At 49.0% G+C, this 113224-nt stretch carries 115 protein-coding genes, 4 tRNA genes and 1 pseudogene (1 of these 120 cut by a window edge); 72 read left to right on the forward strand and 48 right to left on the reverse strand.

Features of this window, described 5'->3' with window-relative positions; genetic code table 11:
* Positions 1 to 42 precede the first annotated feature (42 nt).
* The 10 genes from dnaA to BDT_RS00050 all read left to right on the forward strand — a co-directional run bounded on the left by dnaA (position 43) and on the right by BDT_RS00050 (position 11325).
* On the forward strand, positions 43 to 1416 hold the full coding sequence (dnaA, locus tag BDT_RS00005) for a chromosomal replication initiator protein DnaA (protein WP_235046202.1): 1374 nt from the start codon (positions 43 to 45) through the stop codon (positions 1414 to 1416).
* A gap of 232 nt (positions 1417 to 1648) precedes the next feature.
* Positions 1649 to 2755, forward strand: coding sequence for a DNA polymerase III subunit beta (gene dnaN, locus BDT_RS00010; RefSeq protein WP_011162627.1), 1107 nt, complete (start codon positions 1649 to 1651; stop codon positions 2753 to 2755).
* Positions 2755 to 3879, forward strand: a complete 1125-nt coding sequence (recF, locus tag BDT_RS00015; RefSeq protein ID WP_015089213.1) for a DNA replication/repair protein RecF — start codon at positions 2755 to 2757, stop codon at positions 3877 to 3879. The genes dnaN and recF overlap by 1 nt, the downstream gene beginning before the upstream one ends.
* A 77-nt stretch (positions 3880 to 3956) precedes the next feature.
* A complete protein-coding gene (gene gyrB / locus BDT_RS00020) occupies positions 3957 to 6401 on the forward strand; it encodes a DNA topoisomerase (ATP-hydrolyzing) subunit B (RefSeq protein WP_015089214.1) in 2445 nt (814 codons plus the stop codon).
* Between the two features lie 23 nt (positions 6402 to 6424).
* Complete coding sequence (gene gyrA, locus BDT_RS00025; RefSeq protein WP_051026247.1) at positions 6425 to 8908, forward strand: DNA gyrase subunit A; 2484 nt, start codon at positions 6425 to 6427, stop codon at positions 8906 to 8908.
* Between the two features lies 1 nt (position 8909).
* Positions 8910 to 9707 (forward strand): tetratricopeptide repeat protein, encoded by a 798-nt coding sequence (locus tag BDT_RS00030; protein WP_015089216.1) that lies wholly within the window; start codon positions 8910 to 8912, stop codon positions 9705 to 9707.
* Entirely contained in the window at positions 9707 to 9943 is a 237-nt protein-coding gene (locus BDT_RS00035; protein ID WP_015089217.1) for an AtpZ/AtpI family protein, read from the forward strand. Before BDT_RS00030 ends, BDT_RS00035 begins: the two co-directional genes overlap by 1 nt.
* Positions 9940 to 10296, forward strand: a complete 357-nt coding sequence (locus BDT_RS00040) for a hypothetical protein (RefSeq protein WP_041576707.1) — start codon at positions 9940 to 9942, stop codon at positions 10294 to 10296. The genes BDT_RS00035 and BDT_RS00040 overlap by 4 nt, the downstream gene beginning before the upstream one ends.
* Positions 10286 to 10975: a F0F1 ATP synthase subunit A gene (gene atpB, locus BDT_RS00045; RefSeq protein ID WP_015089219.1), complete on the forward strand. Its 690-nt coding sequence runs from the start codon at positions 10286 to 10288 to the stop codon at positions 10973 to 10975. Before BDT_RS00040 ends, atpB begins: the two co-directional genes overlap by 11 nt.
* Before the next feature lie 32 nt (positions 10976 to 11007).
* Positions 11008 to 11325, forward strand: coding sequence for an ATP synthase F0 subunit C (locus BDT_RS00050; RefSeq protein ID WP_011162635.1), 318 nt, complete (start codon positions 11008 to 11010; stop codon positions 11323 to 11325).
* A 98-nt stretch (positions 11326 to 11423) separates the two neighbouring features.
* Here the strand turns inward: BDT_RS00050 and BDT_RS00055 are convergent, their stop codons facing one another.
* Positions 11424 to 12344, reverse strand: a complete 921-nt coding sequence (locus tag BDT_RS00055) for a hypothetical protein (protein ID WP_015089220.1) — start codon at positions 12342 to 12344, stop codon at positions 11424 to 11426.
* A 145-nt stretch (positions 12345 to 12489) separates the two neighbouring features.
* Between BDT_RS00055 and BDT_RS00060 the strand changes: the two genes are divergently transcribed.
* Complete coding sequence (locus tag BDT_RS00060) at positions 12490 to 12966, forward strand: hypothetical protein (protein WP_015089221.1); 477 nt, start codon at positions 12490 to 12492, stop codon at positions 12964 to 12966.
* Positions 12967 to 13010: 44 nt separating this feature from the next.
* A complete protein-coding gene (locus tag BDT_RS00065; protein ID WP_015089222.1) occupies positions 13011 to 13988 on the forward strand; it encodes a MerR family transcriptional regulator in 978 nt (325 codons plus the stop codon).
* Positions 13989 to 14021: 33 nt separating this feature from the next.
* Here the strand turns inward: BDT_RS00065 and BDT_RS00070 are convergent, their stop codons facing one another.
* The 8 genes from BDT_RS00070 to BDT_RS00105 form a co-directional block, all read right to left on the reverse strand.
* Complete coding sequence (locus tag BDT_RS00070) at positions 14022 to 15389, reverse strand: phosphomannomutase/phosphoglucomutase (protein ID WP_015089223.1); 1368 nt, start codon at positions 15387 to 15389, stop codon at positions 14022 to 14024.
* A gap of 47 nt (positions 15390 to 15436) precedes the next feature.
* Positions 15437 to 16387 carry a 4-hydroxythreonine-4-phosphate dehydrogenase PdxA gene (locus tag BDT_RS00075; RefSeq protein ID WP_051026248.1) on the reverse strand — a complete coding sequence of 317 codons (951 nt, stop codon included), beginning with the start codon at positions 16385 to 16387 and terminating at the stop codon, positions 15437 to 15439.
* Positions 16380 to 17324 (reverse strand): peptidylprolyl isomerase, encoded by a 945-nt coding sequence (locus tag BDT_RS00080; protein WP_235046203.1) that lies wholly within the window; start codon positions 17322 to 17324, stop codon positions 16380 to 16382. The genes BDT_RS00075 and BDT_RS00080 overlap by 8 nt, the downstream gene beginning before the upstream one ends.
* The gene (locus BDT_RS00085; protein ID WP_015089226.1) at positions 17317 to 18285 is read right to left on the reverse strand and encodes a peptidylprolyl isomerase; all 969 of its coding nucleotides are present in this window, start codon (positions 18283 to 18285) and stop codon (positions 17317 to 17319) included. The genes BDT_RS00080 and BDT_RS00085 overlap by 8 nt, the downstream gene beginning before the upstream one ends.
* Before the next feature lie 12 nt (positions 18286 to 18297).
* Positions 18298 to 19107 carry a peptidylprolyl isomerase gene (locus BDT_RS00090; protein WP_015089227.1) on the reverse strand — a complete coding sequence of 270 codons (810 nt, stop codon included), beginning with the start codon at positions 19105 to 19107 and terminating at the stop codon, positions 18298 to 18300.
* A gap of 47 nt (positions 19108 to 19154) precedes the next feature.
* Positions 19155 to 19688, reverse strand: coding sequence for a lysophospholipid acyltransferase family protein (locus BDT_RS00095; RefSeq protein ID WP_235046204.1), 534 nt, complete (start codon positions 19686 to 19688; stop codon positions 19155 to 19157).
* Positions 19689 to 19822: 134 nt separating this feature from the next.
* Positions 19823 to 20791 (reverse strand): electron transfer flavoprotein subunit alpha/FixB family protein, encoded by a 969-nt coding sequence (locus BDT_RS00100; protein WP_015089229.1) that lies wholly within the window; start codon positions 20789 to 20791, stop codon positions 19823 to 19825.
* A gap of 10 nt (positions 20792 to 20801) precedes the next feature.
* Complete coding sequence (locus BDT_RS00105; RefSeq protein ID WP_015089230.1) at positions 20802 to 21575, reverse strand: electron transfer flavoprotein subunit beta/FixA family protein; 774 nt, start codon at positions 21573 to 21575, stop codon at positions 20802 to 20804.
* A 180-nt stretch (positions 21576 to 21755) separates the two neighbouring features.
* On the opposite strand from BDT_RS00105, the gene BDT_RS00110 reads away from it, so the two are divergent.
* The 5 genes from BDT_RS00110 to BDT_RS00130 all read left to right on the forward strand — a co-directional run bounded on the left by BDT_RS00110 (position 21756) and on the right by BDT_RS00130 (position 27527).
* The gene (locus BDT_RS00110) at positions 21756 to 22415 is read left to right on the forward strand and encodes a succinate dehydrogenase cytochrome b subunit (protein WP_041576713.1); all 660 of its coding nucleotides are present in this window, start codon (positions 21756 to 21758) and stop codon (positions 22413 to 22415) included.
* 11 nt (positions 22416 to 22426) lie between these two features.
* On the forward strand, positions 22427 to 24343 hold the full coding sequence (locus tag BDT_RS00115) for a fumarate reductase/succinate dehydrogenase flavoprotein subunit (protein ID WP_015089232.1): 1917 nt from the start codon (positions 22427 to 22429) through the stop codon (positions 24341 to 24343).
* Positions 24344 to 24353: 10 nt separating this feature from the next.
* Positions 24354 to 25142 carry a succinate dehydrogenase/fumarate reductase iron-sulfur subunit gene (locus BDT_RS00120; protein ID WP_015089233.1) on the forward strand — a complete coding sequence of 263 codons (789 nt, stop codon included), beginning with the start codon at positions 24354 to 24356 and terminating at the stop codon, positions 25140 to 25142.
* A gap of 282 nt (positions 25143 to 25424) precedes the next feature.
* Complete coding sequence (locus tag BDT_RS00125) at positions 25425 to 25673, forward strand: hypothetical protein (protein ID WP_015089234.1); 249 nt, start codon at positions 25425 to 25427, stop codon at positions 25671 to 25673.
* Positions 25674 to 25883: 210 nt separating this feature from the next.
* On the forward strand, positions 25884 to 27527 hold the full coding sequence (locus tag BDT_RS00130) for a S8 family serine peptidase (RefSeq protein WP_015089235.1): 1644 nt from the start codon (positions 25884 to 25886) through the stop codon (positions 27525 to 27527).
* 68 nt (positions 27528 to 27595) lie between these two features.
* Here the strand turns inward: BDT_RS00130 and BDT_RS00135 are convergent, their stop codons facing one another.
* Together BDT_RS00135 and BDT_RS00140 are read right to left on the reverse strand one after the other, a co-directional pair.
* Positions 27596 to 28480 (reverse strand): alpha/beta fold hydrolase, encoded by an 885-nt coding sequence (locus tag BDT_RS00135; RefSeq protein ID WP_015089236.1) that lies wholly within the window; start codon positions 28478 to 28480, stop codon positions 27596 to 27598.
* Between the two features lie 11 nt (positions 28481 to 28491).
* Entirely contained in the window at positions 28492 to 29181 is a 690-nt protein-coding gene (locus BDT_RS00140) for an FHA domain-containing protein (protein WP_041576715.1), read from the reverse strand.
* Between the two features lie 148 nt (positions 29182 to 29329).
* On the opposite strand from BDT_RS00140, the gene rpsF reads away from it, so the two are divergent.
* The 4 genes from rpsF to BDT_RS00160 all read left to right on the forward strand — a co-directional run bounded on the left by rpsF (position 29330) and on the right by BDT_RS00160 (position 32205).
* Positions 29330 to 29788: a 30S ribosomal protein S6 gene (gene rpsF, locus BDT_RS00145; RefSeq protein ID WP_015089238.1), complete on the forward strand. Its 459-nt coding sequence runs from the start codon at positions 29330 to 29332 to the stop codon at positions 29786 to 29788.
* Positions 29789 to 29807: 19 nt separating this feature from the next.
* Complete coding sequence (locus BDT_RS00150) at positions 29808 to 30698, forward strand: DUF2232 domain-containing protein (protein WP_015089239.1); 891 nt, start codon at positions 29808 to 29810, stop codon at positions 30696 to 30698.
* A gap of 16 nt (positions 30699 to 30714) precedes the next feature.
* Complete coding sequence (gene rplI / locus BDT_RS00155; protein ID WP_015089240.1) at positions 30715 to 31158, forward strand: 50S ribosomal protein L9; 444 nt, start codon at positions 30715 to 30717, stop codon at positions 31156 to 31158.
* A gap of 171 nt (positions 31159 to 31329) precedes the next feature.
* Entirely contained in the window at positions 31330 to 32205 is an 876-nt protein-coding gene (locus BDT_RS00160; protein WP_041576717.1) for a S1 family peptidase, read from the forward strand.
* A gap of 74 nt (positions 32206 to 32279) precedes the next feature.
* Here BDT_RS00160 and BDT_RS00165 read toward each other — a convergent pair whose 3' ends face one another.
* The 5 genes from BDT_RS00165 to BDT_RS00185 form a co-directional block, all read right to left on the reverse strand.
* The gene (locus BDT_RS00165) at positions 32280 to 32483 is read right to left on the reverse strand and encodes a hypothetical protein (protein ID WP_011162659.1); all 204 of its coding nucleotides are present in this window, start codon (positions 32481 to 32483) and stop codon (positions 32280 to 32282) included.
* A 115-nt stretch (positions 32484 to 32598) separates the two neighbouring features.
* Complete coding sequence (locus BDT_RS00170) at positions 32599 to 33525, reverse strand: SDR family oxidoreductase (RefSeq protein ID WP_015089243.1); 927 nt, start codon at positions 33523 to 33525, stop codon at positions 32599 to 32601.
* Between the two features lie 14 nt (positions 33526 to 33539).
* The gene (dnaB, locus tag BDT_RS00175) at positions 33540 to 34955 is read right to left on the reverse strand and encodes a replicative DNA helicase (RefSeq protein WP_015089244.1); all 1416 of its coding nucleotides are present in this window, start codon (positions 34953 to 34955) and stop codon (positions 33540 to 33542) included.
* Positions 34956 to 35057: 102 nt separating this feature from the next.
* Positions 35058 to 35297 (reverse strand): helix-turn-helix domain-containing protein, encoded by a 240-nt coding sequence (locus BDT_RS00180; RefSeq protein WP_015089245.1) that lies wholly within the window; start codon positions 35295 to 35297, stop codon positions 35058 to 35060.
* Positions 35298 to 35392: 95 nt separating this feature from the next.
* On the reverse strand, positions 35393 to 36031 hold the full coding sequence (locus BDT_RS00185) for a radical SAM protein (protein ID WP_015089246.1): 639 nt from the start codon (positions 36029 to 36031) through the stop codon (positions 35393 to 35395).
* Positions 36032 to 36123: 92 nt separating this feature from the next.
* Between BDT_RS00185 and BDT_RS00190 the strand changes: the two genes are divergently transcribed.
* From BDT_RS00190 to BDT_RS00240, 11 genes are all read left to right on the forward strand, one after another.
* Positions 36124 to 38517 (forward strand): DNA translocase FtsK, encoded by a 2394-nt coding sequence (locus BDT_RS00190; protein WP_041576720.1) that lies wholly within the window; start codon positions 36124 to 36126, stop codon positions 38515 to 38517.
* A 72-nt stretch (positions 38518 to 38589) separates the two neighbouring features.
* Entirely contained in the window at positions 38590 to 39162 is a 573-nt protein-coding gene (locus BDT_RS00195) for a hypothetical protein (protein WP_041576722.1), read from the forward strand.
* A 3-nt stretch (positions 39163 to 39165) separates the two neighbouring features.
* The gene (locus BDT_RS00200; protein WP_041576724.1) at positions 39166 to 40032 is read left to right on the forward strand and encodes a tetratricopeptide repeat protein; all 867 of its coding nucleotides are present in this window, start codon (positions 39166 to 39168) and stop codon (positions 40030 to 40032) included.
* The gene (locus BDT_RS00205; RefSeq protein WP_015089250.1) at positions 40016 to 40231 is read left to right on the forward strand and encodes a lipoprotein; all 216 of its coding nucleotides are present in this window, start codon (positions 40016 to 40018) and stop codon (positions 40229 to 40231) included. Before BDT_RS00200 ends, BDT_RS00205 begins: the two co-directional genes overlap by 17 nt.
* The gene (gene dapF, locus BDT_RS00210; RefSeq protein ID WP_015089251.1) at positions 40228 to 41085 is read left to right on the forward strand and encodes a diaminopimelate epimerase; all 858 of its coding nucleotides are present in this window, start codon (positions 40228 to 40230) and stop codon (positions 41083 to 41085) included. The genes BDT_RS00205 and dapF overlap by 4 nt, the downstream gene beginning before the upstream one ends.
* Positions 41082 to 41963: a 4-hydroxy-tetrahydrodipicolinate synthase gene (gene dapA, locus BDT_RS00215; RefSeq protein WP_015089252.1), complete on the forward strand. Its 882-nt coding sequence runs from the start codon at positions 41082 to 41084 to the stop codon at positions 41961 to 41963. The genes dapF and dapA overlap by 4 nt, the downstream gene beginning before the upstream one ends.
* Positions 41960 to 42646, forward strand: a complete 687-nt coding sequence (locus BDT_RS00220) for a 4-hydroxy-tetrahydrodipicolinate reductase (protein ID WP_015089253.1) — start codon at positions 41960 to 41962, stop codon at positions 42644 to 42646. Before dapA ends, BDT_RS00220 begins: the two co-directional genes overlap by 4 nt.
* Complete coding sequence (locus BDT_RS00225) at positions 42643 to 43152, forward strand: hypothetical protein (RefSeq protein WP_015089254.1); 510 nt, start codon at positions 42643 to 42645, stop codon at positions 43150 to 43152. Before BDT_RS00220 ends, BDT_RS00225 begins: the two co-directional genes overlap by 4 nt.
* Before the next feature lie 61 nt (positions 43153 to 43213).
* Positions 43214 to 43861: a fructose-6-phosphate aldolase gene (gene fsa, locus BDT_RS00230; RefSeq protein WP_011162672.1), complete on the forward strand. Its 648-nt coding sequence runs from the start codon at positions 43214 to 43216 to the stop codon at positions 43859 to 43861.
* Complete coding sequence (locus BDT_RS00235; RefSeq protein ID WP_015089255.1) at positions 43861 to 44304, forward strand: hypothetical protein; 444 nt, start codon at positions 43861 to 43863, stop codon at positions 44302 to 44304. The genes fsa and BDT_RS00235 overlap by 1 nt, the downstream gene beginning before the upstream one ends.
* A gap of 133 nt (positions 44305 to 44437) precedes the next feature.
* A complete protein-coding gene (locus tag BDT_RS00240) occupies positions 44438 to 46471 on the forward strand; it encodes a hypothetical protein (RefSeq protein ID WP_015089256.1) in 2034 nt (677 codons plus the stop codon).
* Here BDT_RS00240 and murD read toward each other — a convergent pair.
* Positions 46455 to 47807 carry a UDP-N-acetylmuramoyl-L-alanine--D-glutamate ligase gene (murD, locus tag BDT_RS00245; protein WP_235046205.1) on the reverse strand — a complete coding sequence of 451 codons (1353 nt, stop codon included), beginning with the start codon at positions 47805 to 47807 and terminating at the stop codon, positions 46455 to 46457. The genes BDT_RS00240 and murD overlap by 17 nt on opposite strands.
* A 20-nt stretch (positions 47808 to 47827) precedes the next feature.
* Between murD and BDT_RS00250 the strand changes: the two genes are divergently transcribed.
* The 3 genes from BDT_RS00250 (at position 47828) to BDT_RS00260 (ending at position 50564) form a co-directional block, all read left to right on the forward strand.
* The gene (locus BDT_RS00250; protein WP_015089258.1) at positions 47828 to 49249 is read left to right on the forward strand and encodes a metallophosphoesterase; all 1422 of its coding nucleotides are present in this window, start codon (positions 47828 to 47830) and stop codon (positions 49247 to 49249) included.
* 93 nt (positions 49250 to 49342) lie between these two features.
* The gene (locus BDT_RS00255; RefSeq protein WP_011162677.1) at positions 49343 to 49537 is read left to right on the forward strand and encodes a histone-like protein; all 195 of its coding nucleotides are present in this window, start codon (positions 49343 to 49345) and stop codon (positions 49535 to 49537) included.
* Between the two features lie 106 nt (positions 49538 to 49643).
* Complete coding sequence (locus BDT_RS00260; protein WP_015089259.1) at positions 49644 to 50564, forward strand: M12 family metallopeptidase; 921 nt, start codon at positions 49644 to 49646, stop codon at positions 50562 to 50564.
* Here the strand turns inward: BDT_RS00260 and ligA are convergent.
* Positions 50561 to 52561, reverse strand: coding sequence for an NAD-dependent DNA ligase LigA (gene ligA / locus BDT_RS00265; RefSeq protein ID WP_015089260.1), 2001 nt, complete (start codon positions 52559 to 52561; stop codon positions 50561 to 50563). The two genes, BDT_RS00260 and ligA, sit on opposite strands and share 4 nt — an antisense overlap.
* Before the next feature lie 115 nt (positions 52562 to 52676).
* Between ligA and gatC the strand changes: the two genes are divergently transcribed.
* The 6 genes from gatC (at position 52677) to BDT_RS00295 (ending at position 58690) form a co-directional block, all read left to right on the forward strand.
* Complete coding sequence (gene gatC / locus BDT_RS00270; protein WP_015089261.1) at positions 52677 to 52958, forward strand: Asp-tRNA(Asn)/Glu-tRNA(Gln) amidotransferase subunit GatC; 282 nt, start codon at positions 52677 to 52679, stop codon at positions 52956 to 52958.
* Between the two features lie 10 nt (positions 52959 to 52968).
* A complete protein-coding gene (gene gatA / locus BDT_RS00275; RefSeq protein WP_041576728.1) occupies positions 52969 to 54441 on the forward strand; it encodes an Asp-tRNA(Asn)/Glu-tRNA(Gln) amidotransferase subunit GatA in 1473 nt (490 codons plus the stop codon).
* On the forward strand, positions 54431 to 55864 hold the full coding sequence (gene gatB / locus BDT_RS00280) for an Asp-tRNA(Asn)/Glu-tRNA(Gln) amidotransferase subunit GatB (RefSeq protein ID WP_041576730.1): 1434 nt from the start codon (positions 54431 to 54433) through the stop codon (positions 55862 to 55864). Before gatA ends, gatB begins: the two co-directional genes overlap by 11 nt.
* Before the next feature lie 15 nt (positions 55865 to 55879).
* Positions 55880 to 56794, forward strand: coding sequence for a Ppx/GppA phosphatase family protein (locus BDT_RS00285; RefSeq protein ID WP_015089264.1), 915 nt, complete (start codon positions 55880 to 55882; stop codon positions 56792 to 56794).
* Between the two features lie 7 nt (positions 56795 to 56801).
* Positions 56802 to 57227, forward strand: a complete 426-nt coding sequence (locus tag BDT_RS00290; protein WP_015089265.1) for a DUF192 domain-containing protein — start codon at positions 56802 to 56804, stop codon at positions 57225 to 57227.
* 113 nt (positions 57228 to 57340) lie between these two features.
* Positions 57341 to 58690: an LPXTG cell wall anchor domain-containing protein gene (locus BDT_RS00295; protein ID WP_235046206.1), complete on the forward strand. Its 1350-nt coding sequence runs from the start codon at positions 57341 to 57343 to the stop codon at positions 58688 to 58690.
* Positions 58691 to 58758: 68 nt separating this feature from the next.
* Here BDT_RS00295 and BDT_RS00300 read toward each other — a convergent pair whose 3' ends face one another.
* Positions 58759 to 59127, reverse strand: coding sequence for a PilZ domain-containing protein (locus BDT_RS00300; RefSeq protein ID WP_011162686.1), 369 nt, complete (start codon positions 59125 to 59127; stop codon positions 58759 to 58761).
* Positions 59128 to 59517: 390 nt separating this feature from the next.
* Here BDT_RS00300 and rho point away from each other — a divergent pair, with 390 nt between their 5' ends.
* Positions 59518 to 61263 carry a transcription termination factor Rho gene (gene rho, locus BDT_RS00305; protein WP_015089268.1) on the forward strand — a complete coding sequence of 582 codons (1746 nt, stop codon included), beginning with the start codon at positions 59518 to 59520 and terminating at the stop codon, positions 61261 to 61263.
* Between the two features lie 80 nt (positions 61264 to 61343).
* On the opposite strand, the gene BDT_RS00310 is transcribed toward rho, so the two are convergent.
* Positions 61344 to 61787 carry a hypothetical protein gene (locus BDT_RS00310; protein WP_015089269.1) on the reverse strand — a complete coding sequence of 148 codons (444 nt, stop codon included), beginning with the start codon at positions 61785 to 61787 and terminating at the stop codon, positions 61344 to 61346.
* A gap of 334 nt (positions 61788 to 62121) precedes the next feature.
* On the opposite strand from BDT_RS00310, the gene BDT_RS00315 reads away from it, so the two are divergent.
* The 4 genes from BDT_RS00315 to murA all read left to right on the forward strand — a co-directional run bounded on the left by BDT_RS00315 (position 62122) and on the right by murA (position 65719).
* A complete protein-coding gene (locus tag BDT_RS00315; protein WP_011162689.1) occupies positions 62122 to 62367 on the forward strand; it encodes a type B 50S ribosomal protein L31 in 246 nt (81 codons plus the stop codon).
* A 147-nt stretch (positions 62368 to 62514) separates the two neighbouring features.
* On the forward strand, positions 62515 to 63588 hold the full coding sequence (prfA, locus tag BDT_RS00320; protein WP_015089271.1) for a peptide chain release factor 1: 1074 nt from the start codon (positions 62515 to 62517) through the stop codon (positions 63586 to 63588).
* Between the two features lie 3 nt (positions 63589 to 63591).
* Positions 63592 to 64473: a peptide chain release factor N(5)-glutamine methyltransferase gene (gene prmC / locus BDT_RS00325; protein WP_015089272.1), complete on the forward strand. Its 882-nt coding sequence runs from the start codon at positions 63592 to 63594 to the stop codon at positions 64471 to 64473.
* The gene (gene murA, locus BDT_RS00330) at positions 64466 to 65719 is read left to right on the forward strand and encodes a UDP-N-acetylglucosamine 1-carboxyvinyltransferase (RefSeq protein WP_041576733.1); all 1254 of its coding nucleotides are present in this window, start codon (positions 64466 to 64468) and stop codon (positions 65717 to 65719) included. Before prmC ends, murA begins: the two co-directional genes overlap by 8 nt.
* Positions 65720 to 65760: 41 nt before the next feature.
* On the opposite strand, the gene BDT_RS00335 is transcribed toward murA, so the two are convergent.
* From BDT_RS00335 to BDT_RS00345, 3 genes are all read right to left on the reverse strand, one after another.
* A complete protein-coding gene (locus BDT_RS00335) occupies positions 65761 to 66558 on the reverse strand; it encodes a trypsin-like serine peptidase (protein ID WP_015089274.1) in 798 nt (265 codons plus the stop codon).
* 131 nt (positions 66559 to 66689) lie between these two features.
* Complete coding sequence (locus BDT_RS00340) at positions 66690 to 67592, reverse strand: polysaccharide deacetylase family protein (RefSeq protein ID WP_015089275.1); 903 nt, start codon at positions 67590 to 67592, stop codon at positions 66690 to 66692.
* A 141-nt stretch (positions 67593 to 67733) separates the two neighbouring features.
* A complete protein-coding gene (locus tag BDT_RS00345) occupies positions 67734 to 68132 on the reverse strand; it encodes a hypothetical protein (RefSeq protein WP_011162695.1) in 399 nt (132 codons plus the stop codon).
* Positions 68133 to 68392: 260 nt separating this feature from the next.
* Here BDT_RS00345 and BDT_RS00350 point away from each other — a divergent pair, with 260 nt between their 5' ends.
* The 7 genes from BDT_RS00350 to BDT_RS00380 all read left to right on the forward strand — a co-directional run bounded on the left by BDT_RS00350 (position 68393) and on the right by BDT_RS00380 (position 75390).
* Positions 68393 to 71290, forward strand: coding sequence for a tetratricopeptide repeat protein (locus BDT_RS00350; RefSeq protein WP_015089277.1), 2898 nt, complete (start codon positions 68393 to 68395; stop codon positions 71288 to 71290).
* 27 nt (positions 71291 to 71317) lie between these two features.
* Positions 71318 to 71626 carry a hypothetical protein gene (locus BDT_RS00355; protein ID WP_015089278.1) on the forward strand — a complete coding sequence of 103 codons (309 nt, stop codon included), beginning with the start codon at positions 71318 to 71320 and terminating at the stop codon, positions 71624 to 71626.
* 32 nt (positions 71627 to 71658) lie between these two features.
* Positions 71659 to 72954, forward strand: coding sequence for a serine--tRNA ligase (serS, locus tag BDT_RS00360; RefSeq protein WP_011162698.1), 1296 nt, complete (start codon positions 71659 to 71661; stop codon positions 72952 to 72954).
* A gap of 96 nt (positions 72955 to 73050) precedes the next feature.
* Positions 73051 to 73140, forward strand: a tRNA-Ser gene (locus BDT_RS00365).
* Between the two features lie 194 nt (positions 73141 to 73334).
* Positions 73335 to 74150, forward strand: coding sequence for a DUF4476 domain-containing protein (locus tag BDT_RS00370; protein ID WP_015089279.1), 816 nt, complete (start codon positions 73335 to 73337; stop codon positions 74148 to 74150).
* Positions 74151 to 74195: 45 nt separating this feature from the next.
* Complete coding sequence (locus BDT_RS00375) at positions 74196 to 74825, forward strand: DedA family protein (RefSeq protein WP_041578188.1); 630 nt, start codon at positions 74196 to 74198, stop codon at positions 74823 to 74825.
* Positions 74826 to 75066: 241 nt separating this feature from the next.
* Positions 75067 to 75390 (forward strand): hypothetical protein, encoded by a 324-nt coding sequence (locus BDT_RS00380; protein ID WP_041576737.1) that lies wholly within the window; start codon positions 75067 to 75069, stop codon positions 75388 to 75390.
* Positions 75391 to 75455: 65 nt separating this feature from the next.
* Here BDT_RS00380 and BDT_RS00385 read toward each other — a convergent pair whose 3' ends face one another.
* Both BDT_RS00385 and BDT_RS00390 read right to left on the reverse strand, forming a co-directional pair.
* Positions 75456 to 77402: an adenylate cyclase gene (locus BDT_RS00385; RefSeq protein ID WP_148278643.1), complete on the reverse strand. Its 1947-nt coding sequence runs from the start codon at positions 77400 to 77402 to the stop codon at positions 75456 to 75458.
* On the reverse strand, positions 77386 to 79218 hold the full coding sequence (locus BDT_RS00390) for a hypothetical protein (protein ID WP_158320213.1): 1833 nt from the start codon (positions 79216 to 79218) through the stop codon (positions 77386 to 77388). Before BDT_RS00390 ends, BDT_RS00385 begins: the two co-directional genes overlap by 17 nt.
* A 337-nt stretch (positions 79219 to 79555) precedes the next feature.
* On the opposite strand from BDT_RS00390, the gene BDT_RS00395 reads away from it, so the two are divergent.
* Positions 79556 to 79963, forward strand: a complete 408-nt coding sequence (locus tag BDT_RS00395) for a DUF333 domain-containing protein (RefSeq protein WP_041576739.1) — start codon at positions 79556 to 79558, stop codon at positions 79961 to 79963.
* Positions 79964 to 79966: 3 nt separating this feature from the next.
* Positions 79967 to 81070, forward strand: a complete 1104-nt coding sequence (locus tag BDT_RS00400; protein WP_015089284.1) for a hypothetical protein — start codon at positions 79967 to 79969, stop codon at positions 81068 to 81070.
* 5 nt (positions 81071 to 81075) lie between these two features.
* On the opposite strand, the gene BDT_RS00405 is transcribed toward BDT_RS00400, so the two are convergent.
* Both BDT_RS00405 and BDT_RS00410 read right to left on the reverse strand, forming a co-directional pair.
* A complete protein-coding gene (locus BDT_RS00405; RefSeq protein WP_015089285.1) occupies positions 81076 to 82290 on the reverse strand; it encodes a hypothetical protein in 1215 nt (404 codons plus the stop codon).
* Positions 82287 to 83528 (reverse strand): hypothetical protein, encoded by a 1242-nt coding sequence (locus BDT_RS00410; RefSeq protein ID WP_015089286.1) that lies wholly within the window; start codon positions 83526 to 83528, stop codon positions 82287 to 82289. The genes BDT_RS00405 and BDT_RS00410 overlap by 4 nt, the downstream gene beginning before the upstream one ends.
* 246 nt (positions 83529 to 83774) lie before the next feature.
* On the opposite strand from BDT_RS00410, the gene BDT_RS00415 reads away from it, so the two are divergent.
* From BDT_RS00415 to BDT_RS00440, 6 genes are all read left to right on the forward strand, one after another.
* Entirely contained in the window at positions 83775 to 84005 is a 231-nt protein-coding gene (locus BDT_RS00415) for a helix-turn-helix domain-containing protein (protein WP_015089287.1), read from the forward strand.
* Entirely contained in the window at positions 84002 to 85315 is a 1314-nt protein-coding gene (locus BDT_RS00420; protein WP_015089288.1) for a type II toxin-antitoxin system HipA family toxin, read from the forward strand. Before BDT_RS00415 ends, BDT_RS00420 begins: the two co-directional genes overlap by 4 nt.
* A gap of 70 nt (positions 85316 to 85385) precedes the next feature.
* Positions 85386 to 85853, forward strand: a complete 468-nt coding sequence (locus tag BDT_RS00425) for a nucleoside deaminase (RefSeq protein WP_011162705.1) — start codon at positions 85386 to 85388, stop codon at positions 85851 to 85853.
* A gap of 58 nt (positions 85854 to 85911) precedes the next feature.
* Entirely contained in the window at positions 85912 to 87948 is a 2037-nt protein-coding gene (locus BDT_RS00430; protein ID WP_015089289.1) for a hypothetical protein, read from the forward strand.
* A gap of 55 nt (positions 87949 to 88003) precedes the next feature.
* Positions 88004 to 88516: a preQ(1) synthase gene (gene queF, locus BDT_RS00435; RefSeq protein WP_041576741.1), complete on the forward strand. Its 513-nt coding sequence runs from the start codon at positions 88004 to 88006 to the stop codon at positions 88514 to 88516.
* Positions 88517 to 88661: 145 nt separating this feature from the next.
* The gene (locus BDT_RS00440; RefSeq protein WP_041576743.1) at positions 88662 to 89081 is read left to right on the forward strand and encodes a hypothetical protein; all 420 of its coding nucleotides are present in this window, start codon (positions 88662 to 88664) and stop codon (positions 89079 to 89081) included.
* A 48-nt stretch (positions 89082 to 89129) separates the two neighbouring features.
* On the opposite strand, the gene BDT_RS00445 is transcribed toward BDT_RS00440, so the two are convergent.
* Positions 89130 to 89220, reverse strand: a tRNA-Ser gene (locus BDT_RS00445).
* Positions 89221 to 89362: 142 nt separating this feature from the next.
* On the opposite strand from BDT_RS00445, the gene BDT_RS00450 reads away from it, so the two are divergent.
* The 7 genes from BDT_RS00450 (at position 89363) to groL (ending at position 94173) form a co-directional block, all read left to right on the forward strand.
* Positions 89363 to 89439 (forward strand) — tRNA-Arg (locus BDT_RS00450).
* Between the two features lie 68 nt (positions 89440 to 89507).
* On the forward strand, positions 89508 to 89963 hold the full coding sequence (locus tag BDT_RS00455; RefSeq protein ID WP_015089292.1) for a hypothetical protein: 456 nt from the start codon (positions 89508 to 89510) through the stop codon (positions 89961 to 89963).
* A 57-nt stretch (positions 89964 to 90020) separates the two neighbouring features.
* Positions 90021 to 90096: transfer RNA gene (locus tag BDT_RS00460), tRNA-Asn, on the forward strand.
* A gap of 106 nt (positions 90097 to 90202) precedes the next feature.
* Positions 90203 to 91312 (forward strand): hypothetical protein, encoded by a 1110-nt coding sequence (locus BDT_RS00465; RefSeq protein ID WP_015089293.1) that lies wholly within the window; start codon positions 90203 to 90205, stop codon positions 91310 to 91312.
* Between the two features lie 188 nt (positions 91313 to 91500).
* Positions 91501 to 92007, forward strand: a complete 507-nt coding sequence (locus BDT_RS00470; protein WP_041576745.1) for a hypothetical protein — start codon at positions 91501 to 91503, stop codon at positions 92005 to 92007.
* Between the two features lie 176 nt (positions 92008 to 92183).
* A complete protein-coding gene (groES, locus tag BDT_RS00475; RefSeq protein ID WP_038452046.1) occupies positions 92184 to 92471 on the forward strand; it encodes a co-chaperone GroES in 288 nt (95 codons plus the stop codon).
* A 61-nt stretch (positions 92472 to 92532) separates the two neighbouring features.
* A complete protein-coding gene (groL, locus tag BDT_RS00480) occupies positions 92533 to 94173 on the forward strand; it encodes a chaperonin GroEL (protein ID WP_041576747.1) in 1641 nt (546 codons plus the stop codon).
* Positions 94174 to 94297: 124 nt separating this feature from the next.
* Here the strand turns inward: groL and BDT_RS00485 are convergent, their stop codons facing one another.
* A complete protein-coding gene (locus tag BDT_RS00485; protein WP_015089297.1) occupies positions 94298 to 95884 on the reverse strand; it encodes an outer membrane beta-barrel protein in 1587 nt (528 codons plus the stop codon).
* A 77-nt stretch (positions 95885 to 95961) separates the two neighbouring features.
* Between BDT_RS00485 and BDT_RS00490 the strand changes: the two genes are divergently transcribed.
* From BDT_RS00490 to BDT_RS00500, 3 genes are read left to right on the forward strand one after another with little or no spacing between them, the layout of a single operon-like run.
* Positions 95962 to 97152, forward strand: coding sequence for a hypothetical protein (locus BDT_RS00490; protein ID WP_015089298.1), 1191 nt, complete (start codon positions 95962 to 95964; stop codon positions 97150 to 97152).
* Positions 97153 to 97194: 42 nt separating this feature from the next.
* Positions 97195 to 97587 carry a response regulator gene (locus BDT_RS00495; RefSeq protein ID WP_015089299.1) on the forward strand — a complete coding sequence of 131 codons (393 nt, stop codon included), beginning with the start codon at positions 97195 to 97197 and terminating at the stop codon, positions 97585 to 97587.
* Positions 97574 to 97834, forward strand: coding sequence for a hypothetical protein (locus tag BDT_RS00500; RefSeq protein ID WP_015089300.1), 261 nt, complete (start codon positions 97574 to 97576; stop codon positions 97832 to 97834). Before BDT_RS00495 ends, BDT_RS00500 begins: the two co-directional genes overlap by 14 nt.
* A gap of 99 nt (positions 97835 to 97933) precedes the next feature.
* On the opposite strand, the gene BDT_RS00505 is transcribed toward BDT_RS00500, so the two are convergent.
* The 19 genes and pseudogenes from BDT_RS00505 to BDT_RS00590 form a co-directional block, all read right to left on the reverse strand.
* Positions 97934 to 98134 carry a hypothetical protein gene (locus tag BDT_RS00505; RefSeq protein WP_015089301.1) on the reverse strand — a complete coding sequence of 67 codons (201 nt, stop codon included), beginning with the start codon at positions 98132 to 98134 and terminating at the stop codon, positions 97934 to 97936.
* Between the two features lie 188 nt (positions 98135 to 98322).
* Positions 98323 to 98628 (reverse strand): hypothetical protein, encoded by a 306-nt coding sequence (locus tag BDT_RS00510; RefSeq protein ID WP_015089302.1) that lies wholly within the window; start codon positions 98626 to 98628, stop codon positions 98323 to 98325.
* Positions 98629 to 98643: 15 nt separating this feature from the next.
* Positions 98644 to 100296 (reverse strand): DUF6531 domain-containing protein, encoded by a 1653-nt coding sequence (locus tag BDT_RS00515; RefSeq protein WP_015089303.1) that lies wholly within the window; start codon positions 100294 to 100296, stop codon positions 98644 to 98646.
* Between the two features lie 30 nt (positions 100297 to 100326).
* Positions 100327 to 101202, reverse strand: a complete 876-nt coding sequence (locus tag BDT_RS00520) for a type II secretion system F family protein (protein ID WP_041576751.1) — start codon at positions 101200 to 101202, stop codon at positions 100327 to 100329.
* Between the two features lie 3 nt (positions 101203 to 101205).
* The gene (locus tag BDT_RS00525) at positions 101206 to 103425 is read right to left on the reverse strand and encodes an ATPase, T2SS/T4P/T4SS family (protein ID WP_041576752.1); all 2220 of its coding nucleotides are present in this window, start codon (positions 103423 to 103425) and stop codon (positions 101206 to 101208) included.
* A gap of 52 nt (positions 103426 to 103477) precedes the next feature.
* On the reverse strand, positions 103478 to 105007 hold the full coding sequence (locus BDT_RS00530) for a BON domain-containing protein (protein WP_015089306.1): 1530 nt from the start codon (positions 105005 to 105007) through the stop codon (positions 103478 to 103480).
* Between the two features lie 34 nt (positions 105008 to 105041).
* Positions 105042 to 105953 (reverse strand): Flp pilus assembly protein CpaB, encoded by a 912-nt coding sequence (gene cpaB, locus BDT_RS00535; RefSeq protein WP_015089307.1) that lies wholly within the window; start codon positions 105951 to 105953, stop codon positions 105042 to 105044.
* 14 nt (positions 105954 to 105967) lie between these two features.
* A complete protein-coding gene (locus BDT_RS00540; protein WP_235046208.1) occupies positions 105968 to 106426 on the reverse strand; it encodes a hypothetical protein in 459 nt (152 codons plus the stop codon).
* Positions 106427 to 106467: 41 nt separating this feature from the next.
* A complete protein-coding gene (locus BDT_RS00545; RefSeq protein WP_041576753.1) occupies positions 106468 to 107109 on the reverse strand; it encodes a hypothetical protein in 642 nt (213 codons plus the stop codon).
* Positions 107110 to 107118: 9 nt separating this feature from the next.
* A complete protein-coding gene (locus BDT_RS00550) occupies positions 107119 to 107367 on the reverse strand; it encodes a hypothetical protein (RefSeq protein ID WP_015089310.1) in 249 nt (82 codons plus the stop codon).
* The gene (locus BDT_RS00555) at positions 107364 to 107558 is read right to left on the reverse strand and encodes a hypothetical protein (RefSeq protein WP_011162732.1); all 195 of its coding nucleotides are present in this window, start codon (positions 107556 to 107558) and stop codon (positions 107364 to 107366) included. Before BDT_RS00555 ends, BDT_RS00550 begins: the two co-directional genes overlap by 4 nt.
* Positions 107559 to 107608: 50 nt before the next feature.
* Positions 107609 to 107797: a Flp1 family type IVb pilin gene (locus tag BDT_RS00560; RefSeq protein ID WP_015089311.1), complete on the reverse strand. Its 189-nt coding sequence runs from the start codon at positions 107795 to 107797 to the stop codon at positions 107609 to 107611.
* Positions 107798 to 107950: 153 nt separating this feature from the next.
* The gene (locus tag BDT_RS00565; RefSeq protein ID WP_015089312.1) at positions 107951 to 108259 is read right to left on the reverse strand and encodes a hypothetical protein; all 309 of its coding nucleotides are present in this window, start codon (positions 108257 to 108259) and stop codon (positions 107951 to 107953) included.
* Between the two features lie 10 nt (positions 108260 to 108269).
* Positions 108270 to 109250 (reverse strand): methyl-accepting chemotaxis protein, encoded by a 981-nt coding sequence (locus tag BDT_RS00570; RefSeq protein ID WP_442852728.1) that lies wholly within the window; start codon positions 109248 to 109250, stop codon positions 108270 to 108272.
* A gap of 21 nt (positions 109251 to 109271) precedes the next feature.
* A pseudogene (locus tag BDT_RS19580) lies at positions 109272 to 109757 on the reverse strand (MCP four helix bundle domain-containing protein); the annotation flags it as partial.
* 297 nt (positions 109758 to 110054) lie between these two features.
* On the reverse strand, positions 110055 to 110573 hold the full coding sequence (gene hpt, locus BDT_RS00575; protein WP_015089314.1) for a hypoxanthine phosphoribosyltransferase: 519 nt from the start codon (positions 110571 to 110573) through the stop codon (positions 110055 to 110057).
* Between the two features lie 12 nt (positions 110574 to 110585).
* Positions 110586 to 111308: a tetratricopeptide repeat protein gene (locus BDT_RS00580; protein ID WP_011162737.1), complete on the reverse strand. Its 723-nt coding sequence runs from the start codon at positions 111306 to 111308 to the stop codon at positions 110586 to 110588.
* A complete protein-coding gene (locus tag BDT_RS00585; protein WP_041576754.1) occupies positions 111308 to 112045 on the reverse strand; it encodes an outer membrane protein assembly factor BamD in 738 nt (245 codons plus the stop codon). The genes BDT_RS00580 and BDT_RS00585 overlap by 1 nt, the downstream gene beginning before the upstream one ends.
* A gap of 34 nt (positions 112046 to 112079) precedes the next feature.
* Positions 112080 to 112841, reverse strand: a complete 762-nt coding sequence (locus BDT_RS00590; protein WP_015089316.1) for a tetratricopeptide repeat protein — start codon at positions 112839 to 112841, stop codon at positions 112080 to 112082.
* 159 nt (positions 112842 to 113000) lie between these two features.
* Between BDT_RS00590 and BDT_RS00595 the strand changes: the two genes are divergently transcribed.
* On the forward strand, positions 113001 to 113224 hold the 5' end (the start) of the coding sequence (locus BDT_RS00595; protein WP_015089317.1) for an aminotransferase class III-fold pyridoxal phosphate-dependent enzyme. The gene runs 1153 nt beyond the window's last position; only the first 224 of its 1377 coding nucleotides appear in the window; the start codon lies at positions 113001 to 113003; its stop codon lies beyond the right edge, outside the window.

A 113224-nucleotide genomic window follows, 5' to 3' on the forward strand; every position in this document is an offset into this window, starting at 1 on the left:
GTGGAATTAAACTCGTCTTTTTGGACACTTATCAAAACAAAGATGAAAAGCCGGAACGACAACAATAAGTTGTTGGATACTTGGCTTGATCCTATTGAGTACGTGAGCACCACGGGCTCGGCGGATCGTCCGCGCCTGGTCCTTGGAGTACCCAACGCCCTTCACCAGTACTTCGTTATCGAGAACCTGCAGGATAAGATTTATACTGAGATTTCAGATACTTATGGTAAGCCTTTCGAGGTTGAGTTCAGTATTACGGGGAACAAAATAAATTCTCATATTGAGACATCCACAACCCCGGACGAGGTTTTAAGCGGTTCTGAGATCCTCCAGGCTCAATTGGCACGTGCTCAGAATATCCAGCCTACTCAACCAAGGTCCAGTTCGGATACTTTGAACTCTGAACTTACTTTTTCGACCTTTGTCGTGGGGAAAAACTCAGAGTTTGCCCATGCAGCCTGTTTTAACGTCGCCCGAAACCCAGGGGCCGATGATTACAACCCTCTCTATATATATGGACCGGTCGGAATGGGTAAAACCCATCTTTTGCATGCGGCTGGGAATTATATTCGCGAACAATATCAGCAACTTAGAATTACCTACATCTCGGCAGAACGCTTTATGAATGAATGTATTTCTGCCATCCGTCGCCATGAAATGGATAAGTTCCGCCAGAAGTACCGTGAAAACTCGGACATCCTTTTGGTGGACGACGTTCAGTTCATCGCCCGGGGTGAGGCCGTTCAGGAAGAATTCTTCCACACCGTGAACAGCTTCATCGACAGCCGCAAACAGGTCATCTTGGCCAGCGATCGTATGCCCAAGGATATCCATGGCCTTGAAGACCGCAGCCGCACCCGTCTGGAGCGTGGCTTAATTGCAGACATCACCATGCCGGATCTGGAGACCCGTATTGCGATCCTTCGCTACAAAGCTGAAAAATTCAACGTGCGCCTGCCTGAAGACGTCGTGAACTACATAGCCAGAATATCCAAACGTTCCATCAGAGAGCTTGAAGGCAATCTGAAGAAGGTGAAGATGTTCTCCGAACTTCAGGGTCTGCCGATTGATCATGAACTGGTGAAGCGTATTTTGGCCCACCACGAAACTCAAAGCACGATTTCTGTGGAAGAGATTATGAAGCTTGTGGCAGATCATTTTAAAGTGCGTGTTTTGGACCTTAAATCTTCAACCAGAGCCAAGCCGATTGTCGTTCCACGTCAAATCGCGATGTATCTGATTAAGAAGTTCCTGGATAAATCTTTGGTGGATATCGGCAAGTCTTTCGGAGGCAAAGATCACACAACTGTGATGAATGCTCTGGAACGGGTTAAGAATCTACAGGCGGCGGACCAGGATATCGCCAAAGATATCGAAGACTTGGAACAAAGAATCCACAATATCACAGGGGTGTGAATGTGGACTGTGGAAAGAGTTGTGGAAGAGTTTGGGGCTTAAAATGTGGATCTGAGTTACCCCCAAAAAAGGCTCAAAAACTGCAAAGTTGTACAGAGTCTTTATCCACAAATGTTTTTTAGTGTTTACATGGACTTAGGGGATTTGTTAGGTTTTCCACGCCCCTACTACTACTACTAGATATTTATATATATAGAATTAGATAATAAGAGCGTTCAAAAGAGGGTCTTTCATGAAATTAGAGATTGATAAGCGAGATCTGTTAAGTCTTATCGGAAAAACACAGAACATTGTTGAGAAGCGCAACACCATGCCCATCCTCATCAACGTTTTGCTGGAAGCTGATCAGAACACTTTGAAAGTTTTTGCAACCGATCTGGAAGTAAGCCTTACCGATCAGATCAAAGTTCAAGTTCACCAGGCTGGTAAAGTGGCCGTCAGTGCAAAAAGTCTTTTCGACATTGCCAAGGAACTTTCTGAAGGTCCGATCACTTTGATCAAAAAAGAAAACAACTGGCTTGAAATCAAACAAGGCAAGTACACTTCCAAAATCGTTGGTATCTCTGCTGAAGAATATCCGATCTTCCCTACTTACAATTCTCAAGCCTTCATCAAAATTCACGCTCAGGTGCTGAAAGAGATGATTGATAAAACGATTTACTCTGTTTCCACAGACGAGACTCGTTACCACCTGAACGGTGTGTTTTTTGAATTGAATCCGCAGACAGGTTTCAAAATGGTTGCGACCGATGGTCACCGTATGAGCCTGGTAAACAAACCTTCCGAGGACATCAAGGTTAACGCCACTCAAGGTGTGATCATTCCGCGCAAAGGTTTGCACGAAATCAAAAAAATTCTTGAAAGCATCGACGGCACCGTGGAAATAGCTGTGGAAGGCTCCCAATTCGTATTGAAACATTCATCAACAATTCTGATGATTCGTTTGATCGAAGGAAAGTACCCGAATTATCAACAGTTTATTCCACAGAAGCTTCCGCAAAAAGTGATGATCAGCCGAGATGCATTCCTGACTTCACTAAAGCGTGTGTCTTTGTTGGCGAATCAGAAATCCAAGGCGGTGTTGTTGAATCTTTCCAACGGCCGTATGGAGATTTCCTCGAACAATCCGGAACTGGGTGATGCGAAGGAAGAGATCGAAGTGGATTACATGGGCGGCGAAATCAAAATCGGTTTCAATGCAAAGTACATCACCGACATTCTGACCAGTATGAACCAGGACAAAATTGATTTCGAACTGAATGATCATCTTTCACCAGGATTGATGAGACCTCACAACGACCAGACTTACACCTGCGTTGTGATGCCAATGAGAATCTAATGATTTTCGAAAAACTGCGTCTGGTTAATTTCCGAAATTATCGGGACGTGGTTTTGTCCTTCTCTCCGCGAGTGAATGTTTTCCTCGGAGAGAACGGACAGGGTAAAACTAATCTCCTTGAGGCGATGTACATGATCTCTCAAGGGGACTCCTTCCGCTACTCTGACAACTCCACCCTGATCAACTCGAACACATCTGAGTCGGTTATCCAGGCGCTGATTACTCAGAACGATCTTCATTACAAACTGAAGTTAGGTCTTTCAAAAAGCCGCAAGGTTTTAACTTTGAACGACAAGCGTGTGAATTCGGCCGACATCCGAAAAATTTTTGCCAGTGTTGTGTTCAGTCCAGAAAGTCTTTCTTCGATCAAAGAAGGGGCTGACCACCGCCGTGAACTGGTGGATGAGCTGCTGGTGACTTTTGACCGGAAAAACGCCCATTTGATTGCCGATTACCGAAAAGCGCTTAAAACGCGCAACAAGATCCTGAAGAACTTTTTGGAGGGTTTGCAGGACAAAGTGGTCACCGAGAACCTTTTGGAGTCTCTAAACCCCCAATTTGTGCGTTTAGCGACCGATTTGACCCATGCCCGCATCACGGCATTGCAGGGACTTTCCAAAGACTTCAATAATGCCATGCAGTATATTTCTGGCAATTCCACTGTGGATATCTCGGTGGAATACCTTGTTTCTGATCAAAACGCGGTGAGTTTCACACGTGAAGAAGTCGAAAATGCAATCACAAAACGACTTCGTGAACTGCATGATGCGGAGCTCTCAAGCGGGACAAGTTTGGTGGGTCCTCATAAGCACGATATTGTGTTCCTATATGGGCAAAAAGACTCACGATTTTTCTGTAGCCAGGGGCAGCAGAGAGCGATCATTCTTTCTTTCAAAATGGCCCAAATTGTGTATCATAGGAAGGCTCACGGGACCTATCCTGTGCTGATGTTGGACGACGTACTTTCCGAGCTTGATAAAGCCAAAAGAGATGCACTGATTACGTTCTTACACGAGATCAATACGCAGATTTTTGTGACAACCACGGATTTCACATTGCCCGATTCTTTCAGCCTCGATCAGCTTTCCGTTGTGCGCATCAAGGATGGCCAAATTCTTGAGTAGCACTTTTCAGTTTTCAAACTGGAAGTGAATGATGAACGCGACGCCTTCGAGAGTGAATTTTCACGGTACCGAGGGGTATGCAAAGCAATGAGGGGTTCCCAGTGTCAGCAGAAGAACAAAAATCCTATTCGGCCGATTCAATTCAGGTTCTAGAAGGTCTTGAGGCAGTTCGTAAGCGTCCCGGTATGTATATCGGTGATACCGCTTTCAAAGGCTACCATCACCTTGTGTATGAAATTGTGGATAACTCGGTAGACGAACACTTGGCTGGCTACTGCAAAAAAATCAGTGTCTCCATCAACGCCGATGAATCCATCACTGTCGAAGATGACGGTCGTGGTATTCCGGTTGCTACTCAGAAACAAACCGGCAAATCTGCGCTTGAGCTGGTTATGACCGTTCTGCACGCCGGTGGTAAATTCGACGGCGGCGGTTATAAAGTATCCGGTGGTTTGCATGGCGTGGGTGCTTCTGTTGTGAATGCACTTTCTGACCGTGTGTCTGTTGAAGTTCAACGTGATGGTCACTTCTGGAGACAAAACTACGAGCGCGGGAAAATCCTGGCGCCGGTGGCTCAGGGTGAAACCACCACAAAAACCGGAACGAAGGTGACTTTCAAACCGGATCGCACAATCTTCAAAGATGAAACTTTGAGCTACGACTTCACCACTTTGGCGAATCGTTTCCGTGAATTGGCGTTCCTGAATGCGGGCCTGCATATTTCTTTGACCGATGAACGTAACGGCAAAAAGCAGGACTTCCAGTATTCAGAAGGTGTGGCTGAATTCGTGAAGTACATGAATCAGTCCAAAAAATCCCTGCACAATGAAGTGGTTTACTTCAAAGGCGAAAAAGACAACGTCGAAGTTGAAATCGCGATGCAGTGGAATGATTCCTATTCTGAATCTGTTTTCACATATTGCAACAACATCAACACACATGAAGGTGGTACTCACCTTGTTGGTTTCCGTGCCGCTTTGACCCGTACGACGAATGCGTATGCGACGGAAAAGAATCTTCTGAAAGATCTGAAAGCCAACCTTGAGGGTGAAGACATCCGTGAAGGTCTGGCAGCAGTTATCTCTGTAAAGGTTCGTGAACCACAGTTTGAAGGTCAGACAAAAACAAAACTGGGTAATGCCGAAGTAAAAGGTATTGTTGAAACCCTGGTAAATGAAAAACTGGCTGACTGGATGGACCGCAATCCATCAGTTGCAAAAAACATCATCATGAAATGCGTGGAATCCGCGCGTGCCCGTGAAGCTGCCAGAAAAGCCCGTGATCTGACTCGTCGTAAGACGGTTTTGGATGGCGGTTCCCTGCCAGGCAAAATGGCGGACTGTCAGGAACGTGACCCGGCTCTTTGTGAACTGTACCTGGTGGAGGGTGACTCCGCAGGTGGTTCCGCGAAGCAGGGACGCGATCGTCGTACCCAGGCGATTTTGCCGTTGAAAGGTAAAATCCTGAACGTCGAAAAAGCGCGTTTTGACAAAATCATTTCCTCTGAAGAGATCAAAGTCATCATCTCTGCATTGGGTACCGGTATCGGTAAAGACAACGTGAACGTGGATAAAATCCGCTATCACAAAATCATCATCATGACCGATGCCGACGTCGATGGATCCCACATCATGACTTTGCTTTTGACGTTCTTCTATCGTCAGATGCCTTTGGTGCTTGAGCGTGGTTATGTGTATATCGCGCAACCACCGTTGTACCGTGCGAAAAAAGGCAAAGAGGAAACTTACCTGAAAAATGAAGCGGCTTTGACTGAGTATCTTCTGAGCTCGGGCCTTGGTAATTTCAAAATCAAAGGCAAGGAATCCCTGCCGGAAAAAGATCTGCGTCAGTTGATCCTGAACATCCAGCGCTTCAATGACCTTCTGCGTGTTTCTTCCAAGAAATACGACAAAGATGTGCTGTACTTCCTGCTAAGCAAAGTGACTGATTTTGAGAAGACCTTCACGGATGCGAAAAAAATCGAACAGGTTCTTACCGACCTGGGTGCGTGGGTTAACTCTGATCAGACTTTGGGTATCACCGAATACAAAGGCGAAGTTAAGACCGAAGCTGAAACCGGAAAAATGTATGCTGACATCTACACTGTTCGTTACGCAGACCGCATGACAACAAAATTCAGCACAGACAATCTGCGTTCTTCCGAGATCATCGAGCTTAGAAAAATCTGGGCCGATATTCAGGCGATCAGCACTTTGCCTTTGACGATTCTTGAAGGTGAAAACGAAGTTCAGTTTGAAAACTACAACGACTTCTACACTCACGTTATGGAATCCACGAAAAAAGGAATCTACATCCAGCGCTATAAAGGATTGGGAGAGATGAATCCGGAGCAGTTGTGGGAAACCACTCTGAACAAGGAAAACAGAACTCTTCTGAAAGTGACTATCGACGATGCTGTTGCCGCCGACGAAACCTTCTCTATCCTGATGGGTGAGATGGTTGAACCTCGTCGTCAGTTTATCCACGACAATGCATTGCTTGCACGCAGCCTGGACGTTTAATTTTTTAAGGGATTTGAAAGTTTATGGAAAATAATCAAGAAGAAAAAGGCGTCACGTTAGTTGATATCAGCAAGGAGATGCGCGGAGCTTATCTGCAGTACTCCATGTCCGTGATCGTGGGCCGTGCCCTGCCGGATGTTCGTGACGGTTTGAAACCGGTTCACCGCCGTGTCTTGTTTGCACAAAGTGAAATGAACAACCGCCACAACAGACCGTACCTGAAGTCTGCCCGTGTGGTCGGCGACGTGATCGGTAAATATCACCCGCACGGTGATGCTTCCGTTTACGATACCATGGTTCGTATGGCCCAGGATTTCTCCCTGCGCTACCCGCTTGAAGATGGTCAGGGGAACTTTGGTTCCATCGACGGTGACTCTCCGGCAGCCATGCGTTACACCGAGATCCGTTTGACCGCTTTGGCAGAAGAGCTGCTGAACGATCTGGAAAAAGAAACTGTTTCTTTCGGTCCGAACTACGATGACTCTTTGTTGATCCCGACGGTTCTTCCATCCAAGTTCCCGAACTTGCTGGTGAACGGTTCTGCGGGTATCGCGGTTGGTATGGCGACGAACATTCCTCCGCACAATCTGGGCGAGGTTATCGACGGATGTATCCATCTTATCGGAAATCCTGACTGTCAGATTGAAGACCTCATGCAACACATCAAGGGTCCGGATTTCCCGACTTGCGGTGTGATCGCCGGCCGTGAAGGCATCTTGCAGGCTTATAAAAAAGGCCGTGGCATCGTCACTATCAAGGCGGTTGCAGAAATCGTTCAGGTCAAAGACCGTGAAGAGATCATCATCACCGAGATCCCGTACCAGGTGAATAAAGCCAAGCTGATTGAAAGCATGGCGGACCTTGTTCGTGACAAACAAATCGAAGGTATCTCTGATATCCGTGATGAATCTTCCCGTGAAGGTATGCGTATCGTTGTTGTTCTGAAACGTGGTGAAAACGCCAGCGTGATCCTGAACAGACTTTACAAGTACACCCAGATGCAGACGAGCTTCGGTATCATCATGCTAGCGTTGGATGCGAAAAACCAACCGGTGACTTTCGATCTGAAAGGCATGCTGGAAGCGTTCGTTGATCACCGTCGTGACGTTGTCACGAAACGTTGTATCTTCGAATTGAAAAAAGCCCAGGAGCGCGCGCACATCCTGGAAGGTCTGAAAAAAGCCCTGGATCACATTGAAGAGGTGATTAAAACCATCCGTGCTTCCAAAGAGGCTAACGCCGCTCGTGAAGCGTTGATGTCGAAATTTGAATTCTCTGAAAGACAGGCTATTGCGATCCTGGAAATGCGTTTGCAACGCCTGACGGGCCTGGAGCGTGACAAGATTGTTGCGGAACTGGCTGAGTTGATGAAACAAATCGACTGGCTGAAATTCGTTCTTTCTGATGTTCGCGAAATCTACAAAATCATCGTGAGCGAACTGGAAGAAGTGAAAAAACGTTACGCCGATCCAAGACGCACTCAGATCACTGGTGACTTAAGCGATCTGGAAGACGAAGACCTGATTGCCGATGAACCGATGGTCGTGACTGTGACCAACACGGGCCTGATCAAACGTATCCCGGTTGAAGAATACCGCGTGCAAAAACGCGGTGGTAAAGGTCTGAAAGGCATGGAGACCAAGGACGAAGACTACGTAACGGACATCTTCTCTGCGAGCACTAAAACCATGCTGTTGGTCTTCACTGACAAGGGTAAAGTTTACTGGTGCAAGGTTCACCGTCTGCCGTTGGGCTCCAGAACTTCCAAAGGGAAGTCTTTGGCGAACGTGGTTCAGCTTTCAAATGGTGAAAGTGTTCGTGCGATTCTGCCGGTGAATGAATTCAGCGAAAACAAATACGCTGTGATGCTGACTGAAAAAGGTGTGATCAAGAAAACATCCCTGGATGCTTTCGCAAACCCAAGAACTGCAGGTATCATCGCACTGACCACTGATCTTGAAGACGGTGTTATCGATGTGAAGATCTCTGATGGTCAGTCAGACATCTTCATCGCGACCAAAGAAGGCATGTCCATCCGCTTCAACGAAGCTGATGTGCGCGAGATGGGCCGTACCGCCCGCGGCGTGAAAGCAATCACTTTGGCAAAAGACGATGTCGTGGTGGCAATGGAAGTTCTGGAGAAGAACACCAAAGACACCATTTTGATGGTGACCTCCAAAGGTTACGGTAAACGCTCAGAAACGGGCGAATACCGCATCCAGTCCCGTGGTGGTGTGGGTATCATCACTCAGAAAACGACAGACAAGGTCGGTCTGGTCATCGGCACCAAAAAAGTCGCAGACAACATGGAACTTATTCTTTCCACCGATAAAGGACAGGTTATCCGCATGAAAGTGACGGACATCTCTGTTCTGGGCCGTAACACTCAAGGTGTTCGCCTGATCAATATCGATGAAAAAGACGAAACCGTGACTGGTGTTGCGGTTGTGGCGGAAGACGATACGGCGGCGGAGGAAACTCCGGCACCGGAAGGCGCACCACACTAACATGATCAGAGCCTTGCTGGTCGTTCTAGTTTTGGCTCTGTCCGCCTGCTCTTCACAGGAAGAGGCGGATTTTAAACAAGCTCAAAAATCCATATCCCAGGGTCATCATCGGATCGCCCTGGGGTACCTGGATCGGGTTATTAAAAGAAACAGCGACAGCAAATTCCCGCTGGAAGCTGCCCGTGAAGCCGCAAGAATCTCGTTCTTTGAGATCAAAGACTTCAATAAAGCCATCAACTATCATCATTACATTGTTCTGCATTCAACCGACGAGGCGGAACGCCTTGAATCCCAGAAACAGATTGCTTCGATTTATTTCAACAATCTGCAGAACTATCAAATGTCGATCATTGAATACAGCAAGCTGCAACAGATGCCTCACACGGATCTGGAGGCGGCCCAGTACAAGATGAACGTGGCGCGAGCGCAGTACTATCAGAACAATTTCTTCCAGGCTGAATCTGAGATTGATTCTTTGCTGAAACTAAAAAGCGATGACAACATCCGTTTCAGTGGTTTGATGCTTAAGGGTAATATCCTGGTTGCGAAGAAGGACTTCAAGAATGCCGCCGCGATCTTTAAGGAACTGATTGATAAGTATCCGGACAAAGCGGTTCAGGAAAATGTCGCCCTGACCCTGGCGGTTTGTTACGAAGAAAATTTGGACTTCAAAAACGCCATTGCCGTGCTTGAAGAGCACCGGGGCAAGTACAACCCTCCTGAGTATATCGAACTGCGAATCAAGCGCCTGCAGGAGCGTATGAAGAACGCTCCGGGAGCGAAAGGGTTCAGGAAGTAATGAAAAAGTATATAATCTTTGCATCCATCGGCTTTGAACTTGTCGGTTTGATCCTGGGATGTTTTTACCTTGGCCAATATCTTGATCAAAAGTATCAAACCAAGGGTCTTATCTTTGCCGGATTAAGTCTTGCGTGTTTGGTGGGCTGGCTGATCAGGGTTGTCTGGTTGCTGAATCGAATTCAGAAACAAGATGAGAAAGAATCAGAATCCAAGAAACCACCCGGGACGCCATGAAATATGTACTCGCCATTCAAGCCCTAACCACCCTTCTTGGGGGCGTCCTTCTGTGGCTTTTTGCCGCACCACAACAGAGCTATTCCTTCATTTCAGGCGCTTTGGTCATTTTGGTGAGCTTTTTCCTGATGGGATGGGCCTGGGGATTGATCTTCAGTAAGAAATTGGTTGCCCTAGCTATCGGGATCATTGTATTTAAGTACGCGATTTTAGGGATTATTATCTTTAAGCTTGTAGATCAAACTTGGTTCGACACTTTGTGGTTCGCACTGGGAGTCGCAAGTTTTATTCTTTCAGCGCTTGGATATGCGGTGAAAGAAGCCTTAAGAGAAGGAAAAGAAGATGTCATTTAACTGGACACAATTGGTTCCGGGTGTTGGTCACGAGTACGCACACGTTGCGACTCTGGGTATTGCCACTGTAGCAGCAGTAGGTATCGGTGCAGCTGCACGTGCTTCCCTTGGTAAAGGTGAAACCGCTGTATTGCCAGCAAGCAAGTTCTCTTTGCGCGGTATCTTCGAGCTTCTGACTGAGATGACTTCTGGTCTGGCTGACATGGTTATCGGCGAGCACGGTAAACACTACATCCCGTTTTTTGCTTCCGTGTTCTTCTTCATCCTGTTCAACAACTTGTTGGGCATGATCCCGGGTATGACTCCGGCGACTGAAAACATGAACACCACATTCGGTTTCGGTGTGTTGATGTTCTTGTTCTATAACTTCCAGGGTGTAAAAGAAAACGGACCTGTTGCTTACCTTAAGCACTTCATGGGCCCGGTTATCTTCCTGGCTCCGTTGATGTTTGTGATCGAGATCGTTTCCCACATCGTTCGCCCATTCTCTTTGGGTCTTCGTCTTGCGAACGTAATGATGGGTGACCACACGGTTCTTTCCGTGTTCCTTGATCTGGTTCCAATCGGTGTACCAATTCCATTCTATGTAATGGGATTGTTCGTATGCTTTGTTCAGGCTTTTGTATTTACTTTGCTTTCAATGGTCTACGTGGCATTCGCGATTGCACACGATCACTAAAAGGCAAATTTTTAAACCATAAGGAGTTCCACATGAAAAAAATGATCATCGCAGCTATCGCTATGTTCGCATCTTCTTCCGCTTTCGCTCAAGAAGCAGCTGTTGCAGTTACTGAAACTGTAGTTGCTAACTCTGACCGCGGTCTTGTTGCTATCGCAGCAGCTCTTGCAATCTCTATCTCTGTATTCGCAGGTGCAATGGCCCAAGGTAAAACTGCTTCCACAGCTTTGGAAGGTATCGCTCGTAACCCAGCGGCTTCTGGTAAGCTTTTGATCCCAATGATCTTGGGTCTAGCTCTTATCGAATCCCTAGTTATCTACGCTTTGATCATCGCTTTGGGCTTGAAATAATTCAGGCTTGATCTTTTGATCAAGAAGGCCGGTTCAATGGTCTTTAGAAACCCACAACTTTCATCGGTTGTGGGTTTTTTATTTTATGCTGATGAATTCTAGTACGCCGGCGTAAGCGACTTCTTCAGCCCGGTGCTTTCATACACTTTCACACCGTCCTTCTTTAACTCTTTCGCCTGATGGCAGACCGCCTTAAGCTCTGTTAGCAGTGCCTGATCCTGCGCCGTAAGAGTCTTTGCCAGATCCACGCAGTCTTCCAGAATCAAACGCAAAGCCTCCTGGGCCTTGAAGGACGTATTATAAACGTAGCGGTCACTTCGTTCGATGTCTTTGTGAGTAAAACCGTGAGGCTTGTGAGTCACATGGTAATTGCGCAGAAGTTTCTCGATGGTGGTTTCTTCAAGGCTAGCGGAGCGCTCAAAGAAAATCTGCATTTTCGCGTAAAGAACAAAGCTCTGGATCGTGCGTTTCTTGTGCTCCTCATCCCGATATCCTCCCAAGTTGCGAAAGGACTCTTTGGCGTCAAAGAAGTCCTCTTGCGCGTCTTCAGAATGCATCAGGTGCATGGATTCCCGGGTGTCATCTTCCATCAAACGAGCGCGATCAAACAGGTAGTGCGCAAACTCGTGAATCACCGTCCAGTCATCGACACTTTCAATGAGTAAAATCGTCGGCTTTTTCACCATGTAGGCATAGTTGGTTTCGGTCATGTACTGCCCGATTGCGCCTTCCGAAAACAGCTTGATAAACTTGGCAGGAATAAGGTCTTCAGTGGCGTAGGGAAGATACGGCACAGTGATGGGCAGATTTTCCGGATCCTTCACGGCATAGACATCAATACCGAAAGACTGCACGTAGGTGATCTTTTCCTTCAGCGACATATGCAGCATCGGGGTCAGCAGATTCAGCTGGATGTTCTTTTCAAAGTCCACGGTCGTACAGTCCCGGCAGTCCGCCATAGAAACGGAAGCACTAAAAGCCACAGAAAGAATCACAGCTGCCAGTCGAATCAGAGTCATCACTTCACCTCGTGGGGTCTTAAATGCAAATGATATGACAGCTTAAAAGCCCCAGATTTCAGGATAGAAATTATAAGTGTCGAATACTTAGACAGGGGCCTTTTTCCGTCTTGAGAGGCCGTTAAGGCCTTGGTATTTATGGAGTATGAAGCAATTTGAAAACCGCTGGATCTTTGAGTTCTTTGAAGAAAAGTCCGACGCCATTATCAAGTCGATGTTCGGTGGCCTGGCGCTTTATTACCAGGGCCAGTTGAAGATGTTGTTGTCTGAAAATGCCGGCGATTATTCCTATCGCGGCAAAGAATACGACTTTGAAGTGTGGAATGGTGTTTTGATTGCGACGGACCGAATTCATCACGAATCCCTGTTAAAGCAATTTCCTTTTCTGGTAAATCATCCGGTGCTGCCGAAGTGGTTGTATCTGCCTTTCACCTTTGAAGGATGGGAAGAACGCATTGAAATGATCACCCGTCTGGTGCGAAGTGCTGATCCGCGTGTGGGTGTGTGGCCCCAGGAAAAATCGCGCAAGAAAACGAAAAAGAAATCCGTCAAAAAACTGGTTAAAAAGAAAGTGGCCAAGAAATCCGTCTCTAAATCAAAAAAACCTGCGAAACGCCATTGACCTTAACCCAGCGTCAACGTTGAGAGTTGTCTTTAGAGGTAAGAATGAAAAACTGGCTGACGATCGGACAATTTGCCAAAGCTTCGGGCCTTTCCCCCAGAGCCCTGCGCATTTATGAAGACATGAATCTGCTGGTGCCACCCTATCGTGGGGACAACGGCTATCGCTATTATCAGGAAAGCCAGCTTTCCGAAGCCGCTCGGCTGAAAGAGTTTAAAGACCTGGGATTTCAGCTGGAAGAAGTGAAAGCTCTTCTTCAGGCTGACCGCGAATTGGATAAATCACGTCTGGTCAGGTCACTCAGTCACCGTCTGGATCTGGTGCGTGAGCAGTCCGATCAGTTGCAGGATCAGCGCCGGCAGATAGAACAACTTCTTTCCTCTTTGAAGAACAACACAAAGCCCATCTCGGCTGATGAGAGGAGAGCAATCATGAGTTATCAGGGTAATCCGGCCATTGTGGTCACAGGAATCCAGGGCCTTCAGAAAACGGCTGAATATATTCAAAAGCACCTTCAGGACCGCCACATTCCCCTGCTGTTCTGGAGTGAAAATCTGGAACTTCCAGAGTCCTATATTCTTGTTCTTCCTGAAGACAACCTCGGGGATAAAGGTGTGGAAAACCTTGCGCCCAATGTGATTGTCCTGAATTCCGTCAGTGGTTCGGACAGTGCGATTCGGAAAAATTATCTGCGTCTTTATAACTTTGTTGGCTCTCATGTGACGACGGTGATTCATGCGGAAGATCAGGCGCTGCTTGAGATTGTTTCCAACGAAAGAATCAGAGGCACCTACTACCAGTATTATTCAAAAAACCGCGCTTTGGAAAAGCAGATCAAAAAAATCGGCGGACTGGTTTGTTCCGGCAGTGAACTTTCGATGTACGGATATAATCTGCAGAAAGAGGCTGTGCATCTGAAGTTGGAGAGCCCTTTGGGATTTACTGACGAGCTGGCACTTTTAAGTTCACTCGCAGCCGTGATGAAACTGGGACTGCCGACAGAAAGTCTTTGTCTGAAATAAAAAAAGCCGGGTTCATCACCCGGCTTTTCATTTTTAAAGATACTTGTTTACGATGGCTTCAACGCGGTTGCGGATCGCATCCAGCCCCGCCTGGGACGAGGATTCGTAACGAACCACCACCACTGGCTGTGTGTTGGAAGAGCGGCACAGTGCCCAGCCGTCAGCAAAGCTCAGGCGGATACCATCCGTAAAGTCCACTTTATAATCAGCACCCTCTTTAGCCGGGAAAGCTTCAATCATTTTTTCAACGATCAGAACCTTCTTTTCTTCAGTGGTGTCGATGCGGATTTCTGGAGTGTTGAAAGACGGAGGCAAACCTTCCAGCAACTGTGGAATTGTTTTGCCGGTTTTTGCCAGGATTTCCACCAAACGCAAAGCTGCGTAAGGAGCATCATCGTAACCGTGATTGCGGTCGGCAAAGAACACGTGACCGGACATCTCGCCACCGAATGGCGCTTTTTCAACTTTGATTTTTTCTTTCACCAAAGAGTGTCCGGTTTTCCACATGATTGGCTGACCACCGTGTTTGGCAACATCGTGGTACAGACGATCAGAGCACTTCACATCGCCAATGATCTTAGCCCCTTTTTGTTCAGCCAAAATCGCGCGGGAAATGATCACCATCAATTCATCACCGTAAACCATGCGGCCCGTGTGATCGACAACACCGATACGGTCGGCATCGCCGTCAAAGCCGATGCCCGCCACGGCGCCCTCTTTAAGAACCTGGGCCTTAAGGTCCACCAGGTTTTCTTCAACCGTTGGATCCGGGTGGTGATTCGGGAATGTGCCATCTGGCTGTTCAAACAAAATGGTGGGTTTCAAACCGCAGGCTTCAAACAAGCCGCGCACCACAGATCCGCCAGCACCGTTACCGCAGTCCAAAACAACTTTGGTGTCTTTGATGTGGCCGAATTCTTTAGCGTAACGTGCGTAGTACATTGGCTTGATGTCGAAAGATTCTTCTGAACCCTGACCGTCAATGAATTCGCCTTTTTGAATGATGTGCAAAAGTTTCTGGATTTCGACGCCAAAGATGGTGCCTTTACCCACAGAAATTTTAAAGCCGTTGTATTCTGGAGGATTGTGCGAACCAGTTACCTGAACCGCGCCATCGACTTTCAATTCAAACGTGGCGAAGTAACAAACCGGCGTGGTTACCAGACCCAGGTGAATAACGTTCGCGCCTGAATCCATCAGACCTTTTGCAAGATTCTTGATGATGGCCGGAGAGCTTTCACGCGCATCACAGCCCAACGCCACGGTTGGATTAGTGATGTTCTTGTTTTGTTTCATGTAAACGACGTAAGCGCGACCCAGCAGGTAAGCAAAGTTGTCGTCGAACTGTCCGTTATAGACGCCGCGAATGTCGTATTCTCTAAAAATGACGGGTTGAAACATATATCACCTCAATTATTTCAAGGGCTTAGGATTATAATTTCTGCGCTCTAGAGTCGAGCTAATTTTACCGCCCAGCGAACGGCATCAATCATCGAATGGGGGTTGGCTTTGTTTTTACCAAAGATATCCTTGGCAGTGCCATGATCCACACTGGTGCGAATAAACGGGATCCCCAGGGTCATATGCACGCCACTGTCCTGCCCGTGAATCATTTTAAACGGAATCAGGCCCTGATCGTGATACAGGCTCAAATATACGGAATATTTCTTCCAGTTTTGCGGGAAGAAAGCCGCATCCGGAACCAAGGGTCCTTCAAACGGAATCTTCTTTTCTTTGGCAAAACTTACAAGCTCGGGGAAGAACAAAAGCTCTTCCTGCCCGATCAGGCCCGCCTCGCCGGCATGGGGGTTGAGCCCCAAAACGCCGATGGGTTTTTTAGCCTGGGCTGCGGGAAGCTTCTTTCTTAGTTCATTGGCGTTAAGAAGTGCTTCCGCCAGCACGCTGAAACTTAAGTGCTTGGTGATTTCTTTCACCGGTAGATGTGCCGTTGCCAGAACCACGTTGAACTTTTCACCGACAAAACCCATGTGCACATGTTTGGCGCCGGAAAGTCTTTTTAAAATATCCGTGTGTCCCAGGTCTTTAAAGCCCGCCGCTTTGATCGAGGTCTTCGACAGGGGCGCAGTGGCCAGCGCGTGAATATCTTTCTTCAGGCAGGCTTTGGCGCTTGATTCCACCCATTCTGCAGGTGCGAGGTCCGAGGCAATATCAATCAGGTAGGGACCTTCGATTTCCAGAGCCTGGGAAAGGTCATCCACGGTGATACGCTCAAATTTTTGATCAATCAGTTTCAGATACTTTTGTGAAGCACCGTCTTGGCGCCACAACAGAAACTGCACGCCTTTTTGTGGACCCAGGTGATGCAGAGCCTTGGCCGTGACTTCAAAGCCAATGCCATCCACATCCCCGGTCGTAAGTGCGATTCGAAGTTTACTCATTGATACGGATGAAGGATTCATCGCGTTTGGATTGCAGCCAGTTTTTCAACTGACGTTTGAAGCTGTTTTCCAGAAGCTGCGCCTTGATCTTGTCTTTGGCGCGTTCAAACTTCGGATCGGTGGTCAGTTTTTTACCGGTCAGTTTCACGATGTGGAAGCCCATGCGGGATTTCACAATCGGAGTGGTCTCGTTCACTTTCAGGCTGGAAATAGCCTCTTCAATTTCCGGAAGGAAGTCGCCGGATTTGAAAGTTCCCAAGGCGCCACCGGTGGAGAAATTGGGATCTTCACTGAACTGCTGCGCCAGGTTTTCAAAGTTTTCACCGCTGCGAAGTTTACCCAGCACGGTTTCAGCACGTTTGATGGACGCTTCCGCGCCGCCTTTTTTCGGGTTGAAGAAGATGTGGGAAACCGAGAACTCGTCAATGGAAGGACGGTTGTTCGGATTCGTTTTCAGGTATTCATTCAAAGCGTCTTCATCAGAGATGCGCAGTTTGGAAATGATCTCGGCATCCATCAAAGAGCGTTTTTCAATGCTGTCTTTCAGGAAGCGGCGATAGTCATCCATGGAAACGCCCTGTTGCTGAATCACTTTTGCCAGTTCTGTTTCGCTGACCTGGTTTTTGCGGGCCATTTCTTTCAGTTCGGATTCCACGCGATCGTTGGTGACGGCCAGATTCAGACGTTTGATCTCTGACTGCAGGATCTTTTCGTTGATCAGGTAATCCAGTTGCGCTTTGCGGTTGCCGACAAGGCTGGTGGCTGGTTTATCAAACAACAAAGACTCATCAACCATGCCCTGTTTTGGAATGCGTTTTACAAGATCTTTGAAGTCAGATTCCAAAACCAGTTCGCTATTTACGATAGCCACAGTTTTTTCCACAATCTCGGCATGACTTGGTGTAGCCACTAGCAAAGCAAAAAGAAGATTAATCATTGGTTCCTCGTGTATCCACCTTGATGGAATTCATCAGTTCATAGTCCTTTAAGACTTTACTACTTCTGAGCTGGGCATCAAGCCACGCCACGTATTCCGCCTGCTCGCGTTGTGCGCGAAGCGCCCGGATAATCTGTGGTTTGACCTCTTCCAGCGACAAAGTGGAGGCCGGAGCCTTCTTTTCCACACGAATCAGATGGATTCCGAAGGGACTTTTGATTGTTTGCACGCCGGAACCGACGTTAAACAGGGGATCAAAGTAATCCACCGAGCCTTTTTCAATCCAGCCTACAACCCCACCCTGCTTGGCTTCAGGAGTGATGGAATACTTTCTTGCAAGTTCCGCAAAATCGCCGGTTTTCAGGTCGACTTTGATGGCGTCAGCCTTGGCGTCCTCGTCCACCACGATCTGGCGCAGGTACACGCGCTCTTTGCGCTTGTAACGGTCCTTGTTGTCTTCGTAGTAGCGTTTGATCTCTTCTTCAGTGGGGGCCTTGACCTTTTCGTTGATCTTTTTAAAGACCTCTCGTTCGACCAGGGAATATCTCAGTTCTTCACGCCATTCCGAAAATGACAGATTTTCCAAAGCCAGGGCCCGGCGGAAAGAAAGATCATCCGGATAGTTCGCGCGCAGTTTGTCGACTTCTTTATCCAGGGTGTTTTCCGATATCACGATACTCTGAGCCCTTGCCCAGTCCAGGGTCAGGCTTTTCACCAGGAAGTCGCGCAGAATTTCTTCTTTGATACGGTGGATGTTGTTGGGATCCTTTGCCGCCAGGGCGTCGAAGTTTCTTAGTCTTCGTGCCAGCTGGTTGGCGAACTGCTTGGAGGTCAGAACGTGATCATTCACCTTCTCCACGGGTTTCGTGGAGAGTTTCTGATAGCTTGATGGACATCCCGCCAAAGCGAGGCTCATAAAAATAAAAAGCCCCGTCAGTGCGGGGCTCTTTGAAAATTTCATCGGATCAAATCCTTATTTAAGAAGACCTTTGTTTTCTTTGATCGGATAAGACTTCTTCATTCTTTCGAAGTAGTCGTTAAAGACCTGTTTTCTTTTTTCATCGAAAACGGCCGCTCTGATCTGGCGTTTGTTCGCGTTCTCAAAGCTTCTGCGACCGGTCAGTTTAATAACGTGGAAGCCAAACTGAGTTTCGATAAGCCCCGTAACCTCACCGACCTTCATGTTGACAACCGCTTCGTAGTAATTCGGAACCAGTGTCACGCGGGATTGCCAGCCGATATCGCCGCCAACCTGCTTGGAAAGAGCATCATCAGAGTAAAGCTTAACCAGCTCTTCAAATGGTCTTTTGCTCTTTTTAACCTCTTCGTAGATTTCTGTCGCACGTTTTTTTGCTTCAGCCACCTGCGCCGGAGTAGCCCCTGCTTTAAACTCAATCAGGATGTGGCTGGTGCGAAGTTCCGGATTTTTGGCATACCATGCTTTCATTTCCGCATCAGAAACCTGGATCTTCTGAACACGCTGACCGATGTCTTTTTCCAGAAGGGCTTTGTACATCTCCTGGTCAAAGCGGGATTGAACGACAGGGTCTTTTTGCAGATTGCGCTTTTCCGCCTCTTGAACACCCATTTCAAAGCGAACCAGGTCTTCCAGGAATTGTTCTTTGGTTGGCGGGTTGATGGTCTGAGACTTCACTTCGTTGTACTTTTTATTGAAGTCTTCAAGCGTGATAGTTTTTTTACCCACCTGAGCCACGACGTCCGTGGATTTCTGTGCAAAAGCGGTCGCAGAGATGAGCAACAAGATGCTGATTACAAGTTTCATGCTTCAAAAGTCCCTTTAAAAAGTTGAATGAGAACTATGCTAAAACGCTAGCACTGGGCATCATTATCCGCAATGAATTTAAGAGCTTGCTGCCTAGCTTGGTGCAAAAGAGCCTCTAACTCTAGAGCAAGGTCTGGGTTTCGCGGATCGATTTCTTTGCTCACTGGAGCCATCGGTCCCACCCAGTAAATGATCACTTTGGCGAAGGGTTTTGGCAGGAAAGTTTTATTCCATGATCTTGGGAAATGAATCGCACGATCACACGCCACGCCCGCGGCGTAAATCGGACCGTGAATCATGCGTGAAAGCTCGAACACTCCGGGTTTGACTTTGTGTAACGGGCCTTTTGGACCATCCACAGCAAAGCTGCAATTTCCCCCGTCTTTTACCAAACGCAAAAGACCTTTCAAGGCTTGCACCCCACCACGCGTGGAAGAACCGCGACTGGTTTTTGCCCCCAGCCATTTCAGCACGGTCGCCATCAGTTCGCCGTCCTTGGATTGCGAAGCGATGGTGGCAATACGGTATCTTTTGACGATGGATAAAAGTGCCAGCTCATCACCGTGAAAATGCGCAAGCACCACCGGAGATGGAGTTGCGGAATCAACAGATTGTTTCAGGGAGTCAGGCTCGATAAGCCGAACCCTCCATGTCCATGAGAGGGTTCGGTAGAAGACGAAAACAATAATCGGAAGAATATACTTTCTAAACACGATTAGTGGTGAAGAGCTTTTTTGAACTCTTCTGTCAGTTTTGGAACGATATCCAGGGCGTCACCCACAATGCCGTAAGTCGCTTTCTGGAAGATCGGTGCGTTGGCATCGCTATTGATTGCCACGATCACTTTGGATCCGCTCATACCAGCCAAGTGCTGGATAGCGCCGGAGATACCCACCGCGATGTACAAAGTCGGAGCCACTGTTTTACCAGTCTGGCCAACCTGCATGCCGTGACCAACCCAGCCCGCATCAACAACTGCACGGGAAGCACCTACCGTGGCACCCAAAACGTCAGCAAGATCATTCAAAATCTTGAAGTTTGCCGCTTCTTTCAGACCACGACCGCCGCTGACAACGATGTTAGCTTCAGTCAGATCCAATTTCTCGGAAGCACCTTTCACGATTTCTTTGATCAAGGTTTTAAGGTCTGCCGCAGCTGCCGCGTGTTCAACCACGTTTGCAGTTTTAGAAGTGTCCGCTGCCGCCACTGGAAGCTGATTGGCGCGCATCAAAACGATTTTAACTGCGCTGTTTTCAAAGTTCACCGTCGCAAAACATTTGCCGGAGTACATTGGTTTAACCGCAGTCACGTTGTCACCGGAAATAGTCAAAGTCGTGCAGTCACTTGCAATACCCACGCCCAAACGAGCCGCCACGCGAGGGAACAGATCCTTGCCGGTGGAGGATGCGGAAGCCAGGATGATGGAAGGCTGAACCTTGCCGATGATCGCTGCGATGTTTGCAGTGAAAGCCTCTGGATTGTATGAATCCAAAGAAGCGTCTTTAACCACGTGAACTTCAGAAGCACCATTGTGACCCAAAGCTGCGGTCACATCACCTGCGTGAGAACCGAAAGCCACCGCAACAACCGTGTTGCCGGAAGCGGCTGCCGCCTGAAGAAGCTCTTGAGAGCTGCGTTTTAGTTTACCGTTTGTGTGTTCAGCAAAAACCAGAATTTTACCCATGTCTTAATCCTTACAGAACCTTCGCTTCATCGCGAAGAAGTTTAACCAGCTCGGACGCTTGTGCAGAAGCATCGCCAGAAAGCATTTTTACAGCTGGTTTATCAGCCGGAAGAGTAAAGCCGGAGTATTTGATTTTGATTTCAGAAGCCGGGATGTTCAAAGAAGCGAATTCGATTTCTTTGATCACTTTCTTTTTGGCTTTCATGATGCCTGGAAGACTTGCGTAGCGAGGCATGTTTAAACCTTTGTTCGCCGCCACAACCGCTGGAGTCATCATTTGCACTACTTCTTTTGCACCACCTTCGATGTCGCGCTCAACAACAACGTTTTCGCCATTGAAATTGAATTTCGATACCACTGTGGTGTGAGGAACGTTCAGGAATTCAGCCATCATCTGGCTGACAGAGGAAGCATTGTCATCAATTGCAAGTTTGCCGGAGAAGATGACTTTTGCGCCGCCTTCAGCCTTGATCACTTCAGCCAAAGCTTTTGCCGTGGCAAAGTTGTCCAGACCTTCGCCGTTAACCACGATCGCTTCGTCAGCGCCCATAGCCAATGCCGTACGCAAGGATTCAACCACACGAGCCTTTGGTCCAACAGACAGAACCCATACTTGGGATCCCGGATTTGCGTCGCGAAGCTTGTTGGCTTCTTCAACCGCATACTCGTCATAAGGGTTCATAACCCATTTAATACCCGCCGTGTCGATACCAGTCTGGTCGGGAGAGATCTTAATCTTTGTTTCGGTGTCAGGCACCTGCTTGATACACACAAAAATCTTCATGTTTTACCCCGTTTTTAAGAGGGTTTCGTTCTATCCCAAGTCCAGGAAAGGCAAAACTAAATTGTATATTTAACGTGTCGCGAAACATGACGGGGGACATGGACAAAAAGCTGCACCCGGGAGTATGGTAAGTGGAAACTTATTGAGAAAATACACACCAAAAACAAGGGGTTCTACACCATGTCTGGATTTCTCGGATCTACCGTCGGGAAAAAGTACCTAATGGGAATCACCGGTTTAGTATGGGCGGGATTTGTTCTCGCACACATGGCCGGCAATCTACTCATCTTCGTAAGTAACGATGCCTACAATGCTTACGGCCACGCACTCACAAGCGGGAATATCATCTACGTCGCAGAAACCGTTCTGGTTCTGGCGTTGATCGTTCACGTTTTCTGCGCCATCAGCCTTACGAAAAACAATCGTGAAGCGAAAGAGCAGAAATACGCAGTGGCGGCAAAAGGATCGAAGCGCGTTTCCCTGGCTTCAAGAACAATGGCGATTCAAGGATCTTTGATTCTGATCTTCGTTATTCTTCACCTGATCACTTTCAAATACGGCACGCACTATGAAACCACCGTTAACGGCGTGGTGATGCGTGACCTGGCGAAACTGATGTTTGAAGTTTTCCAAAGCCCTGCTTACATCGCATGGTATGTGGTGTGTCTGGTTCTTCTGGGCTTCCATCTTAGTCACGGTGTTGGTTCCACCTTCCAGTCATTGGGTTTGATGGAAGGCACTTACAGAGACACGTGGAAAAAACTCAGCTACGGATATGCCGTGGTTGTGGCTGCGGGTTTCATCGCTCAACCTGTTTACATTTTCCTTATCGGTAACTAAGGGGACACACAATGGCTAACAAATTAGACAGCAAAATTCCCAGTGGTAATATTGAAAGCAAATGGACGAATCACAAGTTCAGTTCCAAGCTGGTAAATCCGGCGAACAAAAGAAAGCACTCCATCATCGTGGTGGGCACCGGTCTTGCCGGCGCATCCGCCGCTGCTTCTTTGGGTGAACTTGGTTACAAGGTCAAAGCCTTCTGCGTGCATGAATCCCCTCGCCGTGCCCACTCAGTGGCGGCTCAGGGTGGTATCAATGCGGCGAAAAACTACCAAAATGACGGCGACTCTGTTTACCGTCTTTTCTACGACACCGTAAAGGGCGGGGATTTCCGCGCTCGTGAAGCCAACGTTCACCGTCTGGCGGAAGTGTCCACGAACATCATCGATCAGATGGTGGCGCAAGGGGTTCCTTTCGCCCGTGAATACGGCGGAACTCTTTCCAATCGTTCTTTCGGTGGCGCGCAGGTGTCCCGTACCTTCTACGCCCGCGGCCAGACCGGTCAGCAGCTGTTGCTGGGTGCGTATTCTGAAATGATGAGACAAGTGGATGCAAAAACCGTGGATCTGTACAACCGCCGCGAAATGCTGGATGTTGTGGTGATCGACGGCAAGGCCCGCGGAATCATCGTTCGCAATCTTTTGACGGGCGAAATTGAATCCCACGAAGCTGATGCAGTTGTGATCGCTTCCGGCGGTTATTCCAACGTCTTCTTCCTTTCCACCAATGCGATGAACTGTGCGGTGACGGCAGCGTGGAAAGCCCACAAACGTGGCGCTTACTTCGCAAATCCTTGTTACACACAGATTCACCCGACGTGCATCCCGGTTCATGGCGACAATCAGTCCAAGCTGACGTTGATGTCCGAATCCCTTCGTAATGACGGTCGTGTGTGGGTTCCTAAGGCTGTCGGTGACAAACGTCATCCGAACGAGATCCCTGAAAACGAACGCGATTACTATCTGGAGCGCATCTACCCGTCATTCGGGAACCTGGCTCCGCGTGACGTTTCTTCCCGTCAGGCGAAATACCGCTGTGACGAAGGCCGTGGTGTGAATGAAGCTGGTAAAGCGGTTTACCTGGATTTCGCGGATGCGATCAAACGTCTGGGTGAAGACAAGATTTCTGAAAGATACGGAAACTTGTTCGACATGTACGACAAAATCACCGGTCAGAATCCATACAAACAGCCAATGATGATTTACCCGGCTCCTCACTACACCATGGGTGGTTTGTGGGTGGACTACAACCTGGAATCCACAATCCCGGGTCTGTTCGTTGCGGGTGAAGCAAACTTCTCTGACCACGGTGCAAACCGTCTGGGCGCTTCCGCGCTGATGCAGGGTCTGGCGGATGGTTACTTCGTTCTTCCATACACTCTGGGTAACTATCTGGGTGGAACAAAACTTGAAAAAGTGGCGACGACTCACGAGGCGTTCAAGGCCGCTGCTCATGGCGTGAAAGAAGAAATCACCAAGATGATGAATATCAAGGGTGCTCGCACGGTCGACAGCTTCCACAAAGAGCTGGGCAACGTGATGTGGGAATACTGTGGTATGGGTCGTAACGAAGCTGGTTTGAAAAAAGCCCTTCAAGAGATTCCAAAAATCAAAGAGGAATTCTGGAACAACGTGCGTATTCCGGGTGATGCGAACTATCTGAACGTGGAGCTTGAAAAAGCCGGCCGTGTGGCGGACTTCATTGAGCTTGGCGAATTGATGTGTCGTGATGCTTTGGAGCGTAACGAATCCTGTGGTGGTCACTACCGTGAAGAGTATCAGGTGGATGGCGAAGCCAAACGTGATGACGAGAACTTCTGTCACGTGGCTGCTTGGGAATACACTGGCGACAACAAACTGTCAGTTCGTCACCAGGAAGAGCTTACTTTCGAAAACGTACACCTAGCAACTCGTAGCTATAAATAAGAGGCGTAGCATGTCTGGAAAAAATATTAATCTGACTTTGAAAGTTTGGAGACAAAAAGGCCCGAAAGACCAAGGGGCCTTTGCAGAGTATCAGGCAAAGAATGTTTCTGAAGACGCTTCTTTCCTGGAAATGCTGGATGCTGTGAACGAAGAACTGGTGGCAAAAGGTGATATGCCGATTGCTTTTGACCATGACTGCCGCGAAGGCATCTGCGGGACCTGCGGTTTTGTGATCGACGGTGAAGCTCACGGTCCGATGAAATCAACAACCGTGTGCCAGTTGCACATGCGTAATTTCAACGACGGTGCGGTTCTGACAATTGAACCATTCCGTGCAAAAGCCTTCCCGATGATCCAGGATTTGATGGTGGATCGTTCGGCTTTGGACCGCGTGATTTCTTCTGGCGGTTTCATTTCCACGAACACCGGCAATGCCGTTGATGCCAATGCGATTCTGGTTCCGAAAGCGGATGCCGATGAAGCAATGTCTTCTGCGACTTGTATCGGTTGTGGTGCGTGCGTGGCGGCTTGTAAGAATGCCTCTGCGGCGCTGTTCACTTCTGCCAAGATCTCTCACATGGCTTTGCTTCCGCAGGGTCAGGTTGAAAGAAAAGAACGTGCGATGCGCATGGTGGGCGCGATGGATGCTGAAGGCTTCGGTGCATGTACCACAACAGGTGCCTGCGAAGCGGCTTGCCCGAAAGAAATCCAGCTGACTAACATCAGCCGCATGAACCGCGAATTCTTCGTGGCGAACGTCACAAAACGTGAAAAACACAAAGACGGCGGCGCCGGCTAAAAGGTGCCTGGTTGTTATTTCTGGCAACAATGCATTAAAGGGAGTCCCAAGGACTCCCTTTTTCTTTTCTAGAATCTAAGATTTGTTTTTTCAACCCCGCGTGATTTCAGTTACTTAGGTAAGATGACGCGTTGTAGGTGTAAAAAATCACCAGGCACCTTTAACCTTTAAATTCTGCATCAAAGGTCTGTCTTATTGAGAGACATCTTTGAATCAAATCATCTTCGAATACTTCTAAAGCTTGTTCAGCAAACTTCCGAAACTAGACCAAGGATTGGGCTTATGAAGAAGATTGATCAACTGATGGCAGAACTGGGCTTTAACAAAAACGCACCTGACAGTGTGAAAGAAGCCTTTATCAAGCACCTTATTAAAGCTTCAACGGGCGTCAACGTGGTGACCCCGTCGGAGAAAAAAGAGATGGCGGCAAACCCTGAACGCATTGTTCAGTTTAAAGCTCCTCAACAACTCAGCTTTGATTTTGTTGAAGAGTCACCTAGACCAAAGCCCAGCAAAAAAGCTGTGTCTTAGTCGAGAGCCCGGTGCAATTCCCTGCTCACCACTGGACTTTCGTCTGGATACTACTGGACTTTGAGCCAAAATTTTTAAGAAATCTAACCACAATCGAAAGATAGATAACCAGCCCCCTCTCACATTGGTACCATTTTGGAACTAGGAAACGTCTGGGAAAATTTTTCCCCTTCGCTTTCTGGAAAATCACCCAATGAAGGAGAGGATCATATGACAGGGCTTATCGGAAGAGCCTCCAAGGCAGCCATCTTTGGTTTGCTGATCACAGGATTGAACGCGTTTGCAGCAACGCCTGAATCCGTACCTGGTGAATTCATCGTAAAATTCAAGGACGAGGCCGTAGCTGTTTCTTCCATGAAAGAGCTGAGCCAGGATCTGGGTTCTTACATTAAAGATGTAATCCCCGGTCAAAACATCGTCGTGATCAAACGCCCGGTGTTTGAAATCCAATCCAACGTGATGAAGTCCCTGGCGATGAATCCAAACGTGGACATCGTAGAACCAAACTTCATCTATAGAATCAACAAAACTCCCAACGATCCAATGCTGGGTCAATTGTGGGGCATGATCAACACCGGTCAGGCGGATTCCCAAAAACGTGAAGGCATTGCCGGCATCGATGTCGGTGCGGAAGCAGCCTGGAACATCACGACGGGTTCCAAAGATGTTGTTGTTGCCGTGATCGACACAGGCATCAACTACAACCATCCGGATCTTAAATCCAATCTTTGGACGAACGATGCAGAACTAAACGGTAAAGCCGGCGTGGACGACGACGGCAACGGCATCATCGATGATATCTACGGTGCAAACTTCGTAACCGCGGCAAAACCTACTGGCAATCCACTGGATGACCACGGTCACGGTTCCCACTGCTCTGGCACGATCGGCGCTTCCGGTGATGACGGCAAAGGCCTTGTGGGTGTGGCTTGGAATGTTCGCATCATGGGTGTGAAATTCCTTTCTGCGAGCGGTTCCGGTTCTTTGGATGGCGCTTTGAAAGCCATTGATTACGCAACTTCCAAGGGTGCAAAGATCCTTTCCAACTCCTGGGGTGGCGGTGGCTACTCTGAGACTTTGAAACAGGCGATCGAAAGATCCAATGCAGCAGGTACTTTGTTTGTGGCGGCTGCGGGGAATGAATCCAACAACAACGATTCCAACCCGACTTACCCTGCAACTTACGATGTGCCAAACGTGTTGTCTGTAGCAGCTATTGATAACCGCGGTCAGATCGCTTCCTTCTCGAACTATGGTAAAACCAAAGTTCACGTGGGCGCTCCGGGTGTGAACATCGTTTCCTCCATCACAGGTGCGGGTTATGATTCCTGGTCCGGTACGTCCATGGCGACACCTCACGTGTCTGGTATGGCGGTTCTTCTGGCAACGGCTGAGCCGAATCTGACGGGTATCGAGATGAAAGAAAGAATTATCGCGACGTCCAAGCCTCTGGCGGGTCTTCGTGGTAAATCCAAAGGTGGTTTGGCAAATGCTTACACCATGCTGACAAACACCCTGCCCCAGCCGGATCCAAACGATCCAGTAAACTGGCAGACTGTGGACGTGGCCCACTCCACTCCGCACCCGTACACCAACAAATCCAACCTGGTGTATGAAGTTTCTGTACCGGGCGCAAAACAGATCTCCGTCTATTTCTCCAAGTTCGACACTGAGAGAGACTATGACAAAGTGGAGTTCTTTGATGCCAATGGAAAACTTGTCGGCAACATGAGTGGCAAGAACGATGAAACATTCTCTCCGGTTATTGATGGAGAGTATGTGAAGATCGTCTTCACTTCCGATGATTCAGTTAACAGATACGGTTTCGATATCACTAAAGCGGCGTGGAGATAATAAGCCCCACTGGTGATTGAAAAAGCAAAAGCCACTCGGTAAATGAGTGGCTTTTTTATTTTTCGGATTCAGATTTTTCTTTCTTTGACGTCGATCAGGAATTTTTCGATTTTCAGATTGGTGTAGTCCGGGAAATCCAGCTGTGTGCAGTGGGACCCGTAAGGCACCAGGGCAAATTCCGAGTGTTTGATTTTTTCTTTGAAGTGATACTGAAAGCGGATCGGCGTGACCATGTCTTTTTCGCCGGAAATAATCAGCACCGGCACTTCGATTTTTTCAAGCACCGGTTCGCCGTCGTATTTCATCAGCTCTTCAAACAGTCTCAGGAACACTTCCAGATTCATGCGGGCCACGCCACGGGCATAGACCTCGATGTCTTTGAAATGCGTGACTTTCAGATTGAATCCACCCGCCAGGGCTGCGATGTACATCGACATCGGATTATCAACGGCCAGTTTCCACAGAGTATTCCACACGTCCGGCTGATTTTCGTATTGTGACTTCACAAAATAGAAAAACGGTTCAACGACATCCAGGCCGAACATGCCCTTGATCGGATTTTTTGCAAAGCCGTTGATGAAGACCATCGACAAAAACAGTTCCGGCTTTTTTTCGTACAAATCCAGCAGCAGAGGCGCGCCAAAACTGTGCCCGGCAAAGTGAGCCTTGCGGATATTTAAATGCGCCATAAGCCCGATAATGTCCTTGGAAAGGGCTTCCACGGTCAGTTGGCTGACGTCGGCGACGGGACAGGATTTCTGATGCCCGCGCAGATCAAAACTGATGACCTGATATTTCTTCGAGAAGTATTCAATCTGGTGATGCCAGTGATTCAGCAGACAGGCGATGCCATACACCAATACCAGAGGCTCGCCCTCGCCGCGCACTTCGTAGTAAATCGGAGTGCCGTCGAAGCTTTCAAAGCTGCCGGTGGTTTTGGGTGTGGTCTGCATGATGCCTTCCTCTAGATGTAGGTGACTTTAATAAGGGTGTTCCCCACAGAAATCAAATCCCCATCTTTTAACATTTCGGCATCTACGGATTTATTGTTAAGGGTGACCCGGCCAGGTGCTTTAATTTTAATTTCCACCATGCCCGGTCCTGAGTGCAGTTCAAAGGCCTCTTTAGGGGCTTCGTCGTCCAAAAGCTCAATATCCAGGCAGTCGGCCCCGGCCTTTCGGGGGCCGTACCCTAAAATAATTTCCTCATCGGTTTGGATACCCTGAATGAACTGTAGACGCAGCGCAGGACTGAAGCTTTGCAAGGTTGGCGGCTCGGAGGTTTCAGGGGCCGTCAGCGCCCCCAAGCGGTCTTGCAAAATACTGCGCCAGGTGATCAGGCGGCTGAAATCCAATGCGAGTTCTTCTTCGACGGTCACGACTTTGAACTGGGTCCTTCCCAGCTCAAAGATAACCCCCGGTAATAAGGCCACTTTTTTCACACGGCGGCCATTGATATGGATCCCGTTGGAAGATTCCAGATCCTGCAGAACGTACTGCCCCTTCCCGTCCACCGCAAACTGGGCGTGGGTGCTGGAGACTTTTCCGTCCTTGATGATGATGTCGGCCTTGGATCGACCCAGGGTCAAACCCTCTTCAACTTTGAAGCGGGAACCTTCGTTGGGGCCGTCCATAATCTCAATAAATGTGACCATTTACACATTCTAGGGCTGGTTTCTTGGGGATTCAATTGCCTATTCCTTGTGCTTGGGCCAAAGCCGTGCTAAACCCGTAAAACATTTTAAAAAGTCATCCTTGCTCCCGCACACAGAGGTGGGGGCTATAAACCGAAAGGATAGTTCAATGGAAACTACTACAACGAAAAAACCTTACGAGGTTGTCGTTCTTATGCACCCAGATGCTACTCTGGAAGATCAAAAAGATCTTTTCAAGAAGAACAAAGCTACGATTGAATCCTACAAAGGTTCCATCAACTCTTTGGAAACTTGGGGTAAAAGAACTTTGGCAACTCCAATTGGTAAGCTGAAAAAAGCTGTCTACTTCCACTCTACATTTGAAGCAGATACTCAAGCTATTGCAGAGCTTGAAAGAACTATGCGTATCAACGACAAAGTTCTTCGCTTTATGCACACTCGCCTGGATGAGCGCACTTCATTGGGCAAATTCATGGAAGGCTTCAAAAAAGGCCTTGCTGAATCTGCAGCTCGTGAAAAAGAACGTGAAGCAAAAGCTGCTGCCCGTAAAGCTGCATTTGCTGCTGCTAAAGCAGAGCGTTCTGAGCGTTACGACAAAGGCGAATAATTTAGAAAAGGCGTAAGCCATGAAGAAGACGGCGACCCCACAGAAGTTCATCACAATTTCATCTCTCTCGATTTTGTTGTCGATGCTCACTGTGGTTATGGGCGCCCCTCTTCTGCGTGTTTTGCGCCAGACTTACGGCCCCGTCGCCTTTTGGATTTTGGGGATCGTGGTCACAGGAGCAGCGTGGCTCCTGAACGCTCAACCTCTCGCTCTGTTTCTAGGCTCTGTTTGGATGACTTTAGGCGCCTATATGGAAATGGAACAAAGAGGACTTGGGTGGTGGATTTCGGGCCTGCTGAGTGTCTTCGTGGGATCTGTGGCCGCTGGCCTGGGTATCCTGGGGGCTTTCAAAAGAAACGGCATCAACACGTATGCTGAAGTTCAGGGACTGGTGGAAAAGTTCGCACAGAAGGTTCAGGAAATGAATCCCGCTGTGAAAATGGATCCGGGTGTTCTGATGCAGCAGGTTCCCTCGGCCGTGGTTATCATTTTGGTGTTAGCCCTGGGTTTGGGACTTATTTTTGAGAGAAGGGTTTTTTCGTGGCTCAATTTGCCCCGCGAGAAAATTGCCTCTCAGCTCAAGTTGTTGGAATATCGTTTGCCCGATTATTTTATCTGGGTGGCGATGACAGCCTTCCTTCTGACAATGGTGAGTTTTGGCGGTAAGGCCATTGCTATCCTCGCAGTAAATATTTTGAACGTCGCAATCGTTCTTTATTTCTTCCAGGGGCTGGCAGTGTTGGAGGTATTTCTGAATTCGATGAGAGCAGGATTGTTCATTCGGGTTCTGACGTACATAATCTTGGTCGGTCAGTTATTGCCGATTCTGGCAGTGGTTGGCTTGATCGATTACTGGGTTGATTTCAGAGCGCGTCTTCGCAAAATGAAGGCACCGTCTGAAAACAGCTAAAAACTATGGAGATCACATGAAAGTTATTCTTCAAAAAGACGTTAAAGATGTAGGTCGTGTTGGTGAGTTGGTGAACGTTTCTGAAGGTTTCGCGAGAAACTTCCTGTTCCCACGCAAACTGGCTGCTGAAGCTACTGAAAAACGCGTAAAAGAGTACGAGCACTTGCAACGTGTTGCTGAAGCGAAAAAGAAAAAAGCTTTGGCTGAAAGACAAGAGATCCTGAACAAAATCAACGGCACTACAGTTACATTCAAATTGGCTGCGGGTGACACTGACAAATTGTTCGGTACTGTAACAACTACAGACATCTCTAAAGAACTTCAGAAAATGGGTCACTCTGTTGACCGTCGTGACATCCACTTGGAAGAGCCAATCAAAGTATTGGGTCAGCACAAAGCGGTTGTTCGTTATTCTGAAGGCATGGAAGCAAAGATCCAGATCGCTGTTGAGCGCGCGTAAGCCGCATTACAGTCTTCTGAAAGCTGAATGTTTCTTAAAAGGGACCCTTGTAGGGTCCCTTTTCTTTTTATCCATAAGACTTTTTTATGGACCACATTTGAAAAATTGTATTGCACCGGTGCCATTTTGGGTGTTTAACGGCCTCACCTTTTGGGGAAGGTAGGGGGCGACATGAAACTAATCAACGTATCTAAAGCATTGGTTCTGACGACGACGGTTCTGGCAGGTTTGGTGGCGTGTTCACCGGCTTCTCAAAACGCGGTAAACACTCAAGGCACAAGCATTATCGGCGGCGAGCCGGTAGAGACTTCTGATTCCATCGCAAAGACCACAGTGGCTATTATCGCTTCTGTACAAACTCAGGATGGCCAGGAAGGTTCTTTCATCTGCACGGGTTCCCTGCTTAAAAACAACATGGTTCTGACGGCAGGTCACTGCGTTCCGGTTGTGGGCGAAGAATACAAAGAAGTCGCTATCTATATTATTTTCAACACTGACATCAATAAAATGGAAAGAACAGATGTTCGCCTGGTGACGGATGCAGTTGTTCATGAAGACTACGGCAAAATGGGCGAGCAAGGTGAAGACGCCAACGACGTGGCGGTTTTGAAGTTCGCGGGCAACATGGCTCCGGGCTACAAAGTGGCGAAGTTCCTGTCTGATGAATCCCTGCTGGTTGCAGGCACGAAAGTGACTTTGGCGGGTTACGGTCTGATCGAAACAGATGGCGTGAACACAAAATCTGACGATCGTCTTCGCAAAGTGGATGTTGAGATCGTTGAATCCTTCGGTAAAACTGAAATCCTTCTGGATCAGTCCCAGGGTAAAGGTGCTTGCCACGGTGACTCCGGTGGTCCGGCGTTCCTGGAGGTAAAAGGTCAGCAGTACGTTTGGGGTATCACCAGCCGTGGTGCCGGTAAAGACGGTAAAGATGACTGCTCTCTGGTCAGCGTTTACACGAAAGTGAAATCTCAAGCGGATTTCATCAACGGTGCGATGAAGACTTTGCAAAAAAGAGCGAAACAAACAGCGGTAGCGGCGAAGTAATTCCCCACCGGGTTTAAAAACAAAAAGCCACACTGAGATAGTGTGGCTTTTTTCGTTTTAAGGGGTTGAATTGATTAAGCGCTCTCGGCGCCATCCTCGACATGCATTTCCAGGAAGACCATCTGCAGGTATTCCGCCATCACCTCGCGCAGTTCTTCCAGCGTCAGGCTGTCGGGATTCTTCCCGTGCTTTTCCAGCAAACTGTTGAATTCTCTTTCGACAGGGTCCTGTGGCAGTCCAGTTGCCGCAACCACTGTCTTCGCTAGATTATTTCCCATGATCAGCCTCCATGCTTTTCAAAGGTCTCTATATTGAAGACGACTTCAGTCCATCAAGAGGTTAACGGGAACTCAACCCCAAACCCCCAAACAAGTCCAAGGTCCAGTTGGCCGCCTAAGAGCGCCTGTGCGTGTGCTCTTTAGCCCAATGCCGCGCCCCCGGCAGGCACCAGTACAGGAACGGCAACAGCACCCGGCGTGGCAGCAGTCGGCGGATATAATAAAATACCGTCGCATCCAGGGTCGCCGGAATCCACAGTGGCGGGTTTTCGGTTTTCATGGTGTGCAGAATCTGTTTGGCGACTTTTTCCGGAGTGGTCAGCGACATGTTCATCATGTTTTCCACAAACGGGGTCATGTTCTTATAGAAATCACAATACGGTCCATTCCAGTTGCGGGCCGGATCCGAGTTCTGGGTGTGATAGACGTTCTTGTGGGAAGGGCTGTGGATGAAGCCTGGTTGCACCAGAGAGATCGTCACCCCAAAGGGGCGCATCTCATACCACAAGGCTTCCGAAGCGCCTTCCAGCGCGAACTTCGAAGCCGAATACGAAGACATCGTCGGCATCGCCAGCATCCCGCTGACGGAAGACACGTTGATGATCTTTCCCCTGCCCGTTTCACGCATGTGCGGAAGGCACAGACGGATCAATCCCATCGGCCCGAAATAGTTGGTGGCCATTTGCAGCTCTTCATCTTTTTCGGTCATGTGTTCAACCACGGCACGATAAGAAATGCCGGCGTTGTTGATCAGAATATCGATGCCGCCCCAGATTTTGCTGACCTCATTCACCAGCAGTGAACGATCGGTTTCAGAAGTCACATCCAAGGGACGAATCAACAGGCGTTCATCTTCCAGAAATTCATCGCGAAGTCTATCCAGGCTTTTTTCCCGCGCTGTCAGCACCAGGCGGTATTCAGGATGCCGGCGCAAAAGATGCGCAACCGCAAGACCGATCCCGGAGGAACATCCAGTGACTAAAACGACCGGTTTGAACTCTTGTTTGTGTTTTCGTTTGAAGAAATGAAAAAGGGGCCCCATAGGACCCCATTATGTTAGACCGTTGAACCCGGTGCAAAGTTTTTAGGTCTGCCGCCCGGCATTGGTGGGGGCGCCTGTGGTGGAGGCAGTGGACTCACCGGGCTGCCTTCCGGATCTGCATCACGGAATCTATTGTACTGGGCATCGAAGCGCATTTTCACAGGGCCGGTGGCACCGTTACGCTGCTTACCCACGATCACTTCGGCGTGACCTTGTTTGTCCGGATTTTCTTTGTCGTAGTAGTCATCACGATAAAGCATCATGATAACGTCGGCATCCTGCTCGATGGATCCGGATTCCCGCAGGTCAGAAAGCATAGGTTTCTTCTCGGTACGTCCCTCAACCCCACGATTCAGCTGGGCTAGTGCGATCACTGGAATCTGCAATTCCTTGGCGATAGCTTTCAGGGATTTGGAGATTTCCGCAACCTCTTGCTCACGCGAGGACATTTTCTGTTTCATGCTCATCAACTGCAAGTAGTCGATCATGATCAGATCAAGACCGTGTTCGGCTTTCAGACGACGGGCACGGGAACGAATCTCAAACGGAGAAACACCCGGTGTATCGTCGATGAAGATGGAAGCTTCAGAAAGCGCGCTGGCGGCGTTGATAAGTTTCGGCCATGCAGAATCCTGGATGCGGCCGTTACGGATTTCGCTCATGCTGACTTTGGATTCAGCAGACAACATACGCATCATCATGGACTCTTTACCCATCTCCAGGGAGAAGTAAGCAACAGTCTTTTTCAGACGAAGCGCCACGTGCTGGGCGATATTCAGAGAGAACGCGGTTTTACCCATCGACGGACGAGCGGCGATAATCGTCATCTCACCCGCGTGCAGACCCGCAGTCATTTCATCCAGTTTTTTGAAACCGGTGGCAAGACCCGTGATCTCCGCCTTATTTTTGTAAAGCTCTTCGATTTTCTGGATGGAAGCTTTAACGATCTCCATAGAGCCCACCAGGCCCGTTTTGGCTTTGGTATCACCAATTTTGAAGATCTCGGATTCCGCCTGATCGACGAAGGATTCAACGTCGATGAAATCCTGATCATACGCTTTTTCAATCAACGAAGAGTTGATTGAAATAAGACGGCGCAAAGTCGCCTTGTCTTTCACGATTTTCGCGTGAGTGGAAATATTCGCAGAAGAAATTGTTTTATCCAGAAGGCTGATCAGATATTCAGGACCGCCGGCAACATCCATGTGTCCCTGGGACTGCAGAACGTTGGTCACAGTGATGATATCGATGGGCTGGCCCTTGGCGTGCAAATCTTTGATGGCTTCGTAGATTTTCTGGTGACCAGGCTTGTAGAAGTCATCGGCCATCAGGACGTCACCGACCTGATCGAGAGCTTCGCGATCCAGCATCAAACCGCCCAGGATGGACTGTTCGGCATCAAGATTTTGTGGTGGAATTCGCGTACTCATTGAACCCCTCTAGAGTGGCGAAAATTAATAGAACTCAAAATTTGCGGGCCTCGTGCGTGGTGGTGGTTCTAGGTGGCCCGCTGATGCAAGACTTGAACGATACTAGTTCATTTTCTTTACACGAATCTTATAGTTGTCAATTTTCTTCTTAAGAGTGTTGCGATTGATGCCAAGCATTTGCGCGGTTTTCACCTGATTGCCGTTATAGGCACGCAAAGCAAGCTCAAGAAGAGGTTTTTCCACTTGTTCCAGAACCACATTGTACAAACCGTTCAACTCAACTTGTGCTTCTTTTTGCTGGGCAAAAAGAACTTCTAGTTTGCTTTTAACTAGTTTCTCCAAGCTTACAGATTGAAGGTTAGCGACAAAAAGATTATCGGAACTGTTTAGGTTCGGCGTCATGGAACTCCCAAAATTTCAGACTGAATAGTTAGAGACTATACTCCGCGTGTTTCGGGATTCCAAATATACTTATGGAGCTGTAATTGCAACCTTGCTGATGAATTTTTCTGCAAAATTTTTTCTGCCAACCAGCGTTCAGACACTTGGCCGTATGATGGGCTGTATAAAACCACAAATTTTTCAAATAAATTATGTTGACGGCAGAAATCCTCAGACCATTCGAAATCTTCTTCTGAACAGATGACGAACTTGTATTCCGTGCTGGCAGTGGAAAAGCCGATGTTGGCCATCACAAATGAATCTGCAGCACCGCTGTCAGGAGTTTTCACATCCAAAATAATTTTTACGCGAGGATCCACCAGTTCAACACTTTTTGATCCACTTGTTTCCAAAGAAACCAAGTAGCCTTTGTCGCACAAAGTTTTCATCAAAGTGTGAACTTCTTTTTGCAACAGTGGTTCACCACCGGTGATGCAAACATTAGGTGCCTTATGAGAATCGATTTCGGCGATGATGGCTTCCAGGGTCTGCATCTCACCTTCATAGTACGAATACTTGGTGTCGCAGTAAGTGCAGCGCAGGTTGCAGGCGGTCAGGCGCACGAACACCGTGGGGCAGCCCACATAGGTCGTTTCACCTTGAATACTATAGAAAATCTCATTTATTTTAAGCATTTGACTGGCTCTTTGTCGGGCATACCGGGGCTTAAGTCAAGGAAGGCCCCTGCGAGCATGACTAACTGCTGGGAATTTCGTAAATTTTTTAAATGAACCAATTCCTTAAAAAGTTTCGACAGGACGTCATTTCAATAGGCTTTTTAGGCTTGGGGCTTTTCCTCGCCCTGGCCCTGGTTAGCTATAACCCTATGGACCCTTCCCTGAATTCAATGGGACAGGGCCTAAGATCCACAAATTACTGCGGAATTGTCGGAAGCTTCCTGGCGGATATGCTTTATCAGGCGATGGGCCTTGCGGCCTGGGTGGTGGTGGCGTGTTTTGCCAAAATCGCCTATGCAAGCTTTAAGGGTGAATCCCTGAACCTTAAAAACATTCGTTTTGTCTGGGCTTTGCTGCTGATCGTGAACGTGGCGGCTTTGTTCAGTCTGTATCTGCCCAACACCAAGATCTTCCAGGGGCAGATCTATCTGGGGGGCCTTTTGGGTTTGGGCGTGTCCCAGGCGCTGATGCAGGCGTTTAACTCCGTGGGTGTGCAGGTGATTTTGTGGTCTTTGATGGCCGTGCTGGTGGTGTTCTATTCCGAACGCACACTGCAGGAACTGGCAGAGATTCCCCAGGGTCTTTTTGCTGACATGAAAAAGAAAAAGTTCACCGACAAAATTGCGGCGTTCTTTTCTGGCATGTTCGTGAAGGAAGAAAAAACCAAGAAGTCCAAGAAAGACGAAAAAGCCAAAGCGGCGATCTTCCCTCTTTCCGATAAAAAATTCGTAGAAAAAGCATCTGAAGAAGAGGAAGAGGACGAGGAGCTGGAAGAGCTTCTGGCCGCGGCCGAAGAAGAGGATGAAGAGGAAGTCGAAGAAGACGAGGAAGAATCCGACGACGAAGAAGAGGAAGAAGTTCCTGCTGTTCGTCTGGCGCAAAAACGCAAAGTCGTGATGAAAGCCAAGCCTCCGCGTCGTATTGAAAACTGGGATATGCCGAAATTGGCGTTGTTGGAAGATCCTCCAGCATCCCGAATCAAGATCGACAAGGCCGAGATTCAGCGCAAGGCCGATTCACTGGTTGAAAAATTGAAGAACTTCTCCATCGAAGGCAGCATCCAGGACGCCAAACCTGGCCCGCTGGTCACGATGTATGAATTTAAACCCAATGCCGATGTGAAGATCTCAAAAATCTCAGAACTGGAAGACGATCTGTCTTTGGCTTTGTCTTCAGAATCCGTGCGTGTGGTGGGTCACATCCCGGGCACTGATGTTGTGGGTATTGAAACCGCGAACTTAAAGCGTGAAACCGTTTATTACAAAGACTTGATCGCGGAAGACACCTTCTGGAGCGAAGATCTGGCACTGCCGATGGCCGTGGGCCGTGCGGTGGATGGGGAACCAAAAGTTGTGGATCTGAGAAAGATGCCGCACTTGCTTATCGCCGGGACGACGGGTTCTGGTAAGTCCGTGTTCGTGGGCTCGATCATCACGGGTCTGTTGTTCAGACACTCACCGAAAACGCTGCGCTTGGTGCTGATTGACCCGAAAATGGTCGACTTAGCACCATTCTCGACCGTTCCGCATCTGGTGCTTCCGCATGTGACCGAGCCGAAGAAGGCTGCGACTGCGCTGAAGTGGGCGGTGCGTGAGATGGAAAAACGTTATAAGTCCCTGTCGAAATTCGGTGTGGGTAAAATTGAAGCCTTCAACGAAAAGACCGGCAATCTTTCCAAGGCCGACGTGGAAGAGCACGAAAAGATCAATCAGGATCTGGAAGAAGGCAAAGCGAAGCTGGATCAGTACTATTACCAGCCACTGCCTTATATCGTGATCGTGGTGGATGAGTTGGCCGACTTGATGATCGTTGAAAAACAAAACATTGAAGAGCCGATCCAGCGTCTGACGCAAAAAGCCCGTGCCTGCGGAATCCATTTGATTCTGGCGACACAGTCTCCGCGTAAAGACGTTGTGACCGGTTTGATTAAAACGAACATCCCAGGCCGAGTGGCTTTGAAAGTGGCGTCCAAGATGGATTCCCGTATCATCATCGATGACTCGGGCGCTGAACGTCTGCTGCCAAACGGGGATATGCTGTTCCAGGCGCCGGGTGTGGGAAAACCAACTCGTCACCATGGTCCTTATTTGTCAGACGCCGAAATCGGCAATGTCGTGAAACACTGGGCATCGCAGGCAGAGCCGGAATACGATCCACTGGCGATGAAAGCCCTGGATGGATTTGCTGGCGGTGATGGCGGCGAAGCTGGTGGCGGCGACGGCGGCGGCTTTGGTGAAGAAGAGTATGATGAAAGATACGACGAGATTCTGTCTTGGGCTTCTGAGCAGAAAGAAATCTCTGCGTCTTTAATTCAGCGCAAATTCAGACTCGGTTATCCGCGTGCCGCCCGCATGATTGAGATCTTCGAAAAAGAAGGTGTTGTGGGGCCAGCGAATGGCAGCAAGCCGCGTCAAGTTCTTGTGAGTAGTTACAGAGAACAATAAATAGAGTCTTGACTGCACCACCCTTGGTCGTGGTCTCATTAGGAGACCATATAACCATTCAAGGAGGAATTTATGTTCAAGGCTCTTATTGCGGCCCTAGGTTTGGCGTTCTCTGTTAATGCAGTTGCAGCACCATCTATCACGGAAGTAGTAGTTCAGGCTCAAATGCCTGGTATTCTGGAACAGGCTCAAACAACTGGTTTGGACTGGAAAGTTGGCGACAGAGCTGACTACAGCATCGACATGGGCTTCATCAAAGGCTCCATGATCACGTCTGTAGCTTCTATCGGCGCTGATGGCATCTGGATGAATCAGGATATGGATCTTGGTTTTGCTGGTAAGCAAAAAATGGAAATGCTGATCGATCCAAACACTGGCGAAACCAAAAAATTGCTGGTGAACGGTAAAGAACAACAAATCCCTAAACAAGACATCGAAGTTATCGAAGTTAAAGAAGCGCGCATCACAGTTCCTGCTGGAACTTTCGATTGCATCCACGCTCGCCTTAAAAACAAAGAAGACAACTCTGAAATCAACGCATGGATCAATCCACAGTTGGTTCCAATGTCCGGTTTGTTGAAACAAGTTGCTCCAAGCCAATTCGGCCAAGTGACTGTTGCTTTGAAATCATTCCAGAAGAAATAATTCATGAGAATGACAGTGATGAGAGCCGCCTTAACAGCGGCTCTTTCCTTTTTTGCCCTGCCCGCTTTTTCTCAGACCAAACTTCCAAAGTCTGAGACCTACAAAGATATTATCGAAAAAGCCTACAATTTGAGTCTGCAGCGTGATCGCACCCAGGCGCTCAATATTCTTTCCAGCGCGATTCAAAGAGAAACCCGCCCCCAGGCGGTGGCTGAACTTAAAAAAACCGTCAGCGAAGTTTCCAACATCTTTTTCAGCGACAAGTCCCAGCAGCTTTATGAAACCGGCGTGTCTTTGCGCAAGGCCGATGTGAATCAGGCTTTGGACAAAGTTTCGGAAGCCGCGCGCATTGAGCCAGACAATTTCCCGATCGTGATTGAAATGGCGAGACTTATGATCGCCAAGGGCGACTGCAAGGCGGGCTTGGAAACTGTAAAAAAGCAGCTTCTGGTGGTGCCTTTTGATGAAGATCTGAAACTGACCCAGGCCCAGGCTTTGGCGTGTCAGACCAAGTGGCCGGAATACCAGAAAGTCTATGACACGGTGGCTGTGAAGAAGTCTCCGCTGCAGAAATACTGGTACGCCCTGGAGGTTCAAAAGTTTCTGGATCTTAACAATCCGCTAAAAACTCAGGAAACCCTGGGTCTTTTGAAGAAAGCGGACGAAAAATATCCTGAATCCTTCTATTGGCAGTGGAAAGTGGCTCATTCTCAGAAAAGGATGAACACCGAGCAGGCTCAGAAATACGTGATGACCTGCAAAAACATTTCTGCGAACCAGTACAGACAGTATATGATAGACCCCATGCTTTGCCGCCGCGTTTTGGAAGTCGAAGGCGAGCTTAAGGGGATGAATGGAACCACTGAATAAAATCCTTCTGTTTGCAGTATTGGCCCTGGCTGTCTCCGCGTGCGGAGTCAAGGGCCGTCCCCTGCCACCACTGAACCCGGCGCCGCTGGGCCGTGGTGAGCCGACCTTCAAGGATGCCAACCAAGCACCGAATCCAAAAAAGAAAACCATCAAAAAAAATCAGGATGACGACACCGCCGCCGAGACGGAGGAGCGATGAACCGACTGCTACCGCTTTCCATCACCAAGATGTCCGGAGCGGGAAATACATTTTCACTGATTGATGCCCGCAAAGGATCGGTGTGGGCGGATCTGGAAAAAACCCTGGGCATGACTCGCCCGCAGTTTGCCAAACTGGTGTGTGACCGCGTTCTGGGTCTGAGCACCGATGGTTTCTTGCTGATTGAAGATGGCAGCGAAGGTTTTGATTTTCACTGGGATTTTTATAACAACGACGGCTCCACCGCGGAAATGTGCGGCAATGCTGCCAGATGTGCGGCCCGTTTTTGCTATGACACTTTAGATGCCAAAGGCACGGGCATCCTGCGCTTTAAAACCGGCGCGGGCCTTGTGGTGGCGCAGATTCTGGGTAACAGCCGCATCCGCGTAAAAATGCCGGAGGCGCGCTTCATCCAGGAGTTGATTGAACTTAAAACCAAATCCAGTTCGACGGAAAAATTCGCCCTGGTAAACACCGGTGTTCCGCATCTGGTGCAAAAGATCCATGCGTTTTCAGACACCGTGGCTTTAAAAGACATGGCCCGCGAAGCCAGATCCCATCACGATCTGCAACCCGCAGGTGCCAACGTCACTTTCTTTGCCGAGGAAACAGCCGGGAAAATCAGAGCCGTGACTTTCGAGCGCGGGGTCGAGGATTACACTCTGGCCTGTGGCACGGGCGCTGTGGCGGCGGCTTTGGTTCACAGCAATGAAAGCAAAGATACCAGCGTGGAAGTGCAAATGCCCGGTGGATCAATGCAAGTGACGTTCATCAGTGGTGATCCCCACCCGCTGATGGAAGGTGATGCGGTTTTTGTCGGGGACTTTAAATACAATCTTGAGGTGGTAGGATGAAAAATTTCAAAGGCACGTTCACCGCACTGGTAACGCCATTTAAAAACGGAAAAATTGATTACGCTTCTTTGGATAAGCTTTTAAAACAACAGCTGACTGGCGGCGTGGATGGTTTTGTCGTGAACGGTACGACAGGTGAAAGCCCGGTGCTGACTTCTTCTGAAAAAGCCGAGCTGTTCAAGCACATCCGCAATATTTGCGGTGACAAAGTTGTTTTGATCATGGGAACCGGGTCCAACAACACGGCCCAAACGATTGAAGATTCCCGCAAAGCTGAAGAAATGGGTGCGGATGCCATCCTGGTCGTAGTTCCTTACTACAACAAACCACCACAGCGTGGACTGTATGAACACTTTAAAGCCGTGGCGTCTTCGGTGAAGATCCCAACGATTCTTTACAATGTCCCCGGCCGCACGATCACATCCCTTGAAAGCAGCACCATTCGTGATCTTTCCAAGGTCACGGGCGTGGTCGGCATCAAAGAAGCCACGGGCAAAATTGATCTGGCCAGTGAAATCATCAAAGCCTGCGGCAGTGAATTTGTGATGCTGTCCGGGGATGATGGCACGTATGTGGAATTCCTGGGCGCTGGCGGTCACGGGGTGATCTCGGTGGCGTCACATGTGATTCCCGCACAAATGGTTCAGTGGAAAAAATGGGTGTCTGAAGGCGCCCTTGAAAAAGCCCGCGCGGACATCGCGAAATACAACGACATGATCAATCTGCTTTTCGTTGAAGCCAACCCGATCCCGGTGAAAAAGGCTTTGCAATTGATGGGCATTTTGGATTCTGCAGAACTGCGTTTGCCACTGGTGGAGCTGGGTTCTGAAAACACCGCAAAACTTCAGGCCGAAATGAAAAAAGTGGGTGTGCTGTGAAGAAAATCAAAATCGGCCTGATGGGTTCGGCCGGTCGCATGGGTCAAGAGATCGCCGGGGTGATTAAAGCCAATCCCCGCTGCGAACTGGTGTATGCTCCACTGCGCGCGGAAAAATGGGATTCCAAGAAAGCCAATCAGGTGGATGTGTGGATTGATTTCACTTCACCAGAAGCTTTGAAGGATGTTTTGAAAAAAGCCAGCGAAGCCAAAACACCGGTGGTGTGCGGAACGACGGGCTTTTCCAAAAAAGAAAAAGAGCTGCTTAAAACCTACAGCAAAAAAATCCCGGTTTTGTGGTCTTCCAACATGAGCCTGGGTGTGGCTGTGCTGAACGAGGCGCTGAAAGCCTTTTCTGCGATTTCGCACTTTGATTTCCAGATTGAGGAAATCCATCACAACCGCAAGAAAGACAGACCTTCCGGAACTGCGATCACCCTGCAGGAGAATCTGGAAAAAGCTGTGGATAAGAAACTTCCTGAAGCTTTGGCCATCCGCGGAGGCGGCGTGTTTGGCGTGCATAAGATCTTTGCCATGAGTGATGAAGAGGTTCTGACCTTTGAACACACGGCTTTGAACCGCACCGTCTTTGCGAAAGGCTCTGTCCAGGCGGCAGAGTGGCTGGTGAAACAAAAGCCCGGTCTTTATCAGATCCGCGATGTTCTTTTCGGAAAAAACAAATGAGTCCTGTGCGGCATTCGGCATTGATATATCTGACGCTGGATCTGGTCGGCGGCACGGAGAAGGCCAAAGCACTTTTGGCTAAATTGTCAGAGTGTGGAGACATTGTGGCGATTTCTTCGGTGTACAAACGTTACCTGACTCCGGAGCGTCTGGATCTGAGTGCCCGCATGGAATTTGTGATCCGTTTTGAAACCATGATGTCTGTGGATCAGTGTCTGCACGTGGTTCTTTCCGGCTGCGCGGAAGGGGCGCCGGGTTTGCTTCAGCGCAGCCATGCTGAACTGACCCTTTTGACTTTCGATGACATGATTCTGATGTCACCGCGTTTGACGCTTCCCTATCCGCAACTGCACCAGGATCCGCTTATTATTCGCTGTGCCGCAGAGGCCTGGGGGCAATATGAGCATCCCATCTATCAAAAGAGCTTAAGCGAAATTGCGCGCTCCGCCCTTCCTGCCAAGCAGGCCGAGTTCCATATTCAGGGTAAAAGCCTGGTTGATTTTTAATCCTGGAAAACGTACAAATTGAGGGTATCCAAAAATCACGTTTCCAGACTCGGGAGTTCCCATGAAGTTTTTCATTGATACAGCAGAAATTGAAGAAATCAGACAAGCCAATCTTCGTGGTTGGGTTGACGGTGTTACTACAAATCCTTCTTTGATCGCAAAAAGCGGCAAGGACTTCCACACTGTGATCAAAGAGATCTGCAAAGAGATCACGGGTCCAGTATCTGCCGAAGTGATCAGCCTTCAGCACGAAGAAATGGTTCGTGAAGGTAAAGAGCTGGCGAAACTGGCTTCCAACGTTGTGGTGAAAATCCCGATGTGTGAAGACGGCATGATCGCTGTAAAAAAATTGAAATCTGAAGGCATCAAGACCAACGTCACACTGGTGTTTTCTCCGATGCAGGCATTACTTGCTGCTAAAGCGGGCGCGACGATGGTTTCCCCGTTCGTGGGTCGTCTTGACGACATTGGTGTTGAAGGCATGCAGATGGTTGATCAGGTTATTCAAATGTACCGCAACTATGACTTCGAGACTGAAGTATTGGTAGCCAGCGTAAGAAGCCCGATGCATATCCAACTTGCAGCTGAAATGGGCGCGGACATCGCGACTATTCCGTTCAAAGTCATGCAATCCATGACTCACCATCCGTTAACTGACAAAGGTATCAAGATGTTCATGGATGACTGGAACAAGGCTCAGAAGAAATAATGATGAAGACCTTCGTCTGGGTATTCCTTTTTGCATCGACGCTTTTTTTTGCTGGTTGTCGCACTGGTGGGGTGATCTTGCGTGAAACCCCACTGAACTTGAGTGAGACCCGACGCGCGATTGTGGCTGTGATTGGTGAACCCAAATCCATCAGCCAGAACGGGCGCGAGATGACGTCTCAGTACTACGACAAAAAAGGCAAGAATATCGACAAGATGGATATGGCCAGAGAACGTTTCTACACCCATGTCACTGTTTTAGGCGACCGTCGCCCTTACGATGTTCAGGTCCAGGTTCTGGTCGAAGGTCGTAATGAAGACGGCGGTTTCGACCTGCTTGACCGCGACGACGACAAAGCCGCACCCATCGCGGAAAAGATCCGCCAGTCCCTTAACCAAAGTCGCGACAGTCGCAACGTGATTGACGACTTCCGTTCCTTCTAAATACGATTAAGGCTAGTCAGAAATGACTATTCTTCAAATGAGGTGACTGTTGCAAGGAATGCGACTGAAGCGGTTCATTTTACCGCTCCTGGTATTAGCTGGAAGCTTATACTGGTCAAGCCCCACGGGTGGCTTGAAGTTCATTCCTATTTACGAAGCGCTCACCATCAAAGCTCAGAAAAATTCTCCACCACATATCGCCTTTGAAGAGCTGCTTGAATCCGAGAGGCAACTTGCAGAGTGGTCAAGAATTGAAAAAGTAAAACCATTGAATCTTGCCGCAGAAAAATCCACCGCACCGCTTTTTGCGAAGCGTGTGGAGATTTCTGAAATGGTGATTCAAAAAACTCCGGAAAGATTTATCGCGGAAGCGCCAACCACAAAGACGGTGGATGCCGATCCGACGGCATGGATGAATGACCTTTCCCCGGCTCAGGCCAAGCGCCTGCAAGCCGCTCAAAGCCGCAGCGAAGTTATTGGTCAGGACTGGAGCCAGCCAACGTGGTCTGACATGGCCAAAGAGGTTTTGGAAAAATCAGGCGTGTTGACTGAAGCAACAGCATCTTCCAATCCGCGTGTGTACGTGGCGGGAGTGGATGCATCCGGCAAAGCCAGCACCAAAATCCCTCAAGCTGAAGTGCGTATCCCGGATCGCAACAACCAGCCATCTGATGACGGCATGAATCCTTCCTATGGTCTGGTGGAAGAACAAAGACCTGCAGGCATACGCACGATCTCGGGTCCTTTGGAAATCACCGGGGGTCTTGCGGTCACCAATGAACATCATATTGAGATCCGTCGCAGTGACGAGGGTGTCTTAAAAGAACTGGGCAAGGTCAATCTTGTTCAGGGTCAGTATAATATAGATGTTGAAGACGTGACCGGATCCATCATTGCCCGTCTGGTGGATAAAGAGGGTAAAACCCTGGGGGAAGGCAGCTTCCGCTTAAACCGTGTTGCCTCGATTGCGCAAAACCGGCTGCAAGGACCGAAGATTCGCATCGAACCACATCCTGACTTTGGCGGTATTGTCACCAGTGCTTACAATCCAAAACCGGATGATGCGGCTCCGGCGAAGACTTTGGTGACCTTTGTGAAAGGTGCCAAAGAAGTCGCTCCGAAAAAAGACGGTGCGGTGGCGATGGACAATGTGACCAAGGGATCCACGACCGTGATGCGGGCGGCAGCGCCTTCACACATGCAGACGGCTTCCATTGTGGTTTCAGGTCAGGAATTCAAGACGCCTTTATATCCGGCCTCGATGATTCAGGCTTTGCAGGACATTTTAAGCCAGCAAAGACAGATGTCCTTTGAGGGCGCGCCAACCATCATCTGGGGTAAAGTCAGTCTGGATGGCAAAACGCTTTCCGGAATTGATGTGGTTGTTGAGTCAGATCAAAGCCTTGTGCCGGTTTACTTTAATCAGTTCATGCTTCCGGATCCAAGTTTGAAAGCCACCGGGGACAACGGTTTGTTTGCCTTTGTGAATGCGGAGCCAGGCTTCCATTCCCTGCTGGCAACAAGAGCCGAAGCCATTGTGGGTTATCAGAACGTGGTGGTCGAAGAAGGTTCCGTGGCTCAAGGGGATATTCAGTCCACCATGAAAAACGAATCCGTTCCGCTGCGGGTGTATGATGCCTTTGCGGGTGACGCGGTTCCGGCCACCGTGACCATGCAAAGCCTGCAGAGTGAATTCGAAGTTCAGGGTGCCACCACGGTGACGTTGCCGAATCTGAGACGTTACGGTCTGATGCGCGTTCAGCCTGAGGGCACCGACTATGTGGCGGCGAGATATGTTTACAATGACAACGACGAATACGTGCATGCGCCGGTGGTTCGCTGGTCATGGTTAAGCGCCATCAAAGGTTATCTGAAGATTGATGATCTGCCGACGGCAGGTGTGATTGTGGGCTTTGTTCCGGATGAAAACTTTGAAGTATATCTGGCAGCGTATGATTCATTCAATCCACGCCAGATTGTGTACTTCGATATGCAGGGAAAAATCCTGCAAAACGGCAAAGGCATTGCGGGCGGTGGTTTCATTCTTTACAACGTGCCTGAAGACATTCACGAAGTTGTGGTGGTGGGCGAAAGAACGCAGAAGATCTATTCCCGCGTTCTGCCGGTGGATCCAAACACGCTGTCCGTGCTTAGTTTCCGAGAGTAAATTCCGAAACACATTTCTTGAAATAGTTCCCGCGATCTTCAAACGACTTGAATTCATCAAGACTGGTGCCGCCCGGGCTTAACAGCACGGTGTCACCTGACTTTGCATTCCCCAAGGTGTCGCACATGGCTTCACCCAGGCGTGAAAAGGACTTTCCAGTCAGTGTGGATTTGGTTTGAGCCACTTCACGGCATTCGCCGAAGAAAACAAATTCAATGTCTTTCAGATTTCCCAGTGCTTTTAGATCCTGCCACGGAAGATTTTTATCGCGACCACCCAGCAGCAGCCACAGTTTTCCGGGTTTTGAAAGGGTGTCGTGGGCGGCAGCCGCGGCGATCAACACGCTGTCCATCGCAGTGGCTTTGCTGTCGTTGATAAAACGAATGCCCTTATGGGTGCCAACACTTTCCAGGCGGTGCACCAGGCCCTTAAAGGCCTTCATGCCTTCGATCGCCGAGGCCGGCCATTTTGCAGAAAGTGCCAGGGCACTGGCCAATGCCAGATTGTCCTGATTGTGCTGACCGATCAGTTGCGCTTTTTCAAGCTGCAAAGAAGTCAAAGCCTTGTCCGAGCGCGAGATGATTTTAACCTGTTCGGATTCACCATTCTTGTGGAAGTATTCAACCAGGTCACCACCCTCACGATTCAGCAGCAAAGCATCCTTGGTCAAAGACAGGATCTTCCATTTGGTGTCGTAATAGTGCTGAAGGTTGTCGTAGCGCTCGAGGTGATTGGAGGTCAGGTACGTGATCGCGGAATAATCCAGGGAAAGACCCTCGCAGTTTTCCAGTTGATAGCTGGAAAGCTCCAGAATCACCCAGTCGGCGCGCGGGCGTTTGCCTTCAATCACATCGGCGGCATAGTCCGCAAATGGTGTGCCCAGATTTCCACCGACAAAGCCGGTTTTGGAAAAGGCCTCAAGGCCTGCACCCAAAATGGAAACCGTGGTGCTTTTCCCGACAGATCCGGTCACGCCGATCATTTTTTCAGTTTCCAGGGTCGCACAAGCCAGGGACAGTTCACTGGTGATTTGGACTCCGTTTTTTTTCGCGTCTTGAATCCAAACTGAAGCCAGCGGAACACCCGGAGACACGACCAGAGTGCCGGGTTTTTGATTCATCAGGACCTGTGGGTCACGAAACTGAGCCGATTCCAGTTTTCCATCGAAAGTCAGAATGGATTCGGGGGCATGACCTGCCAAAGTCAGCAGGCGTTTGGCGGCTTCACCGCTTTTACCCATGCCGACAATTGCAATTGGAGTCTTCAGGTTCTTGATAAATTCTTTCATCTGCACGATCATAGACTTGGGAGGCAGATTTGCCCACTTCTTTTTCAAGACCTTTTCCTGATTTTAAAATGGCGTCGCACACAGCGATCATCAGTGATTTGCATTTGTGTGAAGCTGAACCCGTGAACCTGCGCTTTCCGTTGTGGAAGAAATTCAAGACTCGTCAGTTCTTCTTTGATGACACGTTTGAAGTGTTCTTGAAGAACTGTGAAGAAAAGGCACAAGGCGCTTCCGTTGAACTTGTTCTGAACGGTGACATTTTTGATTTTGACAGCGTTCTGCGCTTACCGGATGAGCCGGTCTTTAATGTCAGCGGTCTTGAAAAGCGCCGCGGGCTTTTCCCGATTGAAGAGCGATCCCGTTTTAAAATTGAAGTGATTTTGAAGGACCATGCCGACTGGGTCCGTGCTCTGCGCGAGTTTGTACTTCGTGGCAACCGCGCGGTCTTTGTGATTGGCAATCATGATCTGGAACTGCACTTCACGGAAGTGCAGGCCGAGATCTATCGTCATCTGAACCTGCCGGAAGACAAAAAACATCAGGTTCGTTTTGTTGAATGGTTCTATATCAGCAATCAGGACACGTTGATTGAACACGGCAATCAGTACGATCCGTATTGCATGTGTGAGGATCCGATCAATCCGTTTGTTCGTGGTTATAATTTTGTTTCATTGAAGCTGCCGTTTGGAAATCTGGCCTGTCGTTATCTGATGAATGGAATGGGTTTCTTCAACCCGCATGTGGACAGTAACTACATCATGAGTATTCCGCAGTACATTAAGTTCTTCGTGAAATACATGCTGCGTGCGCAGCCGGGACTGGTGCTGACGTGGTTCTGGGGTTCGGTGCTGACTTTGCTTCACTCGTTCTATGACCGACTGGCAGCGCCGATGAGAAATCCACTGAAGATCGAAGACCGTGTGTCGTTGATTGCGGAGAAAGCAAATGCCGAACCTCGCATGGTGCGTGAGCTGAAAGAGCTCTTTGTGGCGCCGGCGGCCAGCAATCCATTTTTGCTGGCGCGCGAACTGTGGTTGGATCGTGCGTTTATTATCTTTGTGGCTTTCTATCTGATCTTCCAGCTGATGATCTTTGTGCGGGCCATCTATGAAATCTCGTTCTTCTGGGCATTCATTCCACTGTTCTTGCTGCTGCCGTTTTTCCTATTTTACAGCAAGTCGGTGACGTCCCTCGTGTCTGGCTACAAAGAACCCGATGACCGGGTGATGGCCATGACCAGCGCAATCACCAAGGTGAATCGCATAGTTTACGGGCACACCCATCACACCCGTCATGAGATGATCGGGTCCGTCGAACACTTGAACAGTGGTTGCTGGTCGCCGGCCTTTTTGGATGTGGAATGCACCAAGCCGTTGGATCAAAAAACGTTCGTGTGGATATCGCCGGGTGAGGCCGGATCCCGTCAGGCAGAGCTTTTCAAGTTCGTTGACGGAAAGCCAGAGCTGTTAATGAACCCGGGTCGCTCTTAAATTAGTGCGCCGCAAGAAGATTTCATATTGTCATTCACAGGACCCTATGCAAACCTTTTAGCTGTTCGATTAACATGGATGGAGAGGTATATCATGGCAGAAGTACTTGTAGTAACAAGCAAAGTTAAAAAACTGATCAAAGAAAAAGGTCAAATGAACACATCTGCTGAGACTATTGACGTACTCAGTAAAGCCATTGAGCAACTGTGCTTGAAAGGCGTTGAATCTGCAAAAGCTGACGGTCGTAAAACCGTAATGGCTCGCGATATCGTTATCGACCACCTTTAATTCGGTCGAACGAAAATTCGTTCAGCATTGGTTCAATTTTAAAACCCACGGCCCTGAAACCGTGGGTTTTGCATTTTTTAGCACTGAAAATTCCCCCGGAGTTTGAATGATTAAAAAAGCCGTGCCCGTCCTTCTGGTTCTTGCCGTGGTCGTTGTCTATCTGCTGTGGCCGAAACCTTCCGAAAGTCCTGACATTCCTCAGTCGGCGTCCTCTATTGAACACCAAGAGTCCGAAGATGTAGAAACAGCCTCCGACTCTGAGCCGGGTGCCGTGGCCTCGGTCTTTGAGATGAAGACCGTGCAAGCGGTCAGCGAAAGTGTTCCCTATGAAGAGCCTTCGTCACCTCATGATGAGGTTTCTGCCAAGAACGAAGTGACCTATGTGGTGGAAGACGGTGTGGCCGTTGTTAACGAAGACATCGTGATCGGGGTTCCCCGCAGCGCCAAAGTCCGCGGCAGTGTGGCTTTGGAAAGTGTTCAGTTATGGGAAGGCGGTGTCGTGCCTTTTCATATTCAGAATGATGTGCCCAACAAGTCAGAGATCATTCAGGCTATTGCCGCGTTTGTAGAAACCCCCATCAAGTTTGTTCCTTACACCAATCAGGAAGATGTTCTGGTGTTTGAAGCCGGATCAGGGTGTAAATCCTATCTGGGAAAAGTCGGCGGCAAGCAGCCCCTGTGGATTTCCGGGGGGTGCGGTGTGACCGAGATCACTCATGAGATCATGCACGCCCTGGGGTTTATCCATGAACAAAATCGCAGTGACCGGGACCGGTTTGTGGAAGTGATGTGGGATAATATTCAGGAAAAGTACAAACACAACTTTGAAATTTTCCCCGCATCGTTGATGGTGCTTAGCGGGGCTTCGGCATTTGATTATGAATCCGTCATGCTTTATCAGCCGACCGCGTTCAGTGAAAACGGCGGTGTTACCATGAAATCAAAAACAGAATCCCAACTTGCCCCGAGTGCCGCACTGAGCGCCGGTGACATCCAGCGCCTTACAAGCGTTTACGGCAGAAACTAAATCATGGCCTGAAGTTCTTCCCAAGAGATGATCTTTACACCCAGCCCCTGGGCTTTTTCCACTTTCGATCCTGGATCATCACCCACGACCAGATAATTCAGCTTGGATGAAACCGAGCCCAGAATTTTCCCACCATTCTTTTCAATCAGGCCCTTGGCGTCATCACGCTTCACCGGCAATGTTCCGGTGATCAGGAAGCTCATGCCGGAAAGAGAACCCTCTTGTGCACGCACGGGGCCGGCGATGGTGACTCCAAGTTTTAGCATGGCGTGAACTTCATCCACCAGCTTGGGATTTCCTGTCCAGTCGCGGATGGATTTGGCAACCTTGGCGCCGATTTCCGGCACCAGCAGCAGTTCTTCTTCGCTGGCCTCCAGGAACTTATCAATTGTCAGGAAGTGATCGGCCAGATGTTTTCCGGTCTGTTCACCCACAAAACGAATTCCAAGTGCAAAGATGAATCGCGCCAGTGTCGGGTTCTTGCTGTTTTCGATGGACTTGATGATATTGTCGGCGGATTTTTCACCCTGACGATCCAAAGAAAGAATCTGTTCTTTCGTCAGGCGATAGAAGTCCGAAAAGCGGGTCAGCAGTTTGTTGTCGACCAGGGTTTCAATCAGACGATCGCCGACCTTGTCGATGTTCATCGCCCGTCTTGCCACAAAATGTTTCAGCGATTCTTTCACCACGGCGATACACAGTGGATTCACGCAACGGGTGACCACTTCGCCCTCGGCTTTCACCGCGATGGAATTACATGCCGGGCAGTTTTCAGGAATCGAATAAGGCAGACGATCCGCCGGACGCTTGTCAGGGTTTACAACTTCGACGACTTCGGGGATCACATCGCCTGCGCGCTGAATGATCACGGTGTCGCCAATACGGATGTCTTTGCGGGTGATTTCATCCTGGTTGTGCAAAGTGGCGTTTGTAACCGTGACCCCGCCCACTTTCACGGGCTTCATGATCGCCACTGGCGTCAGCGCGCCCGTGCGACCCACCTGAACCACGATGTCTTCCACGGTGGTCTGAGCCTGTTCCGGCTTGAACTTCGCGGCCGTGGCCCATCGCGGGCTTCTGGCCACCAGCCCCAGGTCATCTTGCAGTCGCAGCGAATTGACCTTGATCACCACACCGTCGATATCAAAAGGAAGTTTCGGGCGGACTTTTTCAATGTGGTGATAGTACTTCACGACCTCTTCAGGCCCCTTGGCCACCACCAGCAGTTCTTCTTTGTAGTGAAGTACCGTCGGGATGCCATGATCGCTGAAGTATTCCTGAATGTTCTTTTGAGTGTTGAAGCTTTCACCGTCCACCGCGCCCAAGGCATAACCAAAGAAACGCAACGGACGAGAAGCGGCAATGCGGGAATCCAGCTGGCGCACGGTTCCGGCGGCAGCATTGCGGGGATTGGCAAAAGTCTGCTGCCCGTTTTCTTGCTGGGTTTCATTCAGCTTTGCGAAGTCCTCTTTGAACATCAGAACTTCCCCGCGCACCTCCAGCAGTTCTGGCGGATTTTTATGAGACAGTTTCAGCGGGATGCTTTTGATGGTTTTAATATTGTGAGTGACGTCCTCACCCACCGTGCCGTCGCCGCGGGTGATGGCGCGAACAAACTGCCCTTTTTCATAGATCAGCTCCATGGACAGGCCATCAAATTTAAGCTCGCACAGATATTCCACCGGCTCTTCGGTGTTGAGGAATTTTTTAACACGTTCATCGAATTCGAAAATATCTTCGGGCGAATAGCTGTTTGCCAGTGAAAGCATCGGCAGGCGGTGCTGGGCTTTTGCGAAGCCTTCCAAAACAGTTCCGCCCACTCGCAGGGAAGGTGAATCGCTAAGATCCAGACCTTTGGTGCTTTTTTCAAGTTCCAGAAGTTCATTGAAGAGCTGATCGTATTCGTAATCTGTAATGGTGGGCTTATCCAGAACATGATAGTTGTGGTCGTGTTCAGAAATGATCTTTTTTAGCTCTTCGTGGCGTTTTTTGGACATAGAACAATTTGCACCTATCTCTGAGGTCCAGTCACCATCAAACGCATTGGGCAAAAGATGACTCCCAACGCAGTTTGTACTAGCTTAAATGTCGATAGACCGAGAGGAGCTTCCGGTGATTGACAAAAAGACGATCGAAGCGATTGCCAAACTTGCCCGCCTGCATGTGTCGGATGAAGAAGCCCAGGAATACAGCACCCAGCTGGCCAAGGCCCTGACTCACTTTGAGCAGATTTCAAAAATCAACACCGCCGGGATTGAACCTTTGGTGACGCCGACGGAGGTTGAATCCTATTGGCGTGAAGATGTCGTCAGTCAGGAATTCACTGCCGATGAAATGACCGGCAATGCGCCGGACCGCGCGGGCAACCTTTTCAAAGTTCCACCGGTTGTTTAGGAGGTTGATTGTGGATTTAACATTTGCCTCTATTTCTGAAATCGCCGACGCCGTCAAATCCCGAAAAGTCAGCGCCAAGGAAGTTGCACAGCACTTTCAAAAGCGCATTGATGCCTTAAATCCAAAGTTGAATGCGTTCACTTCATTGAATCTTCAGGCCGTTCAAGACGCCGATGCCCTGGATGCCCGCATCGCCAAGGGCGAGGACGTCGGTCTGTTGGCGGGCGTGCCCTTTGGTATTAAGGAAATGTTTTGCACCAAGGGTCTGACAACCACTGCCGGAAGCAAGATTCTGGAAAATTTTGTTCCGCCCTATGATGCCACCGCCGTGGCTCGTCTGAAAAAATCTGGCATTGTGGTGATGGGAAAACTGAACCAGGATGAATTTGCCATGGGTTCTTCCAATGAAACTTCTTTCCACGGTGTAGTGAAAAACCCGTGGGACCTGGAACGAGTGCCCGGAGGATCTTCCGGTGGCTCTGCCGCCGCCCAAGCTTCGCGTCTGGTGGCAGGAACGCTGGGGACAGACACCGGCGGATCGATTCGTCAGCCCGCAAGTTTCTGTGGCATTGTCGGCGTGAAACCCACTTACGGCCGTGTGAGCCGCTACGGCATCATCGCCTATGCGTCTTCGTTGGATCAGGCTGGCCCCATGGTCAGTTCCGTGAAGGATGCCGCTTTGACTCTGGAAGTGATTTCAGGATTTGACCCGCACGATTCCACCACCGCTCAGAAAAAAGTCCCGGCCTGGAGCCAGAGTCTGAAAGCCGATGTCAAAGGCATGAAGATCGGTCTGATGAAAGAATACATGACTGGTTCTTTGGATCCAGACGTGCAAAAGACTGTGGAAAACTCGGTGGATACATTGAAAAAACTGGGAGCCGAGATTGTTGAAGTCTCTGTTCCCATGACCGAATTTGCCGTGCCGGTGTATTACCTGGTGGCGGCCAGCGAAGCGTCATCGAATCTTTCCCGCTATGACGGCGTGAAGTACGGATACCGTGCCGAATTTAAAAATCTTTCGGCCGTGGATCTGGAAGAGTTCTACAGCCAGACGCGGGGCCAGGCCTTCGGTGCTGAAGTCAAACGTCGTATTATGCTGGGGACGTATTGTCTTTCCAGTGGTTACTATGACGCCTTTTACAACAAGGCCGGTCAGGTGCGCCGCCTGATTATGGAACAATACCTGGAAGCTTTCAAAAAATGTGATGTGATCCTAAGTCCGGTGACGACAGCGCCCGCCTTTAAGATTGGCGAACGGGTTTCTGATCCCCTGGCGATGTATTTGAATGACATCTTTACGACCTCGACAAACCTTGCCGGTCTTCCGGGAATGAGTGTTCCCTATGGGCAATCACAAAGCGGTCTTCCGATCGGCGTTCAGCTGACGGCGGGTCACTTTGAGGAACAAAAGATGCTGAATGTGGCTTACGCGCTGGAAGGCGCCTCTTTGGTGAAAGGAAAACATCCCCATGTCATCTAGAGGATATGAAGCCGTCATCGGTATTGAGATTCACGTGCAGCTTAGCACGAAAACCAAGATCTTCAGCTCGGAATCAACGGCCTTTGAAGCTGGTGACAATGAAAACACCTCGCCGGTCAGTGTGGGCATGCCCGGCAGCTTGCCGGTTTTAAACAGCAAGGTGGTTGAGTACTCGATTAAAACGGGTCTAGCCCTGGGATGTGACATTCGCCGCAAATCTGTTTTCGCGCGCAAGAACTATTTCTATCCGGATCTTCCCAAGGGTTATCAGATCTCTCAGTACGATCAGCCTATTTGTGAAAATGGATCGATCACCTTCAAGGTGGATGGAAAAGAAAAAACCGTTTCCATCACCCGCGCCCATATGGAAGAAGACGCCGGTAAATCCAATCATCACGGTGAATACACATTGATTAACTACAACCGCTCGGGCATTCCTTTGTTGGAGGTCGTGTCCGGCCCTGACATGCGCACACCGCAGGAAGCGGCGGAATACGCGCGCACCATTCGTCAGATCGTTCGCTATCTGGATGTCTGTGACGGGAATCTGGAAGAAGGATCACTGCGTTGTGATTGCAACGTCTCGGTTCGCAAAGAGGGTGCGACTCAGTTCGGCACCAAAGTTGAAATCAAGAATATCAACTCGTTCCGTTTTGTTGAAAAAGCCATCGAATATGAGATTGAGCGCCAGATTGATTGTGTCGAGCGTGGTGATAAGATTATTCAGGAAACCCGCCTGTGGGATCCGGATAAAAACCGCACGTTCTCCATGCGGGCCAAAGAAGATGCGCAGGACTATCGCTATTTCCCGGATCCGGATCTGCAGCCGGTGATTGTCACCGACAGCATTATTGAGAAATACAAAAAAGAACTGCCTGAGCTTCCGATTGCCCGCGCCAAACGTTTCCAGGATGAACATGCCTTGCCGGAACTGGATGCCACGGTGCTGACCACGGAAAAAGATCTGGCTGATTTCTATGAAGACACCGCCAAAGAATCCAGAAACTTCAAGGCGTCCTCTAACTGGATTATGACCGAGCTTTTGCGCGAACTGAATTCTGCCAATAAAAACATCAAGGATTCACCAATCAAACCGGCGCAGCTGGGCAAAATGATTGCGATGATCGACAAGGGCACAATTTCCGGTAAAATCGCAAAAACCATTTTCCAGGAAATGTGGGCCTCTGGAAATGATCCGGAAGTCATCATGAAGGACAAGGGCTTGGTGCAGATCTCGGATCCTGCCGCCATTGAAAAGCTGGTGGATGAAGTGCTGGCAGCCAACGCGCAGACTGTGGAAGATCACAAGTCCGGCAAAAAGAAGAACCTTTTTGGTTTCTTTGTCGGCGCAGTGATGAAAGCGTCCAAGGGTCAGGCCAATCCGGATCTTGTGAATAAGATTCTTTTAGAGAAATTGAAATAGAACAGGATATTTGAAATGAAAAAAGTTGCAGCACTTGATCTTGGAACCAACACCTTCCTGTGCCTGATTGCTTCAGGCGACAAGGATGGAATCAAAAAGGTGCACCGTGATCTGATGCAGGTGGTGCGTTTGGGTCAAGGAGTTGGGCAGACCGGTGAATTTCATCCGGATGCTTTAGCCCGAGCCCGTCAGTGTCTGACTGAATTCAAAAAAGAAATCGATTCTGAACACGTGGATCAGATTCTGGCGATGGCGACGTCAGCGGCGCGTGACGCTCGCAATGGTCAGGAGCTTTTTCGTATCGGTGAAGAACTGGGCATTCCTATTGAAATCATTCCGGGCGAAGATGAAGCAAGAATTACTTATTTGGGCGGTACCGCGGGTGGCACCAATCCCAATGTGACTTCCCTGGTGGTGGACGTCGGTGGTGGCTCCACTGAACTGATCGTTGGCAAAGGGGCTGACATCCTGTATGGCCACAGTCTTGATATCGGCGGAGTTCGTCTGACAGAAAAATTCATCACCAATCAACCGGTGATTGAAAAAGACCGCAAGCCTTTGGAAGCATTCATTCAGGAACAACTGAAAGCAATTCTGCCTGAAATTCAAAAGCACAAGATTGATCAGATCGTGGCAGTGGCGGGAACGCCAACCGCTCTGGTGGCGATTGAGGTTGGTGGCTTTGATGAAAAGAAGGTCGATGGCTTCTTCCTGAAGAAGGACCGTCTGGCTCACTGGGTGGAGGAATTTGCCCGTACCACAGTCGAAGAAAAAAAGACCAAGTATCATCTGGGCGGCCGAGCGGATATTATTTTTGCTGGAGCTTCGATTCTGCTGGCAGTGGTGGAAGCTTTGAAATTAGAAGGTATGGTTGTTACGACCAAAGGGGTTCGTTATGGTGTTGCGCTGGAAATGTTCTACGCTCGCTAAGTTTGTCATGTTCGCAGGACTGTTCCTGGTCCTGCTTCCGCAGGCCTTTGCGGCCAGGGACTTTTCAAAAAAGAAAGTCACTTTGGGCTCCAAGACTTTTGTCGTGGAGATCGCTGAAACACCGGACCAGCACGAGCGTGGTCTGATGTTCCGCTCGCAGATGGGCGAAGATGAAGGAATGCTCTTTATATTTAAGAACGAGGAAACCCGGTTCTTCTGGATGAAGAATACATTAATAGATCTGTCCATCGGGTACTTCGACAAAAGTCTGACGTTGATTGATGTGAAGGAAATGAAGTCCGGCAAAGGTGTGCCGGACGCAGCCCTGCCGTCCTATGCCAGTGCACAACCTGCGAAATATGCGCTTGAAATGAACAAAGGTTGGTTCGATAAAAATAAAATAAAGATGGGTTCCAAACTCAAGATCCACTAGATCAAAAGTCCAGTGATTTTCTTAGTGTTTGCATGACTTCGATCTTGTGCTTAGATTGTTAATAACGCTTAACTGAAACAGTATGTTTCGTGGCATCAATCAAGGATGAATACATGATGAAAAAACTCGTTATCTTACTAGCGTGCCTAGGTCTGGCATTCCAAGTAACAAGCTGTACGTCTAAAGATAGCCAAGCAGACGCTGAAGTTGCTTCCGACTTCGATTCCGCAGACCTTGAAAAACTAGAAGGTGATGACGCCCTTGAAATTGCTGGTGACGACTCTTTGGCCAGCGACCAACTTCCAGAAGATGCTCTGGGCGAAACCACTACCACTACTGAAACAACCACAACAACTGCTGAAACGACTCTAGGTGACGATCAGGCGACAACAGAACAGACCGACGTCGCGACCACCACCGAAACATTGCCAGCAGATCCGTTTGCCGAAGCTCCGGCGGCTGATGTTCCAGCTCCAACAACATCTGTGGCTGAAACAACGACCACGACGGACACTTCTTCCAACTCTGTTTTTGAAAGCTCGACTGTGACTGAATCCTCCACGACCGTGGTTGATTCCTCTTCTGAGGCTCCGAAAAAAGCCAGCGCACCTCTACAAAAGGTTGCAACGACTCCTTGGAAAGCCGGCGGGACTTGGTTCAATACAGTTTACTTCGCTCGCCCGGGTGACAGCCTGAAAGGCATCAGCCAGATGATCTATGGCGCTGACAAGCGCAAGGAACTGAAAAAAGGAAATCCGACATTCAATTCCCGCGACGTTCGTGCTGGTGACAAGGTTTATTACAGCTCCCCTCATCGTCCGGACGATTCTGCACGCATGATCACTTACTACGAAGACAACGGCATTGCGCCAGAAACTTACGTGGCTAAATCCGGTGACAACATCAGAAAAGTTTCCAAAGACCTTCTGGGTTATGACAATGCCTGGAAAGAAGTTTGGTCTTCCAACTCTGTAGATTCCAAAGGCAACATTGCTGAAGGCACTGAGCTTCGTTACTGGAGAGGCGGCGCCGTGGCTGCTGCTCCGGCTCCGGCGCAACCTGCAATGGAACAACCGCACCAGGAAGTGGCTGGCAACATGCAGGCTCCTGCAGAAGAGATCCCGGCTCCACCAATGCCGGAAGATCCAATGGCTCAACAAGCTCAAATGGACATCCCGCCTCCGCCAATGGAACAAGCGGGTGATATGGCTCCGCCTCCTCCTCCGCCGGACATGGCTCAGGACATGGCGCCACCTCCACCACCACCAGTGGAAGCAATCAACCCTCCAGCTCCGCAAGTGGCTGAAGAAGCACCGACCGGCATGGACAACGACACAACAATGGCTTTGGCAGTTGTTGGTCTGGCAGCCGCAGGTTTGGCAGTACTGATTGTGATGAGAAAGAAAAGAAAACAGAAAGAGCTTGAACAACAGGCTATGGACAACACCCACGTAGGAACATAATCAGGTTCCCGGGTTCTCCAAAAAAGAAAAGAGCGAGTTTTCACTCGCTCTTTTTGTTTTTGCGGATCTTATCCGACTTTCTTGAAGATCGTGTCCATCACTGACCGTCGATCGTTTCGGGAGTTCTCCACGAAATAGATCAGGTCATCAACAATTTGAACATCGCGATTGTTCACCGGCATGAATTTCACACCGACCCCAACCGAATTGGTCCAGATCACATGAGCGGCGATCTTGCGCTCACGACCGGCCACGATAATGACCAGGTTTAGCTTCTCATTGGCGCGAACTTCTCCGCCCTCAAACTCTAAAAAGGCTCCCGTGATGCTGATATTCTTAAGCGTGCCTTTGGTCTCTTCGCGCGCGTAATTGCGCTTAAAAGACACCTCGAGGTTAAGAGGGGTTCTTGGTGCCGGAACTGTATATGTGTCCTCCACGTCAGACTCCTTGTGCTTAAATTGGATACTATCCTTTCGGTATTACTTACCAAAAATTAATAGGGGGTCCGGGTGATTTTTAACTTTTCGGATTAAAATTCTGAAAACTGGACTTACCCAGGCTCATATTTAAACACCTGAAATAGCTTCATTTTTAGAAAACAAGGAAAGTGTTAAACCCTCGAACATTATGAACAATCTTCTGTTTCCTCGACCTTGTTTCAAGCTGGTACAGGCTGGGGGGCGCAAGGGCCGCCAGAGTTTTGCTATTGACAAGCGGGGGGCGGCTCAAGGACAGTGAGGTCATAACGAATAAGCATGAATCCAGTCGGATCAGCTTCCTATATATATCGCTCTTTTTTCTGATTAAATCCTACAAGGAGAATTTGTTTGTCTGAACCTAAAGATCAACAAGGCGTTGAGGTGGCAAAAAAACGTACTCGCACTGCGAAGAGTACATCTGAAGATACCTCCGCCCCCGCTGCTGAAGCTTCCCCAGCTCCGGCCGCCGAAGCCGCCCCTGCGGCCCCAGCACCTTCCGAAAATGCCCCTGTTTCAGCAGCTCCTGCCGCTGCTCCGGAAGCGCGCCAAGAAAGACCTCAGCAACAAAATCAACAGCGCCGTGAATTCCGCCCGCACAATCGCGACAATCGTGATCGTGGCGATCGCAATGACCGCGGTGACCGTAACGACCGTGGCGACAGAAATGATCGTGGTGGTCACAGAAACGACCGCGGCAACAATCAGCGCCGTGACTTCCGCCATGACCGCAACCGCGACGAAGCTCAGCCAATGGGTGACGATGCTCACTCCACAATGCCGGCGCAAGCCCAGGACGTGGATCTGGCCGACATCTCTTTGACCGACGAGGAAAAGAGCTGGTTGTCCTCCAAGGACTTGAAATCAAAAAACATCACGCAGCTGACAGAGCTTGCGAACAAACTGAAAATCGAAAACGCTGCCGGTCTTCGCCGTCAGGACATGATCTTCGAAATTCTGAAACGTGCCGCGAAACTGGGTCAGGACATTTATGGTTCTGGCGTTCTGGAAATCCTTCCGGACGGTTACGGCTTCTTGCGTTCTCCGGATTACAACTATCTTCCAGGTCCGGATGATATCTATGTATCTCCATCCCAGATCCGTCGCTTCGGCCTAAGAACCGGTGACACCGTGACGGGCACAGTTCGTCCACCGAAAGATGGCGAGCGTTACTTTGCATTGTTGAAAGTGGATTCTCTGAACTTCGAGACCACTGAAAACGGCAAAGACAAAATCCTTTTCGACAACTTGACGCCGCTTTATCCAAACGAGCGCCTGAAACTGGAACACAGCCCTGGTGAATACACCACGCGTGTTGTGGATTTGATGGCTCCATTGGGTAAAGGTCAGCGTGCCTTGATTGTCGCGCCACCAAGAACGGGTAAAACCGTTTTGATGCAGCAAATTGCCAATGCGATCACGCACAATCATCCGGAAGTGAAGTTGATCGTTCTTCTGATCGATGAACGTCCGGAAGAGGTGACCGACATGCAACGTACCGTAAAAGGTGAAGTTGTATCGTCCACGTTCGATGAGCCACCAACTCGTCACGTTCAGGTTGCAGAGATGGTTATCGAAAAAGCAAAACGTCTGGTTGAACACAAACACGACGTGGTTATTCTGCTTGATTCCATCACTCGTCTGGCGCGCGCTTACAACACCGTTGTTCCTCCATCCGGTAAAATCCTTTCCGGTGGTGTGGATTCAAACGCCCTTCACAAACCAAAACGTTTCTTCGGTGCGGCTCGTAACATTGAAGAAGGCGGATCTTTGACTATCATCGCGACGGCTTTGATCGATACGGGTTCCCGTATGGATGAGGTTATCTTCGAGGAGTTTAAAGGTACTGGTAACGCCGAGATCCACCTGGATCGCAAGCTGATGGAAAAACGTATCTTCCCTTGCATGGACATCAACAAATCCGGCACTCGTAAAGAGGACCTGTTGGTTGATAAAGCAGACTTGAACCGTCTGTGGATCCTGAGAAAAGTTTTGGCGCCAATGAACGTTATCGACGCGATGGAATTCCTGATCGATAAAGTTGAAGGCACAAAAACGAACAACGACTTCCTGAAAGCGATGTCCGGACCGGGCTAAGCTTTGCTTAGAGCTGGAAATTGGAGATTGGAAATTTGAAGTTAAGAAAAAAGGGAGTCGTTGGACTCCCTTTTTTTTATTTATGGATTTGGTTGTGGCTGGGGTTGAGGCTCGGGCTGCGGCTGCGGTTGGGGTTCTGGTTGCGGTTGTGGCTCTGGTTCGGGAGTGGGTTCGGTCTTTTTCAAGGTGTCGGTTTCACAACCTCCGTAGATTTGATCGGTGTTGATGACACCTTCAAATGGATATACGAAGTCTGACATTCCGTCAGAGCCCTCTTTGGTCGTATTCACGGTCAACTTGTGGTTTAGCCCTTCAGAAGTGATGTGAATTAATCCGCCCTTATCAAAAGTCACTTTGCCGGTCAGCTCAACGGATCCCTGATCCGGGGTGGAGACTTTCACTTTGTTGGTGTCGGAATTATAGGACACAGAAATAAAGGGTTCAGTGAAGGTGCAGTAGATGCTTTCAGCCGATGCCACATGAGACAGAGTTAAAACGGCCGCAAAAGGGATCAGAAACTTCATGGAAATCCTCCTTGTTATAGTGGCTCAAGGGTAGGTGCGCTGGGGGTGGCTCTCAAGAATCCGTCAGGGCCGAAGGCAAAATACAAGGGGCTGTCAGCTCTGGGGAGGTCTGGTTTTCCTAGGGGGTGCAGGAACCCCGCAAAGCAATCACCGGCTGCCTTCGATATTACTTAAATATATGTAATCACGAATGTTTGTATGAACTAAGGGGGCTTCTGGATCGGATGTCTGTTGCTAAAAAAAGCAGCGATTTATGCTCGACACGGGGTAGTCAGTATGTTACATCCTTACAGCTTAAGACCCATAGGTTAAATTATTTAGAAGGAATCAGGTCATGAAACAAAACCTACACCCAAAAGTAAATACTGTTGTATTTAAAGATATCTCTTGCGACTTCAGTTTCTTGGGAACATCTACTTTGCACTCTTCCGAAACTGTTAAATGGGAAGATGGTAAAGAATATCCACTAATCAAAGTTGAGATCTCTTCTGCATCTCACCCGTTCTTCACTGGTAAGCAACGTGTGATGGATACTGAAGGTCGTATCGATCGTTTCAAAAAACGTTACGGCAAGAAGTAAATTTCGGCCCTCCGTTCGGAGGACGTTCTTGTATGAAATGCGGTTCAATCTTCGAACCGCATTTTCGTTTTCAGCGATGGTCCCAATCCCGATCAGCATGATTTATCAGACCTATCAATCGATCCGTTAGTACCAGGAGCCTCAGCCATGTTCTCGAAGTTGGATGCAGTCGAATCTCGTTACGAAGAAGTCAATATGGCTCTTCAAAGACCGGACATTGCCTCTAATCAGACGCAATACCGTGCTTTGATGAAAGAACTGGGAAATCTGGAAAAGATCGTTCTGGTTTATCGCGACTATCGCAAAAAAACTGAAAATCTGAAAGCCAGCAAAGAGCTTCTGACTGCGGAACAGGATGCAGAAATGCGTGAACTGATCCGTGAAGAGGTGAAAGAGCTTGAGGCTGAGCTACCTGATCTTGAACAACAGCTTAAAATCGCATTGATTCCCAAAGACCCGAACGACGACAAGAATACCATTCTTGAGATTCGTGCCGGTGCCGGCGGGGACGAGGCGGCTTTGTTCGCGGATGAAATGTTCCGCGGCTATGTTCACTATGCGACTTCTCAGGGCTGGAAAGTGGAAATGATCTCTTTCTCTGAAGGTAATGCCGGTGGCGCCAAAGAGATCATTGCCAGCATCACCGGTGACTCGGTCTTCAGTAAAATGAAGTTTGAGTCCGGTGTTCACCGCGTTCAGCGTGTTCCTAAAACGGAAGCCGCAGGCCGTATCCACACGTCCACTGTGACAGTGGCGGTGATCCCAGAGGTTGAGGTTTCTGAAATCAAGATCCCGATGTCTGACGTGAGAATTGAGACCATGCGTTCTCAGGGTTCCGGCGGTCAGTCGGTGAACAGAACTGAATCAGCGGTTCGTGTCGTGCATTTGCCGACAGGTATCGACGTAAAATGTCAGGAAGGTAAATCACAGTCCACGAACCGTGAGCGTGCTTTCCAGATCCTTTACGCAAAACTGCAGCAGATCGAGGACGAAAAGGCCCGTAAAGAGGCTTCCGATGTCCGTCTGGAGCAAATCGGTACGGGAGATCGCTCGGAGCGCATCCGCACTTACAACTTCCCTCAGACCCGCATTACCGATCACCGTATCGGTTTGACGATCCACCAGCTGGATCAGGTCATGAGTGGTTCATTTGAGTTGCTGATCGACCCACTCGTTGCTAACTTCCAGGCAGAGGCACTTAAAAAACAAACCTCTGCTTAAAGAATGAAACTCAAAGAAATACTCGATAAAACCACAGCTTTCTTCAAAGACAAAAAAATCGATACTCCACGTTTGGATGCGGAACTGCTTTTGGCCCATGGGCTGAAACTGGAACGCATTCAGCTTTATTTGCGCTTTGACCAGCCGATGAAGGATGAAGAGCTGGCCGTTCTGCGTGAACTGGTCCGCCGTCGTGCTTCGGGGGAACCTGTGGCATACATCCTGGGCTATCGCGATTTCTTTAATCACCGTTTTGAGGTGAACAACCAAGTGCTGATCCCGCGCCCGGAAACAGAACACATTGTTGAAGACGTGCTTGCCTGGGCTTCCGATAAAGAAGCTTCCTTGGGTCTTGTTGATCTGGGGTGTGGTTCGGGGTGCATTGGACTAAGTTTGTTGAAGGAATATCCGAACGCGAAACTGATCGCCGTGGACCTGCTTCCGGGGGCTATTGAAGTCGCCCAAAGAAATGCGCAAGCCCTTGAGGTGGCTGATCGGGTTCAATTCCTGAACTTGGATGCGGGGAATGTGGAAGCCATCATGTCGGCTTACAAGGACTTCACCGGTTTGAGCGGTATTGATGTGCTGGTCTCCAACCCTCCTTACATCGCTTCGGATGACCCGCAGGTGGAAGAAAACGTTAAGAAGTTTGAACCCAACTCGGCTTTGTATGCCGAAGACAGCGGCCTGGCCCTACTAAAGGGATGGTCCCAAGCTTTCGCCCCCTACCTGAAGAAGCCGGGCTTGATGTTGATGGAAATGGGAATGAGTCAGGGGCCGGCGATGAAGCAGGTCTATGAAAGCTTAAAAATATTTAACGAAATCAGTGTCATCAAAGATCTTTCTGGGCATGATAGAGTCATCCGCGGAGAAACACATGGATAAAATGGTCGTCATGGGCAATGGCCCACTAAAAGGTACTGTCGCTACGAGTGGTGCAAAGAATGCCGCTCTTCCAATTTTGTTTTCGACTCTTCTTGCTGAAGGCAATCACGTCTTTACAAATATGCCGAAGCTGAAGGACATCGAATCCACTTCTGAACTTCTGAACAGCTTGGGTTGTGAAACGAAGTGGGTGGGTGAAGAGTTTCACGTCACTGTGAATAAACCTTCTTCTTTCGAAGCTTCTTACGACCTGGTTCGCAAGATGCGCGCAAGCTTTCTGTGCATGGGCCCGATGCTGGCAAAATACGGTGAAGCCGTTGTTTCCCAGCCGGGTGGTTGTGCTATCGGAAGCCGTCCAATTGATCTGCACCTTGATGGTTTCAGAGCTTTGGGCGCTACCATCACGCAAAAAGAAGGTTACGTTCACGCAGGTTCCCCGAAACTAAAAGGTGGAACTTTCCTGTTTGAAACTGTGACGGTGGGTGGAACGGAGAACGTGATGATGGCAGCAACACTTGCTGATGGAATCACAGTTCTGGAAAATGCTGCCAAAGAACCCGAGATTGTGGATCTGGCTGAATATCTGAACAAGATGGGCGCAAAGATCACCGGTCATGGTACCAGCGTGATTCGCATTGAAGGCGTGGCAAAACTGACGCCGGCAAAACACTCCATCATGCCAGATCGTATTGAAGCTGGAACTTTGCTGATTGCGGGCGCGATCACCAAAGGCCAAGTGACGGTGACCAAGTGTGTGCCGGCTCACCTGGAGGCATTGATCCTGAAAATGCGCGAAGCGGGCTTCAAGATTGAAACCACTAAAGACACTATGACGGTCTTCCCTTGTGATCAGTGGGAGGCGGTGGATATCACGACGGCTCCTCACCCATTGTTCCCGACAGATCTTCAGGCGCAGTTTATGGCGCTGATGACGGTGGCTCACGGGACCAGTGTTATCACTGAAACCGTTTTCGAAAACCGTTTCATGCACGTGACTGAGCTTTGCCGTCTGGGTGCGGATATCACTCCGAAAACACGTGTGGCCGTTATCCGTGGCAGTCCTGGGCAGTTGACCGGTGCTCCGGTGATGGCGACAGACTTGCGGGCCAGTGCTTCACTGGTGCTTGCGGGCCTGGTGGCTTCGGGCGAAACCGTTGTCAGCCGCATCTATCACCTGGATCGTGGATATGAAAAGCTTGAAGACAAGCTTTCCTCCCTGGGTGCAAAGATCAGCAGAATTGAATAGCAAAGTAAAAGGCTCCTTCACGGAGCCTTTTTTATTTTTACCTACTGTCTGTTCACGCAAGCCTGCACCGCTTTTCTAAAATCAGAATTGCCAGTGATGGAAGTTCCAGAGTTCGTGTAGCGGGCGCCTGCCTTCACCACGTACTGGGCGCGACAGCCGCCATGAGTATTAATGCCAACAAGTTCATTGGTTTTTTCATTGATGACCGGCGCGCCCCAGCTGCCGTGAGATGTATCCGCATCGTGTTCAATGATGGAAGGAATCAGAAAGATTCCAGCCTTCACAAGTTTTCCATGGGAAACCTGCTGGGCAAAATGCATCTGCTCAGGATTTGAGTTAGCCGGCATGTTGCCTTGTTTGATGTCGTAAAGATCATTCAAAGCGTAGCCATAGCTGACAACACGGATCGGATCCCCGTTGTGGGATTTTCTGGTCGCCACACGATAGTAGCCTTGTGTCGCCCCCGCCTGTTTGCCGGTGACTTCGTTGGGCTTCAGTCGAAGCACGGCCCACTGCTGACCAATGCCACGGGTGTTATGGCGTTCCGTTCCTTTTTCAACGTAGTAGCGGTCTTCCAAAGCAGCAGTCTGTGGCACGCCCGCAACTGAAACCGGAATATTAAATTCTGCATAATCACGATCCAATGCGCACGCACCAACAGTCACAACACAGCTGTCGCTGACCAGAGTGACGTTGCAGCCCTTGGTTTCGCCTTCTTTCACAAGTCTGCCGACTTTGCTGTCAAAGGAAAGCGCACGATCGTCAGATTTACCGCAGATATCGGCGTACGAAACAGATGCGAACAAAGAAGCCATCAGAACAAAAGCAACGAACTTCATAGGAACCTTTCTAAAAAATTTAGAAAGGTCTTATGGAAATTCAAAGAACAAATCAAAACAAAGATCACCACTGCAACCATTGGCTGCGCAAACACATGCGTTCCAAAAATTAACAGAAACAGAAAGTGAATTTACAAACCAAGAGCATCCATTTTTTCTTTTTCATAGGTGTCGTTTTCGCCGGGATAACGAAGTTCTGCTTCATGCTTTCCACTTTCTTTTGCCAGTGCCCAGATCAGGCTTTGTCCTGAAGGCATGCTGTCGGGAAGCTTTGTGAAGACCGGATCTTTGAATGCTATTTTGGCGTCGATGACTTTCCATCCGCGTTTTTTAAACATCGCAATCAAATCATCCAGGAAAAGTGCATTCACCAGATTATAGTGGACCAATAAGGTGTGCTTCACTTCATGACCCAGAACCTTTTTGGAAAGGTCGTTGTAGTATTGAGCGCGATCCCACATGTGCTGCAGATAAAAGTCACGGAACTTGGAAAGGTCAAAGTTGGGATCAGCGCCAAGTTTGTCGCGCAGGCGGCGGTCCACATACCAGTCGGAAGCATCAATGGTCACATGCCCGTTGCGATAGGAATTTTTCTTCATCCATTCACGAACGGCATCGCGCTTTTCAGCAGTGTCCCCTTCCGCCAGCATGGGAAAGCGGAAAATCTTTTCAAAGTTCTTCTGGTTTTTCAGCTGCTCTTCGCACTGCTGGATTTCAGCGATCTCGTCAGTGACGCTGACCTTGGCATCGAATCGTTTGTGATTCACCGTGTGGTTGCCGATCAGGTGGCCTTGGCGCGACCACTCAGCCAGCAGCTTTTCATCGCGGGGGGATTTCAGGTGTTTGCATGTCACAAACAAGGCGGCTTTGACTTTATGTTTTTTCAGGGCGCTTAAGATGGCTTCGTTTCTTTTGTCGGCCGGAAGGCGGGTGTCTTCATGCACATTAAAGTCGTCCATGGTGATGCTGACTTCAGCGGCCTGGGTGAAACTGGAAACAACAAGAGATGCAAAAACAGCGATGAGTGATTTCATAAATCAACCATGGCATTGAATTTCAAATTTTTGAATTTTAAAAAAAGAAAAGGCCTGCAAGGAGGGGGATCCGCAGGCCTTTTAAGAGAAAAAAACAGTCTCAGCCCGCGGAGGGGATGGGGCTGAGACTTATGATTGAGATTACTGAGTAACCTCGCTGATACCAAACACAAAGAAGACGACCGTTTTGTTCCCGAAGCCGAAACCAGGGAGGGGGTCCACAGTTTCCAGCTCAAAATTGGGAGCAAGTTGATGTTCAAGTTCAATACCGCTCATCATAACTTTAAAACCAATGTAAGGAGTCAGGTCGATTTGTGACTTCAAAAGGAAGAATGTTTGCTGGTCAGCCATCGCCAAAACGAGAGAGCCGTCAGCCAAAGCCACGATTTCACCTGTGTGAGTTTTGAAGTTGTAGTTTTGAAGATCGGAAACACCGACTTCTTCGCCCATTGCATTGTTTGGCAAAACACCAGCGCGCGCTACAGCGGAAATCGCCAGTACTACCAAGATGTATGCTGCAATCAAAGCGTTACGAATCACTACTTACTCCCCAAATCACGAACTTACGAAGACCTATAAAGCAAAGGCTGTGCCAACATGAGACAGCCATGGAAATGCGTTTAATTCGATTTGATGTCTACCAGGCTCGACTTAAGCACTCAAATCGGAACCAGAGGTAATTCCATTATGGGTTTCAGGTTCTATTCTGGAACCAGTTTCCTTGACCAAAGCACAGACCTTTTTACGAACCCTTAAGCATCGTAACCTTTGTCAAAAAACCTTTGTATAATCAGGTGTCTATGTCACGCATTCAGGTCACTTGGGTTGTTAAAACTAGAAAAGGTCAGGTCAAAGGACCTTACTCTACTGAAGCCATTCTTAAAATGATTGGTGAGGGTGTCTTTTCCGGTCAGGAGATGATTTCAAAACTTCCCGATGGCCAATGGACTTTGATTTCCAAAGAGCCTGCTTTCTATGACAAACTTCTGGAAGCTTTGGAAGGCGTCGTTGATGTCGATCCGAAAAAAGCCCAGAAGATGGAAGCTGAAACCGTGATCGTGCAGGCGCCGAAAACTCCGCGCAACAACACGAACCCTCACAGCGCCCCTTCTGCCGATAGCTTTGCGAACATTCAACCGCAAAAGCCATTGTTGCAGCAAATCGACGTGCTGGATACGCCGGCCTATGTTCCTCCGGCGCAGAAGATTGCTTCCGTCAGCTCGGGTGATTCCAAGTCTGATTCGGTGATTGAACTTTCCAATATTAAGAACATGGAAAAAGGCGAGATCGCCAAGTCCCTGAAAATCCCCGCTTTGATTTTGATGGTGGTGATTGTTCTGGGGGTGTTCTTGCTATGGGACACCGGTCCCGCGGACGGATCCAAGATTCATCTTTTAGCACCCGGCAAGTCCACCGCCACGCTTTCAGATCAGCAGATCAAAGAAAAGCTGAACGAAGCCCTGTTTGCGATGGAGCAAGACACGTTTGAATCTTACGTGGCAGCTCAAAACAAACTGGTCAGCATCGTTGAAGGTGCGCCGATGAACATCGAAGTGCGTGCACTTCTTTGTGTGGTGTACTTTGAGTTGTGGCCGTTTGCGGTTCAAGATGCCCAGGATATTAAAACCATCGCCGGGATCACTCAAGCCACGCGGGCTTTGAATGTAATCAGCCCGTTTGGACAGGTGTGTGAATCAGTAAAGCTGATGACGGCGGGCCGCTACAAAGAAGCCAAGGGCACTATCGAGGCGACGCTGGAAGGGTCTGAACCTTTTTCGCTGTTGCCGGTGCTTTATGATTTCAAGGCCGAGCTTTTGGCGGGTGAAAAAGACTTTGTCAATGCCGTGCCTTACTATGAAAAAGCCGCCCAGCTTTGGGAAAAATGGCTGCATCCGCAGGTCGCCTTGGCTGAAGCGCTTTACCATCAGGGGGATTTCACTTCGGCTGCCGGTATTCTTAGAAATGTTCTGGCAAAAAACCCCAAACACAAAGAAGCCAAAGTGTTTGCCGGGATCGTGGAATACAACGGCTTTAAAAAATCCGATACAGCTTATGCGTTTTTGAATTCTGCCCTGGAATCAAAAGGTCGCATCCCGTCTTTGATTGAGGCGGAAGGTTTCGGCGCGTTGGCTGAAATCTTTGTTCTGCGTGGAGAGAAAAAGAAAGCTCTGGAAGTCGCGCAAAGAGCCTTCGGATTAAATCCCAACAACGGCGAACTTCGCCAGTTGGTGATCCGTCTGGGTGGTACCGACAAGGTGAAGGGCGAAAAAGGCCGTAACAACGAATTGCTTTATCTGGGTGATCAGTACGTGCGCCAAGGGGACTTCCTGGCAGCCCAAGCCGAATTCAAAGCGGCCTTTGAGGCGGATCCCAAGAACGGAACCGCCGCGATGAAGGCGGCCAAAGCGTTGTGGCAACTGAATCAAAGTTTTGAAGCGATCGAGTGGTTGAATAAAGCCATTAAGGCAGAACCAAAACTGGTGTCCGCTTACGTGCTTCAGGCTGACTATATGTCTCAGCGTTTTGATTTCATCGGGGCCTTGCAGATTCTGACTAATGCCATGCGAATTGCGCCCAATAACTATGAAGTTTTGCGGGGACTGGCGCAGCTGGAGTTCCGCAAAAACAACATGCCTGGCACCGTGAACTATGCCCTGCGTGCGGCGAAAGCTTATGATGGGGATATTGATACTTATATCTTGCTGGCGAAAGCCAATGGCCTGCTGGCCCGTTCAATCATGCCGATCAACAAAAAGGAAATTGAGCGTAAAGAGAATGCCTCTAAAGATGCGATCCGCTATGCCACCAAGGCTGTGGAAATTGATGCGACCAATCCGGAAGCTCAAATCACTTACGCCAAGATGCTGGCGCAGACCAACGGGGTGGATTCCGGGATCACTTACCTGAACGAGCTGATCAAGCGCTTTTCGTACACTCTGGATTACCGAATCGCTTTGGCGGAAGTATATAAATCCGAAGATCGCTACAGTCAGGCCAAGGACATTTATGAAAAGGTCGCCGAGGCCGATCCGCGCAACAAGAAAGCATGGTTGGGCTTGGGTGAAAGTGAAAAGGCTTTGGGATTAAACGACAAAGCCCTGAAGGCGTTCTTAAGTGCCGCCGTTTTGGATCCCACTGATGGGGAGGCTTTATTCCAGGCCGGGAAACTGTATCTGGAAACCAGCCGTTTTGAAGAGGCCATTCAGCAGTTTAAACGGGTGCAGCGTCTGAACGCCAACTACCCGCGCACGCACTATTATGTTGGTAAGGCGGCGTTTGCTTCGGGGGATTTTGCGACGGCTCTGGAAGCGTCCAAGTCCGAGAAGAAGCTGAATCCGAACGTGGCTGATTCCTATATTCTGGCAGCGGAAGTGTTCACCGCCCGCCGGCAGTATGCCGAATGTGCGGCAGAGTACTCAACCGCCATGAAGCTTCGTCCGCAAGGGGCGGATATTTACGTGAAGTCCGCCCAGTGTTACCGCCAGTCGGGATCCCTGGATGTGGCTGAAGACATGCTGGCTCTGGCATCGGCCCGCGAAAGCGGATATGCGGAAATCTACCGGGAGCAAGGGGCCATTTACGAAATGAAGGGCGACACCCGCTCTGCGGCGCAGGCCTACAATAAATATCTTGGCCTCTCGCCAAATGCTTTGGATCGTGCTGAAATAGAAGCGAAAATCATGAGACTGGGCAACTAGGGACGGACAACGGAAGGAATTTAAGCCATGGGAATCGGCGATAAAATGAGAGGACTTGCCTCCAGCGCACAAGAGGGCGTGAAGTCTTCAACAATCTCACTTTTTCATATCAGTTTGCGATTGATCACAGGATTGCTCCTGGGGTTGACGCTGGCTTTGATCGGCCAGGAACTGGTGGGTTACGGAACATTTGCCCTGCTTTTTGTCATGGTGGTGGTTGTGGCCGTTATCATGAAATTGCTGGCGAACTGGAGCATTGGTCAGATTTTAATTTTTGATTTGATCTGTGTGCTTGTGGTGATGCTTCTTAGAATGTATATACTGGTCGCGCCTTAGTAGAGGCGTTAGTTGGTTAAAAGGACGTTGAGATGATTGATATTAAACTTCTTGAGAAAAAAGCTGAAACCGGAACTTCTTACTATGATGAATACAAGCAGGGTCTTGTGAATCGTGGTGCTTCGACCGAAGTTCTTGAGCAGATCATGGAGCTTAATAAAAAGCGTAAAGAACTGATCACTCAGGCGGAAACGGCCAAAGCCAGTCAGAACAAACTCAGCGGTGAGATTGGCAAAATCAAACGCGAAGGCGGCGACGCTTCTGCTATTTTGGCGGAAGTCGACGTTTTGAAAACCCAGGTGAAAGAGCTTGAAGCCAAGGCTGCGGAAGCCGACCAGCAAGTGACAAACCTGGCGTTGGTGATTCCGAACAAGCCGCATTCTTCTGTGCCTGTGGGTTCTTCTGAAAAAGACAATAAAGAGATCAAAGTTGTTGGCACTCCGACCCAGTTTTCTTTCAAGGCGAAAGAACACTGGGAACTGGGTGAAGCGCTGAACATTATTGATTTCGAGCGTGCAGGTAAAACCACCGGCACTCGTTTTGCCTTCCTGAAAGGGGCGGCGGCGCAAATGGAGCGCGCGTTGATCCAGTTCATGATGGACAAACACTCCATGAAACATGGTTACACCGAAATGATTCCTCCGTTCATGGTGAACAGCAACAGTTTGTTGGGCACCGGGAACTTCCCGAAATTCAAAGAAGACGTGTTCCATCTGGAAGGCTCTGACTTGTATCTGATTCCAACCGCGGAAGTGCCGGTGACGAATTACTACAACAACGAGATCCTGGATGAAAAAGATCTGCCACAAAGCTTCTGTGCGTATTCTCCGTGCTTCCGTTCTGAAGCGGGCTCAGCGGGTCGCGACACCAAAGGTCTGATTCGTCAGCACCAGTTCGACAAGGTTGAATTGATGGTGTTTGCTCATCCGGACAAGTCCCATGAAGTTCACGAGGCTTTGACCTCCCACGCTGAACAGATCCTGATGGATCTGGAGCTTCCGTTCCGTCGTGTGCTTCTGTGCACCGGGGACATGGGCTTTGGATCTGCGAAAACTTATGATCTGGAAGTATGGTTGCCGGGTCAGAATGCGTATCGTGAGATCAGCTCTTGCTCTAACTTCGAAGATTTCCAGGCTCGTCGCGCGAACATCCGCTTCCGCAGTGCGGGTGGTAAACCTCAGTTCGTTCACACCCTGAACGGCTCTGCTTTGGCGGTGGGAAGAACCTTGGTGGCCATCCTGGAAAACTACCAGCGTGAAGACGGTTCTGTGGGCATTCCTAAGGCTTTGCAGCCTTATATGGGCGGCCGTACGGAGATTCGTAAGTAAGTCCTTTAAATCCAGGCAGCATGAGGCGGCGACCTCATGCTGCGTCATGGAAACAACTGCTTGAATACTCTCGTCAAAACCCATAAAACGGTCGACGGAGAGTTGGTAGAGCGGTTGAATACACCAGTCTTGAAAACTGGCAGCCCTTCGCGGGGCTCGAGGGTTCGAATCCCTCACTCTCCGCCATTTTTGCCTTAGCAAAAATCCTCTAATGCTCCAATTTCTAATTTCTTTTCCCAATTCATAGTAAAGCAAGTTTTTCCGTGCGCAAAAATGGCTGGAAATTAGATATTAGAAATTGGATTGGCATCTGAATAAATCTCCATTGCCTTTAAATCCCCGTATTGATTAGATCTGCTTAAAACAATGAGGTGATCACTATGTCGGTTCTTTCCAAGATCTGTGTTTCATTGATGGCTTTGGCATTTCTTGCTGGCTGTGACAGCGGCGGCGGTGGTTCTAAAGATGGCAACAACAACACCAACGGAAAACCCAGCGTAAAAAACCGCATCAATTGGTCTTCCATTCCTTCCAAATACAATCCCTCTATTGAAGACGTTGAGTTCCGCGTGGACGGTTATGAAAAGATCAACGTGAACGTCTTTGGTTTTGATGACGACGTGGAAGTGGTCTATTCCAAAGATCTGCCTGCCGACTCCGGATTCCTGCGTATCTATCGTGTCTGGGCGAAATCGGCTTCCTGGGGTTCTGTGAATGAAAGACCCAACGGCACCACTTTGGATCTGATTGGTAACGGCAGCTATTCTTGTTCTATAGCCACCAGCAACCGTGAAATCGTGCAGCTTGAAGGCGGCTGTTATGTGCGCATTCAGGTCTTCATGCCAGCGGGTGCCGAAATCGAGGTTTATAACGTCAACAAACTGATGACCAAAAGATTCTTTGCCATCAAAACGGATGTGATGCTGGAACAACTCGACAGAGCCTCCCGGGATGAAGACAAGTTTGCGGTGATTGAAACTTATCTGGCTTCTTATCGCGGGTTGAAAAAGAAACCGGAAATGCAGGCGGTTCAGCTGGGTGACGTGGTATCTGAATTCCCGTTCTCTGAAGGAAAATTCAAAGCGCTTCGTTTGTTGCATGCGACAGTTGTGGACCGAGAAAACCTGTCCAAGATGATTGAAGACAGATTCAGTTACTTCGATCGCGCAGAGGCCCGCCGCATCGTCGGGATCTGATTTTTCTTGCGCTTGGGGGCCAATGCTAAGATTCTGGCCCCTATGATGGAACTCATTGATATTATATTGCACCTTGATAAGCACATCGCTGAATGGATCGTTTTCTTCGGACCATGGCTGTATGTGATTCTTTTCCTGATCATCTTTGCCGAAACCGGCCTGGTGGTGACACCGTTCCTGCCGGGGGATTCCCTGCTGTTTGCACTGGGTGCTTTCACCGCGGTGGAAGGTGGTTTGAATCTTTGGGTGATTCTGATCAGTCTGACCATCGCCGGGATTCTGGGCGACACCGTGAACTATCATATCGGGAAGTATTTAGGACCGAAGGTCTTTGAGTCGGACTCCCGCTTCTTCAAGAAAAAATATCTGGAACAAACCCATGCCTTCTATGAGCGCTGGGGAGCTTTTACAATTGTAGCTGCCCGTTTTGCTCCGATCGTTCGCACGTTTGCACCGTTTGTTGCTGGTATCGGTGAAATGGAATACCGCAAGTTCATCGTTTACAACATCGGTGGCGCGATTGCGTGGGTGTGGATCTTTGTTCTGGCAGGTCACTTCTTCGGAAATCTTCCGGTGGTGAAGCAGAACTTCCATATCGTGATCTTCGGTGTGATCGGTGTTTCTTTGTTGCCGATGGTGTGGCCGTGGGTTTCAAGTAAATTCAAGAAAGCCTAGATAATCATCTTAGAATTTCGAAGCCCTGATGAAGAACCATCAGGGCTTTTTTGTATGTTGCACCGATGTTTCATTCTGAGACTGGAATCGCAAATTGTCCAAAAAGTCGGACATCGACAATCAATCGCATTTATATGAGTGCTCGCGCGCCGTAGAATGTATACAATTTTATGTCGATGATTTGAAGCCTGAATACTTCGGTGAGGTCAAAATGATTTTGAGCAAATTTGAGGGGTTTTAAATGATTACCAAATTAGAAGATAGAAAGAAATTATTGATAAATAAAGTCGAAGTTAGTTTGCCGGCAGCTGTAAGAGGGTATTTGGAGTTCCAAGGTCTGGCAGTTGTTGTTCTTGAAAGAGAATATAGCTTGAGAAATATATATGCATATACTGCATCTGGTGAACTGAAGTGGATTATTGAACCGGTACCTTTTCAGGTCGCTCCCCCTGGATACTCAATGGTTGCGAATGAAAATGGTCAGCTGTTGGCCGTGGCAAAAGGAACATATGTTGTAGACTTTAATACGGGAGAAATTTTGAAGGAGATCAAGGAGTATAAGTAAAGTCGATTTTGCTTTGGGTAACTTCATAAATAGGAAATGACGAGTTCCGGCGGTTGACTGAGATCTTAGGAGATCTTCCGCAAGAGATCTTTTAACATTGGATTGGTCTCGAAAAATATAGGGTCGGTATTTTTGTAGTGTTCTCCGAGAGACCTTACCACAAAACGTCCGCTGGCTTGGAATAGCGGATTCTTGGAATCCAGATATTCCTTCAGCTTCTCGGCAAGTTCCTTGTCAATATTACGTTTACCACTGACTAACAAAGCATCCGCAGAAACTCGGTTGTTCTTGGAATATACAAACCGTCTTAAGAAAGCGATGTCTTCCGCAAGGTCACCCAATACGATGATGGTATTGGCCTGAACGCGCGGGTCCGCATGTTCTAGACAAGAGCTTAGAACTTCCAGCAGGGATTCTTTCACCAGATAAGAAGGCACGAAGTTCGATGCTAGCGAGATAGCGGCAGAAAGAACTTTGTCGTTAGCTTTCCCGGTTTTGTTGGCGTTTTGAATGGTTCGCAGGAAGCTTGTGAAGGCTTCGGCCTGCATATCCCCGCTCATTCGCACCTTGTAGGTTTTCAAGATACCAAAGGCCGTGAAGAAAGACTGATCTTTTCCAGATTCAATTTCAGCACTTAAAAATTCATATGCGGCGCACAGGTCTTCATCACTGCGGAAGTAAGTCAGAAGGCTCACGTCTTTCTGCAAAGCTTCAGTCACCGTGGTGAAGTTTTTTGCGCGGAACAAAGTCGAAGGCTTGGAGAAGCCTTTCAGCAAGGTTTCTTTGGTGTCAGAGACGGTGCAAAGACCCTCCACCGAATCGGCGGCTTCCGCATAGAATGTGACCGAACTTGAAGCTTTGTCATCCACCTGGCTTAGAAGACGTGCGGATTCAATTAGCGGCAGACCGCTCAGGGCAAAGCCAGAATCCTGATTCACAAAACGAATCTTACCCAGAACAAAACTGCCTTTCACTTTGAAATAGTGATCGGCCCCTTCGGGAAGGCTCGCCTCAATCTGCTGAGCGGCTTCAAAGACACTGCGCAGGCACGCCAGCGCCAGGGCTTGGGAATTCTGTTTGTCTTCTTTGATATGAAAAACGATTTCATCCCCCACGTACTGATAGATCAAACCGTTATAGCGTTCGATCAGTTCGCGGGCTTTGATGAAGTAGGTGTTCATGATCTCGGTGACGTATTCGTCCTTCTTATCCAGGAAGATCTGCGTGTATCCGTTCAGATCCACGCGGATCATGGTGCTTTGGAAAGCATAGGGAGCTTTCTGGCCGGACTTCATTTCGTGCAGGATCGCCGGGGTCAGGGAATCTGAGTAGTAGCGATTCTCGTACTCCAAGTACTTTTTGGTGCTTTCATAGCTTTGGGTGGCCGTGAGAAGTGTTTGACCCTCTTTGGAAAGTGACTTGAGGTTTGCAAGCTTCGATCGGTCGCGGTTTGCCAGAATCTGGGTCAGGTTGATGATGTCTTTTAAGAACAGGTAGACGACTAAGCCAACCATCAAGGTCACAATGATAAGTTCTTGCAGGATCATGCCCTTCATTAACCAGATGTTTTGTTTCATGATTTCGGTGCGGTCCTGAAAGACGCCGGTCGTAAACCGATAGTCCATCAATTTGACTGTGCGGAATGCCAGGAGGTCATTTTGTAGAAGCTGATTAAAGACCTGATAGTCAACGTTGATTCCCTCAAGATTATTGAAGTTGTTATACCAGGTCACTACTTCAGTGCCGTTCTGAAGGATGTAGAAGTCAATCAGATGAATCTTGCGGGCGTTCTCTAGTCGATCTTTCAGCAATGCGAAATTTTCAGTAATCACCAATGGAGTGAAGGACTCCTGTACGAATTGCATTTGGCTTTGTCGGCGCAAGATTTCTTTTTCTGTCAGATCACGAACGTTGAAGTAAAACTGAATGGAGCTTGAAATAATATAGGCCAGCCAGAAGACACCGACAATCAAAAGGACCACAGATTTGCTGCGTTTATTTTTGGCGGACAAAGCGATCCCCTTGATCCAGGAAAATTACTTCGCCCTTGGAGGCTCCAACGGAGTTTCCATAGAGGTCCAGAACGGTGATTTTCTGTGACTCCAGTTGTTTGCCAAACGCGGGGTCAGACAGTCTCTGTTTTGCTTGTGAATAATTGCTGCGAGAGATGAAGGTGATCACTTCCTCACGAGCTGCTGATGCGGAAGCTCCCTCTCGATTTGCCGATTTATCCAACTTTTTATCAGCTGCCTTTGGGGCTGTGGTGGCCTCAGAAACGGCGGCTGGCCCTCGAGCGGGACCCGGTGCGCCGACATTACTACCGCCGGAAATTGATCCGATGTTTGAGCTTAGGGAGGAGCCTGTAAGACCTCCGCCGGATGAGCCCTCTGAGGCGGAGGCCACCTCGGAGGATCTACCAGCACTTGCAGCTGAAATAGAAGTTTGAGCTGTGGGGGCGGTGTCTGATGCAATGTTTCTGGAGCGAGAATCAGATGCAGGTTCCTTTGTGGTTGGTGCCTGTGATCCGTCAAGAGTGATTTGTTCCACCACTCGCTCATTAGTGCCGACTGAATTTCGTGCACTTGCCGCCAATAAATCTGCTGCCGGATTCTTTGTGGAAGACGTGACTTTATTAACACTTGTGCTAGCGGCCGAACGGGACACCTCGGAGGAAGAGGAATTATTGGAGGCCAAAGATGTGTCACCAGCAACGGCCTGTGTGCTCAGGGCGCCCATCATATTGTTCGCAAGTCTCATAACTCCGTTGCTTTCAGATGCAGATCGTACGAGCGCCTGCTGAGAGCCTGATTCTGTGGCTGGTGGTGGGTTGGAGATGGACTCGGACAGCTGAGGTGCGGAAGGCACCTGAGACTGTGCAACCGTCATTTCAACTGGAATGCTGGCGGCCGTTTTGGTCGCCGCAGTTTGATTTGCGGTCTTTGGTGCTTCATTCGTCTTTTCGGAGGCAATAGTCCGAGTCTGATCTTTTTTTGGTGTAGCCTTGGCTGCGTCGGCTGTGTTGGCAGAACCCTTATCGGCGGCTTTATTGGCAGCGTCGGTGACACTGGCGTCGGTGATCACCTGTTGAACGCTTTTCAAGTTGCCAGGGCTAAGAGAAAGCCTATGTGATGCCTTACCACCACCGCTTTTGCAGAATTTTTCCAGTTCCGATACCTGCTTTTCATCTTTTAGACCGGCTCTGTGCAGTAGCTCGTGCTCAAGCTTGGAAGGGTCGATGAGTTTTCCAAGTTTTCTGATGTCCGAAGTATTTACCTGATCCGGATCCAGGTAAATGATTTTGGAACCCTCTTCAGTGGTCATCAGACTTTTTTGGTCTTTGTGCTTTTCGCATTTAATCAACGAGCTGAACTTGCCGTTACCTAGTTGCAAAGCTTGCAGTTTGTATTTTGCAGCGAGTAAGGCCGCCGGGGCGGTGTCTTTTGAATCGCCGGATGCATTCTTGGCGAAGTTTTCATTGGAAAGGCAGGTTCCAATTTGCCCCGCCCCTCTCAGCGCCGCATTCAACGATTGTTGCAGGCGTGAGCGCGCCTCTTTCGAAAGATTACCGCAGGATTTGTCCAACAACTTTCTATCAATGGATTCTTCGACGATTTTTTCATCCAGCGCCTCAGCGAACTGGGCGATTTTGTTTTTCACCTTGTTGAGTTCGCAATTGGCATCTGGAAGATTCATGAGCTTGGGCTCGCGAACTTGACTTCCTTTTAATCGCCACATACCCATTTCCAGGGCATAAACAATAGACCTAATTTCTTTGGGGTTGGTCTGCACGGCTTCTAACAGCACAGGTTGTCCGTCTTTGAAGTGCACAGCGACTTCCGTGGAGTCTTTTTTGATGTACCAAAGATCCACGCTTCCATCTAAATCGCTATCCAGACGCACGTCTTCGTAATTTTTATAAGAGATCACGAATTGACCCACTCGTTCATCCGGATTGTAGATGATCTCTTCCGGCTTCAAATAGGTCTTACCCGGGGTTTGCGCCCCGGCGAATTGAAGCAGGAAGGTGATTGCGATAAGGATTTTCACGGTCCTTAAATCGGCAGAAATTAGGTAATGGTTTATAGGACTTAATGCCAGCTGGCCCTAAGCCCAGATTTAGGCTCGAGACTTCCCTGCTAACCCCATCCATTTACAATGTTTAAATATGAGACAACTTTTATCTTTGTTGATTTCCGCGCTGGTTCTTTTCTTCTCGTCGGCGACAGTTGCATCTGCGATAAAAAAGCTGAAGCTGTTCAACGAAGATAAGAAAAAGTATGAAGTCGTGACGGTAATAGAGTATCAGGGCCTGACCCTGTCATCTACCTGCCAGAAAAACGGCAAGATGAACTGTGATGCGTGGAAGGCAGTGCAAAAAAAGGTGGCTCGGCAGGAAACTGCCAATGTTGGTGTTGTTGGAAATCCGGCCGCCCGCTACTGCTTGGCACAAAATTCCTTGAATCGAATTTTGAAAGATCAGCAGGGCCGTGAGTACGATTACTGCGTGTTCCCGGATGGCTCAGCCATTGACTCTTGGAGCCTTTTTAACAAACACTTTGCAGAGAAGAAATAAGATATGCTCAAAGCACTTTCTTTGATTTTACTTTTTCTTGCGCCTCAGGCCTTCGCGGCATTCGGCATGGATCCGGTTCCTAGAGAACTTCTGAATGACAAGACTGGCGTCCTGGATGTTCCCAATATGCCTCGGGTGCGGTCACAGGATTCTTTGGGAGTTTGTTATTCCTTTGTTGCGGCTACTCTGCTGGATCAGGCTAACTGCGTGACTAACAATGTAGCAGATTGTTCGAAGGTTCCGGATTCTGAAAAAAACTCTCCGCTGGATATGGCTCGTTACAGTGTAGAGTTGCCCGATGAAGTCGACGGTTCGGACCGTTTTAACTATGAGGGCCTGAGCGAAGGCGGGTCTTCCGCACTTGCGATGTACAATGCCTTGAGAACCCAACAAACAGCCAGGGAATCCTGCGCCCCCTTTGATCAGGTGGCGGCCAAAGGTAAAACTCCTCAAGAGACTCAGCAGCTGGAACTGGCGATGTGGAAGAAATTTAAGGACAGCTATGAGGCCCACAAGAAGAAAGCCAAAGAGTGCGCGAACTGCGGCCTGGAATATGCCACCGCGAAAACCCAAGAGCTGAAAGAAAACTACAATCTGAAAGCCTCCAATCTGGAAATTCTGGAAGCCTTTTCTCAAGACACGTACGGAAAGTTCCTAGATCGCCTTTTGGTTCCGGATACGTGCTGGGATTTGAAGAATTCCGTTGGGAACAAGGGCGGTTGGAAGGTGAAGCAGTTCCCGGAAAGCGGTCAGAAGGCCGAATACAATTCTGCCATCGGCAAGATCAAGGAGCTATTGACCAAAAAGCGTCCGGTCAGTTTAGGTTTCTGTGCACAGGAAACGCTGACCGTGAAATCCATGAAGGCTTGTGGAGCCCTCAAGGACCCTGCGGGCAATGATGTTGGCGCGGGCCACGAGATCATTATCAAGGGCTACCGCAAGGTATGTAAGAGTGCTAATGACTGTTATGAAGCGCTGCAAATTCAGAACTCTTGGGGTGAATCTTGGCAAAGCTCCAATAGTGATGGCTGGGTGGATGCAAAAGTACTTTTAAATCGATCCTTCTATGAACCAGGAGCCATGACTTGGCTTGAGCCGAGTCAGTAAAAGAACTACTGGATAATAGAGTTCTTTAAGCCATTCAGCTCAATGGTTCCCAGATTTCCAGGCGACCCGTTTTCTCCATCACGGCCCGGTTTGCCGCTTTGACCGTCTTTTCCTTTTTGCGCAGGCTTACATACTTTCTGCTGATCCAAGGTACCAGGCGCTCCGCCTTTCCCGCCGGGTTTACCCGGGGCTCCGGCGCCACCAAGTCCGCCAGTGCCGGGCATCACGGAAACATTTAATGTAAAATAGGAGTCATCTTTGATTTGAACAAAGAGACTTCCACTATCGCCGCCTCGGACCCCAGCTTCTCCATCTTGTCCGTTGGCGCCGTTTTCTCCATCTTCACCGTTTGAGGGCTGATTGGTGCATCGGATGTTGATGACGCCGCAGCGCTGCTGGCCACTGAAACGGTCTTCCGTGCAGTCTTCATCGCCGTCCCATTCGCCGGGATCTCCGTCAAAACCATTACGTGCACTTGAGAGGCCTCGTGTATGTTCGATTTCTGTGCCGGAGCGTCCGTTCTTGCCTTTGGCACCTTGAAGGTTAATAATTAAGTACCCAGATGCCTTCTTAGCTCGAATTGAAATAGAACCGCCGGATTGCTGGGCACTTGACGTCCAGATATCATTCTGGTCGAAGTTCAATATTCTTGAGTTTCGGCCAACTAATATCTGATTGGCTTCAATCGACAACAAGTACCCGTTGGTCTTTAGGACGGAATCTTCGTTCAAATAAAGCCTTCCAATTTTTAGATTAAGATCCTTCTGCAAAGGATAAAGACCCGAGACCACAATATCTAGGGGTACTTCTATAAGTTTGGTCGCATTTAGAACAAGTACGCCAGCGCTGTTATAGGCAGTGATTGTAAATTTCAGTTTTTTGCCGCCCTCAGCGTCCAAAACAATTCCGGAATGCAAATTTGGAATATTGCTTTCCAAGGCAATGTAGACAACGAGCCCTTCGATAGTTGGATAGTGGATTGAAACAGAGTATTGATTCGCAGTCTTGCCCTCGTGAACTTCAAAATCAAAGTCCTCAAGTTTAATGGTCTGCTTCTTTAAGGCCTCTTGTTTAACGCGCTCAATTTCCGTTACGACTTCTTCGGCTGTAGTACTTTGTTTGGCGTCCTTTTTATCAGCTTTTTTAAAGGCACAGCCAACTCCATTTAAAAGAATGAAAGACAGGAAAGAAGAGGCAAAGAGTAGTTTACTTTGTTTCATAGTGTTCCCAAGTCAAAGATGCGTTGTTTGGCCACATTGGAGTTGATAGTTCCGACCTTCCCATTTATGCCATCTTTTCCGTCGACACCATTAGGCCCCTGGGCACCTTTTTGTCCAGCCTGGGGCTTTTGCGCGCAAGTCCCACGAACTTGTCCTGGGGCGCCGCCATTGCCACCTTCGTGGCCTTGGGCGCCAACCCCTCCTTTGCCGGCTTTTCCCGGCAAAGTGCCTATTTCCAGAGCGAATTGATCGTGCTGCAGCACTGTAACAAGAAGGTTCCCGGTGCTGCCGCCGTCTTGGCCGTTTTCAGCATTGGTTCCAGCAGCACCTGACTTGCCGTTTTGGCCATCGGATGCGGCCTGAACACATACTGTTTCTGCCGGACTGTCGGGAGTTTTTGGGATTCTTTTTGAAACTTCATCCGTTCCATTTGCCCCATCGAGCTGCGGATTGCGCTGGCGAATGATGCCTTTGCTTTTTTCCAACTCGTCACCGTTACGTCCATTGCGCCCGTTAAAGCCGATCATTGCCACACGCAAAGTACCGACTGCCTTGTGAGCATTGATGGTGATACTGGAGTTGAGAGCGTGGAAGTCGTCGGTGGCGTAGTTCTGGGCGCTTTGTGTTCGGATGTGTGCGTGATTTACAAATAGTTTTCCAGAATCAATGGGTCCTTCAAGTAAAAGTGATTTGACTGAAATGCTTAGCAAGTGTCCATTCGTCTGGATAAATGCACCCTCTAATATGTACATTCTGTTGGCTTCCATTTGCATGCCTTTACCTAGATATAGAGGTTTGTCGATGATTGTGTCGACCGGCGCTGTGGTGACGTGGGTATAAACCGAGATTGGTGCACCAAAAGAATCAATGGCTGTAAGCTCAATCTTCTGGGCTTGGCTATGTACTACAGTAATAGTGGCTGTATTGGACCCTGAGACAATTTCTTTAAATTCATTTACAATGATCTGAACCTTAGCCACCTCAGAGGGCCATGAGATGGCCATATTATAGAATCCCATTTCAGCTTCAGTAAAAGTCACCTGCACATTATCAGCGGTCAACTGCCCATTGAAAGCTTCTTTGGCGCGCTCAGTTTTGATTTGCTCAATGACGTCGGTTGGAGTTTCACCGGGTTTGGCTTTCGGGGCATTGTCCTTTTTAAAGGCACACCCAGGCCCATTGAGAAGCACAAACGCGAACAACCACAAAATTGTAAAGCCGGCTTTTTGGTGTTTCATAATCTGAAGTTATAACCTATTGGTGTGGGGACCTCTATATTCCAGCTCTGGGCGGGGAAATCTTATATCCGGGCTCTGAAAATGGCTAAAAGATAGACAAGTTTGGATAGACCAGATTAAAAAAATAAATCTCCCTTCAGGGAGATTTATTAGATCTTCCCCTGAACAAAGGCCCAAATTCTCCCTAAAGGGAGAATTTGATACCAATGCCTCAGACTTTAGGTAGAATCTCCCTAGGGGGAGATTATGGCCATCAAATCGATTAAAAGCACCAAGGACCTCTCTCTGCTATTGAAAGCGAGAAGAGAAGAACTGGGAATTTCTCAGGCCGAACTGGCTCAGCTCTGCAATCTTTCCGTGAACGGTATCAGCAAACTAGAAAGCAATAAAGACGGCAGCCGAGAAGTAAAACTTTCGACGCTTTTTAAGCTCGGAAAATTTTTAGGCTTTGAACTGGCTCTGAAGGTCGAAGAATGAAGTCACTTAATGTGTTTTTTCAAGACATCCTGGTGGGACGCCTTCTTCAAAGCGAAGATCTCACCTATTCGTTTTCGTACTCCCAGCAGTGGCTAGGTTATAAAAATAAGTTCTCGCTTAGTTTGGCGATGCCATTGCAGGCAGAGCCCTTTGGTAATCGCATCACTTTATCATTCTTTGAAAATTTATTACCTGAAGGAGGCGTTCGAGAGGCAATCGCCAGATCTCGTCAAACACAAGGTCCCTACGAGTTTTTAAAAGAATATGGAGAAGACTGCGCCGGAGCGGTGATTATCAGTGGTAAAGAAAAATCCCCATACAATCCGGCCTTAGAATCCAAGAATGTTCCGATTAATATGGAGAGAGTCTACGACGCTATTGAGAATCATCATTCTGTTGCGCACGTAATAGCCGAACTTGAACCTGGGTATCTTTCATTGGCCGGCGCTCAAGATAAATTTCCGGCGATATATGCCGACGGGATCTTTTTTTTGCCGGATAATGCTGGCCCCACGACCCATATCATCAAAGTTCCCATCAATCGCCAGGGCATTAAAGAGTCCGTTTTTAACGAGTACTATTGTATGCAGCTGGCAAGTCTTTGTGGTTTCAACATTCCGGTAAATCAGATTGTTTACAGCGGCAAGCATCCTCTTTTTGTGATCGAAAGATATGATCGGGAAAAAGACAGAAAGGGTGTAGTTCGTCGAATTCACCAACAGGATTTTTGTCAGGCTCAAGGCTTCACCAGCGAAAAAAAATACGAAAGTAAAGGCGGACCTTCTATTTTAGACAATTATAAATTGATCGTTGATAATGTGACAATCAAGGAGCGCCTTCGAAGTACTTATGCCTACCTAGACTGGATTTGCTTTAATCTGCTTATTGGGAATAATGATTCGCATTCAAAAAATATCTCCTTCTTGCTGAGGGATAATAGAATTGAACTTGCCCCCTTTTATGATCTGGTGTCGACTGCTCTCTATCCGAGTTTAAATCGTCAATTTTCTTTTAAAATTGGTGGTCGGGACGAGTATTCGCAGATTGGCAAAAATCAATTCGCCGAACTTGATCGAGAACTTGGTTTGAAGGTTGGTACTATGGCCGATCGAATGAAGCACACCTATCAAAATATCAATGCTCATAAAGACGATCTTGCGAAAAATATTACAGAGATGTTTAGCGAAGTGCGAATAGTAAGTCGAATCTCTGAGCTTATCGAGCATCGTGCCAAGGGCTTTTCCCAGCAAGGGGTTGAACTTTTATTTTCACCTATTAGTCCGTTTGCGGCGGGTTCTATTAAGAAATGAGCCCTTCTTAAATTTGGACGCCATGCCTCAACTTGACTAACTCCATGAGTCCCCATAAATTCGTCGGCCTATGAACAAAGAATTTATGTTAAGAGCCATCGAGCTTTCCAGAAACAACATGCGTGCCGGCGCAGGCGGTCCTTTTGGGGCAGTCATTGTTAAAGACGGCAAAATCATCGGTGAAGGTTGGAACAAAGTGACTTCCTCCAACGACCCGACCGCGCATGCTGAAGTTTCTGCTATCCGCGACGCTTGCTCCAAAATCAGTAATTTTGAACTGGCTGGTGCGGAAATCTATACAAGCTGCGAACCTTGTCCAATGTGCTTGTCTGCCATCTACTGGGCCCGCATTGAAAAGATTTATTACGGCAACACCCGTAAAGACGCCGCTGAAATCAACTTCGACGACGACTTCCTTTATCAGGAAATTCCAAAAGACCTCAAAGACCGCAAAGTACCCATGGTTCAATGCGCTCACACAGAAGCATTGGAAGTTTTCAAAGAGTGGGACAGTAAGACCGACAAGGTTCCGTACTAAAGCCCAGTAAATAGTTTTGGGACTGCAGTCCCATTCACAAGTCAGAGAGAATAAAGGAATGAAAGCACTTTCATTCCTTTTTCTTTTTTTGAGCGTTGTTGTCTCTTTGTCCTGCCAGCACAAGGAAAAACAAATCCCCCGCGATATCGCTTCTCTTCAAGCCAATGGCGGCATGGAAGGTATTTGGTTCTTGCAAGGAACTTCCTCCACCCGCGGGCCTTATAATGGTGAGCTGGAACTGCGCAAGGCATCCGATGGAACTTTTGATGTGGTTCGCGTGGTCACCTATATCAATTACTTCTTTGATGGTTTGAAAGTGCAGGAAGTTTGGACCGGAAAGGCCGTGGCCACGCATGATTCCCTGACGATTTCCTATGACCTCCGCCAGGGTGATTTCATCACAAAGCTTGGCAATCAAAAGCGAGATCCGTCGGACTTCGATGCTCCGATCACGGTGCTTTCTCGCTATGTGGTGACTCCGAATGGCCTTGCGACTCACTATGCAGATAAAAAAGTTTCTAACTACAACGAATGGATCACCACCCGTCGTGATCTTGAAGCGCAACCGTTGTGGGTGAATCAGCGCCAGACCATCAGTGCCCAGGGACCGAAAGTTCCTCTGGTGGTTCGTGGCGTGATCAATCTTTTCAAAAAAGACATTGGTTACGAAAAAGATCCTTTGGTGAAGTCCTACAAAAACCGCCCCGAGTATAAAAACGAAAATCCGTACATCGTTTTTGATCCCACGGACTTCCAGTTCTATCGCAACAACAAGGATGTGATTCGTGTCACCAACAAGATCGTCGATGACATCAGCATCACCGAAGCGGCGGTGAAACGAAATGCCTATGCTCCGACGTTAGAGGAAAAAGCCAACAGCTATGACAAAAACACCCGCGATTTCCATATCAATGAAGCCGGCATGGTCGCGCACGCCGTGCTGGACGAAAACGGAAGACTGTTGAACTATTCCTTTGATGGGGATGCCGCCCTGTGGACGGGAATGTATCTGGGCTCTCAGGCGATGCGCTATCTGAAAACCAAGGACAGCGAAGCCTTGGACAACGTGAAAAAGTCCCTGCGCGGTCTGATGACTTTGATGGAGATCACCAATGATCCGCAGCAATTCGCGCGCACGTTGGCGCTGTACAATCCCGCCCAGCCGGTTCCGGCCAAGTGGCATCGAGGTGAAGGCAAGTTCCAGCACTTGATCTGGCTTGAAGGCGGCAACAACGACATGATCAAAGGGATCACTCACGGCTTCTTGTGGGCCGGAATGGTGCTGCCACAAAGTGAAACCGAACTTTGGAAAGAGCTTCGTGCCAATTCCCGCAAGCTGATTGATCTGCAGGTTGTGAACGACAAATCCCAGAACCGTCCGGCGGCGTTGGGACTGGCAGCCTGGCTGACAAATGATGCCTCTTTCAAAGAGCAGTACATCAAGTATTATGACAAGATTAAAACCAAGGTGACTGGTTACAGCTTCGACACCACTTTCTACTGGCATGGATCTGCGGACTGGAGTGGGATCAATTTGGGGTTGGTGGGTGATATCACCGACATCACGCTGGCAGACCTGCTGGGTCAAAGTAAAATCCGCGATCAGTTGCGCGAGCGCCTGATGGATGCCTGGGTGACCTATTCCCCGGCGCAAAGACATTTGCAAACACTGGTGGCTTACGGCTTTGCTTATAAACACGGAACCCGTGGTGGGAACTTCCGATCTGAAAGCAGCGAAGCGCAGTTTAATGCTTCGTTGAACCAGGCCGCTTGGGGTCTTCGTGAAATCCCGTATCCGCGCCCGAATCTGGATGTGACGATCGATCATTCATTGCGCCCGGATTGGTGCATGTCTCCGATTCCAAGGTTGTTCTGGAAGTCCCTGAAAAAGCCGGAACCACCGGTCAGCTACTTCTATCAGGGTTTGTATAATTATCCGGTATTTGAGCTGCAGGCCTTCACCAGTAACTTTGTCTGGAAAGACGGGGCCTTCCTGTATCAGGATTCTCACCGAAAAGGTGTGGAAAACTCAGGGGTGGATTACCTGTATGGCTACTGGCTGGCTCGTTACATTGGCGCCACCAATATCAACTAGGTGCCTGTAAAAGATACCGTTGCTAATCATGGGGATATCTCTTAAAAAGGTCCCCATGAAAAAGAAAAACGGCCGTGATTCCAAAGAGCTTGCTGATTTCGCCTTGGGTGAAATTCAGACCCACTATCCAGAAACATATGCTCCAGAAGTTCTGGAGGCCTTTGACAACAAAAACCCGGGCAAGATCGCCTGGACAACTTTTGTGTGCACTGAATTCACGTCGTTGTGCCCTAAGACCCGTCAGCCGGATTTCGCAAAGATCTTTATCAACTACATCGCTGACAAGAAAATGGTCGAATCCAAATCCCTGAAACTGTATCTGTTCAGCTTCCGTAACCACGGGGACTTCCACGAAGACTGCGTGCAGACCATCTGTGATGATCTGGTGAAGTTGATGAAGCCCAAATACATCGAAGTTATCGGCGAGTTTACTCCGCGCGGGGGGATTGCGATTTACCCTTACGCGAACTATGCGGCGAAAGATAAGTTCTTCCAGGATCTTTATAAAAAGCGCATGAGCGAATACGCTCCGGGTAAGTACTCTATGGAGCTTTCAAAGCTCTACTAAGCACATACATCAATTTTGAATTCAAAAGGCTCTGTCAGGATTTTTGACAGGGCCTTTCTTTTTTTCGGACACGTGAGTTGCTAAGGCAAGAATTAGTGGGCTGCAGTAGTATGGCGTCGATAATAACTATTTTGTGGAGTCCAAGATGAAGAAATTTGCCCTTGTTTCGTTGATGATGTTTTTTGCGACCGCTTCCCAGGCTTCCGAGATGGGAACTTACACTCTTAACAAATCCCGCTCTTTGTTTAGTGGCGCTCAAGTGTTTCAATTGGAACTGTCCGAAGGCTTTCAAATGAGCTTTACCAGCAAGGAACTGGGTCATTGCAGTACCAGTAAAAAGCTGACGAACACCAACTATGTTTATGCTTTGGCAGAGGGCCCTGGCATGGCCGAAAATCTTTGGGGCACCGTTTTCTGCGATAACAAGCAGTGGTTCACGGTTTATCTGAAAGTCAAAGGCGGTTATTTGCCAGGGTCGGGCGAGACAGTTTCTGGTAACTTAAGAATTTCGGATTCTTCTTTTGATGAAGTTTTTGAAGCCAAAGTAGCAATTACGAAACACTAGATAAGTAACGCCCAGAAACACAAAAACCTGCTCGAAGGCAGGTTTAAGTGGCGGAGAAGGAGGGATTCGAACCCTCGGTACACTTTTGGTGTACGAGCATTTAGCAAACGCTTGGTTTCAGCCACTCACCCACCTCTCCGCGGTCGGTTTTCTCGACTGAGGATCCAAATTGCCATAGCCCAGCCCGTTAATCAAGGTCTTGCCTCGACTCTTTTTGTAAAATTATCAAGAATGCTTGATTTTTCCCTGGCCGCAGTCTATCTATACGTCTCTTTCTCAGTGCACTCGTAGCTCAGCTGGATAGAGTACTTGACTACGAATCAAGTGGTCAGAGGTTCGAATCCTCTCGAGTGCACCATTTTTTCCCTCTTTTTACTTCCCATGTTATAGCTAGCCAGTTTCAACTCGCCGAGTTACGTTTGAGCGATGAAAAGCACGTTTTATCTTAAAATCGGCATGATGGTTCTGGCTCTGGTGGGTGTCTTCTATGGCATGAAGGCCCTGGACGGCGGCGCTTTAGAAGACAAAGCCTCGGACCCGCAAAGCGCGCTGGGTCTTCTGATCGGCAGCGACTATCGCCCTTTGAACTGGTGCCCGGAAAAAGCCCCTAAAGTGGAGATTTTTGACCAAACCGGCACCGTGATTAAAACCTTGGAAAAACCTGAAGACATCAGCTCTGTCTGTGAAATCATGATGGGGGCCTTTTCCATGGAAGGCATTGAGGAAAGCTCATTTAAAAAGAGCCTAGCTGCCCACGGCGGCTCGGCCGGAGAAATCGTGATCCTGGAACAGGTTCCGGGAAAGCCGGTTTTCCGCGTCAAAGGGATGCCCTTTAGTTCTCCGATGCTTTCCAAGGCTTTGGATAGGCTTGCAGCCCCTTAAGATTATTTCTGTTTGACAAGAACCGCCCAAAGCCGCTAATTTAGCCCTTCACCGAGTTCAGAAGTAGCTCAGTCGGTAGAGCAAGCGGCTGTTAACCGCTGGGTCGGGGGTTCGAGTCCCTCCTTCTGAGCCAATCTTTTTTAGATTGTGATTAAGAAAACCAAGTCCATAAGACTTGGTTTTTTTATTTTTAAGGCCCGTAAAGTTCGATAGCATGAAACTCTGACGAGGAGTTCATCATGAAGCTTTGGGTTTTCAGCGCGTTGATTCTTCCCATCCAGGTTTTGGCTTCCCCGCCAGCTTTTCAAGAGTCCGTTGCTAGCATTAATCCGCATTTAAAAAAATCCGCTAAATTTGAAGTTCCGGCAGCCAACGACAAAGACCTGTATCTTCGCATGGAAAAAGCGCTGACGTCGGAAAATCCCGAGCAGTCTTTGCGCACTTTGGCTGAAGAAGGTGACTTCACGACGTGTTCAGCTTTTCAGGCAACAACCTCTTCGGGGTTGCTGCCGATGACGGGGCTTTTGGATATTTCAAAAAAACTGAATGACGAGGCCATCACTGCCAAATCCTGGGAACAAAGTCTGAAACTTGCAAATCTGTGGTGGCACTTTGGTAATTGTGAAATGCCAGTGATTACCGGGCAAATCGGCATGGCGCTGTTGAAAGATTCACTGATGGAAATGGCGAAACTTTCCAAGGAAAACATGAGCGATGAAGACCGCACCAAGTTGTCGGAACTAAAGCGCAACATCAAGGACTGGAGCCCTTCAGCCCATCTGGAAAAAGAATTCCGATTTGAAATGGCTTTAACCCCCGCTTTGCTGCTGCCAGAGCTGAAATCCGGAAAGTTTGAATTTAACAAAGAAGAGCTTGAGGAAAGTTCAGAAGAAACTGCGTTGGTTGGATTTCCGGGTCTGATCAAGCTTCTTTATCCGGAAGGCTATGGCGCCTTTGACTGGAATGAAGGGGCAAAGCCCGTGGCCGCAGTGATAGATCAGATCAAGGGCGCAAAAAATCCTGCCGCAGCGATGGGAAAAGCCGTCGACGAACAGGAGGCAAAATATATTAAGTCCTTCCATGAAGAACTAAAGCTGCGCGACCAGGGTGTGAAGTCCGTAAAGGATCTTATGAAAGATGCCAAAGCCACCGAGCTGATTGCGACTTTGCAAAAAGACGAAGAGCTGCTGAAAGCAAAACGCGAGCTTGCGCAAAACTATAAAGACAAATCCGCCTTCATGATGGCGGTGTTGGTGTTTAAGCTGACGACGCCGAATTTTTCCAAGTCCATTGATAAGAAAGCGCAGACCCTGCACAAGGATCTGATCCGCCTGAGCAAGCCGCTGTAGCCGTCACAGGGCCCAATCCGGGCCCTGCTTTGTATCAATTTCCTGTAAAGCCTATTTTGTCTCAATGTGACCCAATTGGGCCCCTCTTAGGGGTCCAAATCGTTTATATTGCAAATGAGCCATCTTTCGCCGGGCATAGCCTTTGTATTATGGGGACTTGGAATTATCGGACGTCTGCTGGAGGACTCATGCGCCTTATTAAATATCTGCCCCTTGTCGCCTTTTGGAGCCTGACGGCTTTCACAATGAAAGCTGGCGCCGAAGTGAAGAGCTATCGGGAGTGGAAAACTGAAAGAGTTCAACAGGCTCAAGTCAAAGTAACGACTTTGAAGACCCAGATCGACGCCCGTAAAGGCATCCGCCTGGCAGCGGCCGGTACGGACCCCAATATGGTTCACCGCGGGGGCTTGGAGGCAGTGGCTTCTCAGGATATCTCTGTGGAAAAGCTGGAACGCGAACTTCGTGAGGAAATCTATGACCTTGAGGTCGCCAAAGACCTGTCCGTGACGGACTATTTCGTGGGTTATCTCACCAAGGTTCAGGATAAAAAGACCGCTTTTAATGAAGTGGCCGGTAAATTGTCCCCGGAAGAGGTCGCCGAGCTGATGACGGCCTATGCGAACTCGGTTTTCGGGGCGCATTCTTCGGACCTTCCAGTCAGCGCAAATAACTTTGGCAAAGACGGCATTAAGTAAGCCTTTGTAAATCCTCAGTAAGCTCTAATCTTTATTCGGTGCGCCATTGAATTTCTATTCAGAAAAATGGAGCCCCTGACCTTGACTCTTTTCACAGCCGATTCATATTAGCTTCCGTATATAAATCATTTAAATAATGAGTTTTAAAACGGAGGCTCACAATGGCTAAGAACGAAATTGGCGTTCGCCCACTTCACGACAGAATTCTAGTTCGCAGAATGGCGGAAGAAGAAAAAACCGCTGGCGGTCTTTTCATCCCTGACACAGCAAAAGAAAAACCACAAAAAGGCGAAATCATCGCGACTGGCAAAGGCCGCGTGACTGAAGATGGCAAGATCCTTCCATTGGAAGTTAAAGTTGGCGATAAAGTTCTTTTCGGCAAATACGCTGGAACTGAATTGAAACTGGATGGCGCAGAATACCTGATGATGCGCGAAGAAGACATCCTGGGCGTATTCAACTAAATCAATTTTTTAAATATCTACTCTGGCGAAGGCCGGAGTGAATCAGATAACGGAGACAATCATGAGTAAAGTAATCACATTCTCAGAAGACGCTCGTACACACATCCTTAAAGGTGTGAACACTCTGGCGAACGCAGTAAAAGTAACTTTGGGACCTAAAGGTCGCAACGTTGTTATCGACAAATCTTTCGGTTCCCCACTGATCACTAAAGACGGTGTGACTGTTGCGAAAGAAATCGAACTTGAAAACAAATTCGAAAACATGGGCGCTCAGATGGTTAAGGAAGTTGCTTCCAAAACCAACGACGAAGCTGGTGACGGTACAACTACTGCGACAGTTTTGGCTCAGGCTATCTACCGTGAAGGCGCGAAACTTGTTTCCGCTGGTCACAACCCAATGTCCATCAAACGTGGTATCGACAAAGCAGTGGCTATCGTTATCGACGAATTGAAAGCGATGTCCAAGCCGGTAAAAGGTTCCAACGAAGTAGCTCAAGTTGGTGCTATCTCTGCAAACAATGACAAAGAAATCGGTCAAATGTTGGCAGATGCTATGGATAAAGTGGGCCGTGAAGGCGTTATCACTATCGAAGAATCCAAAACTGCAAAAACTGAAGTGACTGTAGTTGAAGGTATGCAATTCGACCGTGGTTACCTTTCTCCGTACTTCGTAACCAACGCAGAAAGAATGGAAGCGGTTCTTGAGAACGCTTACGTTCTTGTTTACGACAAAAAAATCTCTTCCATGAAAGACATGATCGGTATCCTTGAAGGCGTTGCAAAACAAGGCCGTCAATTGTTGATCATCGCTGAAGACGTCGAAGGCGAAGCATTGGCAACTTTGGTTGTTAATAAATTGCGCGGCACTCTTCACATCGCTGCGGTTAAAGCTCCGGGCTTCGGTGACCGTCGTAAAGCCATGCTTGAAGACATCGCGATCCTGACTGGCGCGAAAGTGATCTCTGAAGACGTTGGTTTGAAACTTGAGGCGGCGACTGTTGCTGACCTTGGTGTTGCAAAACGCATCGTTGTAGACAAAGACAACACAACAATCATCGATGGCGCTGGTAAAAAGAACGACATCAATGGCCGTGTTGGTCAGATCAAAGCTCAGATCGAAGAAACTTCCTCTGACTATGACAAAGAAAAACTGAAAGAGCGTCTGGCTAAATTGGCTGGCGGTGTTGCAGTTATCCACGTTGGTGCTCCTTCAGAAGTTGAGATGAAAGAGAAAAAACACCGTGTAGAAGACGCTTTGAACGCGACTCGCGCTGCGGTTGAAGAAGGTATCGTTGCTGGTGGTGGTACTGCTTTGCTTCGTGCTTCCACTAAAGTTGATAAATCCAAATTCTCTGAAGAAGAGCAATTCGGTGCGACTATCATCAAACGTGCTTGCGAAGAGCCAATCCGTCAAATCGCGGCTAACGCTGGTTTGGATGGCGCGATCGTTTTGGATCGTATCCTTCAAAACAAATCCGTTTCCTGGGGCTTCAACGCTTACTCTGACGAATACACTGATCTGATCAAAGACGGTGTTATCGATCCAGTTAAAGTTGTTCGTTGCGCTTTGACGAACGCGGCTTCCGTTTCTTCTTTGATGCTGACTACAGAGACTATGATCGCTGAAGCACCTAAGAAAGAATCTGCAGCTCCTGCAATGCCAGGCCACGACGGCATGGGCGGTATGGGTGGCATGATGTAATGAGCTTAGCCTACGGCTAAGCCATTACACCCCGCCGAAGCTATCAGCGACGGCGGGTTACTGCTTCAAAAAACAAAAGCCTGGGCTATAACCCAGGCTTTTTTTATTTTTAAATTAGACGGTCTTAGAACAGATACTGAACCCCGCCAAACAACGTCGTCATCTTGTGACTGGTGCTTGTTGCTCGGGTCGCACCCGAGAAATCCGTGCTGTAATTTTCAATCATCAGTTCGCCGCGAATCTTGAATCGCGTCTTCATTTTATAATCCATAAAGAAGCTGAAGGAATTGATCTTGCTGTCGGATCCTGAACCGCTGTCCTGGGATTCGCTCATGCCGGGATTCATATAGAAATCAAAGCGTCCGCCGATATCCACAGGGATTTCCTCAGACAGCGGGAACTGACCCGCCAGGCTGATCAGGAAGCCGCTATAGTCCATGCTGGTGAACGTGGTGGGCGTGCTGCCATCCACGGTGAACTTGGTCGTCATGTAACCCGCACCGATTTGCAGCTTCGGACCGAAGAAGTCATTGGTCAGCAGGAAGTTATAGCCTGCATTCACGCCGTATTGGCCCACAGACATGTTCAAAGACGAAGGGGAGCTTCCGGCCTGGTTATTATCAACCGAGAACACAGACTGGCGCAGGTGAACGCCCATGTACCATTCCGGGTTCAGCCACAATTCACCACGCACCAGGATATTCGGAGCGAAGTTGTTGCTGCCACTCACCGACTCTGGCGTCGTCAGGCTGGTGTTTTGGGTGTAGTTGCCAAAGCCCGCCATCAATTCGACTTTACCGAACTGTGGAGGCATTGTCGGCAGCCATTCCGTCGGTTCCTCACCGAATGCCACGTCTTTGTCCGGACGGGTGCTGATGTCCTGCAAAACTTTTCCGGAAGGAGTGGTGATGGGGGTTGAGTACTTCACAAACTCGTCCGGCATTACTTTGGATCCGACGGCGATCACGCCCGGATCTTTTTCCATTTCGACGTAACCAAAGCTCATGAACGGTTCAACTTTGAAAAGTTTCACGCGACCCAGAACCTCTTTTTCGGTGCTGACCATGAATTTTAGTTTTGGATGACGGTTGATCTTGATGATCTGAACCACGGACACGCGGCTGTCAGGTTTAAGCCCGTAATTGCTGCCCAGATTCAGGGTCACCTGCTGGCCACGGCGGCTTAAGATGGTGGCTCTGAAAGGCATGCGGTACTTTAGATTTTCAAACAGGCGGTGGACTTCGTTTTTGATTTCCGCAGTTTCAAAACCTTTGTAGTCATTCAGGGATTCCTGCAGCAGCGGCAGGCCTTCGCGGCCCACAAACAAAGTCAGCGTGATGGAAATCCCGCGGGGACCACGGATGATTTTTGAAGTCAGGGCTGCTTCGCTTTGCGTGGATTGCAAAACGGTTTGAACTTCCGACGGGTTTTCATCCAGGGTTTCAGATTTGATTTTCAGATCTTTTGGAAAGTTGGACAAAGACCACTGCTTGTCTTCGTTTAACAAAGTTCTTAGTTCTTCTTCAGCGGGTTTTGCATAAATGCCGCCCACATTGTCAGTGGTTGGAACCAGCACGATGGATTTGATGGCAAGATCTTGGTCGGCAGCGCTGACGTAAACGTTCTGGGCATTGGTCTGGGCCCACGCAGTCGGGCTGATTGAAATGAAACAGGACGCGACGAAGAGAGAACTCAGCAAGAATGATTTCATAAATTTATTCTGCCCTGCCTCTGAAAACAGGTCAATTTGACGTCAAGTAATACGGACCGAAAGCCGAAAGATTTCTTATGAAGTCTTCATTTTCCTTTCTGATTTTTGCAGCTCTTTTTGCTTCCGCCTTTCCGGCAAAGGCCCAAGTTGGTCTGGAAGGTTTTTCTTCCGGGCGCTATGAAGTTCGTAAAGCCAACAAGCGCAGTCCAGCGTCTGAAACAGAAGCAACTCCGGTGATCACTGATTCCGACGGCGTGGCGGTCAGAACCCTGAAGACCAGCGAGCTTGAGGCCGAGAAAAAGGCTGAAGCCGAAAAGAAGGAAAAGGAACTGGCAGCCAAGAAGGAAGCTGAAGCCAAGGCAGTCGCTGAAGCTCAAGCCGCGGCAGCAGCGACAGCTGCGCCTGCGGTTCCCGCAGCCGCGCCAAAAGTGGCGGGTGCTGAGACCTCGTCTGAAGTCGAGGAGCCCACCATCAGCGAGCAGGCCGAGAGCCTTTTTTCTGACAAAGCTTCCAAGATCTTTGAATTTTACCGTGAGCAAATCCACGAAGACGACATTCGCAACAACCGCCTGGAGCTGGATGTGATGCCGGTGGTGGCTTACAATGATTCCCAGTCCAATTACACATTCCGTGACTATCAGAGCTTCTTTAATGCGCTGAAGATTCGCACCAATGTTTGGTTCACGCCACTTATTGGTGTGAGCGGACAGATTCTATTCTCGTTTGCAGCGGATGTGGACTCTATCCAGGCTGATCAGTCCCGGGTTTCGGCAAAGTATGAATTTGTCGATCTGGGTTTGAACTTCCGTAAGTTCTTCGGCGTTTCCCGTAAATCCAATTCATTGGAATTTTCTTTGTTGTTCAGTGATAACAAGATGACCGTTCCAAGTGACAACACCTCCCGAGCCCGTCTTAAAACTCAAGGGTTGGGTGTGGGTCTGAAAGCGCGCATTCCGACGTCTGCGAACTATGCCTGGACTCTGGGGGGCAGCTTCTTTCCGCGTCTGCAGCATTCTGAAAGTGCCACGGGTGTAAATATCCAGTCCGGCGCTTCGGAAGAAAGCGTGCGCATTGGTTTGGATGTCGGTGGTGAATGGAAGTTCACCCGCGAAAGTCAGATGATCTGGAGCTTGGGTGCTTCGGCTGAAAGAAACGTCTTCGACGGTGCCGCCGGCCTGCCAGACCCTGGTACAGGTTTGACTCCGAACAATGTCAGCGTGACCAATTCGCTTTATATGTTCTCACTGGGCTATCGTTGGGGTCACTAAAATCCACTCACAAAATAGCCTGCTAAATTCTATACTGGCGGTATGAAGATTCGTTTTGCTGTAATTGATGATGCCGCCTTCTTGCGTGAACTTATCAAAAATCTTGTGACCTCTGAAGGAGGCCTTTGCGTCGGCGAGGCTGCCAACGGGGACGAGGCGGTAGCGCTGGTGTCAGCGACTCTGCCCGATCTGGTATTTTTGGATATGGTCATGCCTCTTCGTAATGGCATCGAAACCGCAAAGATTCTGAAAGAGCTTCATCCCGAAATCAAGATCATCGGTTGTTCCACAATCGATCAGGAAGCTCTGGTGCAGAAAGCCTTCGAGGCGGGCTTTGATGCTTATCTGCCAAAACCATTCAGCAAAGAACAGCTTTTAAAAGAAATCACAAAAGTATTACCGCATCTGGGAGAATCCACTCATGGAAGAACTTAAATTTGTATTCAAATGTTTTGCTGCAACGGCCTTGCTGATTGTTTTGATGCAGGTGAAAGTGGGCGGCGATTCGATTGAATCTCATTCTTTCCGCTGGTTGCAGAAATCCACGGTGTCTCAGTATATTCAGAGTGCGGCAGCCGGTGGTGCCATGGCGATCAGAAATCTGGGTCGTTCATTGGGTGATGGCGTGGCCAGCACGGTGGACGGATTCCAGGAAGGCGCTCACGAAAAAGCAATTCGCTAGTACACCCTGCCCTTTTAAAAAAGGGGAAGGGAGAGCGACTGTAAGGGGGGGATAGTCACTCTCCCTAGGGGGCATATTCAATTCAAGCCTGGGCGTGGATTAGTTCCAGCCTTTGCTTGTTTTCTCTTTGGAAGTCTTCGTCGAAGTGTCTTTAGCAACCTTCGCTTTAAACTCCTGCTTGAACGCCGTCGTGGAATGACGACCGCTCGCGCTGTTGTTTTTGCAAGAAACACCGGTGTTCGCCATTGCCACAGAGGCGATCAAAGACATAGCAATAGTGGCTTGTACGATTTTCTTCATAAAACTCTCCTTTATCTATACACACTTAAAAACATCATTAAGAACTCATAGAGCTCTATTGCATCGCGTGTGCCAGTTTTTTTGTCTCAGGATGAGACGAATCGGAGGGTTTCAGGGCAAAAAAAAGGGCTTTGGATGTCCAAAGCCCTTTTGTGTAAGGCGAGTGTCAGGTTTCTAGACAGATCAGATTACTGTCTTCCGGTGCTGGTTTTCTCAGATCCACCAGGGGTCGCGCTGGAGCCCTTGACTTCACGGGAAACGGTGTCGTCATGACGACGGGAGCCTTTACCAGTGGTGGCGCCTGTACGGTAGGCGATACATTCACGGCAGTCACCCAAAGCCGATGTGGTGGCTTCAAATGGAGTCGATCTGAAGGCCTCATTCGGGTCTTCGCCTGGATTAGCCGGGCGGTTGGCATTTTCGTCAGCAGAGGCTGTTCCCGCGAAGGAGAAGCCCAGGGTCAGCAAGATGGAAAGAACCAAGAGTCTTTTCATATAATCACCTTCTCCTTACAGGTAAAGTTCCGCAGTTGCGGGAGCAATGATATCCAAGAGGTTATTAAATGTGCTGGCTACCTGCATGGCTACAGATGGCCCCTCTTTGCTGTCCACTTTGTTGATTTCACCATTTGGTTTATAGGATACCACAATTGTGCCCAAACCGGGACGGGTAACTACGGATGGTTTACCATAGCGTTCCTCGTACTCGATTTTAACCACTTTCTTGGCCTGATCTGTAATGGTCGCAATACGGCCGCGGTTATCATATGTCATATTGATCTTCTGGCCATCGCTGTTCTGGGCATAGGAAAGGTTTCCTTTGCCATCGTATTTGAACTGAGCGGCCTTGGTGGCTACTTTGGCACCCTTTTCGTTAAAGTAGGTGCTGTTCACAGAGCTGACCTTTTTAACCTTGGCATCGTACTCAAACGCCATCTTCATGTTCGGTGCGGCTTTCACCTTCACCAAACCATCTGGATAGTATTCATAAGAGATACGGTCGGCATTACGACGGATGGAAACCGGTTTGCCAAAGACTTCATGATAAGTGATGTCGGTGACGTTGCCGTTCACAGTCGTCATCACGCGCTGAAGATAGAATTGACCGTCAGCGCGCTGCTGGTGCCAGAATTCGTACTTATTATCCGCCATCACTTCCTTGCCGCAGGTCTTTTTCACTGTGGACCAGTAGTGATTTTTCGGATCTGTCGGGGAGTCTTCGTATTTGTAGGTCTCGATACATTTATCGCGGTCTGCAAATGCCAAAACCCAGTCTTTTTGTTTGTCGTACTTCAAAGCGACAAACGTTTTGTCCGGCCAAGTCGCCTTGGTCAGATTGTGAAGCTCATCGTATTCGTAAGTGTACGTTTTCAACCAGGCATTCTTTACGGAAGCCAGGTCATCCAGGTTGGCGAACTTGTATTCCGCCATCAGACCATTCGGGCCGGTGATGGTTTTAACTTTTTTGTTCTGGAAGTATTTGAAAGTCAGACGACGACCGTTGTTGTCCTGGAGTGTGGAAATCACGTCCTTGTCATAGTCGAACTTCAGGAAGTTGTTGTTCTTGTCATAGATATGAGTCAGTTTTCCCTGCGGGTTGAAGCGCTGAGAGCTGCCGTCAGGAAGATTTCTGGTGTAATACGTTTTGTTGAACGTGAAGTGTTCAACTTCGCGGCCGTTGGCGTAGAACTTGGTGCCTTCTTTAACCGGAACCGTGATTCCGTATTGACGGGCATAGTCCGCGCGCAGGCTGTCGTCTTCAAGCAATTGTGTTTTCAGCGTGTTGATCGCCGCCTCGGTCAGGCCGACTTTCTTTTCCGCTTTCATCTTGTTCACGATTTGCGCGATAGAGCTGTCGACATCCTTACGGGTGATTTCACGAGGCGAGAAGGTCACTTCAAGGCCGCCACCGCATTCTTTTACCTTGATATTGCCTTCGGCAGTGACTTCCATCCCGGTTTCAAAATCAGAGCACCAGCCAAAGCCGAACATGCCGTTGAAAAGTGAACGGCTGTTATAAGTGCGCACGATTTTAAGATCATACCCGCTGCCCGGAACATCCATATCGATCCAGGTGTTGGAGTAGTTGGCATTTTTCATATCCACAAGCGCGAACGCCTGGGCAGAAAAAAGAAAGGCGAACGCCAAGAGTGCTTTCTTCATTATCGATACCTCTTCCTTGAAACTGACAAACTACACTTTAATGGTAACAAGCTTTTTAATAAGCACGCCACCGATTATTTGCAGACCCAGCATCGCTGCCAGTAACACTAGACCTAGGGTTGTGTTAAACATAGGTTTGATGAAAGCCGGATCGATCACCAGGAATACGGCCATCAAGATAAATGGAATCAGAGTGACGATTATCCCTTGCATCATCCCCTGAGCGGTCAAAGCCTGAATTTTTTTCTCTACTTTTTGTCGTTCGCGCACGACCAGTACGATGGTCTGGAAAGTTTCTGCCAGATTACCACCGGTCTCTTTGAGGATGTTGATGGAGGTCACAAACATCTGCACATCCGGGCGCGGGATGCGGTTCCCCAGGTCATTCAGGGCGCTTTCAAAGCTGTCACCGACTTGCATCTGATACAAAACTTGCGCAAATTCCTGACTCATGGGATTTCCCATAATCTCCACAACGCGCTTCATGGATTCCTGCGGATTGGATCCGGCCTTGATACCGTTGGCCATGATCGTAAGACCATCGACCATCTGATCGACAAACTTGGTGCAGCGGTTTTCATAGATCATGCGCACCAAAAGCAAAGGCAGCTGCCAGCCCGCCACGGTGATGGAAGCACCAAAGAAGGCGCCCATCAAAACACTGGGCCAGAAGACCAGGAAGACCAAAGCACCCAGACCGAAACTCATCAGCAGGATGATCAGCGTGACTTTCTTTTCGTCAACGTCCATTCCCATCACACGAAGAATCTTGATCACCTCGTCGCGCTGGCCAAGGCTGCGCTTGTGCAACCATGCAATCGCCTTGTCAGCCCACAGGATGACGATGACGAAAACACAGATGCCAAACAGAGGGATCATAACCCATTCGTTAAACAGGAAACTCATGGCTTACCCCGATTTTTTCACTGGAGCCACGCCTGGCATTTTTGGCGCCATCGCAGCTGGGATTGGTGGTTTTGCAGGAGCGGCCGCTGCCGGTGTGCCTGCGTTCGGATCATTGGCAAAGATCTCACGCGGAATCACAACACCCTTGTCGCTCAATTTTTGGATAAAGCTTGGGATGGTACCGGTTGCCTGAAAAGTCCCCTGGATTTTTCTGTTCTTGTCGTAACCGGTTTCTTTGAATCTGAAGATTTCAGCCAAAGTCACCACGTCCCCTTGCATGCCTGCCACTTCGGTGATGCTCAGGATTTTACGGCTACCATCCGACAGACGGGAGATCTGCACAATCAGATTCACTGCGCCGGCGATCTGTTCGCGGATCGCACGCATTGGCAGATCCATACCGGACATCATACAAAGTGTTTCCAGACGGGCCACACATTCACGCGGAGAGTTTGCGTGAGTCGTGGTCATGGAACCATCGTGACCCGTGTTCATGGCCTGCAACATGTCCAAAGCGGCGCCGTCACGGCACTCACCGACGATGATACGGTCCGGACGCATACGCAGGGCATTCTTGATCAGGTCACGGATATGAATGGCGTTAGAGCCTTCCATCGAAGCCGGGCGTGTCTCCAGGCGCACAACGTGCTCCTGTTGCAGCTGCAGCTCGGCCGCATCCTCGACCGTGATGACACGTTCGTTGGACGGGATGAAGGAAGACAGCATATTCAGCAGGGATGTTTTACCTGAACCGGTACCACCAGAGATCACCACGTTCAGACCGTTTTCCACGCAGATGCGCAGGAAGTCGATCATGTTCTTGGTGATACTTCCGTAACCGATATATTTTTCAGCGGTGATACCGCCTTTTTTAAATTTACGAATTGTCAGTGCCGGGCCGTCGATCGCCAAAGGCTCAATCACGGCGTTCACACGCGAACCGTCTTTCAAACGCGCATCCACATACGGAGTGGAGTCATTGATCTGACGACCCAGCGGTGTCACGATACGCTCGATAATACGGCGCAAGTGATCGTTGGAGGTGAAGGTCACCGGGCTTAGCTGAACCTTGCCGCTTTTCTCGACGAAGACCCGTTTGTTACCGTTGACCATGATCTCGGTGACATCCGGATCAGCCAGTAGATCTTCCAGCGGACCCAGTCCCAGAGCTTCTTCCAAAACCTCTTTGATAAGCTTGGAGCGTTCTTCACGGGCGGAATCCGGGGCTTCACGATCCACGATCAAGGTGATTTCGCGTTTGGTTTTTTCCCGGACTTCTTTTTCTTTGTTTTCATCCTGCTTGCCGTCGACCAATAGCTTTTTAAGATCCACGGTGCGAATCAGTTCGTTATGAATGCGAATTTTTAGCAGGGTGCGTGCATCCATTCCTTGCGTGGAACCCGTGCTGGCGCTGTCGCCAGCGGCCGCTGCCGCCGCCGGGGCTGGCTTTGGACGAGACAGGGTTTTCAGGCGCTGCAAAATCCCGCCGGTCAGTTTACGGGCAACATCATAGTACGCGGCCGTGACCGGAGCTTTCGGGGCGGAGATCACAAACGGCGTGTACTTTTGCAGGGACATCATGGCAGTGGCTTCATCCTGAGGAATGATTCCCAGGAAAGGCAGTTGCAGCTGATTGGAGATCGTCTGCGGGGAAAGACCCGTCGGAGAAGCCTTGTTGATCACCAGCTGGAACATGTCTTTAGGTAAAGTGGCAGAAAGAAGTTCATTCACCAGACGCTGCGTCTGCGTCACCACCAGAACTTCCGGAGTCGTCACGATCATGATTGCAGTGGCTTCCTGAAGCACGGCCATTTGCGCCGGGCCCAGATCCGTACCCACATCGACGATGATAAATTTATAAGCGCGGGAGAAGAACTCCACCAGTTTTCCCAAAAGATCCGGATTGATGTTCAGGCTTTCTTCCGGGCCGCGAACCGCACCTAAATAAGCCAAACCTGACTGGTGCATTGTGACGAGTGTGTTCATCGGCTGGGAGTTCAAAGAGCCCTGGAAGCTTGCAAGTTCCTTCAGTGTTTTCTGGGGTTTCAGTCCCATGATCACGTTCTGATCGCCGACGCTGCGAGCATCAGCATCGATCAGAAGAACCTGGCTGCGGAGTTCGTTCATGATGGTGCAGGCGAAATTGGCTGCGAAGACGGATTTTCCAACGCCGCCTTTACCGCCAACCACTGCGATGAGATTACAATTAGGATTGATAGCCAAACAGACCTCCAGCTTTCCTATCGGCTGAAACAGGAGGTCCGTTTACGAGACCCTAGTCGCGTAAACGGAACTTCTTCTTAATTTGCTCAGCCCCGGAGCTGGCAGAAGTCTTAACTATCGGTGTGACAAAGACCACGAACTGGCTTTGTTGCTTGATGAAGTCTTTGGATGCATAAAGGCTGATGATCGGATTCTTCTGACCAGCCGGACGATTGTATCCGGTCGAGGTCGAGTTACGGATCAAACCACCCACCGCCGCGCTTTGACGATCTCGCACCGTCACGGTGGAGGTCATTTCATTCGCACTGGTGATCGGCGCACCACTTGGAGTGTTACCCAGAAGGCTGGACACCTTAAAGGCCATTTCCATGTGCACGCTGCCGGACTTTTCACCCAGCAATACCGGTGTGATCGCCGTCACGATACCCACTTCGGCAAATGCGGTCCCTTGAGTGCCGTCTTTACCGATGACTGGATAAGGCTGATTGGTCACCTGTTTGATTTCACCTTTTTTACCGTCTTCCACAATCAGACTGGTGCTTTCAAGCACGCGCGCATGACCGTGTTGTTTTGCCCAGTTCAGTTTAGGCAAAAGATTGGAAACAGTTCCGGTGATCGAGCTGATCACACCACCCGGAGAATCACCACCGGTCTGGAAGGTCATCTGCGAGTTGTCACCCAGTTCCGGAGTGAACTGGAACTTGAAGGCCTTGGAATAGTCCTTGTTCAGTTCCACATAGTGCACCACCAGCTGGATCATTTTGCTTGGTGGTTTCGCCGGAGCTTCTTTGATCTGAATCAGATTGATCACACCATCATTCGCCGGGCGGCGTTTTTTAATAACACCCTTTTCCTCGGCCGCCTCGATCACGATGTCGGGCAGATAGGTCTTGGCGATGATCTCGGCACGTTTGGCTTCTTCATCAGAATTGGCCCAGCCCTGCAGAATGATTTTTTCATTCACCGCACGGACTTCGATTTCCGGATTGTTGATGTCCCGGGCGATGAATTCCGCTATTTTCTTCTGCGCCAGCGGGCTCAGGGTCACAAGCGAGGACGCCTGTTCACCGAACTGCTGAACCACGTTATAGATACGCGCCAGATCTTTTGGCAAAAGGATCTGACCATCCACAACCACGCGGTTGTTCACGATCTTGATGTTGATACCTTCGATGTCACCCAGAAGGGCGCGCATCTCACGCACCACTTTGTCGAGTTTGCTTTTCTTGACGTCAATGCGGAATTCCGCGACGATCTTGCCGTTGCGTTTGTCGTGAATGGTCAGGGTCGCAAAACCCTCACCCTTCGGAGTAAAACGCATGACGTTCAGATCCTTTGCATAGGCGGCAGTCACGATACGACGGAAGTCACCTTTAAATTCAATGCTGTCCGGAAGCGGGGGAAGCTTCTCGTCCTGCTCAATGCCGAGGGTGAGATTGATGAATTTGCGAGAACGGTATACGCCCTCTTCACCTTCTGTGGATGATGTCGGCGAGGCTTCCAGTTCTTCCTGGGCCCAGGCCACACTTCCACTGATCATAAACAGACTTAGCAGTCCGGTGATCAGAATTTTACGTCTCATATATCCCCCTTAAATTCCCCTGAATCAGACCCAATTACAAAGTTTGAAACCCGTTGGCGCGTGGTCTTTGTGCTGGCGGAGGTGCTGCCCTCTGTTGTTGAACCGGTGGTACGTAAGGTCGTGGCGGCATCGCGATTGCCGGTGCGGCCGGAGCGTCCATAGAGACCATCGGTTTTCCCAATACACTGTCAGACGTCGAACTTGGCATGCGCGGTGGAATTGTTCTGTCGCTTGGATTTCTCAAAGCCATGAACAGGTTCCCCGGAGCCGTGGAAAGAATATAGAACAGATCCTGCGCCTCTTTCGGAGTCGCTTCGACCGTGATCGTGGTGTACTTGGTGTCACCAGTCAGGGCGATCTGTGTCAGATTCTTTCCGGTTGAATCCAGTTCAAACATGCGGGGAATGTTGTTCACAACACTCACACCCGTTGCCAGAACGACCACGTCGTTCATCATGGTGAAGACTTCACGGCGCTGGTTCACACCCTTGCCGGAATCCACCGCGGCATAAATATCAATGCGGTCCCCAGGGCGGATCAGTTTCGCAACCCCGCGCACTTCATCCACTGGAATAGTCACAGCACGCTTGCTTGGTGCGACCTGCAGGGAAATCCCTGTGTCCGGGCCCGGAGTCAGAAGATTATTCTTCACGACCATCTGGCCTTTTCTGATAGGCACAGCGGCCACGTTGCCGATAATCTCGTCAGGAATTGTGATGGCGTCAGGCTGAATGAAATCCGCCGGAAGCTCTTTGGTTTCAACCATCGTGTCGTAGATGGTTTGCATTTCAGCGATGTCTTCCTTGGCAACAACCACACGCTTAGTGGAACCGAAACGTTTGTCGTACTCGGCCTTCTTTTCCTGGGAATAGCTGTACAGCAGGAACGTCGCAAAGACACCTGCAGCAATCGAAAGCCATAAATTTCTAGTTTCGTTTGATCCCATAATGTCCCACTCTCTTAGCTTCCGGTGCCTGCGCACTCGGAGTTAAGGCAAATTCCATACGTCGTTTTAATCCAGATCGGATTCACTGAAAGACTTTCGTTTCTTCCGCCTGGAAGAGAACGGGTCTTTTCGTGTTCCGGTTTCGTTCCCGCAATTTCTGCGGCCTCACGCTGCAAAGTCATAAAGTCAATGCGGCGGGAGCTGGCCACCCAGTCATTCGCACCCTCTTTGGTGTTCTCAGACAGGGTTCCATGCACACGCATGCCGACCTTATCGTAAGTCAGAGCCACATCCGAATTCGGAGTGGAACGGAAGTAGGTAAGGTTGGCGCGGTTGCGGAAAGTTTCAAAGGCATAGTTCCGGGAGGCAATTGAATTCAGGATCCCGGTGTGAATGGCGCCAAAGAACCCCAAAGAGAAGTTCACCAGCAGCACGATCACAATGATAATAGGGACGAGCTCTAGTACAGCCATCCCTTTCTCGTTATTTATGGAGGATTTGCGTTTTTGCTTTTTCAGCATCCGTTATCCTCCGAAGGAATATAGCCTGCGGTGTCGCGGGCCATTTCTTTAAATCGTTGATCCAGATTCAAAACCGCTTCATAGCGGCGTTTGATCTGAAGTTCGTAGCATTCTTTCTGAGTCGGTTCGCGAATCAGGAATGCTGTGACCTTGGCGTTGAAACCTGCATCGTCCTCGTTCGTCGGCCCCAGGAAGGCGACTTTCAGACTGAGCAGCTTGGCTGTAAAATCAAAACGCACGCCCACTTGCGGGACGCGCTCTTCGGTGTAGCGATAGTCGTTGTCAAAGGTGCGACCGGATTCACCACCACCACGAACATCAATCTGCGGGGACAGGACGAACCAGCCGCCATCAGGCTTGTTGAACAGAGGTTTAAGCTCTTTGTTGTTGATCAGGGAAAGGTATTTGTCCTTGGCCATCTGTTCCTGCTTGTCCTGATCGATATGCCCGGCTGCGTGAGCGCGGGAAGCAGAGAACGCGATGTACTGGGCGATTTCGGCCATGGATAGAGTGAAATTCAGAGCGAAGAAGACAATACAAAGCCCCGCCGCAATGACGATGGCAAAAATGAACTCTGCGGAAATCATCCCGCGTTCATTTTGTATTGTTCTGGAGAAGCTCTTCGTTCTGCTCATTTTCTCCTTTTAAGGTTCTGCGGTCAGAGACCTGCGAACCTGGTTGGGATGCTTGGCCCGTGCGTTTTCCGGGGTGTCCCAGACGCCAGACTCAATCATTCCGGAAACTTTCTGCCAGGGGCTTGAGATCAGTTTTGCAAGATACTTGTTCTCGCGCAGCTGACCGGTTGCCCAGATCAGAGCTCCCACCATGAAAGTCATCAGCAGGACGGACTCGACAAGGAATTGGCCTTTGTTGTTGTTAACATGCCTTTTCATCTTGTTTCTCCGTCCCAGCCAATGTGATTTCCATCAATGGGCTTGAAACCTGCTCCTGTCGTGAGCTGCTGTTCGATGCGTGCACCCAGCCGCGGGCCTGATGTTTTAAAGGCCTCGGCCGGAGCAGTCATGAACGCCTTCAGGATAAAGAAGAAGGTCGCAAATAGTAAAAGCACATACTCTACGGTCATTGGGTCCCCCTTTATATTCCCAGCTTGACAGCGGAAATCGTCAGGAGAAATCAGTTACCGGTGAAGCCTGTGATATCACTAGCCAATGAACCCACTTTTTCTTCCATTGCGCTTTTGATTTTATCTTTGAAGATAACCACCAAAGCGACTACAACCACCAGCAACAGGATGTATTCTGTCGCACCTTGGCCGCGTTCATTCTTCAATAGCTTCTTGGAAAAGTTCTTAAACTTCTTCATGGATGTTCCTCCTTAGAGACAATATCGGATAATTTTGGGATTCTCTTTAGAGGACGGATTACAGAAACTGAACTACGCGCACGTCTCATTCTGAGAAAATGAAAAGGGAGGTCCCTGGACCTCCCTGGCGTAAAAAACTTAGACGATTTCGCTCTATTTACACTCAGCTTTGTCGGCGAAAGTCTTGCCAAGATCCTTGCCATCAAATTTGACAGTCACGGATTTCTCAGTCAGCGTGCCTTTACGGATGATTTTAGAGCTTTTCTCGCCCCATTTCAGGCAGGCTTCCTCGCTGTCCAGTTTTTTGGATTCATCAGTCGGGTTTTTGCCGTTGTAAGGTTTTAGCGCATCAGTTTCCTTGCCGGCACAGGCCTTACGGCTGGTTGTGATCGTGCAATCACCTGCGTGAGCGGCAACAGATCCAAAAACAATCAAAGCGGCGATCAATGTGGATTTCTTCATGGATAACTCCTTAAATGGCGGACTCGATTTCCTCGGGTCCGTGTTTGGTTTCGTTTTCTTTGTTTATATCTTCTTTATGTCCGACCAGAATGTGAAGTTCGCACATCATTTTGTGTAATTCTTCAGACTGGGTTTGCATGTCTTCAGTGGATCCGGTGACAGCACCCATCGAAGACGCCACACCCTGCAGGCTTTGGTCAATTTCGGTCAAAGCCTTGTTCATTTGCTCAATTCCCTGGGATTGTTCATGGGACCCTTGCGCGACGGTCTGAATAAGCTCTGACACTTTACGGGTATTCTGAACGATGACTTTCAGCGCGGACTCGCTTTCGGCCGCCAGATTCACGCCCTGTTTGGATTTCTCAGTGGCTTCATGAATCAGACCGCTGATCTCTTTGGCGGCGCCGGCACTTTTTTGCGCCAGTGCGCGAACCGCGTCGGCCACGACGGCAAATCCTTTTCCCTGTTCACCGGCGCGGGCGGCTTCAACTGCCGCATTCAGCGCCAGCAAATTCGTCTGAAAGGCAATATCGTCGATCATGGTCAGGATCTCTTCGATTTTTTTCGAGTTGTTTGAGATTTCACTGATGACCTGAACCAGCAGTTCCAGCTTCTTCTGCCCCTCATCAACACTGCGCTGACCCTCGATGGAAATGTCAGCCGCCTGCGTAGAGTTCAAAGAGTTCTGTCGCACCGTCGCGGTCAGTTCTTCCATCGAAGCCACGATTTCTTCCAAAGAGGCCGCTGTGGAAGTGGAGCTTGAGGAAATCTGATCACTGGAGGTAACCAGTTCCGTGGCGCGGTTACGAATGGTTGAGGAGCTTTCATCCAAACCTCCCGCCACCAGATTCAGGGACTTTTGCACTTTGCGGATATTCCAGATGCTGACCAACAGCCCCAGCAAAAGACTGATGCCGATTGTGGCTGCGAGAATGTAGATGGTCAGCTTGAAGTTTTTGGCGACGTTCTCAGCGTTCGTGACGCCCGCCATATAGCTGTCGTCGGTAAGTTTTTTCAGTGAATCATAGGCTTTGGTGTACTGGGCGTTAGAGGTGCCCTGCAGGATCTCTTCTGCGAGTTTTTCGTTTTCCTGATCGACAGCGGCTTTGAATTTTTCGCTTTCTTCCTGATAAGCTTCCCAGCCGGCCAGGAATTCTTCATAGGTTTTGCGAAGATCATCGGTCGTCAGTAAAGGATCCAGAACCTTCGAATAGATCGTGATATTGCCAAGCAGGCTGTCCATTTCATCCAGGATCTGAGTGCGTTCATCGGTGCTTTGGGTGGCCAGCAGATTGAATTCCAGCTTGCGATAATTGGCCAGATTGATGTTCAGATCCGCGGCTTTGCTGACCGCTGGAAGCCATACTTCGCCGATTTCCCCGGTGACCTTATTCTGAAAGCGCAGGCGATCCAAAGAAAGCAGATTGGTGATCAGCGCGATCGCCATCAGCAGCCCGGTCACCATCAGAAAGCGGCCTTTGAGTGAAAGTTGGTTCATAAAAGGGGTCCTCCGGCCAGATTCTTCGGAGTCCTTAAATGCCAAACCGAGTCCGGCCCGACCATTTTGAGTGGGTCAGAGCCAGAATACGAGGCGGTATTAAATCTTATATAAGTGATTTTTGTTTAGAAAATTGGACCTAGGTTGGGGTCCTGTGTTGACGAAGGTCTTAAGACTCTCTAGATTGGGGCTTAGGAGACTTCTCAGCATGCCTAAGCACCTTGTTTTTCTCTACGCTTTTTGTGTGGTAATTCTATTCGTGGTAAACGTCGTCGTTTCTTAACGACGTTCCCGTGATTAGTTTTTAAGCGCGTAAATATCCGGATAATTTCTGCCGAGCTCTTCGGAATCCATCCCGTATCCAACAACATAACGGTCTTCAATAGTCTTCCCGATGTAGTCAGCTTTGATTGGCAGTTCACGGCGTGCAGGTTTATCCAGCAGGGTCACGATCTTCAATGAGGCCGGAGCAGATGCAAACAGACGGCTTCTTAGGAAGCTCAAGGTTCTGCCGGTGTCGATGATTTCTTCAACCACGATCACGTGTTTGCCCGCGATGTTTACAGAGATGTCTTTAACGATCTTGATCGCGCCACCGCGTTCAACCGCCTGCACGTGAACGAAGTCCACTTGCTGAGGCAGGTCCACTTTACGCATCAAATCCGCAGTGAAGTGGATGGATCCGCGCAGAGGGCAGATGAACACAATTTCCTTTCCTTCATAGTCAGCCTCGATTTGGTCAGCCAGAGTCTCGACAAGGTCTTTGATCTCGTCGTTTGTCAGGAAGGGAACCATTTGATCTTTAAGTTGTGCCATGTTGTGTGCCTCTTACAAGTCGATGGAAGTGATGCCAGCAGCCTGCGCCATTTTCAGATAGCGCAAAGCCTCGGGATGTTGCGGATCCCGAATAAGGATATTCTCCCATTGTTCAGTGGCTTCAGCAATATTGTTTGAGTTGTAGTAAATCGCCCCAAGCTTTAGGCGAGCTGGAATAAGGTGTGGGTATTCGCGAATCAGGGACTTCAGATCCTTGATCGCACGGTCACCCTGGCCCAGTTGCACATGAACTTCAGCAATGCGCATGGTGATTTCGGCTTTTCTGCTGGAAAGCTTCTGCGCTTTCAGCAGTTGTTCCAAAGCTTCGTTGTAGCGTTTGTACTGATAATACAGGTCCGCCAGCTCTTCGTGTTTGGAGGCGATTTTTTCGTCCACAAACGGGTCCTGCTTACCGGATTTTTTCTCCAGCTGGGATTGAGCATCCAGGAACACCTGTTTGCCTTCATCGTATTTGCCCAGATCATTCAAGATAATCGACAAACCCACGCTGGCGTCAGTGTAAGTGGGATCAATTTCCAAAGCGCGGCGGAAGGTTTTGATCGCCTTGCTGAACTGGCCTTTGTCGTAAAAGATCGTCGCCAGCATCTGATAAACTTCCGGGTTGCGGGTGTTCTGCAGAAGCATTTGGTTCAGAATCGGCTCGGCCATCTTGTAGTTCCCGTTGATAAAGTATCCACGGGCTTCAGAGAGCATATCGTCATGAAGAGCGTTCATTACTCAAGCTCCTTTTCGGCGTCTTTCAGTTCACGGCTGCCAGGGAAGTCACGGGCCAGAACGGCTTCGTATTTTTTTGCCTTGGCGGTATCGCCGATTTTCTGTGCCGAGATCGTGGCACGGGAAAGGGCTTTGGCATCAAAGCCAAGTCCGCGATAGTTGTTGTACAAGCCCTCGTAGCGGCCCAGAGCACTGTCGAAGATTTTGCGTTTGAAATAGAAATCCGCGATGTATTCTTCTTTTTCCGCCAGCATGCGAATCGCCGCCGTGCGCTTTTCTTTGGCTTCGTTTACGAACTCAGAGTTCGGATATTTCTTAATCAAATCAGAAAGATTCAAGATCGTGTCATTGGCCAGAGTTAGATCGCGGTCAATGGTGGAAGGAAGCTGGTTGTAATAGCTCATGCCGATGCGGAACTGAACGTAATCAGAATTCGGCACCGTCGGGTGAAGCTCTTTGAACATCTGGTAAGACACTTGCGCTTCTGCGAAGGATTCCTGTTTGTAGTAAACATCCGCAATCGCAAGTTCGGCCTTGGTGGCAAAGTTGCTGTACGGGAATTTGTTTTTTACTTCAGTGTAGCGACGGATGGCTTCTTCATAACGCTCAGATTTGTCGTACTCTTCCGCAATGGCGAAAGCCCCTTCCGGCGTATTGGAGTTCTTTTCAGTGGAGGCGCAGGAAACAAGAGTTCCCAAGGCCGCGAGAATGACTATGACTCGGAGCGTTTTCAACATAGATGTAAATCATATTTGGACCAAGGTCCCGCTGTCAACGCGTCAAAAGCAGGGAGGATTTTTTAATCCAGCCGGTAAGAGAACCGGGGTAAGTCACCTGCACCCAGTCACCTTGGGTGGTGTGGGCCACAACCTCCATTCCGCCGAATAAATCGAGGATGGAGACCTGGTTTTCGCCTGGGGCGGTTTGCAATGCGACTTTCTCTTCGATGATGGTTCCGCGAGTCACCGAATGGTCATAGATTTTCAACCCCAGAAGCCCTGTAAATATAACAAAGCCCACGGTCAAAATGACGGCCACGGTCGGGAATCTTGGCAGTGCGGTTTCTTCATTCAGGGCGCGGCGTCTAGCGCCGGCATAACCCAAAAGCAACCATCCCGCGACAAAGAAAAGCAGAGTGGAAAGAATGAGATACGCCGTCAGTGGAACCGGCTGCAGCAGATTCTTTCGAAGGGTTTCATAGGTTTCAATCTGGTGCGGAACTTCCTTTACCTGCATCTGTGACAACACAAACTTTAGTCCAGCCACCGCAGTGGAAAGTTCCGGTTCTGAATCCAAAGCTTTGCGCAGAAGGCCAACTGCCAGGGGCTTGTTCCCAAGCTGAAATTCACTCAATGCAAGGTTGGTAAGAACCGTCGCGTTGTGCGGATCGTTCTGCAGGGCTTTAGAGAAGCTTTCTTTCGCTTTTGCATAGTCCTTCGCGACATAAAACTGAGCTCCCTGCTTAAAAAGATCTGCAGAGGTCTCTGTTTGCGCCGCGCCTAGAGAGGGCAAAATCAGAAAAAGAAAGAACACAGAGAGCAATTTTAAGTTCGACATAGCTCTCAAAGTTTACAGATAAAAGTCTCTTGATGTCTAGGGCGTGGCTTGTCTTAGTCCTGACCCAGGAGTAAACTAGACGGGCATTTCAAAAAACAATGGGTCCTGCTTAGATTAGGCCCCGCGAAAGGTATTATGAGTTCTCTTGTAGGTCATCAGATACAGCAATCCGATAAAATCAAATCCATGGTTCAGGATCTTGTTGGCGAAGTTGGAAAGCTGAACGCACAGATCACTGGCATTCGCCCCGCAATGGATGAGTTTAAAGATTCTGGAAAACAAAAGATTGATCTTGCCGGTCAGTTCCGTGGTCGTCCTTTGCACTATCCGTACATGGGCACGGGTGCAGGTCGCGGTCC

Source organism: Bdellovibrio bacteriovorus str. Tiberius, from assembly GCF_000317895.1.
In the GTDB taxonomy this organism is placed as follows: Bacteria; Bdellovibrionota; Bdellovibrionia; order Bdellovibrionales; family Bdellovibrionaceae; genus Bdellovibrio; species Bdellovibrio bacteriovorus_F.

Coding starts and splice junctions, on each gene's coding strand:
- dnaA (WP_235046202.1), top strand. CDS start 43: ATGAAAAGCCGGAACGACAACAATAAGTTGTTGGATACTTGGCTTGAT.
- dnaN (WP_011162627.1), top strand. CDS start 1,649: ATGAAATTAGAGATTGATAAGCGAGATCTGTTAAGTCTTATCGGAAAA.
- recF (WP_015089213.1), top strand. CDS start 2,755: ATGATTTTCGAAAAACTGCGTCTGGTTAATTTCCGAAATTATCGGGAC.
- gyrB (WP_015089214.1), top strand. CDS start 3,957: ATGCAAAGCAATGAGGGGTTCCCAGTGTCAGCAGAAGAACAAAAATCC.
- gyrA (WP_051026247.1), top strand. CDS start 6,425: ATGGAAAATAATCAAGAAGAAAAAGGCGTCACGTTAGTTGATATCAGC.
- BDT_RS00030 (WP_015089216.1), top strand. CDS start 8,910: ATGATCAGAGCCTTGCTGGTCGTTCTAGTTTTGGCTCTGTCCGCCTGC.
- BDT_RS00035 (WP_015089217.1), top strand. CDS start 9,707: ATGAAAAAGTATATAATCTTTGCATCCATCGGCTTTGAACTTGTCGGT.
- BDT_RS00040 (WP_041576707.1), top strand. CDS start 9,940: ATGAAATATGTACTCGCCATTCAAGCCCTAACCACCCTTCTTGGGGGC.
- atpB (WP_015089219.1), top strand. CDS start 10,286: ATGTCATTTAACTGGACACAATTGGTTCCGGGTGTTGGTCACGAGTAC.
- BDT_RS00050 (WP_011162635.1), top strand. CDS start 11,008: ATGAAAAAAATGATCATCGCAGCTATCGCTATGTTCGCATCTTCTTCC.
- BDT_RS00055 (WP_015089220.1), bottom strand. CDS start 12,344: ATGACTCTGATTCGACTGGCAGCTGTGATTCTTTCTGTGGCTTTTAGT.
- BDT_RS00060 (WP_015089221.1), top strand. CDS start 12,490: ATGAAGCAATTTGAAAACCGCTGGATCTTTGAGTTCTTTGAAGAAAAG.
- BDT_RS00065 (WP_015089222.1), top strand. CDS start 13,011: ATGAAAAACTGGCTGACGATCGGACAATTTGCCAAAGCTTCGGGCCTT.
- BDT_RS00070 (WP_015089223.1), bottom strand. CDS start 15,389: ATGTTTCAACCCGTCATTTTTAGAGAATACGACATTCGCGGCGTCTAT.
- BDT_RS00075 (WP_051026248.1), bottom strand. CDS start 16,387: ATGAGTAAACTTCGAATCGCACTTACGACCGGGGATGTGGATGGCATT.
- BDT_RS00080 (WP_235046203.1), bottom strand. CDS start 17,324: ATGATTAATCTTCTTTTTGCTTTGCTAGTGGCTACACCAAGTCATGCC.
- BDT_RS00085 (WP_015089226.1), bottom strand. CDS start 18,285: ATGAAATTTTCAAAGAGCCCCGCACTGACGGGGCTTTTTATTTTTATG.
- BDT_RS00090 (WP_015089227.1), bottom strand. CDS start 19,107: ATGAAACTTGTAATCAGCATCTTGTTGCTCATCTCTGCGACCGCTTTT.
- BDT_RS00100 (WP_015089229.1), bottom strand. CDS start 20,791: ATGGGTAAAATTCTGGTTTTTGCTGAACACACAAACGGTAAACTAAAA.
- BDT_RS00105 (WP_015089230.1), bottom strand. CDS start 21,575: ATGAAGATTTTTGTGTGTATCAAGCAGGTGCCTGACACCGAAACAAAG.
- BDT_RS00110 (WP_041576713.1), top strand. CDS start 21,756: ATGTCTGGATTTCTCGGATCTACCGTCGGGAAAAAGTACCTAATGGGA.
- BDT_RS00115 (WP_015089232.1), top strand. CDS start 22,427: ATGGCTAACAAATTAGACAGCAAAATTCCCAGTGGTAATATTGAAAGC.
- BDT_RS00120 (WP_015089233.1), top strand. CDS start 24,354: ATGTCTGGAAAAAATATTAATCTGACTTTGAAAGTTTGGAGACAAAAA.
- BDT_RS00125 (WP_015089234.1), top strand. CDS start 25,425: ATGAAGAAGATTGATCAACTGATGGCAGAACTGGGCTTTAACAAAAAC.
- BDT_RS00130 (WP_015089235.1), top strand. CDS start 25,884: ATGACAGGGCTTATCGGAAGAGCCTCCAAGGCAGCCATCTTTGGTTTG.
- BDT_RS00135 (WP_015089236.1), bottom strand. CDS start 28,480: ATGCAGACCACACCCAAAACCACCGGCAGCTTTGAAAGCTTCGACGGC.
- BDT_RS00140 (WP_041576715.1), bottom strand. CDS start 29,181: ATGGTCACATTTATTGAGATTATGGACGGCCCCAACGAAGGTTCCCGC.
- rpsF (WP_015089238.1), top strand. CDS start 29,330: ATGGAAACTACTACAACGAAAAAACCTTACGAGGTTGTCGTTCTTATG.
- BDT_RS00150 (WP_015089239.1), top strand. CDS start 29,808: ATGAAGAAGACGGCGACCCCACAGAAGTTCATCACAATTTCATCTCTC.
- rplI (WP_015089240.1), top strand. CDS start 30,715: ATGAAAGTTATTCTTCAAAAAGACGTTAAAGATGTAGGTCGTGTTGGT.
- BDT_RS00160 (WP_041576717.1), top strand. CDS start 31,330: ATGAAACTAATCAACGTATCTAAAGCATTGGTTCTGACGACGACGGTT.
- BDT_RS00165 (WP_011162659.1), bottom strand. CDS start 32,483: ATGGGAAATAATCTAGCGAAGACAGTGGTTGCGGCAACTGGACTGCCA.
- BDT_RS00170 (WP_015089243.1), bottom strand. CDS start 33,525: ATGGGGCCCCTTTTTCATTTCTTCAAACGAAAACACAAACAAGAGTTC.
- dnaB (WP_015089244.1), bottom strand. CDS start 34,955: ATGAGTACGCGAATTCCACCACAAAATCTTGATGCCGAACAGTCCATC.
- BDT_RS00185 (WP_015089246.1), bottom strand. CDS start 36,031: ATGCTTAAAATAAATGAGATTTTCTATAGTATTCAAGGTGAAACGACC.
- BDT_RS00190 (WP_041576720.1), top strand. CDS start 36,124: ATGAACCAATTCCTTAAAAAGTTTCGACAGGACGTCATTTCAATAGGC.
- BDT_RS00195 (WP_041576722.1), top strand. CDS start 38,590: ATGTTCAAGGCTCTTATTGCGGCCCTAGGTTTGGCGTTCTCTGTTAAT.
- BDT_RS00200 (WP_041576724.1), top strand. CDS start 39,166: ATGAGAATGACAGTGATGAGAGCCGCCTTAACAGCGGCTCTTTCCTTT.
- BDT_RS00205 (WP_015089250.1), top strand. CDS start 40,016: ATGGAACCACTGAATAAAATCCTTCTGTTTGCAGTATTGGCCCTGGCT.
- dapF (WP_015089251.1), top strand. CDS start 40,228: ATGAACCGACTGCTACCGCTTTCCATCACCAAGATGTCCGGAGCGGGA.
- dapA (WP_015089252.1), top strand. CDS start 41,082: ATGAAAAATTTCAAAGGCACGTTCACCGCACTGGTAACGCCATTTAAA.
- BDT_RS00225 (WP_015089254.1), top strand. CDS start 42,643: ATGAGTCCTGTGCGGCATTCGGCATTGATATATCTGACGCTGGATCTG.
- fsa (WP_011162672.1), top strand. CDS start 43,214: ATGAAGTTTTTCATTGATACAGCAGAAATTGAAGAAATCAGACAAGCC.
- BDT_RS00235 (WP_015089255.1), top strand. CDS start 43,861: ATGATGAAGACCTTCGTCTGGGTATTCCTTTTTGCATCGACGCTTTTT.
- BDT_RS00250 (WP_015089258.1), top strand. CDS start 47,828: ATGGCGTCGCACACAGCGATCATCAGTGATTTGCATTTGTGTGAAGCT.
- BDT_RS00255 (WP_011162677.1), top strand. CDS start 49,343: ATGGCAGAAGTACTTGTAGTAACAAGCAAAGTTAAAAAACTGATCAAA.
- BDT_RS00260 (WP_015089259.1), top strand. CDS start 49,644: ATGATTAAAAAAGCCGTGCCCGTCCTTCTGGTTCTTGCCGTGGTCGTT.
- ligA (WP_015089260.1), bottom strand. CDS start 52,561: ATGTCCAAAAAACGCCACGAAGAGCTAAAAAAGATCATTTCTGAACAC.
- gatB (WP_041576730.1), top strand. CDS start 54,431: ATGTCATCTAGAGGATATGAAGCCGTCATCGGTATTGAGATTCACGTG.
- BDT_RS00285 (WP_015089264.1), top strand. CDS start 55,880: ATGAAAAAAGTTGCAGCACTTGATCTTGGAACCAACACCTTCCTGTGC.
- BDT_RS00290 (WP_015089265.1), top strand. CDS start 56,802: ATGTTCGCAGGACTGTTCCTGGTCCTGCTTCCGCAGGCCTTTGCGGCC.
- BDT_RS00295 (WP_235046206.1), top strand. CDS start 57,341: ATGATGAAAAAACTCGTTATCTTACTAGCGTGCCTAGGTCTGGCATTC.
- BDT_RS00310 (WP_015089269.1), bottom strand. CDS start 61,787: ATGAAGTTTCTGATCCCTTTTGCGGCCGTTTTAACTCTGTCTCATGTG.
- BDT_RS00315 (WP_011162689.1), top strand. CDS start 62,122: ATGAAACAAAACCTACACCCAAAAGTAAATACTGTTGTATTTAAAGAT.
- prfA (WP_015089271.1), top strand. CDS start 62,515: ATGTTCTCGAAGTTGGATGCAGTCGAATCTCGTTACGAAGAAGTCAAT.
- prmC (WP_015089272.1), top strand. CDS start 63,592: ATGAAACTCAAAGAAATACTCGATAAAACCACAGCTTTCTTCAAAGAC.
- murA (WP_041576733.1), top strand. CDS start 64,466: ATGGATAAAATGGTCGTCATGGGCAATGGCCCACTAAAAGGTACTGTC.
- BDT_RS00335 (WP_015089274.1), bottom strand. CDS start 66,558: ATGAAGTTCGTTGCTTTTGTTCTGATGGCTTCTTTGTTCGCATCTGTT.
- BDT_RS00340 (WP_015089275.1), bottom strand. CDS start 67,592: ATGAAATCACTCATCGCTGTTTTTGCATCTCTTGTTGTTTCCAGTTTC.
- BDT_RS00350 (WP_015089277.1), top strand. CDS start 68,393: ATGTCACGCATTCAGGTCACTTGGGTTGTTAAAACTAGAAAAGGTCAG.
- BDT_RS00355 (WP_015089278.1), top strand. CDS start 71,318: ATGGGAATCGGCGATAAAATGAGAGGACTTGCCTCCAGCGCACAAGAG.
- serS (WP_011162698.1), top strand. CDS start 71,659: ATGATTGATATTAAACTTCTTGAGAAAAAAGCTGAAACCGGAACTTCT.
- BDT_RS00370 (WP_015089279.1), top strand. CDS start 73,335: ATGTCGGTTCTTTCCAAGATCTGTGTTTCATTGATGGCTTTGGCATTT.
- BDT_RS00375 (WP_041578188.1), top strand. CDS start 74,196: ATGGAACTCATTGATATTATATTGCACCTTGATAAGCACATCGCTGAA.
- BDT_RS00380 (WP_041576737.1), top strand. CDS start 75,067: ATGATTACCAAATTAGAAGATAGAAAGAAATTATTGATAAATAAAGTC.
- BDT_RS00395 (WP_041576739.1), top strand. CDS start 79,556: ATGAGACAACTTTTATCTTTGTTGATTTCCGCGCTGGTTCTTTTCTTC.
- BDT_RS00400 (WP_015089284.1), top strand. CDS start 79,967: ATGCTCAAAGCACTTTCTTTGATTTTACTTTTTCTTGCGCCTCAGGCC.
- BDT_RS00405 (WP_015089285.1), bottom strand. CDS start 82,290: ATGAAACAAAGTAAACTACTCTTTGCCTCTTCTTTCCTGTCTTTCATT.
- BDT_RS00410 (WP_015089286.1), bottom strand. CDS start 83,528: ATGAAACACCAAAAAGCCGGCTTTACAATTTTGTGGTTGTTCGCGTTT.
- BDT_RS00415 (WP_015089287.1), top strand. CDS start 83,775: ATGGCCATCAAATCGATTAAAAGCACCAAGGACCTCTCTCTGCTATTG.
- BDT_RS00420 (WP_015089288.1), top strand. CDS start 84,002: ATGAAGTCACTTAATGTGTTTTTTCAAGACATCCTGGTGGGACGCCTT.
- BDT_RS00425 (WP_011162705.1), top strand. CDS start 85,386: ATGAACAAAGAATTTATGTTAAGAGCCATCGAGCTTTCCAGAAACAAC.
- BDT_RS00430 (WP_015089289.1), top strand. CDS start 85,912: ATGAAAGCACTTTCATTCCTTTTTCTTTTTTTGAGCGTTGTTGTCTCT.
- queF (WP_041576741.1), top strand. CDS start 88,004: ATGAAAAAGAAAAACGGCCGTGATTCCAAAGAGCTTGCTGATTTCGCC.
- BDT_RS00440 (WP_041576743.1), top strand. CDS start 88,662: ATGAAGAAATTTGCCCTTGTTTCGTTGATGATGTTTTTTGCGACCGCT.
- BDT_RS00455 (WP_015089292.1), top strand. CDS start 89,508: ATGAAAAGCACGTTTTATCTTAAAATCGGCATGATGGTTCTGGCTCTG.
- BDT_RS00465 (WP_015089293.1), top strand. CDS start 90,203: ATGAAGCTTTGGGTTTTCAGCGCGTTGATTCTTCCCATCCAGGTTTTG.
- BDT_RS00470 (WP_041576745.1), top strand. CDS start 91,501: ATGCGCCTTATTAAATATCTGCCCCTTGTCGCCTTTTGGAGCCTGACG.
- groL (WP_041576747.1), top strand. CDS start 92,533: ATGAGTAAAGTAATCACATTCTCAGAAGACGCTCGTACACACATCCTT.
- BDT_RS00485 (WP_015089297.1), bottom strand. CDS start 95,884: ATGAAATCATTCTTGCTGAGTTCTCTCTTCGTCGCGTCCTGTTTCATT.
- BDT_RS00490 (WP_015089298.1), top strand. CDS start 95,962: ATGAAGTCTTCATTTTCCTTTCTGATTTTTGCAGCTCTTTTTGCTTCC.
- BDT_RS00495 (WP_015089299.1), top strand. CDS start 97,195: ATGAAGATTCGTTTTGCTGTAATTGATGATGCCGCCTTCTTGCGTGAA.
- BDT_RS00500 (WP_015089300.1), top strand. CDS start 97,574: ATGGAAGAACTTAAATTTGTATTCAAATGTTTTGCTGCAACGGCCTTG.
- BDT_RS00505 (WP_015089301.1), bottom strand. CDS start 98,134: ATGAAGAAAATCGTACAAGCCACTATTGCTATGTCTTTGATCGCCTCT.
- BDT_RS00510 (WP_015089302.1), bottom strand. CDS start 98,628: ATGAAAAGACTCTTGGTTCTTTCCATCTTGCTGACCCTGGGCTTCTCC.
- BDT_RS00515 (WP_015089303.1), bottom strand. CDS start 100,296: ATGAAGAAAGCACTCTTGGCGTTCGCCTTTCTTTTTTCTGCCCAGGCG.
- BDT_RS00520 (WP_041576751.1), bottom strand. CDS start 101,202: ATGAGTTTCCTGTTTAACGAATGGGTTATGATCCCTCTGTTTGGCATC.
- BDT_RS00530 (WP_015089306.1), bottom strand. CDS start 105,007: ATGAGACGTAAAATTCTGATCACCGGACTGCTAAGTCTGTTTATGATC.
- cpaB (WP_015089307.1), bottom strand. CDS start 105,953: ATGGGATCAAACGAAACTAGAAATTTATGGCTTTCGATTGCTGCAGGT.
- BDT_RS00540 (WP_235046208.1), bottom strand. CDS start 106,426: ATGGCTGTACTAGAGCTCGTCCCTATTATCATTGTGATCGTGCTGCTG.
- BDT_RS00545 (WP_041576753.1), bottom strand. CDS start 107,109: ATGAGCAGAACGAAGAGCTTCTCCAGAACAATACAAAATGAACGCGGG.
- BDT_RS00550 (WP_015089310.1), bottom strand. CDS start 107,367: ATGAAAAGGCATGTTAACAACAACAAAGGCCAATTCCTTGTCGAGTCC.
- BDT_RS00555 (WP_011162732.1), bottom strand. CDS start 107,558: ATGACCGTAGAGTATGTGCTTTTACTATTTGCGACCTTCTTCTTTATC.
- BDT_RS00560 (WP_015089311.1), bottom strand. CDS start 107,797: ATGAAGAAGTTTAAGAACTTTTCCAAGAAGCTATTGAAGAATGAACGC.
- BDT_RS00565 (WP_015089312.1), bottom strand. CDS start 108,259: ATGAAGAAATCCACATTGATCGCCGCTTTGATTGTTTTTGGATCTGTT.
- BDT_RS00570 (WP_442852728.1), bottom strand. CDS start 109,250: ATGGCGGGCGTCACGAACGCTGAGAACGTCGCCAAAAACTTCAAGCTG.
- hpt (WP_015089314.1), bottom strand. CDS start 110,573: ATGGCACAACTTAAAGATCAAATGGTTCCCTTCCTGACAAACGACGAG.
- BDT_RS00580 (WP_011162737.1), bottom strand. CDS start 111,308: ATGAACGCTCTTCATGACGATATGCTCTCTGAAGCCCGTGGATACTTT.
- BDT_RS00585 (WP_041576754.1), bottom strand. CDS start 112,045: ATGTTGAAAACGCTCCGAGTCATAGTCATTCTCGCGGCCTTGGGAACT.